Origin of the sequence: Sediminibacillus terrae (assembly GCF_009602435.1) — a bacterium.
GTDB classification, from domain to species: domain Bacteria; phylum Bacillota; class Bacilli; order Bacillales; family Amphibacillaceae; genus Sediminibacillus; species Sediminibacillus terrae.
The window spans coordinates 288,358-377,890 of the sequence record NZ_VZDQ01000025.1 but is presented as its reverse complement, the minus strand read 5'-3'; the positions used below and the strand labels follow the sequence as shown (position 1 = coordinate 377,890).

The window sequence follows — 89,533 nt, the reverse complement described above, 5'->3', positions numbered from 1 at the left end:
CAGTGTGGCCGATCACCCTCTCAGGTCGGCTACGCATCGTTGCCTTGGTAGGCCGTTACCCCACCAACTAGCTAATGCGCCGCGGGCCCATCTGTAAGTGACAGCCAAAAGGCCGCCTTTCAACCTTCCTCCATGCGGAGGAAGGTATTACCCGGTATTAGCCCCGGTTTCCCGGAGTTATCCCGATCTTATAGGCAGGTTGCCCACGTGTTACTCACCCGTCCGCCGCTCGTTCCACAGGCTTCACCCCGAAGGGATCTGCCTGCTTCCCGCGCTCGACTTGCATGTATTAGGCACGCCGCCAGCGTTCGTCCTGAGCCAAGATCAAACTCTCCATAAAATGTGAGCTTGCTTGCTCGTTCAAAAAACTAGCTTGTATATCTTGCTTGACATACTGGTTGTTTTGTTCAGTTTTCAAAGATCAAATTGTTTTGTTGCTGTCGAAAACAGCGACTTAATCACTATAACATGCCGTTTTGAAGAAGTCAATATCTTTTTTTGGCTTGTTATTTTGTTTTGCGCCGCTGTCGAAGCGACGATTAATAATATACCATGCAGGCGAGAGAGCGTCAATACATTTTCTCTAAAAAATATCGATCTTTTTCTAGAAACCCGGCACGCCGCTCTACACGCCCGATAACATCTTCTTTCGTCTCGAGCTAACCCTAGCCGGAAGCAAAAATATTTATACCGGCATCGCTTTATACTTCCTATGATAAATCATTTTCCCTTTAGTTTCTTCCCGCACTGGTTCAATTATACCTTTCTCCGTTAAGTATTCCAGCATCGAACTTAAATCGAGTGCATAAGGTTCGATGTCCGGATGGATTTTCAATTCGCCGAAAGTCCAGGCATCCTGTTTGCTGTGCATAATCTCCAATAGATGGGTCGCGCACTTCTTCGCCCTGGTGCTCATAGCAAACTCCAGCGCCAACAGCATCAGTTCCACCCGCTTTTTGATTTCTTCATGACTATTGATCAATTCTTCATATAACTTATATACTTCTATGTCGATCCGCTTCACTTGGTTCCAAACCACCACTTCCGGATGATACCCTTTTTCAATGATAGCCAGGCGCGCCAAATAATGCAGCGACCGGATCACCCTGCTATAAGCGTCCAGGTATTGCTCTGTCTGATACAGATCCTTCGATTCACTGTAGCTGCGCGTCAACTTGGCGAATTCCATCGCCATCTTCAGTTCCCTCTTTTCCTGCGGAAAGCTGCTTAATTCTTCCTTTAACTTGGCAACATATTCGTTACGGTCGAAAACGATCCTTCCGTTGATCACCCATTCGACGGCACGCCTGTAAGTGCTTGTGTCGATCCAATAGGTGAGCAGTTCCTCATCGACGATGTGCATCGCCGCTTTTTTATCATCAAATTCATAATGTTTCACGTACCACGGCTGGTCCGCTTCGTTGGCAATCACCAGCAAGATGACATCGAAATTATCGGTTACCGGGCTTACCGGTTTATTCTTTTCTATGATCAAAACACCCAATGTGTTCGCTTGGCTTGCTCGTTCCTGGTATATAGGACGTAAAATGTCTTTCATGATATTCCTCCATTAATGAGAATAGAAACTTATTCGATAAATACGTGAAAAATCCTTTTTCGACAGACAAGTTTTCCTTGGAATTTTATGCTATACTACCTTTTGTAGAGTTAAGGAGGGAAAGCGTTGGCTTTAAATTATAGCAGTAAGATCAATAAGATCCGAACGTTTGCCTTAAGTCTGGTTTTTATCGGATTCGGGGTCATGTACCTCGGCATTTTGACCAAGAAAATCGAATGGCTGATGGCGATCTTTTTCATACTCGGTTTATTATGTATCGTATTTAGCACGGTCGTTTATTTTTGGATCGGCATGCTGTCCACCCGGGCACGGCAAATCGTCTGCCCTACCTGCAACAAGCCGACCAAGATTCTCGGGCGCGTCGATGCTTGCATGCATTGCAAACAGCCGTTTACCATCGACAAGAATCTCGAAGGCAAAGAATTCGATGAAAAATACAATTCGAAAGAGTATCGCAAGCAGATGAAGAACCAGCATCAAACAAACGACTCCAAATAATTACACATAAAAAAAGAGGCTGTCCGGCGGGGCAGCCTCTTTTTTTAGCTTTCACAGGAAAACCCCTACCGGCATGGTAAGGGCATTGCAGTATTAGTGCTGGGTGGCTTTTTTGCAATGTTCGCATGTTCCGTAGATTTCCATTCGATGATGGCTCACATCAAATCCTGTCACTTTTTGCGCAAGCGACTCCACTTCATCAAGACGCGGATAATGGAAATCGACGATTTTGCCGCAGGAATCACAGATAACATGATAATGATCGGATGTATTGCAGTCGAACCTGCTGGAGGAATCACCGTAAGTCAGCTCCCGGACCAGTCCGATTTCGCGGAATACCCGAAGGTTGTTATAGACCGTCGCGACACTCATGTTCGGGAATTTCCCTTCCAATGCCTTATATATGTCATCAGCGGTCGGATGGATTTCTGCATTCAACAAATATTCTAATACCGCATGACGCTGTGGTGTGATTCTTACGCCTGAATTTTTCAGCCGGCCGACAGCTTCTTGAAGTTGTGCTTCAGACACCGTCATGCACCTCACTTTCACTAAGCTAAATTCTTTAATGATGGCTTCCGTAAAGTCAATCATTACTGGTAGATGCTTTGCTTGATTGTATGGTTGGTTCATTCTATCAATATTATTAGTTTATAATTCTTATAATTAGTGTAACCGGATAAGAAACGTTCTGTCAATAAAAGTATATTAGGCAGCAAGTAAAAATATACTACACGTCCGCCTGCAACGGCAGCTCTTCTCCCCCTGATTGCTGGTTTGCATAGCGGGCTGCCACGAATAAAAAGTCGGACAGCCGGTTCAGGTATGACAGGACAAGCGGTCTTTCCAGCTCATCTTCCAGGGCGACCGCCAGCCTTTCCGCCCGCCTTACAACTGTCCTTGCAGTGTGCAGGGCTGCAGCTCCTGGCTTTCCAGATGGAAGGATAAAGTTCTTCAACGGTTCCAGATGCTCATCCCATTCATCGATTTGTTTTTCCAGTTCATCGATATGGCTTTCCTTCAGTTTCCAAGTCACTTCTTTTCCTTCTGGCGTCGCAAGCTCCGCGCCGACATGGAATAAAATCGTCTGGACACGGTGGAGGACGCCGAGAAATGCATCTTTTCCAGACCAATTCTCTTCGGCAAGATGACTTGCGGCAAGACCAATCATCGAATTGGCTTCATCGCACGTGCCATAAGCCTCCACCCGTATATCGTTTTTCGGTACGCGTTTCCCGTAAATCAAAGACGTTTTCCCTTTATCCCCAGATCGTGTGTAAATCCGCATCTCAGTACCCCCTGTCCAATTGAATGGCGTTGACAAGCTTTCGATCACCGCTCACGTATTTTTCCAGATTCTCTTCAAATATATCCATCGCCCTCGGCAAATATTCGGGAGAAGCGCCGGAGACATGCGGCGTCATCGTCACTTTTTTATGATCCCAAAGTGGATGATCAGCCGGCAGCGGCTCTTGTTCGAATACATCCAGTATGGCGTGGGCGATTTCGCCTCGGTCAAGCGCATCAAGTATCGTCTCACCAGACACCGCATCGCCGCGTCCCATGTTCAGGAAAATGGCCGTTGGTTTCATTTTTTCGAAATGCTCCATGCGAAAAAAGCCCCTTGTTTCCTTGGTACTCGGCAGGATAGAGACGACGAAATCGGCGTTAGGCAAGACGGTTGCCAGATCCTTTTGTGTGTACATCTCGTCAAAGTAGCTTTTTTCGGTTCCGCTGTGCGATACTCCGATTGTTTTCATGCGGAATGCCTTGGCGAGCCGGGCCAACTCCTGTCCGATTGCACCAGCACCGACGATAACCATTGTTTTATTGGAAATTTCCTGAAGGCCGGCCCGTTCGCCACGCGCCCATTGGTGGCTTCGCTGGCTGTCGATGAACAATTCTGTATTGCGGCATACCTGCAGCAGCATGCCGATCGCATATTCAGCCATCGGTATTTTGTGAATTCCCCTGGAATTGGTGACGATAATCCCCTTTTTCTTGATCGCTTCGAACGGCAGCTCATCGATACCGGCTGACAGCACCATGATCCATTTCAACTCGGCCGCCTGTTCAATCAATTCATCGGTCAAATCCTCCCCATAGGTAAGCAGGATATCAGCCGATTGGATGTATGGCCCTGCTTCTTCCATCCCGCTGCAAAATTGGAACTGATGGGACGGATAGGTGGCAGTAAAGTGGTCTTGCATGTATGGTGGGATTTCTGCGGATGATACGATATTCATTGCTTCCCCTCCTGGCAGTAGTTTTACCTCCATGATAACCCTTTCCACACCCGGGAAGAAAGGGAAATGCAGCTTGCTGAAGGCAAAAAAATCAGCGCAAGGCGGTTCCCTGCGCTTTCAAGGTCATCTATATTATAGGGGAGGTTTCAGAATATACTACACGATATGCCGTGGTCCCTCCCCTTGTATAGAAGCTTTGCCTACTTTTTGAAAAAAATCGCGTGATCAGGACAGATTCTCGGGATTCAGTCCTTTCAATGCATCGACGACAAACTCGCCGTCCTTGCGGATCAGCACATCGTCAAAGTAAATCTCCCCTCCACCATATTCCGGCCGCTGGATCAATACCATGTCCCAGTGGACCGACGACTCATTGCCGTTCGGTGCCTCATCATACGCCTCGCCCGGAGTGAAGTGCAGGCTGCCGGCGATTTTTTCGTCAAATAAAATATCGCCCATCGGTTCGGTGATTTTCGGGTTCAATCCAAGGGCGAATTCGCCAATGAAGCGTGCCCCTTCGTCGGTATCGAGGATTTTGTTCAATTCCTCGGTTTTATCCGCAGTCGCTTCGACGATTTTGCCATCTTTAAATGTCAGTGACACATCATGAAAAGTGACGCCGCGATACGGACACGGCGTGTTATAAGTGATCGTTCCGTTGACGCTGTCCTTTACTGGAGCGGTGTACACTTCACCGTCGGGTATGTTCCGTTCCCCGAAGCACATGACCGAAGGAATGTCCTTGATGGAAAAGGTCAAATCGGTACCTTCAGCAGTGATCCGTACTTTATCCGTTTTGTCCATCAGCTGTTTCAACGGGCGCTGTGCCTCTTCCATCTGTTTGTAGTCGACCGTACAGACATCCAACAAATAATCAAAGTAATCATCAAATGTTTTGCCGGCTTTCTGTGCCGCCCCAGGTGTCGGATAGTTCAGCAGCACCCATTTTTTGTTGTCGATCAGGTAATCGTTGGCAGGCTTCATCACGCGCCCGGCCATTTCCCACTTTTCAGCCGAAACGGTACTGAATTCAGCATCGTTCTCTTCCCCGACGATTTGGATAAACGCATCGATATCTTTAAAACGATCCAAATCCCATTTATTTTGCAGGACCAATTGCTCCTCTTTTACTTCTTCTATTTGCAAACGCCGGATTTCATCATCGATCAACTCCGGATAAGGAAGTGCCTGCAGCTGGTATGCCTTTTTCACCAATTCCTTGATCAATGGCTTGGCGTTGGTGTTTCCAGTAATCAATACCTTCTCTCCTGGTTCAATCGTCAAGGAGTGTGTCAGCAATACTTCTGCCAATTCGGTCAGTCTGGTATCTTTCATGTTCTCGCTTCCCTTCTGTTTAGCTGTCTATGCAATATTCGCTTTATGGATGTATATTCCTGTTTTTCATTCGAAAAAACAACCAACGGACGGACGCGTCATCCGTCTCGAGTCGGAGCGAGAGCGTCCAATCTGCACAAGTTATGTAAGGAGCACCCGCCCGCAGACGAGTGCTCCTTCCATCAGCTTAAGTTTTCTTTGATATATTCCAATGCTTCTTCCACATGTCCCTTTACTTTGACTTTGCGGAATTCTTTCTGCAGCTTGCCCTGCTTGTCGATGATGAAGGTCGAGCGTTCGATGCCCATATACTCTTTGCCGAAATTCTTTTTCAGCTTCCAAACGCCGTATGATTCTGCCACTTTATGATCTTCGTCGACCAGCAGCTGGAACGGCAAGTCGTATTTTTCCTGGAACTTCTGATGGCTTGTTTCCGAATCCGGACTTACACCGAGAATGACAGCATCAAGGTCGGCGAAGCTTTGATGGTTGTCACGGAAGTCGCATGCTTCCGTCGTGCAGCCTGGTGTATTGTCCTTCGGATAAAAATAGAGCACGACATTTTTTCCTTCAAAGTCCGAAAGCTTGACGGTTTCTCCCGTGTTTGCTTTCAAAGCAAAATCAGGTGCCAGTTTGCCAATTTCCGTGGTCATGTATGTATCTCCCCTTTTTAATAGATAATGCGGGACCGGGAAGCTTACAGCTCTCCAGTCTCCTCTGCTTACCTACAGGATAGCTCACCCTTGGACAAGATACAACTAATCGTCGTTATCGCTTTCCTGCTTGTTGCTCCCGAATGCCCTCATAAAGTAAGCGGTCGGCAGGAGGACGCCGATAGCAGCTTCAATCAAGGAAACGATACGGGCGATTCCAAGCGGTACGATATCACCATATCCGACGGAAAGAATGGTCTCCCCGCTGAAATAAAGATATGTCTGGAACGAATGCTCGACCGGCTTGCTCCCAGACGGATCAGAATAAACAAGCACTGGACCGTTCATTGATAGAACATAAAACAATAGGGCAAAGCCGAAAGTCATCCCGGCAAGGACAAAAAACAGTTTATAAAACATCGCCCGGTTAAAATAACTCTTTTTAAATGATTTGTTTGTAAAAAAGTAGTACAGATTGACTGCCAAAAATAAGACAATGATGGCCAGCAATACTTTGGACAACATAGCAACAACCCCTTCATTGATCCGTAGGGGTTCTATACCCGGTTGGGCAGGCAGTTATGCCTTGTCCTTTATAAATAAGGGTTATGCTTTTGATAGGAATTGACTTTCTCCTGCTGCCCCTTCTCCTCCATTGATGTCTGCCAGACTTTGAGAAAAAAAGCGGCAGGCAGAATGTAGCCGATCAACGCCTCAGTCAAAGCGAGCACCCGTCCTATGCCTATGGGAATGATATCGCCGTAGCCCACGGTCATCAGAGTGACTCCGCTGAAATAAAGGGCATGCGCCAAAGCCTCCAAAGGCGCGACTCTGGACAGAGAATCCCCCTCGATCAGGACAATGCCATTGAACGATAAAACGAAATACAATAAAGCGAAACCGAGCATGACCGCCAAGTACAGCACGATCAGTGTGTAAAAGATTTCAAATGAAAAATAGCTGCGCTGATAGGATTTATGGAATATAAAAGAATACAGACTGCCGGCAAGCAGCCAAACGATCAATGCGGCAATGATCCAGGTCACTACTCCGCCCCCGATCTTTCGTAAATTGACCTCTTATAGCCTCTGTCTTACTTTTTTATTCCCGAGACGGTATGTTTATGACAAGCCCCCTGCCTTCTGCCTGCATGAGAGGCTTTCCGGTTTGGGGGTTGTTTTTATTTGTTGCTATAATGGAGAGGATTCTATCAATACATGGAGGTTTCGGGATGAATATCGAAAAGTCGAAACAATTACATACAGAGGCTCAGGAACATATCGTAGGCGGGGTCAATTCCCCTTCCCGCGCTTATAAAGGAGTAGGCGGTGGCACCCCGGTCTACATGGAGCGCGGAAAAGGAGCTTATTTCTGGGATGTCGATGGCAATAAGTACATCGATTATCTGGCTGCGTATGGCCCGATCATCACCGGGCATGCCCATCCGCATATCACCGAGGCCATCACCAATGCGGCTCAAAATGGTGTATTATACGGAACACCGACAGCATTGGAAAACAAATTTGCCAGAATGCTCAAAGAAGCGATCCCTTCCTTGGAAAAGGTCCGCTTTGTCAATTCCGGGACGGAAGCGGTAATGACAACCATCCGTGTCGCCCGCGCCTACACGAACCGCAACAAAATCGTCAAGTTTGCCGGCAGTTATCACGGACACTCCGATCCGGTGCTTGTCCAGGCCGGTTCCGGACCATCCACATTGGGAACACCGGACTCTGCCGGAGTGCCCAAGGCGATTGCCCAGGATGTGATCACAGTTCCTTTCAATGACATAGATGCCTATAAAGAAGCAATCCGCCATTGGGGCGATGAGGTCGCAGCCGTCCTGGTCGAGCCGATTGTCGGCAATTTCGGCATTGTCGAGCCGAAGCCAGGATTCCTGGAAGAAGTCAATGAAGTCACCCATAACGCTGGTGCGCTGGTGATTTACGATGAAGTCATCACTGCGTTCCGTTTTACTTACGGCAGTGCCCAACAGTTATTGAATGTGGAACCGGACATGACAGCGATGGGCAAAATCATCGGCGGCGGGCTGCCAATAGGAGCATATGGCGGACGCAAGGACATCATGGAACAGGTTGCACCGCTAGGACCCGCTTATCAGGCCGGAACGATGGCCGGGAACCCGGCATCCATGTCCGCGGGTATCGCCTGTCTGGAAGTGCTCAACCAGCCTGGAGTCTATGAGAAAATGGACAAGCTGGGCGAAAAACTGGAGCAAGGAATCCTGGAACATGCCCGTCAACACAATATTCAAATAACCATCAACCGGCTGATTGGCGCCTTGACCGTCTTCTTTACCGACAAACAGGTAGAAAACTATGAAGACGCAGAAAATACCGATGGAGACATGTTCGGCAAGTTCTTCAAGCTGATGCTGGAGCAAGGGATCAATCTGGCGCCTTCCAAATATGAAGCATGGTTCCTGACCACCGAACATACTGAGGAAGATATTAATCAAACCCTCGATGCAGTAAGAAATGCCTTTGCTGAAATGAGTGAATAATATTTTTTTGTAAAAAGCTTCCGGTCTCCGCCGGGAGCTTTTTCAGGTTTTTTAAAAGTAAGTTTAATGGTTTGCAACTCACAAGCACAAAGTGATCCAGAGAAGATTGAAGCTATCCTCGAGGAATGCGGGGCAGCACCTTTACGATGATTTTGATTACAAACTAAGACCAGCATAGGATTTTTTCATTCCCTCCTCCGTCAAGAATTGTTTTAATCACAGAAACAATTTATTTTTATGCAATATTTTGAATATTTAATTGAATCGACTGCCCGACTGTGATAAAATAAAAGGTGAAAATTTTAATAATTTTCAATCATTCGTGCTTTTTGTCAGTTTGTTTGACTTCCCTTCCAAAGCATGAAAGTCTTGAATCTCTGCCATTCCGGCAGGGATTTTTTTTGTGTTCTGCACACTTGGTGCAATCCTTAATATTTCCAGTTTGGCGGAATAGAATGATGTAAGCAGTTTATCTTTTTGCCGTTTTGATAACAAAAAAACAACAGCTGCGCTATACTTTAATTATACAGAGGAATTGGGAGGGACCTACATATGAAACTCGGGGCACGAATGCTGAAAACAGGTCTGGCGGTCGCTATTTCTCTATATATCGCCACGCTTGCCGGTCTGCCTACTCCGATTTTTGCTGGCATTGCCGCTGTATTCGCTGTACAGCCGTCAATTTACCGTTCTTTTCAATCGATTGTCGAACAAATCCAAGCCAATATCATCGGTGCAGTCACCGCGATTCTCATCGTCCTTACCCTGGGCAATGATCCGTTCGTGATCGGCTTTACCACCATCCTCGTCATCGGGATGTGCATCAAACTGAACATGAACCAGTCCACGATGATGCTGGCCGTTGTCGCGGTCATCGCCATCATGGAATCGACGGAAATGGAATTTATCACATTCGCCTTCATGCGTTTTTCCTCCTTGACTCTGGGGATTTTGGCGGCGTTTGTCGTCAATCTGTTTTTCCTGCCGCCGAAATACGAAACGAAGCTTTTTCAAAAAATCGACCGGACTACTTCCGACATTTTGCAGTGGCTCCGCGTCACGACGCGTCATTTATCGGACGAGCCGGCACTCAAAGGGGAAATCGAGCGCATTCAGGATGAAATTCGTTACATCGATCAAACCTACATTTTTTATGCCGAGGAACGGACCTATTTAAAAAAGAACCAATACAGCAAGGCACGGAAGCTGATTGTTTTCCGCCAGCTGATCGCTTGCACGAAAAAGTCATTCGACGTTCTCCAGGCCTTCAACCGACTCGGCGAAAAAATCGAGACCATTCCGAAGAACTTTCAGGAGGTGCTCATTCAGGAGCTCGATAAGGTCATCCATTCGCATGAAAAATTGATCTTAAGTTCGATGGGCCGTATCCGTAAAGACCATAAAGAAACATTGCGGCTGATCAGCGAGCCTGATTTGCTGCGGCTTGTCGAGACCTTGATCCATGTCTATCAAGGAGAAGAGGAAGAAAGGCTGGTCTTTCTTCCGTTGGCGGCTCAACTGATGGAATACCACCACGAATTGAAGCATTTACGACGGCTTTTGAAAAGCTACCAGCAATACCATCAGGATGAAAAATTCAACGTCACACCTGAATACAAAAAATAAGGCAGGGACAAAAGCCTTGTGATCAAAATGAAAACCGAACGATTCGTTCGGTTTTTTTATGAGCAATAAGCAAACGATCTACCCTATGAAAAGTGCAACACCACCCCGGCAAGGTACGGAGACTCCTACGGGAACTGCACGAGCTGAAAATACCGCAAGAAAGCGGTTGGTGCTTTCTGAGGAAGTTGAAGCCGTGCCCGTGGAACGCGTAGTATCTTGCCGTAGCGATTCGAAGCACGCATCAAACAACAGGATTAAAAGAGAATATACAACTAAAAACCGAACGAATTAAATTGCCAGTTAGAATTCGCTCGGTTTTTGCTTTGGTGGCCATGCTTTTGTCCAAAGCTCTACTTATGTCCCCAAATATTCAGTTGTTGTCGAGTCATCTAGCTGCTGGACCTGATAAAGATTGTAATAATTGCCTTTCAAGTTCATCAGCTCATGATGGGATCCTTCTTCTTTGATTTCTCCGTTTTCGATCAGCACGATTCTGTCGGCGTGGGTGATGGTCGACAGCCTGTGGGCGACGATGAAGGTCGTCCGATTGGAAGCAAGTTTTTCAAGCGCCTCCTGAATCAAATGCTCGCTCTCCAAATCGAGTGCTGAAGTTGCTTCATCCAGTATGAGGATCGGCGGGTTTTTCAAAAATACCCGGGCGATGGCTATCCGCTGTTTTTGTCCGCCGGAAAGCTTGACCCCACGCTCGCCGACCATGGTGTCATAACCGTCGGAAAGCCCTGTGATGAACTCATGGGCGTTTGCCGCTTTGGCTGCACGGATCACTTCTTCATCGCTGGCATATGGATTCCCCATCCTGATGTTCATGGAAATTGATTCGCTGAACAAAATATTGTCCTGCAGCACCATGCCGATTTTATCCCGCAAGGAACGGGCTTCGACATCACGTATATCTGTCCCGTCAATTTTGATGCTGCCTCCGGTGACATCGTAAAAACGCGGAATCAAGCTTATCAGTGTCGATTTACCGCCGCCGCTCATCCCGACAAATGCAATCGTTTCGCCTTTTTTCACATCAAGGGACACATCGTGAAGAACGAGCGCTTCCTCGTCGGTGTATTTGAACTGAACATGGTCGAACTTCACATCACCGTGCACTTCTTTCAATTCCTTGGCATCCGGCTTATCGATGATATCGTAATCTTCATCCAGGAATTCAAACACCCGGTCCATCGACGCAATCGACTGCACCAATACGGTAGAGGAGCTGATCAATCGTCTTAAGGGACTGTAAACCCTGTCCATGTACCCGACGAAAGCAGCCATCGTACCTACAGTAAGTCCGCCTGTGATGGCAAAATAACCGGCAAAGCCGATAACGAGCAACGGCGCCAAATCGGTGATCGTATTGGTCACCGCGAAGGTTTTAGCGTTCCAAGAGGTATGCTGGAGCGCTTTATCCAGGAAGTTCGAATTTTGCTGGTCGAACTGTTCTTGTTCATAATCTTCCAATGCAAAGCTTCTGGTAACCGGCATCCCCTGCACGCGTTCATGCAAATGGCCCTGAACCTGGGCGAGTGCTTGGGAGCGGTCCCTGGTCAGGCTGCGCAGCCTCCCGTAAAACAGTTTGACAGCAAATCCATAGAACGGGAATAAGGCCACTGCCACAAGGGTGAGCCAGACATTCATGGACAACATAATCGCAATCGCGATCAAAATCGTTATCATATCCAGCCAAATATTCATCAGACCGGTCATGACAAAGTTTTTCGTTTGCTCGACGTCATGGATGACACGGGAAATAATTTCCCCCGTCTTCGTCTGTGAATAGAAACGCAAACTCAATTTCTGTATGTGGTCAAACAGCTTATCTCTGATATCGTATAAAATCTTATTTCCTGTCCACTGGGCCAGATATTGCCGTATATATTCAATCGGCGGCCGGGCCACCAGAAAGACGACAAATGCCCCGCCCATGAGCCAGAATAATTCGGACAGTTTCTCCGCATTCGTCAAATCATCGGCTCCGATTATATTATCGATTACATACTTGACGATCAACGGCATCAGTAAAGGGATTCCAAATTTGACAATCCCGATCAGCACCGTCCAAAGGATTCTCCATTTATAAGGCCAGACAAATGCCATGTATCTTTTTATACTGTCCAAGGTGTCCACCTCTCTCTCTCTGTTGCTGTATGTTTTTCTTGTTTATCTTTAACCTGCCCCTGCATAATCAAACGCCTTTCATATAAATGAGCGCCGGCACGGTCATCTGGTGTGCCGCTTACACATATAAGAAGCAGCATTTGCTTCGGCAAGGGGATTTTCTATGAAAGCTGATTGATCCCCGGGAACTTGAGCGACTTTGACGGAAAGAAGAGCGATTTCCAGCTTAAGTAGAGCGACTTTCATGAAAAGATGAGCAACTCACACAAACTGGAGCGACTTTTCCACAAAGAAGAGCGATTTCCAGCTTAAGTAGAGCGACTTTCATGAAAAGATGAGCAACTCACACAAACCGGAGCGACTTTTCCGTAAAGATGAGCGATTTCCAGCCTAAGTGGAGCGACTTTCACAAAAAGATGATCAACTCACACAAACTGGAGCGACTTTTCCGCAAAGATGAGCGACTCTCGCCCTAAGTGGAGCGACTTTCACTAAAAGATGATCAACTAACGCGAACTGGAGCGACTTTTCCACAAAGAAGAGCGTTTTCCAGCTTAAGTGGAGCGACTTTCACTAAAAGATGATCAACTAACGTCCTAAGTAGAGCGACTTTCCAGTAATTTTGCTGGCTCTAAAAGAAGCAAAAACATATCATCGGCCATTTTGCCAAAAACGCAAGAAAAACCTTGCCGCCCGTATCGGTGACAAGGATCCTTAAACATGTGCCTGTTTTCCAGATAGAAAGAAAAGCTTACCGGTAGGTCAAATAACGTTCATACCACTGGTCGACGAATTCGGGTGCGAACGGTCCCTTTCTTTGTCTGATCCAATGGATGAGGTATTCTACATGGTTCCATAAAATCCGGTCGACTACCTTTGGATAATTCATTTCCCGTTTATGCTGCTCATACTCGTCTTCATCCAACAAGTTAAACGTCATGTCCGGGAATACTTTGATATCCAGGTCATAATCAATGTACTTCAGTGCTTCCTCGTCGAAGACAAATGGCGAGCTGATATTACAGTAATAATAAATGCCATCATTGCGCAGCATGCCTATCACATTGAACCAATACTTGGAATGAAAGTAACAAATTGCGGGTTCCCTTGTTATCCATGTCCGTCCGTCGCTTTCCGTGACCAAGGTTCGATCGTTAGCTCCTATCACAACGTTCCGCGTGCCCTTTAACACCGTACTGCTTTCCCAAACGCGATGGAGCTGGCCATTGTGCTTATAACTTTGGATTTGCATTTTCGAACCAGGTTGCGGGCCAGCCATCATATCTCCCTTTCTTTTTTTAAAAAGTATTTTTATTTACTAATCCAATTATAACGATAATAAATTCTAAATGGAAATGATAGACTGCGGGCCAGCGATGAAGTCTGGTCACAAATCCTGATGGAGCCAATAGAAAAGGAGCTCTCAACGGGTGAGAGAGCTCCTTTTGTCTGAATTATTCGGGGGTTGAAAAGTTATTTCTTTTTTGCTTGAGACTTTTGGTTTTGCTTTCTTACTTGCTGAGCGTCAGTCTCAGAAGCAAATTCTGTTCCAAACTGGCCAGCTTGGCCTGCTTGTGCGCCTGCTTGACCTGCTTTGCCGCGGGCAGCTTTTTGGTTTTGCTTTCTTACCTGCTGAGCGTCAGTCTCAGAAGCAAATTCTGTTCCAAACTGTTGACCTTGTGCAGCCTGTTGATTTTGCTGTCTTACTTTTTGAGCGTTAGTTTGGCTTGGGTTATTGTTTTTAGCCATCTCATATCACCTCCGCACCCATTAATTTCTCCAATAGGCGGGATGTTATCCGGAGGAATCCGGCAAGAAACTTATCCAATCGGACCAAATACTTCCAATCAGGAATAAAAATGGCTTGGACGCTCTAAAATAAGCAAAAGACGCTCATTCTGCGTGTTTGAGCATTTTTTGATGGGAAACAGGAAACGGATACTGCTCCAATGCTTCCTTTGCAACAAATCGACTTGAGCCATTTTTCAAGCTGCCCCCTGTGACTGTTGCTTCCATGACTTGAACATCCCAAACCAAATGGGAAAAAACATGCTTGATCCGGTCGATTTGCCCGCCGATTTTAATATCAACACCATACACCTGGCTGAACCAGTGGGCGGCATGGTCTTCATCCGTTTCAGCCAATGGAGCCATCGGAAACTGCCAGAGACTGGCAAGCAAGCCGGTATCCGGCCTTTGCTCGATCAGGTAATTACCCTGTTCATCCTTTACAAGGAAAGCAAAATAACCGACTTGTTTTTGTTTTTTGGCTTTTGTTTTCACCGGCAGGTCCTGCTGGACTCCTTCGGCGAACGCCCGGCAGTGGCTCTGGACGGGACAAAGCATGCAGGAAGGCGTAGTCGGCGTACAGACAAGCGCGCCAAGCTCCATCAGCCCTTGATTGAAAGCGGAAGGATCCTCATGGGAAATGACCGCTTTTACGGCGGATTCAAACGTTTTTCTCGTTTTCGGCTTGGCGATATCCTCGTCAATCAAGAGCACCCTCGATAAAACGCGCATGACATTTCCGTCGACTGCCGGCTCTGGCTGATCATAGGCGATGCTCAGGATTGCCCCTTTGGTATAAGGACCGACACCTTTAAGGGCACCTAGCTGTTTTGCATCTGCGGGCACTTTACTGTTATAGGTAGCAGCGACTTCTTTGACCGCGTTTTGCAGATTCCGCGCACGGGAATAGTAACCTAGACCTTCCCACGCTTTCAGTACTTCCTGCTCGTCTGCTTCGGCCAGGTCATCAAGCGTCGGGAATTTTTCCATGAAGCGTCGGAAATAAGGAATTACGGTGTCTACCTTTGTTTGCTGAAGCATGATTTCGGATACCCATACTTTATAAGGGTCTTTGTTTTCGCGCCAGGGGAGCTGACGTTGTTCCTGATAAAACCAGTCGATCAAATCGGCTTGAAATCCGGCCGTATCGAAATGGTTGATCGTTTCTGTTACTTGCTCATTTTTCATTGTTTTTCATCCTTCGTGGTACAATATCATAAGTACAATTCAACGTTTGAAACTAGATTGTTTGGAAAAAGAATTATCAGGGAGCGATAAACTGCTTTCGCAAAGCTGCAGTGCAGTTTTGCGTGTAAGCTTGCAGACCAAAGCGGTTCGATGATTTCGTCTCGCCTCAACAATCTAGCCAAATATTCAAACCTGTGCAGGTCCAAAGCCTGCTTGATACGTCATATACTCACAAGCAGTTCCATCTGCTATTACTATTAACTGATTAAAGGAGGGCCGTACTGAATGGACACTGGAACCCACATTGTCATGGGGGTTGCGCTCGGCGGCCTGGCCACACTCGATCCGGCCGTTCAACAAGATCCTGCTTTGTATAGTGCCGTCATGATCGGCACCCTAGTCGGATCGCAAGCACCCGATTCGGACACCATATTAAAATTGCGGAATAATGCTGTTTATATACGACATCATCGAGGAGCTACCCACTCAATGCCGGCAGTCCTGTTTTGGGGAGTTGCCATAGCAGGGCTGATCCATGCATTCATGCCGGACGTCAGTTTTCTGCATTTATGGATGTGGACATTTCTGGCGGTGATTCTTCATGTCCTGGTCGATGTCTTCAACGCATACGGCACCCAGGCTTACCGGCCGTTCACACGAAGGTGGGTCGCCTATGGGTTTATCAATACGTTCGACCCGTACATTTTCACCATGCACATCATCGGCATTGTCGCCTGGATGCTGGGGGCTGACCCAGGTTATACATGGCTGCTAATTTATTTTGTGATTTTCCTGTATTATATCAAACGGTATCTCGACAAGCGGGAAATCGTCAAGAAAGTGAAACGGCATATTCCGGACGTAGAACAAATCGTCACCTCGCCTACCATGAAACAAAACATTTGGCGGATCGCCGTGACCGCAAAAGATCGTTTTTATGTAGGCAGAGCTGAAAACGGCCATATCCACTTCATCGACGAGTTTGAAAAAGAGCCGCTGCCGGAAGACGAATTGACGGATATGGCCCTGCAGGACAAAAACATTTCGGCATTTCTGTCCTTTTCACCGGTGCACCGTTGGGAAATCAATTACTTTGATGATTTTACCGAAGTGCGGTTCATTGACCTGCGTTACCGATCGAAGGGACACTATCCTTTTGTGGCTGTTGTCCAAATCGATGACAATCATCGAATCATGACTTCCTATACAGGATGGATATTTTCCGAGAAAAAGCTGCAGCGCAAACTGGTGATCGAGGATTCTCCTTCCCCCTTCACTTGACACGTTCACTTTCTTGAATTTTCATGTAAAACACAAGGCTGGGAGCCCCTATTGCAGGGCACCAGCCTTTATTTATTTTCGCTATTGTTTTTGCGTTCGAACATCCTAGCGTATTTAGGATTATTGGCCAGAAACTCGTGCAGTCGCGGACCGTATTGATCGATCCAGCGTAATACAATTTGTTCGGTGACGTCTTTTCCCTGATACTTTTCTCCGGCTTTTGCCCGAGTGGTGTCGAAACCCTCCCAAAGCAGTTCGACCCATGTTCTGGCTTCGTCACGGCTCAACTGCTTATTTTTGTCGGCAAGTCGTTCTGCCAGCCGCTCAAACCGTTCCTGCATGTCAATCACCCTTTATCCAAGAGAATTCCGTGCGGCCCGGCATTTGGAAATGTCGGTCCGCACCGGTAATTATTGTACCACATAACCCTGCTGGTTACGTGAAAACTATGATTGCGCGGCTCCCAGGCAGCGCAGAATGGATTGGCGGGAACGGAGGGAATGCGAATGCGGAATAAAAAGTACGGGTTTCCTGATATGCGTATGGATAGCAAACCGCGTGCCAAAGGGCGATACAGTCCGAAGCGGGCGGATGGCTCGATCAACACCGAACCACAGGAACGCATGAAAAATTCTGCACACCGCTGAGGAGGAAAACAGCTATGGCCAGAAAGCCATTTGCCGAAAATCTCTACCAGGACCCTTTTCAATCTCCACGGGCAAACCCAAAACGTGCCAGCCAGCAAGTGAACGGTGAAACCCGAAAAAGCCAAAAGGACATCATCATGGATGTTCTCAAGAAAAAAGGCTGACACACAACAGTCCCTGCCTTTATGGCAGGGACTGTCCCTTTGCTGCTTAATCTAATTTTTTTCCGAGCAGCGAAATCGGGATCGCCTCCTGTTTCTCCACCGTTTCGCCCAATAGATTGATTCGGTTGCCCCAGGCAAACCTGCCGTTGATGTAACTGATTTTGAATGTGTGGCCCGGGTCCTGCTGCAATTCGTAGGTTTCCCCCGCAACGAATTCCTCCGGATTCATCATATATGCCAGCGCCATCTGAATTTTTCTTTCATGGATGGCGAATTCACTTACATTGCCCAGTTGTTCTGCTTTTTGCGCTTTTTCTTTCAAGGCTGCCACTTCCTGCCGAAGTTCTTCCACCGTAAATTCGCTGTATCTCTTCTCCACTCTCGATAACCTCCCCACACTTGATGCATTTCCTGCTTCTTTTTCCATTTTACCGCATTGTCCGTTGACCACAAAATATCTTTTACTTTATTATTGGCGGATACTTAATTTACACTTTCTACAGAAATTGGTAGTATATAGTAAATTTTGCCTGCGGAACGGTTGATTCCGTTGCAACCATTGTGAAGGATTACAAAAGGCAGGAGGTAAAATCATGTTTTTAACCCTCGTATTCCTGATTTCCTTTTTCATCATTCTATTCACCCGGCAGCCTAACGGGCGTTTGCAGACAGGTGCATTGGTGTTTGCGTTTTTCGGAGGTGTTTGGCTGGCACAATGGAAAGATGGGGATACTTCCATCCTTTATTTTTTGGTCTCCCTTGCCGGACTCGCTTACTACCTTTTTTATTATTGGAAATGGAAACGGAGCAGTCCACAAACAAACCAGAAAGCTTCCTGACTGACAGAGCTGCAAACCAACATTTGGTGTTCATTTCCCCTTTGTCTGAATGCGCTTGCAAACTGTATAATCGAAGTTGGTCATATACATAAGCGCCAGATTAGCGTAAAAGGAGCCAAGAAAATGCTCAAACTTTTTGTCACCGATCTTGATGGTACATTATTGGGAAATGAAAACCACATCCTGCCGGAAGACATCGACGCCATTGCCGGCCTGGTGGATGACGGCGTGGAATTTGCTGTTGCTTCCGGAAGAATGGACCGCGATATTCTCGAAGTATTCAAACAGGTTAACCAAACGGGGCATCGCGTCAGCCAAAACGGCAGCTTCGTTTATCATGGGAAAGATGGATTGGTACATACCGAAACATTCCCCGATGAATTGAGCAAGCGTCTGCATCAGGCTATAGCCAAGTATCCCACCGTTTATTCCGTTTCCACTGCTGACGAGGTATATGTCGCAGAAAAAACGCCGGAAATCGAAGCGTTCGAGCACTTGCTTTATTTCCCTGTCAAAGAGGAGAAACGACTGGAAGCATATTATGGGGAGACTGTCTTTCCTGCAAAATTCACCATCCATGGCGAGACCGCAGACATCCTTCAAGTCAAACAGGAAATCACGGAAGAATTCGGGCCGGTCATGGAGAGTTATTTGTCCGATGCCCATTGTGTCGATTTCGTTCCTAAAGGAATCAGCAAAGCTCTCGGCCTGCAGCGTCTCATTGATAAGCTGGGCGTTTCCGCTGATGAAATCGCCGTGATCGGCGATTCTTTCAACGATGTGCCAATGCTGGAAATGACACCATACAGCTATGCAATGTCTACAGCCCATCCTGATGTCCAGAAAACTGCGTCCCGTGTCGTCGACCACGTCCATCAGGCAATCCGCGATTTGAAAGAACGTAAGGTTTATTAAAGTTTTTCTTTGTAATTGCTAATTCAACGCTGCGAGTGAATCCTGCGCTTTTCGCGGTCGGCTGGTGAGCTTCCTGTAGCTAACGCTCTCGGGATCTCACCGAGGCCCGCCCTCCCACAGGGAAGATGTTTTCGATAGTTGATCCTCTTCGGACGAGTTGATCCTCTTTTTCCGGGTTTCGCTCTTCTTCTGCACGAAGTTGATCTTCTTTCTCGGCTAGTTGATCTTCTCCGGCCGAATTGATCTTCTTGTTCCGGGTTTCGCTCTTCTTTCTCTACTAGTTGATCCTCTTCGGCCAAGTTGATCCTCTTGTTCCGGTTTTCGCTCTTCTTCCGGGCGAAGTTGATCTTCTTTTACTGCTAGTTGATCTTCTCCGACCGAATTGATCCTCTTTTTCCGGTTTTCGCTCTTCTTCCGGACGAAGTTGATCTTCTTTTACTGCTAGTTGCTCTTCTCCGACCGAATTGATCTTCTTTTTCCGGTTTTCGCTCTTCTTCCGACCGAGTTGATCCTCTTTTTCCGGTTTTCGCTCTTCTTCCGGGAGAAGTTGATCTTCTTTTACTATGGTCAACATAGAAAACCAGGCTGTGTTGGACAGCCTGGTTTTATTCTGCTTCTTCTACGTATTCTTCGATAAAGCGGTCTATCTCTTCGAATCCAAAACCCTTCCGGTAAAGCGCAGCTTTCAGCTTCTGCTTGAGCTGCATCCCTTCCTCTTTTTTCGCATACTTGCGGAGCAGCTTTTCTCCCTGGTAAACAACCGCCTGCCATTCGGCATCATTATCGTCGCCGGTATCCACTTCCGCCAGCACATCCTTGATGACATCGCCGGTAAAGCCTTTTTGCATCAAGGTTTTCTGTGCATTTTGCAGCTGCTCCCGGAACGATTTCCTGCCATCGTTTTTCATCTTTTTCTCCATCCATTTGAGCGCCTTGTCAAATTGATCCTGATAGGTATAAAGCTGAATCGCTTCATCCGCAATCACAGCGGAGACTCCTTTATCCAGCAGCTCTTTTTTGACAAGCAATGGTCCTTTGCTGGTCGTGTTTTTGCGGGTCCGGACGAGTGAAGCGGCAAATTCCCGGTCATCAAGAAACCCTTCCCTTACAAGACGGTCAAGGACCACCGGAATTTGATCTGGTTCCACTTCTTTTTTGACTAGATAATCGTGAATTTCCTGTTTGGAACGCATTCGATAGCTTAAATAGTTCAATGCAAGGGTAAAAGACTTATGGATATTATCTTTTTCTATCAGCGCGTTGATAGTCGGCTCGTCCAGTTCCATCCCCTTGCGCAGCTGGAAGGAAATCAGGATATCCTCGTCGACGCTGAAGCCATATGCTTCTTTGTTATTTTGATCAAGGAAAATATTATAACGGTGTTTATTTTTCTTTTGTGTAGTTATCCGGGATATGGTCGCCAACAGGACTCACCTCCACCCTCCATTTTAGCACGGAAGGAAACTGCACACACGCATCGAAACATCGTATAATAAAAGAAAAATTTCTCTTACATACTAAAGGAGGGCATGATATGAACGTTGCAATTACGGGAGGAACAGGCTTTGTCGGTCGTTATCTGACCAAGCAACTCGTGGAAAGAGGGAACCATGTCTACGTATTGACACGTCATCCGGAACACCACAACAACACGGATTCGGTTACCTACATCGGCTGGCTGCAGGAGCACAGCAAACCAGAAGCCGAACTGCCTGCACTCGATGCGTTTGTCAATTTGGCCGGCGACACGATATTCGGATATTGGACGGAAGAGAAAAAGCAAAAAATCATAAGAAGCCGCCTGCAGGCTACCGAAGAGGTCATCCGGATTCTCCGGACAATGCCCGATAAGCCCCATGTGTTGGTCAATGGTTCGGCAATGGGGTACTACGGTACATCCACCACACAAGCTTTCACGGAGAAAACGTTGGAACCTGGCGATGATTTCTTGGCAAAAGTAGCAGCCCAATGGGAAGCTAAAGCGGCGGAAGCCGAAACAATCGGTGTCCGAACGGTTTATGCGCGGTTCGGTTTGATTCTCGGCCGCCAGGGCGCCCTCCCGTTGATGTCCTTGCCTTTCAAGCTTCTGGCAGGTGGAAAAGTCGGAAGCGGAGAACAGTGGGTTTCCTGGGTTCATATCAAGGATGCAGCCGAAATGATTTTGTTTGCCATCGACACTGCAGCGTTAAGCGGGCCCCTGAACGTCACGGCTCCAAAGCCGCAGCGGAATAAAGACTTCAGCAAAACCCTGGCAAAGGTCCTTAACAGACCTTATTGGCTGCCTGTACCGGAAAAACTGATGAAGACAGCACTGGGGGATATGAGCGAGCTGGTACTAAAAGGGCAGACTGTCCTCCCTGCAGCAGCTCAAGCGCATGGATATCCCTTTCAACACCCACAGCTTGAAGCGGCTTTGCGCGATATATTTTCTAAATAACCGCCCTCTTGAAGTCTGCTCCGCATGGAAAAAAGTGTCGGATATTGCTTGAAAATTTTTATTCCTTTTTCTCAAGTTTTTGTGTACTATATTCTTGTAAAACCGATTGTTTTTAAAATAGAAAATGGGAAGGCAAATGGTGCGCCACCAGTTTGACTGGTTCTAGTGGGTTCGATTCCCACCCCGAATTTTTGTTGGTAGTTGATAAAAATTCGAGGGTGAGGCGGACCACTAGCGATTCCTAGTGTTACTTTCATCCTCTCCACTAATAGGAGGGATTTTTTTATGCTGAAAAAACGAGACTTACACGAGGTGCCCCAATTATTCGAACTGATGAGTCATCCGAAGGTGTTTCCATACGTCCGCCACAAAGCATTTTCGACGGATGAATTTTACTTTTTGACTAAACAGACAATCGAACAGGAAGAAGCCGGCAAGCTGGTATCACGCACAATCTTGGATGAATACCAGCAGCCGATCGGCACCATTAATCTGTTTGATATCAACAGGAACAAAGGATTTCTGGCAACATGGATCGGCCAGCCCTTTTTCGGCAAAGGCTACAACCGGATCGCCAAGGAACAATTCTTGGAAGAATTATTTACCGTGTACGGCATGGAAGCGGTGTTTATCAAAATCCGCCGGAGCAACCCCCGTTCAATGAAGGCTGCCTTGAAGTTGCCATACCTTCAAACTGGACAATCAGCTTACCCGGATGTCTATCAGGCCATCAATGCACACAGCAACGAGCCTGTGTACGATTTATTTGTCATCACTTCGGCAGACTATTTCTTCCATCGCCAGCCTGTCGAAGCAGGCGAAGGGGAAGCAGTAGTATAAAGGGTGCGCATTTGGAAATGCTAGAGGAAAAGCCTGTACCTGCCTGTTTCGTTGGCAGCGGGCAATTCGAAAGCGAGGGATTCGATGAGCAATAAACGGGGTGTCAACGATCCAAAGAACACGCTATCCAAAACCCAGCAAGTGCTATATCAAAAAGAATTCAAAACAGCAGATCGCATGTATGCTGAAACAAAAAAGCGGGTTTAATTTTGACCAGGCAGGGAATATCTTTATTGTAGCCCGATACATTGTGGGCAAAAGTTATCCACAAGGTTGTGCACAGTGTTGATAAGTATCTGAAATAGTTGAAGTAATTAGACTTTGATTGTTGATGAAAATCTTATTAACTTTTCAACTATAATTGTGGATAATGTGGAAAATATCCACAAACCGTGTGTATAACCGATTTGATTTGTGGATAAGATTGTTAATAAGAGATTGTCCTACTCCAAACGTTTTCCCGATTCCTCCCCTTTTTCGGTTAAGAGTTCGACAATCTAAAAAAAGAAGGCTTTCGTCAATAACTTGGCGAAAGCCTTCTTTTTAGCTAAAACCATTTCATACAACGGGGCGAGTTTTTTATGTAAAGGATAAATCTGCGTCTATTCGCCTGCACAGCAGTTCACGCGCACGAAGCAACGCTTCTGAAGCTGTCTCGCCAAAACCGTAACCCGCTGCGATACCAGCGCATTCAAGCTCCAGCGCGGCCTGCCAGACCGCTGTCTTTGTCGTACCGGGCAGCATGACGGTAAGCGTCCCCTCCTGCTCCTGTTTCACTGTCACCTCTGCGCTGTCCATTCTTAATCCATTCACCAGCCATTCCGCCATATTCTTACCTTCTTCAGGATATAAAGCAAGACAGCCTATCATCCTTTACTTCCTCCTTTTATTCTATTTGGTAACATTTTACTACATGTTCACCAATAGAACAACAGTTTCCGCACTTTTTCTAGTAATAATGTTACGATAACGATTAACAAATACGAGTTGCGAGTGATTGCCGGATGAACTATGAACAACTAGCATACAATTTGAAATATTACCGCGAACAATCAGGCTGGACACAGAAACAGCTATCAGAAAAAATGAACGTTTCCCGCTCTGTCGTAACCAAGTGGGAGAATGGCACCGTCCTGCCCGATCTCAAATCCATTATAAAACTAAGCAGAATTTTTGATATATCCGTCGATTTGATTGTCGGAATCGACACACCACGCGAAGACGTATTAAAGGAGTTCAATCGGCTGTATAACTCTACTGGCGAAGCCATTGATGAGGAAACCTTGGAAATCTTCGACTATTTAATCAAACACCCACAATTCAAGCAGCAGGTGAAACAGATGATGGGCCTTCCTGTTAAAAGACAGAAGGCGATTCACCGTATGATCGCCAGTATGGTTGAAGAGTTCAGCCGGGTTTAACGGTGTCGGAAGTAAAGCCGGAAGGTTGTGTTTCCAGGCCAAGGGACGACGTGGGCGAAAGCTGAAACTTAATATCCGGTTTGATTGGATGAGGGCTTTCTATTGCAGTTACATAAACCGGATGAACCACTTTTCCAAACAAAAAAAGCCCGGTTTCCCGGGATTATTTATGGTTATCCTGTTTCTTATCGAATTTTTCGAATACCTTATTGGCAACGTTATCTTTTTCTCTCTTCTCTGCCTCTTCCAATTCAAACAGAACTCGATCATTATCCGGCAGTTTAAAATACTCTTCTTTACGGGATTGTTCATCTTTCAATGCCATGCTCCCTGCCCCTCTCCTTTTATTTGCCACCGTGAAACATCTGCAGCGGTTAAAACTGCTGGTTTATTTCCGGATCAAAATAATTTTTCCGTTTGATCCAGACGAAACCGTCTCCCTTGGTGATTACAGCGACGTCAATCGGCGGTCCGACAGATTCTGTCGCTCTCGTCAGTCTCTTCTTGAAGGAAGTAAGATTGACCAGCGCTTCCGCCATTTCGGCCAGCTCCTCTTTCGGAAGCGACCTGACAATCCCAAGCAATGGCCTGACATATTGATCTTGCTGATATTCTTCCACTGAATCTTTGATTGATTCATATAGTTCATTACCCATTTTCTTCATGGTTCTAACCTGTTCTGTCGAAAACTTGATATTCAACTGCTTCTGAATATGTTCCGGATAATCTCCCAACACCCGATCGATGATCCCGAACATCGCATCTTCCATGTTTGGCTCGATCCCGCCCATAAAGGAATCGACCATTTCTCTCTGAGCGAACGCCGTGATGGAAGCAGTTCCAGCCTGCTTGTCATTGGTATAGCTGATTTTCCTTTCCCGGAGCTTTTTATATTTCAAATTGCCGAACACAAATCCTTCCAATCGATATTCGATTAAATGAGGAAATATCTCCTTATCTCCGTATCCTGCGATGACTAGCCCGGTGCTTCCCAGGCTGAAAAAATCCTTTTTGACCGCTTCGAAGGCAAGCCTGATCAGCCTTTCATCCAACGAATCAGGGACTGTGTACATGATCAGTTCCTGCTTGATTTCCGAAATGACGTGATGAAATTTTTCCTTGAACGGCCCATAATCGATGTTCAGGAACTCTTCTTCCATTTCCCTATATGTTTTTGTTTGCTCGTTTACTTCGTTGGTGAGTAATTCGGTGACTTTTTCATCGGTGACATCTTCACCCTCATTTTTCCGGCTGTTTACCTCTTCTTCCACATCGCGTACTATCCGCTTCAGGAGATCTGAAAAGGTCCTATGTATGATGATCTCTTCAATCTCCTCCGCTTTGAACCGATCATCCCGGTTCAAGAAAGAAATAAAGTCCGCAAAATAATCACCGACTTCCTCAAAAGTCCGATCCTGTAATTCCGACCGGTAAGATTTGATGATGACCTCCCACGGTACTTCCATGAAAGAAGCTGCACCATACACCATAAATCCGATGGAATGATGTCTGGATAACGAAAAAAGTTTATTGGCCGAGTTGTACACTTTCTGGACACCGTCCCTACCGCTTGTAACGGCACTGTCGGCAGCCATCGACATGCCCAGCTTGTTCATGATGGTCACTTCTGCAGTCATCTGTTTCACGCCTTTCCCGATAAACTATTCTATTCGTTGTATATCCAAAACATATAGACCCGAAACCCTTCGGAAGGGAAATGCATAAGCATCGAATTTGAAACGAAACCTACAGGCAATGAAGGGGATGGATTACAACAATAATATTCTCCGACGTTGTACCTAATCGATTGTGCTTTTCTGCATCTAAAGATACAATTATCCCGAGAAAAGGCGGTTTGCCTTACATTCAAACGGGGAAGTGTTATAATTGAAAACGGGACTGGAAAAATAACGTTCGGTCCTTAGCTAAAAGGAATGACAACAATGGATAAGAAATCAACCGAAGCAGAAATTGCCAGCTATACCGGAAAGCTATTCAGAGATAATTTCGGCAAAGGCCCATCATCCATTTTTGTTTCATTTGTCCGGCCATTCATCACCATCCATCTTCGTGATTTTCTGGCACCGATGGAAAAAGTGCTTGTCAAACAAAACAACAACTTGAAAGTGCAGGAAACTCGGGATTTATTGATGCAGGAACTGCTTCCTGATATCAAAGCGACCGTCCGGACAACGGCAAAAGTGGAAATCCGAAATATTTATTACGACTGGTCTTTGGAAAACAAGACCGGGATCATCATTGCCGAGATGGCAGATAGTGAAATGAAAAACGATAGTGACTATTTAAGTTATCCAAGCCGCGAACAAGTCCATGAGGAAATCGTCCGCTTCAGTGAAAAGGCGCAAAAGGCGCCGCGCAATTTACATTCACTGATGCTGAACCCAAGGACACTGGTCATCGTACGCGAAGGAATCCTGGTGCGCATTGAGCGCGAGCTGATAGCCGCAGGATTCGAGGAACAGTTGAAGCTGTCCAAACGCCGGCTGGAAAAAAGTTTACTGAATACTGATTTGCTGGAATCATTGCTTGAAGTCCAAATCGAGGACGTGTTTGCCGATTGGGACTTCTCCTTGGATAAAGGCTATATCATTATTATAATGAAACCAGAAAAATAACAGGTGGAAATGAGCTGGATGATGAAAGCCAGACATAAGCCGAAAAGGAATGTATACGTACATTCCTTTTCGGCTTTTTATTTTGTGAATTTTCCTGTCTGTATAGCAAAAACATTCCATTCGATGATCCATATGTTAAACAGGGGGAGTAGATAATATGTATAAAGTGACGGGGTTAGTGAAAGGCGGCATACGTGTAGAGTTTTATCAAGACAATAAGGAGCTGTTATTCGACACATACGATGAGGCGGCTGCCTTTATCGAAAAGACAAAACAAGAAAATGCACTGCCTGATAACTATCAGTTGTTAATCGAAGAAGTCGCCAGATAATTTCACCTGGTGGATGAAACTTTTCGCAGTCAGCCTTCGTATACTAAGTAAACAGCACAAACAAGGACGTGTTTACATGTATACGGAAGAATTACAGCAGAAGACGTCAGCGAACTTAGAAATTTTCGATCAACTGAAAGCAAAATTGAAATGGAAGGTTTCTGACCAGCGGGTCTTGATGATGGCCGCCTCCATGTATGTCATAAACGGGAAAACGTTTGATTACGGAAAGTTCGTCCGGCTTGCCGATTATATCAAACAGGAAGTGGGGATATTTTCATCCTTGAAATCCCAATCCAGATTTACCATTGCGGCGATGCTGGATGTCCGGTTTGCAAATCCCCGGGAAAAATTCCAGGAATTGCGCAGGATATATAAAAGGCTGATAGAGACAGGGTTCCGTCGCGGAATCTTCACCTACATTTCCGCCATGGTCCTGCTTTCCCATGCAAAGGAAAACGGTGATTTCAGCGATGACATTCTCAAGACGGATGCGATGTTTCAGAAGATGAAGGACGAGCACAGCTTCCTCACTTCCAGCAGTGATTACCCACTGGCAGCACTGCTGGCCCAAAACGACGGCACCGTTACGGAATTGACCGACCGGACGGAAGCGTATTATGAGCGGCTGAACAAACAAGGATTCCGCAAGGGAAACGACTTACAGTTTCTCAGCCACATATTGACACTGGATGAGCATGTCGATGTGGACTTGCTTGTCGAGCGTACGTCCTATATTCACCAGGCTTTTGGCCAGGCAGGAATTAAACAAAAAACCAAGTTTTATCCGGAGATGGGCATGCTGGCGCTGCTGCCGGAAGAACTCGTCGAGTTGGATGTCATCAGTCAAATTATCGAGGAGTTAAACAAACACAAGTCGTTCCGTTGGCAAAAGGATATCACGACCATTCTGGCCATCAATTTGTTCATGAGCGACAAGCTTGCAGATTCATCTCTGCTGGAAACAAGTCTTTACACCACGATGGAAACCGTGATCCAGGCACAACAGGCAGCCATGCTTGCAGCCGTTGCAGGAGCCTCGGCCGCTGCTGCCTCCAGCAGCAGTTGATGACTGGCTAGTGATGACAAAAGAAGCCTCCTATTTGGAGGCTTCTTTTGCCAGTTGCTGAAAGTATTCCTTTAAATAAACTTTCAAGTCTTTATCTTTTAAATCAGCAATCTCGGAAACGGAAAAGGATATAGTCTGTTCCTCTTTTTTATCATAGACATAAAAAGTCGGGTCTATGTTCCGGATACTGGCCGTTTCCATGCTGTTCATTTTGACCATCATATAGCGGCTTTCGGATGCCGTTTGATCTTCCATAACCTCATCCCCCCTTTGCCTCATTATAATATAGTCGTCCCAATACTGGAATAATCCATTCCTTTTTTATTTCGATAGTTTTCCTGATATTTGATCTTCTTTTATTGTTATTTTATCTTGTTTTGCAACTTTTGATTCTTTTTCGGTAAGAGTTGATTTTCTTTCAGAGGAAGCGGCGCCTCCGTCTTTTCCAAGCTTCCATGATAGAATGATAGCAAGGATAAAATTATGAGACGAAGATAAAAGAGGTGAAAGAATGAGTAAACGCAAACTGGTAATCGCACAAAACATTGAAAAAGAACTGCAAGGCCAAGTGAAAAATATTGTCCCGGATTGGGAAGTGATCGTCGGGAAGGATCAGGAAACGTGGCAGAAACATGTTCAATCGGCTGAAATCATTGCCGGCTGGAAAAAGGATATGAGCGCAGCTCTCAACGCTGCATCCAGCCTCCGCTGGGTGCAAAGCTGGAGTGCGGGAGTGGACAGCCACCCGCTCGAAGCTTTTGCTGAACGGAGCATTGCTTTGACAAGTGCAAACGGTGTGCATGCTTATCCGATTTCCGAGACGATTTTTGCAATGATGCTCAGTCTGACCCGCAAAATTCATGCTTATGTACGGAATCAGCAATCGAAAACATGGGCCCATGAACACTTGAAACTGGAACTTCACGGAAAAACAGCCGGCATTATCGGGATGGGTGCAATCGGGAAAGAAACTGCCAAGATTGCCAAGGCATTCGGTATGAAGGTGATCGGCGTGCGGCATTCACAAAAGCCGGAGGAGTTTGTCGATGAAATGGTTACTACTGAGCGGCTGAACGAGGTACTCCCGTCGTGTGACTATGTCATCGTCACTGTGCCGCTCACCAGCGAGACACATCATCTATTTGGAGAAAAACAGTTCCATACGATGAAATCTTCCAGTTTCTTTATCAATATCGGACGCGGGGAAGTCGTCGACGAATCTGCCTTGGTTGAAGCATTGCAAACGGAAAAAATCGCCGGCGCAGGACTGGACGTATTTGAAAAAGAACCGCTGCCGGAAGATAGTCCGCTCTGGGAGCTGGACAATGTCATCCTGACACCGCATTCGGCAGGTTCTACCGAACATTATGACAAACGCCTGATCGAAGACATTTTCATCCCCAATCTAAAAGAGTATCTCAAAGGGGAAGCACCTTCCATCAACCTTGTCGATTTTGACAAAGGATATTGACGGGAGAGGAATGGATGACATACTTTCTGAAACTAAACGGGGTCAGCATGCTTTATGCATTAATGGCCCTGATTCCACTCGAACTGACTGTAAATATTTATCGAATATACCGATTGACCGGTTGGAAAGCGACAGTCGTCAACGGAACACTTCTCGCCGTCATGCTGATAGTGTTCGTTGTTGGGTCGGTCGGAATATACGTATTAAGTAAAAAGTGGATAAAAGGCCGAAACGCTGGTTTTTGGACAGCCGTACTTTGGATTCCGTACTTTCTCCTTTTCACTTACGGGTTTTCCAGGTTGTTTCCTATCACGAACCCTGGAGATGAACCGACCCCTGTATTGGGGTTGATTATTTTGCCTGGATTATTCGCTTATCCGTTTTACATTTTGATTTTAACCTATATAGCCAACACACAGGTTAAAGAAAATGCTCACGCAAAACCGAAAAACCCCACCATATAAAAATGGCGTGCCAAACCACATCGGTTTGCACGCCATTTCATTTACGCTTTCCGGAACGCCCTTCTTTCAGCATAAGGGACACATTTATGACAAACAAGCACTTTTGCGCCGCCATCATTTCTATATTCAGTCGGCTTTACTGCTTTCTGGCCGCACATTGCACATTTTTTCTTTTTGAAAAGGTTGAACATAAAAACAATCCTCTCTATCGTTTTTACGTTGTCTATTTTACTAGCTAAAACGGCAAAGCTGCAATCGAACTGCCTTTCAACCCAGTCCTTCGAGCCACTCCTGAAGCACAACCGCCTGGTTATGCTCCGTATCCTTTGCCCCGTAAACGAGGGTCACCGATTCACTTTCCTCGATGATTTCCTTCAGTTTCCCGATATGCTCTCTTTTTGTCTCATCCATTGTGATTTCCTGGATATATTTTTGTTTGAAATCCGGGAATTTCTCCGGGTCATGCTGAAACCATTTTCGCAGTTCGGCAGACGGCGCAAGCTCTTTCAACCAGTGATCCACCGCCGCTTTTTGTTTCGAAAGACCACGCGGCCAAATCCGATCCACCAATACACGCACACCGTCATCGTTTTCCGGTTGCTCATACACCCGCTTTCTATTAACCTGCACCATTACCACTCCTTCATCTGTAAAGCTATGTTTACTTTCCATCTGCCACATTAGTACGATACTTTTTGACTACATGTCGAAGCAATCCAATCGTTACCGCCAGCCATGCTATCAAGGCGACATATACCATGATTTCCGGGATGAAGAACAAAAATTCCAGATGGAGTACAGTCGCTAAATAAAATGTACTGATTGTGTACATCGCAAGCGGAAACACCATCCCCCACTGCTGCGGTTCATAGCTTAGCGGATAACGATGGTACAAGTGCCGCCAGATAAACAAAATCACCAGCAGCGGAGTCCACCATGTTCCGAAAACCCAGAAGAATAAAGTGAATCCCGTCAGAAACGGCCGGATGGTTTCAATCAATTGCCAGCCACCGCCATGCAGCAAAAGAGTACAACCAGCCATCGTGCTGATTGCCACTGCCCCCATATTAATCCAATATGGCGGGGTAAGTTCCGCATGCTCCATCTTCAGAAAAATAAATCGGTAAAAAATCAGCGTAATCAAGATGAGATATAGCATGCAACCGGCCAAATGAAGGCTCAAAGTAAGAAACAGCATCACTTGTTTGCCGGTACCCATCGTTTCAGCCAACAAGCTGCCTAAAATGGATAAAGACTGGGCTGCCACGACTGCTAACAGCCAGGCGCCATTTATCCCTGCTGCCAGCGTGGGGGTGGCTTGTCGCACCGTGACGATGGTAAAAAAGCTATACATGATGACTAACCATAATATAAAACCGAATCCCCACAAACAGGCTGCCAAAAAAGGAGTTTCCGTAATGATTATCCATTGACTGCCAAGCATGCATGTACCGGCAATCAATGTAAAAAAGCCCGGACCTTTCGCATGGTTGGCGAAATCAGCGGCAAAGAGCGAAAAGAATCCAATCAGCCGAATAAACGTCAACAGCCAGAGCAACGCATAAACGATTACATTCGAAACCAATAAAGCAACGGCGAACCACTCCATGCCAAGGACTTCTGCAGCGATCGACAAGGCCCCGGTCGCCATGACCATGGCGAAATAACCCGGAAACAATCCAGCTGCTGTTTGTTTGATAAACTTCTTCACACTGTTCACCTACTATTCTGTTCCTGCTGTGCCGTCCTGTAGTTCACAATAAGACACTTCCCTTATTGTAAATCGTACGGTGCCGCTCCGCAAAGGGAAGCGATTGTCTTCCACCACTCCGGTTTACCGTTTAAGTCCCCGGGGAATCAATGAAATAACGAAAATCTCTCAGGATGGAGGAAACCCAGTGTCCGCAGGCAGTATCATCATCGGAATTACTTACTTGATTGTCCAATTGTTTTCCAACAAAATCATCGCTTCCTCCCGACTGGGCCCTGCGAGATGGCTGTCTTTTTCCGGCGGGATCGCTGTCTCTTATGTATTCGTCTATGTCTTGCCCTCCCTTCATAAACAGCAGGAGGATTACGGTGACAAAGCCGGCGGATTGACGATGGAAACAGAACTATACTTCATCGGGCTTATCGGCGTGATTGTCTTTTATGCCATTCACAAGGCGGCGGACAAAGCGGAGAGGGAGCATCCAAATGGAGAAGGCCGCTTCTTTTGGATTCAAATCGCTTTTTTCTGCGTCTATAACATGTTGATCGCTTTTATTGTATTCGGGACGGATATGGAAGGAGTGGAAGCAGCTTTCTACGGGGTGGCAGTAGGATTTCACTACATGGCCGTCTCGCATGACCTGTGGCGTGAAGATGCCGGCCGCTATGAGAAATTCGGACGTTACATTTTGGCTTTTGGTATTTTCGCTGGTTGGGTGGCTGGGATCGCCATTCCCTTTCCGCCTTTCGTTCTGGCTCTCGTTTATGCCTTCATTTCCGGGGCGATGATTTTGAATGTGTTGAAAAAAGAACTCCCTTCCGAAGAAAACGCCCATTTGCCGGCCTTTTTAATCGGGGCATTGAGCCATACAGCGATCACCTTGACGTTAAAGTATATCTTTGACTGGTAAATGGCAAGAGGGTGCCGAGTATGATGACGACCTGGCAGGCGCAGCGAAACCGGAACACTCCCAAAAGTGAATGAAAAGGAGCTAGAGAGGACTTCATACCGGGAAGTCCCTTTTCTCATTTAAAAACCGGCTCACAGCATGACTGCAAATCACACCCGCCTGTCTTGTCTTCTATCCTGCATGGTCACTGGCAGCAACACCATATTATTGCCTGTGAAGTTACCTTCCTTTCAATTTAAAGTCACCTGAATTCGTCCTGACCTTCAATACGTGGATAGGATTCTCTCCGATGAAACCGTGGATATTGTGTTCGGATTTTTCTTCAAACAAAACATCTTCCATTGAAACACGCCCATCGCCCGATCCGCTTTGAAAATCAACTTCAAATCGGTCTTGAGGTAAACCATATTCGGCCGACACATCACCGCTGGTAGTCTTGATATCCACTTCTTCCACATCACTTGAATGAGAAAGTACAACATCACCGGAGGTTGCTTCGTACTTGAACCGCGATCCTTCAACCTGATTATTAGTGATGGTACCACTGGTTGTTTTGATGGAAGCAGATTCGATTGTATTTTTCTCTGCTTGTATATCTCCGCTTGTCGCCTCCATCATCAGGCTATCTGTTATCTTGTTCCCGGTCAGATCCACATCGCCTGAAGTAGAGGTGATTTGCGCACTGGATGTTTCTACATGATCAAGGACAATATCGCCTGAAGTTGTTTCGAGCGAAACTTTGTCATACAATCCTTCCGGAACGCTTACCGTCACATGCAAATTCTTTGCCGTGTTCCACGGAAAAAAACCTAATCGGTTCTCTTTCTCCTTTTGGGTGATCATGAGTGTATCATCCGTTTGCTCCATTTGGTATAGTTGCTCATCCTGGTCTTTTTCCAAGACGTCGCCTTTCACCGTTGCCTCTATTTGATTGGATGACTGGCTCTTCACCGTCACATTCATCGAAGTTGCCGCAACTTGAATGCGCGTTATTTCACCTGCCTGAAAGCTCTCCTCCGCTATGACGGATGCACGGGAAATACCCGTTGTAAGGTAAATAGTTATCATCCCTGCGATTCCGACAATCAGTATTGTCAACAAGGACACAATCCATTTTTTCACTTGTAACCTTCTCCCTTCATTAATAAAAAGTTGAACTTCATATACCTGATCAGCAAACGATACAGCCATTTTCCTACTTTCCACAAACCGATACTACAAAGCACTCCGAAACTGCCCAGCGTAATGGATACAAAGAAATCGAATAACAGATTGGAGGAGTGCAGAAACACCACCTTGAAAAGGAAAACCAACGGGGAAAGCGACAAAGCTGCAGCCGCTCCATACAAACCGATATACAAGGCCAAAATACCGAGGGCAGGACCAAGCACAATGAGGAGGTTGATCAGGCTGACACTGATGATAGACATGACCGCCCTTCCAATATTCGGGATGGAACGTTCCTGTTCTGCTATTTTCAGACTCGCTTCTGCGGACAACTCTCTTGCAATTGCAGTCGGGTTTCCCAGCCCCTCCACGATTTCCCGTTCATCTCTTCCTTCCAATAATGCAGCATCTATGTGCTCTTCGAAGTCGAACAATATCTCTTCTTTTTCCTTATTGGAGAGACCTTTAAGCCGTTTGTCGATTTCTTTCAAAAACATGTCTTTTGTCACGCTTCTCCCCTCCCGATATCCTGGACCAATCCATTGACAGAGACCGTAAATTGATTCCATTCTTCTATGAGTGTTTCCATCCTTTCTTCTCCCTTCTCGGAAAGTTTATAGTACTTTCTGGCCGGACCCTCCCTTGAAGGCGACATATAGGTGTCCAAATATTGTTCCTTCGTCAGCCTTCTCAATAATGGATAAAGGGTCCCTTCAGCAATGGAAATGTACTTTGCCACATTTTGTGCCAGTTCATAACCATACTGTTCTTTCTTGCAGATTAAAACGAGAACGCATAGTTCCAATGCTCCTTTTTTGAACTGAACATTCACTGGGCTCTCCTCCTGTGCTTGGTGTCTTATATTCTTGGTTGGTCATCTATGATCTACTATAGAATATCATTCAGTAGTGAACATTGCAAGGTAGTAAAATAAAAATATTTACGTACATACTAAAATTCGAATTCTTTCTTAAAACGTGACCTTTATGACCTTTCGATTACTTTTATTATCTATCCACGCATTCGGCAATTTTCTAAAATGACAATAAGAACACCCAACCGGGAGGAATGAGCATGTTGAGCGATAATAAACAGTCCTATATCGATACGGAATGGCTGGAACTGATCCAGGAAGCAGCGGAACTGGGAATGACTTCGCAGGAAATTCGCGATTTCCTGCAGCAATACTTGAAGCAGTATAACGGCAGGAATTCAGCAAACCGTCTGGGCAAATCGATTGTGGAAAATGCCAGAAGCTAGTTTTCAAGATTTTTTAGTAAGGCCAAAACCTCTCTGCGACTGCGGACATTCAACTTTTTATACAGCCCGCTAAGGTAATTTTTGACCGTTCCAACAGATAAATAGAGTTGTTCGGCAATTTCTTTATTCTTTTTACCTTCCAAAAGCAATCCCAGTATATCATCCTCTGTCCTGGTCAGTGCATCCAGCACGCCAGCCGGTAAAGATAGACGTGAATCTGCTGGTCGCCTTGCTTCCAGCTGACCTGCCAGCATGGAATGAAACGAAGAAGGTAAAAGCAATTGGCCGGCATGACAATCCCTTATACCGCGGATTATCTGTTCTGTGTCCGCGTCTTTCAAGAGGTATCCGGATGCACCGATTTTTACCGATTCTGCAATATATTCATCCTCGGAAAACGTCGTCAGCATCAGGACTTGAATTCCGGGAAAATCCGATTTTATGATTCTTGTCGCTGTCAGGCCGCCCATGTTCGGCATCCGGAGGTCCATCAGCACGACATCAGGCCGATGCTTTTCAGCCAACTTGACCGCTTCCGTTCCATTTGCCGCACAAGCTGCCACCTTGATATCCGGTTCCAATTCCAGCAAGACTGCCAGCCCTTCGCAAAAGACAGGCTGATCATCAGCAATCAATACTTTTATAGGATTCATAAACTCGCTCCTGCTTGCAATTTTTCTGTTTCATTTGCATCAACCGGAAAGGAAAAGGTGATGACTGTCCCTTTTGCCGGTTCAGATTCGATTTGAAACTCGCCCTCCAGCTGCCGGACGCGCTCTTCCATTCCCATCAGCCCAAAGCCAGGCGTTGTCCGTTTCACCGAAAAGCCGCTTCCATTATCTGCGAGATGAAAAGCGACCCTTTCAGCGTGCAGTTTCAAGTTGAACCGGAATTGTGTACTTCTTCCGTGACGCAATCCATTGGCCAACCCTTCTTGCAGGGCACGGTGAACCACTAACGTCTGGTCTGGATTAAGCTTGCCATCGAGCTTTTCTATATCGTAAACAATGATCACTCCCGTCCTGTCTTTCGTATTTTCAATCAGATCGATGAGCTTCTCTGTGACATTTTCCGGAGTGTATGGATCGCTCAGCATTCGGACCGATTTCCGGACATCGTCCAATCCTGCTTGCAGCTGCTGTTTTATATCGCCCAGAAGCTTCCCCGCTTTCTGTTGGTCTTGTTTCCACACTCTTCTGCTGGCTTCTATGCCCATGATTGCGGTCGTAAACGAATGACCGATTGTATCATGTATTTCCCTGGATATTTTTGTGCGCTCTTTCAGAAGCGTTGTCTCTTCCAGTTGAATGGACGCCTGTTTCATGCGGTTGTGTGCTTTGGAGAGCTGTCGCTTTTGTATAGCTATGTATTTAGCCAAATAACTGATACCGTAAAAGCAAATAAAATCCAAGCTTTTCGGGATGACAATCCCCCATATATCCTCAGCAGGCAAATCAAATACGACAAACCTGCCAACGACAAAAGATAGATAGGCTATTGCAGCATAAGCGAAACTATCATACTTCCTCCGATAAAAAGCAGCTTCCCCCACAAGGAACAACAAAAAAATTTGCGATATAAAGGACTGGTCGATCACTGTCATGGCGGATGCCAATGAGAGCTGGCTCCATAGAATGGCCCCTCCTGCCTTGGTCCGTAAATCTATATAAACAAAAAAATTCCGGAAGATGAAAGAAAAGATTAACAGGGCGGCGAGTGAATACAGCAATACAGGGTGTGCCTGGGGATCCATGGCAAACAGCGGGGTAATGAAACAAAGAAGTAGTACTATACCCAAGTCGATCTTCCATTCCAGCTTACGGCCCATCTCTTTCCCTCCCTTTATAAATAAATGCCTCTATTTATTTTAACAAAAAATTCAGATAAAAACCGGATGAAACGTAAAAATTTTACAATTGCTTTATTTTATAAAAATGGTCACCCCTACAGCTATATGGTAAGCTTGAGTTATCAAAGACGGAACAATCGATTGGACTGCATTGTCCGGATAGGAGGATGGGATGAGAGAAAACTTGCGGTTTGCCTGGATTGCTTCCTGGTTTGCGCTTGTCGGTCAGTTCGTGTTTTTCATTTGTGTGGCTCTCCTCACGGGAGAATGGCACTATGTGATGTGGAGTTTTTTGGTTAGTATGATGGCTGGCGTGCCCAGTATGATTTCGACCTGGCAGGCACAGAAAAAACGAAATACACTCACGAAAGAATGAGCATTTTTTTGGAGGAACTTCTTGTGGAGGTAGTCTTTTTTCTCTAATAGTTTGGAAGACAACCGCCGCATTGCATTTGACTTGGAATCCAGCGTAGGGGATCCCTCTCAATCTCCCGGTTCAACCCTTTCTTCATTGTACCAAATTCCATACTTGGCTGTACCATCAAAAAAGAGCCGCCTCTCTAACTTACTAAAAGAGAAGCGGCTCTGCATCATGCATCAGCGCATCTGATTGATCTGTTGGGTAAGCTCGAGGAACTTTGCGTCAAGCTTTGCATACTCCTTGTCACTTGGCGTCATAAAACTGAGTTTCCCCAGTATTTCCTGTCGTTCTGTTTCCAGTTTCAGCCGCAATTCTTCCTGCTCATCCGCTTTGGAGGATACTATATTGCCTTGCTTTTTAATTCGATGATCGGCTATGACGAGTTTGTCATTTGTCGTCTTTTCCAGGAAGTAACGGTCATGTGATACGACTACCAGCGTCCCGTTATAGTGGGCTAACGTTTCTTCCAGCTGCTCGCGCGAAGGTAAATCCAAATGATTGGTCGGTTCATCCAGAAGGAGCACATCTTTTTCCTCCAAAATGTAATCCATCAGCTTGCACTTCACCCGCTCGCCCATGCTCATCTCGGAAATCTGCTCTGTCCAATGGGAAGCAGAGAAGCCTAAATGCTTCATCAAATTCCGGACCTTGCCTCTCTCCTTAAACGTGTTTCGGTAAAATAACTGCTCCGGTGTTTCGTCAAGCGGCAAATCGAATACTTCCTGGGTCAAGTAGCCGATATCTGCTGCGGGTGAAATCCATACCTCGCCTTCCGCCGTTTCTCTGCCCATGATGATGTTCAACAAAGTCGTTTTTCCGCTGCCGTTCGGTCCGGTGATGGCAAGCTTTTCTCCATGCTGGATGATAAAGCGGGCATTTTGGAACAGCGTTTTGCCGGGGAATGATTTCGACAAACCCTTCACTTCCAGGAAGCGCTTGCCGACCTTGGTGTTGGCCTTCATGGAAAAATCGACCGTGTATTCGGGTTCGACAGCGTCCACCTTGTTTTTCTCCAGCTCTTTTTCCAGCCGTTTTTGCTTGGACTTTACCTGGGTATCCATTCGCTTCGCCTTCAACCGGTAATATTCCTTGTATCCTTCCTTTTTCGTCGATTCCGCATGCGCCTTCTTCGACCAGGAAGTGAGTTCGCTCATCTGCCCCTCGATCCGTTCCACCATTTTTTGTTGCTTTTCATACTCGCGCTGCTGGGTGAGCCTGCGTTGCTTGCGTACCTCCATATAACTGGAATAATTCCCTGAATGCTCGATAAGCACATTTCCTTCCAATGACCAGATTTTCGTGGCGGCCTCGTCTAAAAAATAACGATCGTGCGATACGAGAATGATGGTGCCGCGGTAGCTTTTCATCTGCTCTAATAAAAGTTCTGTACTTTTTTGATCCAGATGGTTGGTCGGTTCATCCAGCAACAACAGCTGCACGTTTTTCGAAAAACCTGCCGCAAGCCGCGCCTTCAGTTTTTCCCCGCCACTGTAATGATCATACTCGTGATCCGGCACCTGCCACTTTTTTCGCAGTTTCCCTTCATCCGCGGTCATATTTTGCCCCATATGTTTTTCTGTTTCCTGCTCGACCATTTCGATGGTGATATGCTGCTGAAGTCGCTGTAAATGGCCGCTTGTCGGCGCAATATCTCCATTGATCAGCTTCAGCAGCGTCGATTTCCCGGCACCGTTTTTGCCGATGATTCCGATGACTTCTCCCTGCAGCACACTGGCATTCACCTTTTCAAACAACTTTATGTTTTTCACTTCATAGCTCAGGCTGTTCAACTTCAGTATTTCGGTCATTCTATCAATCCCTTTCCGTAAAGGGAGGACTTCCACACGGCCAGCATCCTTGTAAGACGGCCAATAAAAAATCCTCCCAAGCAAGTTGGAAGGATTAGCCATACCGGTGCCATATCAAATAAACTGTATGTTATACCAGCTATTTACTGTTATTAAATAATGGGCAGACTAATCCTATTTCGTGTGATTTGAAATATGCTATTTCAAACAGTTGAGAATAAGATTAGTTCTTCATTGTCCACCCATCATTCCTTTCGTCTGTAGTACGTTCAGTATAGCATAGCAGAAGGAGCGTGGCAAAACGGTTTTTGATTTTTGAAAATGCTGGCTGATTTTTTTGAAATAGTGGTTGTTATTTTTTTCGGTCGTTATTCTTTATATAGAGTGTGCTGGAGAATCAGGTTTCACCTACACGATATATTACCGGAAAAATATTTGTCAATGATCATCATCTATAGCAATATAGTTAGTGCAAGCATAAACCATACCAATTGGTTGGAAAGGATAATGAAAAGTGGATACTATTTTAATCTTTGGTCATAAAAATCCTGATACAGATGCAATATGTTCTGCCATTGCCTATTCAGATTTAAAAAACAGTCTCGGATACAAAACAGAGGCGGTACGTCTCGGCAGCATTTCAAAGGAAACACAATTTGCCCTTGATACATTTTCGGTTCCGGCCCCTGATTTAGCAGCAGAACCATTGAGAAAAAATCACGCCGTAATTCTAGTGGATCACAACGAACCTTCACAAAGTATAGACAATCTGGAAGAAGTGAATATCGTTGAAGTGGTCGACCACCATCGCATTTCCAACTTCTCTTCCGATCAACCTGTCTATTTTCGCACCGAGCCTGTAGGATGCACCGCGACCATCCTCTATAAAATCTATAAAGAACATGAGTTAGAGCCGGATGCAGCCATTGCCGGGCTGATGCTCTCAGCAATCATTTCGGATACATTGTTGTTTAAATCCCCGACCACGACCGAGGCAGACCGTAAAGCTGCGTTGGCACTCAGCAAATTGGCGGATGTGGAAATGGAAACATTCGGCATGGAGCTATTAAAAGCCGGAGCCGGGACAGAAAATCTCGATCCGACAGACATCATTTCAATTGACGCTAAGCTATTCAAAATGGGAAGTGCAAACGTAGAAATCGCTCAAATAAATGTGGTGGATACAAGCAATGTCCAATCCCGCAGTGAAGAGATAAAAAATGCTATTTCGGAGAAAATTGAAAACTATGATCTGGATTTGTTCGTATTATTGATTACTGATATTTTGACCAGCGAATCGCTTGTACTGGCTTTAGGAGCAGAACAACACAAATTTGAACAAGCTTTCTCGACTACCTTAAAAGACAATACAACTTTTCTTAGCGGGATTGTTTCTCGTAAAAAACAGGTTGTTCCTCCACTTACTAACGCATTTGCGGATTGAATAAACCATGAAAGCGGAACTTTGTGGCAAATGGAAACAGATAAAATGTCAATTTTCCGCTAGAACTACTAAATATAAAAATAAAAGGCGTCCATTAAGATCGTATGGATGCCTTTTTATATTAGAATGATATACTCATTCAGACTTCATAACAGATAAGGAACAACAAAAATGATATCGAATTTCAGGCTGCAGTTTTAACGACTTTCAGAGTGTCATGTAGGAAGAAAGGATTCCACATTTACGCACCTTTAGAAAAAACCGTCCCCAATTCGTCCCCAAGAGGATAAAAACCACCTTTAACCAAAAACATACACATAGCAAAACCCCTTGATAGACAAGGGGTTGAATGATGGAGCATAGCGGGCTCGAACCGCTGACCTCTACACTGCCAGTGTAGCGCTCTCCCAGCTGAGCTAATGCCCCGTATTCGATTAGTAGTGCTGTTTGACTCAGACAAGAAGTATTATATATCATTACCGAGCTATTTTGCAAGAGGTTAAGCAAAAATTGTTTGGCTGTCTATGTCCGTTGTTTCCCAGCTTGTGATATTTCTCACATTAACCTTCCATTTAATCTTGCATAATAGAAGAAAACCGATTCCTTCAAAGGAGTTTATAAAATGAAAAAATTACTCCCCAAACAGCACGGCGCCTGGGCAATGCTGATCATCCCATTCTTTCTCGAAGCCATTGCCGGCCGCTTTACATTCTGGCATATACCCTTGTTTCTGGGGTGGCTCTGTTTATACTTGGCAACTTATCCGTTTATCATGGTATTCAAGAAGAAACGGAACAACTCCCTTTATAAAAAAGGAGCGATTCTGTTCGGCCTTGCCGCCCTGCTGTTCCTGCTCCCGCTACTCTTGGTGGATTGGCGTTTGATACTCTTCGGCATTGCCATGCTTCCACTGTTTTTGGTCAACATTTACTTTGCCAAAAAGAAAAAGGAAAGAGCGTTCCTCAATGATGTGGTGGCCGTGATTACCTTTTGTATCGGCGGACTGGGCAGCTACTTCCTCGGTATGGGTACCATTGAACCAGCAGCACTTGTTTTGGCTGCCTATAACTTTTTATTCTTTTTCGGCAGTATTTTTTATGTGAAAACGATGATCAGGGAAAAGAAAAACCGGCAGTTCCTGTACTTCTCCTGGGGTTATCATCTTTTACTGACGATTGGCTGCTTTTTCATCGGAGGAATATGGCTGAGTGTCGCTTACTTTCCGAGTTTATTAAGAGCCTGGCTGCTGCCTGGAAAAACACCACTTTCTATTAAAAAAATCGGCATCTTAGAAATCCTCAATTCCGTTTTCTTTTTTGTGCTTATGTTGATTATCGTTCTATCTGAAGAAGGTTTTTTCCAGTGAAAGGCTGATAGATCGGCCTGAAAGAAGATCAAATACTCACACGAATGTTATTTCATAAAAAAGAAGCTGCCAATCATGGCGGCTTCTTTTTTATCATCAGCTATTGGACCGGTAAACCGGGAGACTGCAGCATCGGAAAGACCCACCCGATTTTATTATTTCGGAAAACTCCACTTCAATTACTTGGAAACCGGTTCGTCGCATTTTTTCATTGACATCCTTGTTTTGCGGCATGCTGATGACTTTACCTCCACCGATGGAAAGGACGTTGGTGCCCATGGAAAATTGCTCTGCAGCGGTAACTTCAATCAGATGATAGTTTTCTTTCAATTTTTGATAATCTGCGGGAGCAAATGCATCCGGGTATATCAAAGCCCAATCGGGACTAAGGATGTTAAAAGCGCAATCAAGATGAAGAATGCTATCGTCAATGGGTAGCGGGATGACTTGATAATCATTTCCCAGCTGTAATTGCAGGGTCTCTGCCGCTTCCCTGGTCGTCCTTTTACTGATGCCGACCCAGATTTTATCACCATCGACCATGACGTCTCCGCCTTCAATGGATTGTAAAAAAGGACGATGATAAGAAATGCCTTTATCCTGCAAGCTTTGTTTCAATACGTCTACTTCTGCGCCCCGGATATGTGTGTTCATTTCCGATAAAAACAATCGGCTGCCAATGCAGAAACCGATGTCCCGGGTGAAAACTTGTTCATTGAGCTGATGTTCCGGCTCCAGACGGATAACTTCCGCTCCGTGTTTTTCCAATGTACGGGCAAATGTCTCATGCTGTTCCATTGCCAAATCGACGTCGATATTACCATTAATATAATGCCGTTGTGTTTCATTGATAACTTCGGTGATTTCCATATATTTCGGCCTGCAAATGAATAATGTTTCTAACTTTCGGTATTCTGTCGTGCAACCAATGATCTTTTCTTCTGATTTTATCATCAACTCGGGTTACCTCCATTATCATTTGGAATAATATACTGACTACTATAAGGAGATATTCCCTCTTCCTTATCATCAAAAACCGCAAGGCAGCCCGTTTACTTGATTGAATTTTCTAACATTTAAGTATAAACCAATAGTGGAAACATTGGCAAGTATTCCAACCTTCCCTCGGCTGCCGCAGAAGACAAGTAGATAAACAGGCTTATATGTTTTCCAAATTAAGTAAGATTATTGAATCAAACGTAGCCTCTTAGAAGAAGAAAAGTTTAAAAGCGTCCATACGTGGAACTCGTAGTAGTGAAAACAATTTAAAGGAGGAAAGATAAAGATGGCAAACAATAACAAACGCAGAAACAATAAGATGTCTGTAGAAGAAGCAGGTCAAAAAGGCGGTAACACTGTAAGCAACAAATATGACAAAGACCATTTCCAAGAAATCGGCCAAAAAGGCGGCAACACTGTAAGCGACAAATATGACAAAGATCACTTCCAGGAAATCGGCCAAAAAGGCGGTAACACTGTAAGCGACAAATATGATAAAGAACACTTCCAGGAGATCGGTCAAAAAGGCGGCAACACTGTAAGCGACAAATATGACAAAGATCACTTCCAGGAAATTGGCCAAAAAGGCGGTAACACCGTAAGTGACAAATATGATCAAGACCATTTTCAAGAAATCGGTCAAAAAGGCGGTAAGACCGTAAGCGATAAATATGGTCAAGACCATTTCCAAGAGATTGGCCAAAAAGGCGGTAACACTGTAAGCGACAAATATGACAAAGATCACTTCCAGGAAATTGGCCAAAAAGGCGGTAAAACTACTAGCGACAAATATGACCGTGAATTCTATGAAGAAATCGGTCAAAAAGGCGGTAACAGTCGCTCTAGAAACAATAATAACAACAAATAATGTTTTCAGCAACAGAAATGATCAAGGCTGGTTCCGTAAAGGAGCCAGCCTTTTTTATATCGGGACCGTTTAATAGGTCAAAACTCGGTCCGTACCTGAAACATCCACGTCGTAGGTTTTCCCGTCTGTCCGGATTACAATATCCCCAGCCTTGGCAGTCGAGTAAATGGTGGCGCCGGCAAGCTGCAGATAATCGACGACCCTGTCGACAGGATGCCCGAAATCATTGGCCTTACTATAGGATAGAATCGCAGTTTCCGGCCGTACTTCCCGGATAAAATCGAACGAGGTGCTGGTGCCGCTTCCATGATGCGCAACCTTCAATATTTCCGCCTCCAAATGTTTCGCATCCAAAATGTGCTGTTCCTGAATTGTTTCCACGTCAGCCATCAACAAAAAATCGACACGGCCGTACCTTATAGATAGTGCAATCGACGACTGATTATTTGTTTTAAAGGCATTTTGTGTATTTAAAACACGGATGGTCAGCTGTGGATCGATGACGATATTTTCTTCCCCGGCCGCAATCGTCACCGGAATTTTTTGTTTTTTGATTTGCTGTAAGTAATGAAAATAAGTTTCAGTCGTATATAGCTTTCCGCTGTCGACCAAATGCTTGACCTCGAATTCACTCAACACTTCGACCATTCCTCCGATATGATCGATATCCGGATGTGTCGCGACTACCAGGTCCAGCTTTTTTACGTTTCTTTCGCGTAAATATCCAATCACTTTTTCCGCTGCAGAAGGCGGTCCTCCATCCACCAGCATGTTCCGCCCATTAGGTGCTTCTATCAAGATGCTGTCCCCCTGCCCTACATCGATGAAATGCACCTGCAGCTCGTTATCCGAGTCGTGACGGGCGGCTGCACATACCATAAAAGGGAGGAATATCACAACCAAATATAACAAAATAAAAGCAGCAATCAGCCTCGCCACATAAAAAACCTCCGTCAGCATGATGGTTAACCTTATGATTGGAAATAAACCATGGTTTTATGCGGCCGCAAGCAGCAGTAGATGTAAATCCAGAAAGCACGTCGGGCTGATCAGAAACAACTTACACTTCGCTCGAGGGACTCCTGAAAGGGGCTTCATGAACCATCGTTTTTAAATTTTTACATATGTAAAAAGGCCGGCCCCCATACCAGGGACCAGCCATTTTTCTTGCTTATGCTTTTACTACATTGATTTCATTGTCCACCAGTTCGACATTGATCGCCTTGATATCTTCTTCATCCAAGACAAGGTCGGTAATACCATCCTCGACTTTTTCCTGGATGACGCGGCGAAGCGGTCTTGCACCGAATCGAGGATCATAGCCTTTGTCGGCCAAGTATCTTTTCGCATCGTCGCTGACTGTAATGGTCAAGCCTTCCTCGTTCAGTGTTTCTGCCAGTTCAGCAATCATCAAGTCGACGATTTGAACCAGGTCGGATTCTTGCAGTTCATTGAATGGAATGATTGCATCGAATCGGTTCAGGAATTCCGGCTTGAAGTACGCGCTGAGATTTTCCAGCGTCGAAACAGCTTCATTTGCTGTGTTGGTGAACCCGACAGAGATTTGCTTGTCGCCGGTTCCCGCATTACTTGTCATGATGATGACTGTTTCTTTGAAGCTCACCCTGCGGCCATGGCTGTCGGTCAGATGACCATCTTCCATAATTTGCAGGAACATATTTTGTACGTCCGGGTGGGCTTTTTCAATTTCATCCAGCAAAATCAGGCTATACGGATTGCGGCGTACACGTTCTGTCAGTTGTCCGGCTTCCTCATGGCCGACATAGCCAGGAGGGGAACCGATGATCTTAGACACGGAGTGTTTCTCCATGTACTCACTCATATCAAGACGGATCAACGATTCTTTTGTTCCGAACAACTCCTCTGCAAGCGCCTTGGTCAATTCTGTTTTACCGACACCGGTCGGGCCGACAAACAGGAAGGATCCAATCGGACGATGTTTGGATTTCAAGCCGGCGCGGCTGCGGCGAACGGCTTTGGCCACCTTTTGCACCGCGACTTCTTGTCCAATAACTTTTTCGGACAGATTTTTAGCCAGGTACTTCATTTTCTGCTGCTCGTCGGATTGGATTTTCCGAACCGGAATACCGGTTTTTTCTTCTACGAGCAATTGAATATCCTCTATCGTCACCTCGGCGGCAGGTGCGTCGGTTGCTTCTTCCAGTTGTTTTTCCAGTTTAATTTCCTGATGTCTCAGGTTGGCAGCACGTTCATAATCTTCTTTTTCCGCTGCCTGCATTTTTTCTTCGTGCAGCTCATCCAGGCGTTTTTGGATGGAATCCTTATCGGATTGCGAATTGGCAAGGTTCAGTCGTGCACCTGACTCATCCATCAAGTCGATCGCTTTGTCCGGCAGGAATCTGTCCTGCAGATAACGCTGAGACAACGTTACCGCGCCGCGGATGGCTTCGTCTGAATAGCTTACTTGATGATAGCTTTCATAACGCTCTTGCAGCCCTTGCAGAATCTGCACCGCTTCTTCGACGCTTGGCTCTTTGACAATGATTGGTTGGAAACGGCGTTCCAGTGCTGCGTCTTTTTCAATTTTGCGGTACTCTTTCAACGTCGTAGCACCGACCAGCTGCAGTTCGCCTCTAGCCAACGCAGGTTTCAGGATGTTGCCTGCATCCATTTGGGAGCTTTCCGCTGTACCTGCACCGACCAATTGATGCACCTCATCGACAAACAGAATGACATTTTTCCGGTTTTGCAATTCAGAAACAAGCTGTTTCATACGCTCTTCGAACTGACCTCGGACACCTGTGTTGGCTACCAGAGATGCCACGTCCAGCAGATAAATTTCTTTGTTCATCAATTTAGCCGGAACGTCGCCTTCCGCGATTTTCAGGGCAAGCCCTTCTGCAATTGCTGTTTTACCTACGCCAGGTTCCCCGATAAGAACCGGATTGTTTTTGTTCCTTCTATTCAATGTCTCAATCACACGTTTCACTTCGTTTTGCCGACCGATAACCGGATCGATCAAACCTGCTTTCGCAGCATGCGAGAGGTTTCTACCAAGCTCATCCAGCAATCCGCCGCCTTTTCCGCCGTTGGCTTGCTGTTGTTGGGCCTGTCCGCCTCCTTGCTGGAACCCTTCAAACGGAGACGCTCCTCCGCCAAAGAATTGATTGAAATCCATACCGCCTTGATTGAAAAAGCCGGATGGATTTTTAGCACTATTTTTTATTTCTTGAAAGCAAGTTTCGCATAAATTCATTTGTTGTGTTTGATTATTAAAACGAAGGTTTACATTAATGGTTGCTTCACGAACACCGCAATTTTGGCATTGCATATTCGCTTTCCCTCCTTCAAATATATAAGGTAAGTAGTTTGGTCTTTGACTTTGACTATCTTTGACCTTATCTATAGTATAGTTTGACTTTCTTTGACTTTCAACCCCTAAATTAGAATTTCTTTAAATAATTTTTGTATTGGCTTTATTGATCTGTACGAGGTTGAAAAGGATGGAACCCTGTATTCATCCTATTACCCGTTATTTTATTCCTTTAATCAAAAATGGTCAAATTTGTTGTTTATTCTCAATTAACCCGTTACAGAACGACAAATATCAGATTTTATATAACATGGTGAAGATAAGGATGATTGAACAAACCTTTCAAGAAGGAGGACGTTACGGAGAAGGAGGTCAACTTGAAAAAGATAGCCGCTTCTTCATGAAAAAAGCCATTCCGTTTCCGGAATGGCTTCGTAAATGTAAGAAAAAATATTCTTTAGATAAATGCGTCTGCTTTCAGGATGTTACCTGAACAGCTATTCATGGACCGGTTCATTTACGGCAGAACTTTCTTCCGCTTCCGTTTTCGGCAGTTCCTCCTGAAGGGGGCCGATCACCTTGAACGGAATCATGATCAAAACAAAAGCCAACAGCACGACCCACCCAAGCTCGCGTAAGATTTTCAATCTGTTCTCCTCCTATAAGAATAGATCCACATTTGCCCCAAGCATAACACATCCTGCCAGATTCGCAAACAGCGCTTTGCCATCCTAAAACATTGGAGGGTCAGTCCCCGCATCCAAGAGGCGGGGACTGACCCTGATGGTTTTGGCGGTACTGACTTTAATTAGTGGTGGCTTTTTCTTTTTGGCGCAGTTCGATTCTTCTTATTTTACCTGATGAGGTTTTCGGCAGTTCTTCGATAAATTCTATTTTTCTAGGATACTTGTAAGGGGCAGTCCACTTTTTCGCGTAGTCTTGCAATTCTTTGACTAGGCCATCCTTATTTTTATCAACATTCGGCTGAAGGACGATGAACGCCTTGACGACATTCCCTCTGTCCGGGTCAGGACTGGCGACGACAGCACATTCTTTGACCGCTTTATGTTTGATCAACGCGTCCTCCACCTCAAACGGTCCGATCGTATAGCCAGAGCTGATGATGATGTCATCACTGCGTCCTTCGAACCAGTAATAACCGTCTTCATCCTTTGATGCCTGGTCACCCGTTACATAGTAATCGCCGCGCAACGATTTTTTCGTGCGTTCTGTATCTTTATAGTACTCCTTGAATAAAGCTGGTGTATCGAGCGGAATGGCAATATCTCCGACCTTGCCCGGTGCCACTGGATTTCCGTCCTCATCAATAAGGACGACTTCATTGCCTGGCGTAGGCTTGCCCATGGATCCAGGTTTTACTTCCATCCCTTTCAAGAATCCGAGCAGCAGTGTATTTTCCGTCTGTCCATAACCATCCCGGACGGTTATATTAAAGTGGTTGCGGAACGTATCAATTACTTCGCGGTTCAAAGGCTCCCCTGCCGATACGGCACTATGCAGTTTGGTCAGTGCGTATTGATCAAGGTTATCAAGCTTTGCCATCAAACGGTATTCCGTCGGTGTGCAGCAAAGCACATTGACTTCATGCTTTTCCAACAAAGATAGATATTTCTTCGCATCGAACTTGCCGTTGTAAACAAGCCCGGTTGCACCGGAACCGAGAACGGACAGTAACGGGCTCCAAACCCATTTTTGCCAGCCCGGAGCAGCTGTTGCCCATACCACGTCTCCGTCTTCGATTGCCAGCCAGTTGTTTGCCGCTGTTTTCAAATGGGCAAATCCCCAGCCATGTGTATGGACGACTCCTTTAGGATTCCCAGTCGTTCCTGAAGTGTATGGAAGAAAGGCGATGTCATCCCGGGTGGTCGCAGCCATTTCCAGTTGTTCTGACGCCTTTTCCTTCAGTCGGTCGAGGTGGTGCCATCCTTCTATCTCGCCGCCGACCGAAAACTTGATTAACTCATCATATTCCGTGATACCTGTAAATTGTTCTGCAAATGGATGATAGCTGATGATTCCTGCAACTTCCCCATGCGTTACCCGGTACTGCAAGTCCTTTGTCCGCAGCATCTCTGAACTAGGGATAATGATAATACCGGTTTTAAGAGCCGCCATATAGATTTGGTAGGACTCGATCAACCGGGGCATCATGACTAATACCTTGTCCCCTTTTTTGAGACCATTGGATAAAAACACATTTCCGATCTTGTTAACGTTGACTAACAGCTCTTGATAAGTGGTTTCCTGTTGATTTCCTTCATTGTCTTCATAAATCAACGCCTTCCGTTCCGGCCCGCTCGCATACTTCTCTATTTCCATCGCAATATTATAATTTTCCGGAGCGATCAAGTCTTTTTTATCCATCCGTTCATCCCTCATTCCTATTATTTAGTATCAGGTATTAATTTCTAGTCATTATATCAATTACTAAAGTCTATGAAAAGTAAGAAAACTTATGCAATCTATATGGAAGCGCTGTCAATATTATGATAAAATTTGATTCCAGCTTTCATTAGGGGGGATGCTTCACAAAAAAGTGCAGCAGAAAGGTCGTTATATAGGTCTTTGGTAAGAATTTGGATTTTTGCTGATTAGCAAGTTTTAACAAAAGTAAATCGGTGAATTACTTTAGCAAAATCAAGTTTTCGGTGAAACGGAATTTCCCCTTTAGGACCGGATCGGCTGCTAAGCTTGATTGAAAAAATGATGATTGGTGCGTGATGATCATGAAGTTTCGCCTGCTTCTTCTCTTGTTGCTGTCCGTCGTTCTAACTGCCTGTGCGTCCACAAAGTCAGAAGAAAAGTCACCGGGGAATGAAGGGATTCACAATCAGGCATACCCTGATGTGGAACAAATTTTGAAAAAGGACAAGGATGCCGATGTGTTCCAATGGAAAAAAAGGATTTACAAAACCGATTTGAAGTCGCTCGAGTCCATGGATGTCTCGAAAGAGGAACAACTGGGAACCATTGAGGCCACTTATTCAGACGGAGATGAATTCACCGAAAACATGGCGACCAAACTCCCTGTAGGCACCGCCATTTATGCGACCGATAAAGAAAACATACTCATCGCCGAACACGACGGAAAAACCAAACGCTACCTCGCCATGATTGAAGACTAATAGCAAAAGGGACAGTCCCCGCTTTCAAACGGGGACTGTCCCTTTTTTTCCATTAGTGCAGGGGGCCGAGGTACAGGGGGTCAGACCCTCACACAAGCTGGTGCCAGTCCTTCAGCCATTACGGGGTCAGTCCCCGATAGGGTTGGAAGCTTGATTTAATGGGGTTTTTGTTAATTCTGTTGAGCTTAAACTGCATTTTGGGGTCAGACCCCACCCCGGTCTCCCCGGTCTTCTGTCCCCGGTCTCAAGTATTTATATTTCTTTAATTTGCCAGGGGGGAAATGCTTGGTTTTTTGTGATATGCTAGATACAAATATGAAGGAGGGATTGTCATGAAAAGGGAAACTGTTACCTTAATGGCTAATAAGAAGACAATCGACTTGAAACCGCAGCAAATGGTGGTGTACCGTTCGTGTAAGATCATCGAAGCGGTCGACCGGAACGACGACTGTTATTATTTATATATATACAAAGATAAACCGCTCAACGGCATCCGGGCAAAACACATAAAACTTGGATCCTTTCTCCACCGGGCGCTCGCCAGAGGAATCAGCTTTTCCGGAACACATCCGCTCACACTCCAAGTGCTGTCCGACCATCCTTCATTCCGATCGATCAGTTTCAACCAACTGTATAAAAAAACATCCGCCAGCCACTCTCCCTTGGAAACCGCCTATATACTCACTTTATTTGACAGCTTTGCTGCCAATGAACCCATCCATAAACTGCTCAAAAATACTTATTACAAATACCGGCGTAACGGTCAAATGCTGTTAGCTTACAAGACATTGAACATTTTTGCCGATTATGCACCAGAAGATACTTTTGCCCGTGACATGCAAGGTCACTTGGATTTTCAACGCTATCGACAGCGTTATGCGGAACTGAAAAAGATTTCTTCTTCAGATCCACAACATTTCGAGAGGCTCAGTTTTGACCGGTTGAATGAACCGGAAACCAGCGGCTTATTGCTCGCCACCCTGCACCAACAGAACCGTTTGGTTGATGAAATTGCCGTCCGCCTGCATCTGCTGACAAACCGGACAACAGCCGAAGATCTTGTCGTCTTCGATTTGATTGAACAGCAATTCGACCAGGAACAGCAGCTTCAGTTTTACCGCCAGCTGGCTTACTCCGCTGAATTACCAGCGGCATTGGGCGCCCAGTTGCTGGAAAAGCTTCTCGAAAGCCAACAGCCCGACGCAGTGGTCCAGCTTTTGACTGCAAACGACATCCAACCATCACCCGCTCACAAACAAGCCATTGCCGACTGTTTCGCAAAAGCAAGCTCAGCGACATTCCGTTCCCTGTTCGGCAGTCTGAACCACCGTCTGATCGATTTGTTTTCTGATCAGCCCCAATTACTGGAACCGATTGTGATACGCTGCATATCAGCCTTTTTCCGCGACTACGATTTAGATACCCTCAAACAATGGCTGCAACCATTTCATAAACAAGGCATCCATCTGCCAATTGAACAAAAACTGAACAAGATGCAACAGCTGGAAGAAGACCCTGAACAGCAGGGAACCCTCGGTGAACTATATTTGTACTTCCATCAGCCGGAAAAATCGATCGACTGCTTTAAATGGGAAATGGAACTCAAGCCCGAAGATCCGAAACCGGTACAGCTATTGTCCAAAGTATATTTGACTTTAGGCAACAAAGATGAAGCGGCCGTCTACCAGCAGTTATATTTGCAGATGCAGCGTTGATCCCTTTCACCCTTCAATGCTGCGCCAAAGCGTCAAAGCAGCATGGCTTTTATAAGGCGCCCATCCATCGCTCATATCGGTGATTTCTGATATAGTCGGTTTCCTATCCATATCAAAATAAAACTTGAGTGCATTTTGAATTCCTATATCGGCCTTGGGCAGCAGGTCATCACGTCCAAGGCCGAACAATAACCAATTTTCCGCAGTCCAAGCACCGATCCCTCTAACTTTCACCAATTGATCGATGATCTGCTTGTCCGATTGGGCAGCAAGCTCTGCCAAGTCGATTTCTCCTCCGGAAATTTTCCCCGAGGTATCAATCACATATTCCGCTTTCCGCTGGCTGAACTGCATCGTCCGTAAATCCCCATAATCAAGCCGGGCGATATCTTCCGGTTCCGGATAAAACCAGACGCCATCAAGATAAGTGCCATACGCTTCAACAAACCGGGTGCTCAGTGTATAGGCGAATTTCATATTCAATTGTTGGTGGATAATCCCTTTCATCAGAGAAAAGTACAAATCAAAGTCCCGTACAATCGGTGTTCCAGGATGCGCATAGAATAGCCGCTCTAAATTTGTGCCGATAAAATGCTCGTTGATCACAGTCAAATCTTTGTCCCACTGGAATAAATCAAACGTTTGTTTTAATAACTCCGTCTGATAATCCTTCTGTTCACCCAATACTTCAAAAGCCGGGTGCGGTGTAGTTCCTTTGGCTCTGACCGTTACCTTGTGTCTCTCGCCGTCCTCCGTTCTCAAAGGAATATCCACGCTGCGCCGCTGACGATCAACAACCAACAGCGGATCCATCTGCAATCGTTGTAATGAATAATCAAAATCATATATTGTATCCAGTGTAATGGTCTCTTTCCACATATACATGGCTCCTTATTGAATTATTCAGGTGCTGCAAGCTCTACCTTTATCCGGTCCGGATCTTCGAAAAACACGGCATAATAATCATCCCCACCAGCAAACGGATGTCTGTCCTGGTAAAGAATCGGCACTTGCCGCCGTTCCAGTTTTTCCGTCATCCTGTCGACATGTTCCCTCGATTCAGCGTGAAATGCTAGGTGATTTAGCCCTACCCTGCTTCGATGGTAGCCCGCATCGCGAAATTGTTCCTGTACTTGCACAAATACCAGATAAGTCCTATTTTCCTTATAGCTAAAACCATTTTCCCACTCCTGATAGAGGCTATAACCCAATTCCTCCAATAACCAGCCCCAAAACTTGCGGCTTCTCTTTACATCTGTCACGTTTATTTCCACATGATGCAGCACACTTTCCGACCTCCCATCTTTTCTTGTCTCCTTTATTATAGTTGAAATCCAAATCTCTGACAGTTTTCCATTTATAAAAAAGAAGTCATCCCGCTAAAGAAAAAAACATCCGGTTGACAGGCTTCCTCTGGCATACAAAAAAGGCTTCGAGGGAGGGGGCCTGAATCCGGATAAAACTTTCACTTCTTGCTGCTGCCACAAAAAATCCGCCCCTCTTAAAGAAAGGCGGATTCAGCTTTATAATTGATAGAACGGGCGTGGCAATAGATCCTTCATGACCAAGTCATCCAAGCTTTTAAACGTGTAGCCTTGCTTACGCATGTCATCGATCATGTACTCCAATGCTTCTGCATTGTCTTCCGATACCGTATGAAGCAGGATGACCGCACCGGGATGGACCTGGTCGATCACCTGTTGATAGGCAGATTGCCATCCCTTCTGACTGTTTGTGTTCCAATCGACAAACGCCAGAGACCAAAACATATGGATGTATCCGAGTTCGTTCGCCCATTTAATCGACTGTTCCGTAAAAGCGCCTTTTGGCGGCCGGACATATTGCATCGTTTTTTGATCGCTGATTTTCGCCACAGCTGTTTGAAGCTTGTCCAGCTCTTCTTTCATCTTTTGTTTCGATAACTTGGTGAAATCAGGATGATGGTACGAATGATTGCCGACGATATGTCCTTCCTCGACCATTCGCTTCACCAACTCCGGACTGCTTTCGACATAGTGACCCGTCACGAAAAAGGCGGCCGGAACATCTCTCTTTTTCAAAACGTCGAGAATTTTGCCCGTGTACCCTTGTTCATATCCATTATCAAAGGTTAAGTAAATCACTTTTTCTCCAGACTTATCAAGATAGTAACCGCCATTGTCTTCTAATATATCGCCGTATTTCCCTACTTCCGGCGGCTGGTGATTGTTGTTTTTCTTATATCCCCAGCCGTACCCTTCAACCAGATTTCCTGCAGGTGCAGCGACAGCCCCAAACAGCAGGACAGCAAGCATGATCCAATATAATTTATACATATGGTTCACCCAGATTCTTTTTAATCCTATTTTTTCATTGGGCGGACAGATTATGCGGAAAATCCAAGCGCAAAAATTTCCATTGCATGAAGAAAAGCGCAAGCGCCTGTTAAAAGAGGAAGGATAAATTCGCCGAATTTGTGTAGTGCACCGACAAACATATGCAAAGTCTTTTTCCCTGCAAAGTATATCTCACAAATTTATTCTTTCCATAAAAAGCGGCTGTCCCACTGAAGAGACAGCCGCTTTCTGGTTGTGCTTACAGGATTACCGCTGCAATCCAGCCAAAAATGAATAACGGAATATTATAATGGATGAAGGTAGGAACACATGTATCCCAAATGTGATTGTGCTTGCCGTCCGCATTTAGACCAGCCGTTGGCCCGAGCGTACTGTCGGAGGCCGGCGAACCTGCATCGCCCAATGCCCCTGCCGTACCGATCAAAGCCGCCGTGGCCATCGGCGAAAAGCCTGCAGCCAGACAAATCGGGACATATAATGCTGCCAAAATCGGAACGGTACCAAACGAGGAACCAATTCCCATGGTGACTAACAAACCGACCAACAATAATACAAAAGCGATGATCACTTTGTTATCCCCAAGCACATTGGAGGAAGCTTCCACCAATCCTTGGACAGCATCTGTCTCTTGCAAAATGTGCCCATAACCGGAAGCGACGAGCATAACGAAGGCAATCGTTCCCATCATCGCTATTCCCTCGCTGATGATACTGTCACCTTGCTTAAAAGGCACTACCAGAAAAGCGAACATTAGCACGAGTCCTGTCAATGCACCGATAATCAAGTTGTCTGTCATAATCTGTGCAACCAACGCTGCTACAATCGCTATGATTGTAAAAGCATGATTCCTGTTAAAGGTAACCTCTTGACTCATTTCTTCGCCTGCATCTGTTTCTTCACTGATTTCAATCGGCTCTTTCGGCTTTCGGTATGTGATGAACACAGCGATCAACAGCCCGACAATCATTCCAGACCCTGGAATAAGCATTGCCAATGCAGCCTGATTCATCGTCAGTTCGCTGCCGTTGTTTACCATTCCATTCACTATTGTCTGATGAAACAAGATACCGAACCCTGCCGGGATCATGATGTAAGGTGCCTTCAAACCGAATGTCAGGGCAGTTGCCACTCCGCGACGATCGATTTTCATTTTATCGAACAATTTTAATAATGGCGGAATCAAAATCGGTATAAATGCAATATGAACAGGTACCAAGTTTTGTGATAATGAAGCAATCCCCGCAATCGCCAGCAGCATCATCGTTTTTTTGCCAGTCAGCATTTTGATCAGGTAATTCACCAGCAAGTTGGTGATGCCTGTATAGCTGATGGCTACCGCAAACGCCCCAAGCAATATATAGCTGAGCGCGGTAGTCGATTGACCTCCCATTCCCTCGACAAGCAGCTCCACAGCTTCCACCGGTGTCAATCCGGCCATCAATCCGGCTGTGAGCCCTGCAGCTATAATCGCTATGATTACATTCACGCGCAAAAGGCTAAGCACGGTCATGACTAATACAGAAATAATAACAATCCACATACGTAATCTATACTCCTCTCAATAAAACGCTTTTTCTTTATCACTCTACCATTTTACCATAGTAAAGGATTGATAAAAAAAAATCAACCGACAATCGAAAATTGCCGGCATTTGACAAAAATCATTTCAAACTTGTCTCCATCTTGTCCAAAATGCTGATCAATTGATCGATGTCTTCGATAGACGTTTCTTCCGGATCCATGTTTTCCAATCGAGTCATAAAGCCTGCTAAATGAACCTTCAGCTGTTCGATTTTGTCCTGATTTGCCATCTAAGCTGTTCCTCCTTTTTTGCGAAGCACCCTGTCTTTTTAACATATTATCTTTAAAAAGCCCTTCCTATCCTAACGGAAAAAGGCCGGCATGTCCACTTCTCCACCGGATAAGCCTGCTGGACTTAAACTCCCTTAAGGAACATGCTATAATACCCATTAAGCAAATCGTGGAGGTAGAAGCTATGTCGTTTCAAGAGATGTGGGGTTACATAGAGGGATTCTGGGATAGCCGTTTCACCCAAATTGTCATCGGTGCCCTCCTTACGTTCCTATTAGTCGTCATTTTACGGAGGATTATTCATTCCTTTTTCAAAAGAACCAGTTTCATTGAAGAAAAAAAAGAAAAAACCATCGAGTCGATGTTGAATTCGTTGATCAAGTATATTGCAACCTTCGGCTTTATCGTATATGTCCTGGGGCAATTCGGCATCAATGCCGGCAATATCCTGGCCGGGGCAGGTGTGATCGGGATAATCGTCGGCTTCGGTGCCCAAAGCCTTGTCAAAGATCTGCTCGCCGGGATGTTCCTTCTTTATGAAAGACAGCTTGAAAAAGGGGACTGGGTCAAGGTCAATAATGCCTACGAAGGATTGGTCGAAGAAATCGGGCTGCGTTTTTTAAAGGTGCGCCAGTGGTCCGGAAAACTGACAACCATCGGCAATGGTCAAATCCATACGATTGAAAATTACAATATGGAAGAAATGCGGGTAATCGAAAATGTCAGCGTCAGTTTTTATGAAGACCCGAAGAAGATGTTTGCACTCTTGGAGGAAACGGTCGGGCGGCTTAATTCCGAGCTCGGGGATTATTTAAAAAAAGACCTGACAGGAAATCCGATCGAACCTTTTCAGCTGTATGGCATGTCGTCGCTGAATGATCAATTCCATGGTTACCAATACACAGTTACCGGATTGTGCAACGACCTGCTGTATTTCACCGCCGCCAAAGAAACGCGACGCATCCTCGCAGAAACGATGTACGAGCACGGCATCATGATGGCCGAACAGCAAATCAATTACCGCAATCGCCCGGGAAATCAACCTTCCAGTTGATTTCCCTTTTTTTATATGTGGACTCTTTTACGATTAATCGCTCTTCTTCCCTTCCATCACAAGTTGATCCTCTTTTTCGGGAAGTCGGTTTTCTTTCGGTCACGGGATTTTCTTTTTCCGAAAGTCGCTGCTTTCAGCAAAGTCGTCCCTTGCAAGGACAAAAGCGCAAGACCCTGTTTCGGAATACAGTTAAAGCCGCAACGTCCCTGTGGCAACGCCTGCATGCCACACACCGTTTGGGCCTCCGGCAAGCTCAAGAACAGCCTCGGCGTGGCTGTTTCAGCCAATCATTATCACAGACAGTCAAATCCTATAAAACGAAAAAAGCATTCGATTCCGAATCGAATGCTTTCGCTGTTTACTTCAGTTGGAAGGAAAAAGAGACATGATCCTGCACCGGTATCCAGGCTCCGATGCCTTGCTTGGTGACATTTTTCACGACGATGCGTTTTTTGGATCCCTTCAGTTCCAAATACACTTCCCCGAAGGTTACCTGTCCTTTTTCGTTTACAGCTGGCGCATATGCCGTCAGAAAGCCGATTTTTTCCTTCGGTACGGCATATGAATTGCTTGTTTTCGTCCCTCTTCCCAGTACAGTATGAAACGACAGCGGCAAGTCGGTGTTTGTCTTGGCATCGAGCAGCATCATCCGTTTCACCTGGTCGGCGTTGGTGATTTTTGCCGTCAATGCCCCTTTTATATGTTTTTCCTCTTCCTGGTTGTAGCTCATTGTCTTCTGATTATCGCCGCCGATATTGTTCAATTGATTGGTATTGATTTTCTGATACTCCCAATTCGGCGTCGTTTCAGCCGACTTATAATTCAGCGGCCAATGCCCCATATACACCATTCCACGGTATCCGATCGCCAATGGAGAGGGCTTCAACGAGGTTTCATTCAACAATTTGATCAATTCCGGATTTTCTATTTTCACATCGGAAGCTTCTATGAGCTCCTTCACCAGTTTGCTCGGTTCTAAAACCGCTTCATCTTTCGCAGAGTTTGGATAGGTATTTTCCTTGGAAACATTCAACACATGGCTGGGAACCTCATTCTTTTTTGATTCGTCCTCCCGCTTCTTTTCTTCTGCGTGAAGATAGGAAGGAAAAGCGATCATGAGACATAAGGCAATCGCCAATATCCATTTTAGCTTATTCATATGCCCAATCCTTTCGGGTTTTTCCCTAGTATTTCACCCGCAGGACTTGTTATGCACCCGGACCCAGCTAAAAAAACCGGCAAGACCGTTTTACCGTTATAGCCCCCCGGTTTCTCCCTTATTTTATCATTGGTGCTGTGTCAGCGCTGTCAGCAGCCTCTTTGCCTGTGGCTCAAAAAATTGTATCGCGGGGCCGATCAGCAACAGGATCACGATGGTGCCGATACCGACTGGTCCGCCGATAAGCAAAGCGGCAACGAGCGCCAATCCTTCCGTAATGGTTTTGGCCGCCAAAAGCGGAAGTTTCCAACGTTTTTGGATGGCAACCATTAACCCATCGACCGGATTCAAGGACAATTGGGGCTGCAAATACAAAGAAACCCCGAAAGCAAGCACCAAAATACCGACGACAAGCATCCCGGACTGGATGGCCAATCCGGTTAGATTCCAGGCTTCCATGACGACCAGCAGCCAAAAATCGATCATCATTCCAATCACCAGGATGGTAACGATTGCAAAATAGTCCGGCCTTTCCTGCGCAAGCCAGGCATTCACCCCTATCAAAACAATTCCGATGATCATCACCCAGTTCCCGACAGTCAAATCGGTCACATCGGATAATCCGACATTGACCGCATCCCATGCACCTACCCCCAAATCGGCAGTAATGGTCAAACTGATGCCAAATGACAATACAATCAAGCCTGCAATGAAAAACATCCACCGTACGACTAACTGTTTCCCCATGTTCAGAACTCCTTCTGCCCGCTTCTTTGTCCATAGCAGCTTTCAACGCGCGAGCCTCTGTCTTTTTCGAATTGAAAAAAGGTCTTATAAAAGATAAGACCTTTTCAGTTTATACAGACAGCTCGATGTATTCAAGACTTTCTTCAATTGTAATACTGTCTTCGACAGAGCGGATCATTGAACAATTTTTCCTGGCCGTCTGCAGACTCTTTTTCAGTTTCTCCTCACTCAACCCTTTCCCTTTTACAATATAATGGAGTTGAATCCGTTCGATTCGATTTGCCTCTTCAGGATTTCGTTCCACATCAGCGGTAATTTTCCAATCCTCCAACTCCATTCGCTGCTTCTCGACTATTTTTCTGAATACAGAAGCACTGCACCCCGCAATGGAGGAGACCATCAGTTGATACGGACGGAAACCGTAATCTTCATTGCCTGATATATTCAGTTGACCAAAATCGAACGATGTCCGTACCCCTTGCTCCTTCATATAAAAGTCCATATCACCACTCCCTTATAACCTTTTAGTATGGATGTTCCCGGAACGCCGCATTTTTAATACAAAATAACCAAGATAAAAGTGTTGACCTTTTCTATGGGACATATTAGATTGGAAAGGATTGCTATTCTCTATATCAAAGAGCCTGATGGATAGTCTGGAACCTTCAGGCATGGTTCATAAGTTCAAAACAGATGGGAGGAATGAGCGATGGTTTCCGATCGGACACGATTTAAACTGTTGATCGGTCTTGTAACGATTTCCGGGTTTTCACAAGGGATGCTGCTCCCGCTCCTCGCCCTCCTTTTGGAACAGGATGGAGTGCCTTCTTCGGTAAACGGACTCCATGCGACAGGATTATACATAGGAGTACTGTTAGCTTCCCCATTCATGGAGAAACCGATGCAAAAATTGGGATTCAAACCGATGATATTGATCGGCGGACTGCTCGTCTTTATTTCCTTGGCATTTTTCCCGGTGTGGCATGCGTTATGGTTTTGGTTCATTCTGCGGGTTACTGTCGGGATTGGTGACCATATGCTCAATTTCGGAACGCAAACATGGATCACCTATACATCAGCACCAGAAAAAAGGGGAAGAAATATCGCCTATTACGGACTGTTTTTCAGTCTCGGGTTTTCCATCGGGCCGACGATGACACGTTTGTTGTCCGTCAACGAAAACCTGCCGTTCATCATTTCTGCAGTGTTGTGTTTTTTGGTTTGGACCTCGCTGTTTTTCATTCGAAACGAATGGCCGCAGCAAGAGGGAGAGGACCGCATTCATGCTGCGCCTCGTTCTTCCCTTGGAAGGTTCATCAAAACCTGGAAGCTTGCCTGGGTGGCGTTGCTTCCGCCATTCGGCTACGGATTCCTTGAAGCTACACTGAACGGGATTTTCCCCGTGTACGGTTTGCGGATCGGCCACGATGTCGATGTACTGTCGCTGATTATTCCCTGTTTTGCAGCCAGTAGCTTGATCACGCAAATCCCGCTCGGAATACTAAGCGACAAAATCGGCCGTAAAAAACTGTTGAGTCTCGTCCTCTGCTTCGGAAGTGCTTCTTTTTTGCTGGCCGCTTTGTTTGAAGGTTCTGCAGCCTGGCTGTTCATCACCTTCGCCTTGGCGGGCATGTTCCTGGGTTCGATCTTTTCATTAGGTGTTTCCTACATGACCGATATTTTGCCGAAATCCCTGCTTCCTGCCGGCAATATCATGTGCGGAATCGCCTTCAGCATCGGCAGCATTTCCGGCCCTTATCTTGGCGGAGTGTTTATCGACTTGTTTCCTGCCGTTTCGTTTTTCTACGTCATTGTTGCCATGCTGGTCGTCATTCTTGGGGCATTGCTCCTGCAACAGTCAAAGCAGCCTATTCGGGCAACCGAGTAAAAAAGGATTTATAAGCAGCAAAAACCGAACGATGATTCGAATAGAAGCATTCGAACTCGTTCGGTTTTTACATTTTCATTCGATCGTTTTTCGTATCAGGTTATATTTTTCCTCACGACCCTCACTCAGCCCCACCATTCTAAGACGTCTTGAAACGATGGCATGCCTGCCTGGGCTCCGAATTTCGCAACCGACAAAGAAGCTGCCGCCACCGCGAAAGAGATAGAGCAGGAAAGCTCCCAGCCTTCTGCTATTCCATAAGCAAGTGCTCCGTTGAAACAGTCTCCTGCTCCCGTTGTATCACGGATATGATCAATTTGTGGTGCCGGGATGACCTTTAAATTCCCTTTTTCCATGTAAGCCGCACCCCTGTTACCCAGGGTGACGATCAAGCGACCGCCGAAATCTGCTTCCCACTTTTGAATCATCGTTTCCAGTTCTTCATCCGTGGTAATTCGCCTGCCTGTCAGTGTTTCCAACTCCGTCTGATTAGGAGTGATAAAATCCGCCAATCGCAGCATTTCCACTGGTAGCTGTTTGGCCGGGGCAGGATTCAAAATCGTCTGTACCCCTTGTTGTTTTGCCAGCTTCAAGGCTTGGTGGACAGCTGCGACCGGAATCTCCAGCTGCATCATCAATACATCTGCCGTACCGATGGCCTCCGAAAGTCCGGCTATGTTCTCTGGATCCCAATTCTGATTGGCTCCCGGTATCACTACAATGCTGTTATCGTCAGGTAAAAGTGTGATATTGGCGATACCAGTCGCTGTTTCCATCGGGAAAATGGTTTCCGTAGGCAACCCTTGCTGCGAGAGACTTTCGCATATCTCGTCTCCGAATGGGTCTTTCCCGATTTTTCCGAACAGCTGGACGTCTCCTCCCAATCTTCGGACAGCCACTGCCTGGTTGGCACCTTTTCCGCCTGGCAAGTATTGCACCTTATTACCGTGGATTGTTTCTCCTTTTTGCGGCATCCGGTCGACAGAAACGATAATGTCCATATTGAGACTGCCAATCACCGTGATTTTTCCCATACGAATTTGTCTCCCTTCTCTGCTTCTCTATTTATTTTACAAAACGGCTGTACCGTTTTTCCAATTTCTCCTGCAGAAAAGAGATGATAGAGCATAACGGCCAGTAAATGAGTGCAGCCAGCACATACATGGTCATCGTGTCGAAGGTCCTGCCGCCCGCGATCTGCGCTTTCTGAAACAGTTCCGGCACCGTGATGACCGCGGCGAGCGAGGTTGCTTTGACAAGATCCAGAAAAATATTTGTCAGTGGCGGGATCGCTATCCGGAATGTCTGCGGAAGAATGATCCGCCGGAGCGTCTGCCAGTAGCTGAATCCCAATGCATGGGCAGACTCCCATTGCCCCCGGGGTACACTATTCAATGCAGAGCGGTTCACTTCCGCAATATAGGCGGCGCTATTCAATCCAAATCCAAGAACAGCAGCGGCGTAGGCGGTGAGTTCAACCCCCGCTACCGGTAAACCAAAATATAAAATAAATAAAAACACTAAAATCGGCGTCCCTCTCATAAACGAGATATACACCCTCGCCGGCCAGCGCAACAGCTTTTTTTCAGAACTACGGGCCAGGGCAAGCAACAAACCCAGCACAAGACCGAAAGCCATTCCGGCAAACGACACCGCTATAGTCATCGGTACACCGCCCAAAACGAAAGGCAGATTCTCTAACGCTAATTCCACATCGAACAAGCCGCCAAAAGAAAATCCATTCAAATCAACCATGATTGGTTACAGGTCCAGTCCTTCGAGTTCCTGGATTTCACCCTCCGGTTTTTGTGAAGCATCTTCTTTATAAAATTTTTCCGCCAGCTCGGTCAATGTACCATCTTCCCGCATTTCAGCAAGTGCTTCATTGATTTTCCCGGTCAGTACATCCGCATTCTTCGGCATTACCACCGCCTGTTCAGTCGGATGGAACTTCAGTTCTGGATGCAGGTGGATGTCAAACTCCGGAAAAGCGGCGACTCCGAATTTGGATAGAAAGTAGTCATTGACGATCACATCGGTACGCCCATTGTCCACATCCCGTAAATAGGCTTCATTGGGAGCATTTCCATAGGTGACCACTTCTGCACCGTAATGTTCGGCGATTTGACTGTAGATGGTCGTAGCACCTCCGCCAGCTTTCTTGCCTTCCAGATCCTCCAGCGACTCGATCCCCGAATTGTCCTCTTTTCTTACGACCATTGTTGAATAGGAATACTTATAGGGTTCGCTGAAATTGAATTTCTCCTTGCGGTTATCTGTCGCTTCGATATCGTTGACAGCTACATCTATACGGCCGCTGTTCACTGCCGGCAGCATGCTGTCGATACCCATGATTTCAAAAGACACATCAAGACCAAGCCGGTCGGCAACCTCCCGCATCACTTCCACGTCATAGCCAGTAAGCTGGTCGGCATTTTCTTCCTCGCCTTCGTAATAAGAAGCAGCAACAAGGGTGCCGGAAGTGCCTGCGACAATCTCCCCTGCTTCCTGGATTTCCTTCCATTTGCTCGATCCTGATTCTTCAGCTGCATCTTGCGAGTTCTCTGCTTCCTCCCCGCAGGCTGCCAATAAAACCGTAAGGGTGACAACGGCAAACCATACTAATAACTTTTTCATTTCATCCCGCCTTTCTTTTTGTTATATATATCTATATACAAAAAGATAACAGCATAATCCTGTTAAATCAATATTTTTATAGACTGTATTCATTTAAAATTATCGCTGTTATATTTTAACTGTTTGAAGCTTCCCGTGCCGGGGTGGAACGATTATCATTTTTCTAATCATAAAAACCGGGCGAATTCAGTTAACATTTAGAATTCGCCCGGTTTTCGCTTGTTGGACATGTTTTTATCCCGGCCACCATCGTTCTCGTATTAAGGACGTTTTTCCGACCGGAATTTTTCATATAATGCATTTATTTCTCCACCTGCAATGATGATCATACCGGAAAGATAAAACCAAATCATCATCACGATGACCGTTCCCAGACTTCCATAGACAGCGGAATAACTGCCCATGTTGTCTACGTAATAAGAAAAGGCAAGGGAAACCAACTGCCAGCCCAGAGTCGCAAATGCCGCTCCCACTGCTGCATCCTTGAAAAACACTTTCCGATTCGGCGCCATCTTGTATAAGGCGAGCAGCACAATGAAAAACACAACAAAGGAAATCACCCAGCGCAATGCATTCCACAGCTGCAAAAAATCAGCTGACAGGCCGAAGAAAGAAAACAAATACACACCGATTGCTTTCCCGAAAATCGGGAGCAGAAACGCCACCGCAATCACCGATACCATCGCCACTGTCAGCACTACTGCAATCAACCTGGAAACGATAAACGAACGATTTTCTTCCACATTATAAGCAGCGTTCAAAGAACGGATGATAGCGTTGATACCATTGGATGCCGTCCACAATGTGGCCAGAATCGTAATCGATAGCAAACGGCCATTTCGACTTTCCGCGATGCCGCTAAGGTTTTCGTTTATCAGGTTGAACGTTTCTTCCGGTGCATACAGCGAAACAAAACGCATGATATCAAGCTGCGTCAATGGGAGGTAGCCAATCAACGTAATCAAAAACAGCAAAAACGGAAACAAGGACAATAGAAAAAAGAAGGCAAGCTGTGCTGCCATGCCCGCTACATCGTCGTCCAATATCCTTTTGATAAGCTGAATGACAAACTGAATCAACTCACGCACTGCCTTTTCTCCTTTTTCAAAGCCGGTTATTTGTACTGATTGTCATCATCAAGCTGGCTGACATTTTCCAAAGTGCTTTGCACCTGGTTCATTATCTCCAGCGCACTTTCCGCCCCGCTTGACAGTGTACCAGTTACATTCTCATAACATTCACGGACATTGTGAACAGCGACAGACGGGTTCCGCAAATAATAACTTGCACTACTGCCGGTTTTTTTCAAGTTTCCGACAAATTGCGTTCTCGTCGAACGGTCACACAAAGAAATCAACCCTCCGACAGCTGCACCGATAATCATCCCTTTTACTAATTTTGAATCACTCATCCAATCCACTCCTTGTCTTTAAATGATGGTCCAGTTTGATTTGATCCAAGAGCTTGTTACAGCCCTGGTAAATCAATTCATACACATAATCGAAATTCCCCGTGAAATACGGATCCGGTATATTGACTTCTTCGGCATCCTCGACGTAATCCATCAGTCTGGCTACCTTGGTTCCTTCTGTTTTCTCTCTGATAAAGCCAAGGTCGTTCATGTTGTTTTCATCCATCGCCACAATATACTGATAGTCGTCCCAATCTGCGGGCCTTACCTGCCTGGCAGTGATGCCCTGATAAGAAATGGCACGTTCGTCCAGAATCGCCCTGGTCCCTTCGTGTGGAGGTTTGCCGGTGTGCCAGTTGCCTATTCCAGCAGAATCTGCGGCAATTTCTTTTTCCAGTCCTTCTTTCTGGACCAAGTCACGAAAAATCGCCTCGGCCATAGGCGATCGGCATATATTGCCCAGGCATACAAACAAAACGTTGATCACTTGTTGTCCTCACCCGCTTTCAAAAAATCTGGTTGTCCTATTATAAATGTAACGTTTCTTATTCCGTTTTTCACGGAAAACACTCTAAACACAGTCCGTTTTCACTTCTGATGGAAGAGCTTTTGTTATTTCTTCTACTTATCCGATTAGTTTTCCTTCTCTTGGAAGATTTATTATGACTGCGCGCCCATCCAGCAAGCTGGTAATTTTTGTCCTTGACATTTTACCTAAATTTTCGGAAAATTTTAATAGTACGTACTACAAAGGGGGAAAAATATGGGGGAAGAAAGTAAGTTATTGGACATGATCAACACGATCAGCGGTTACGTCTGGGGACCGCCACTTTTGATTTTACTGGTCGGAACAGGAATTTACTTAACGCTCCGGCTTGGCTTTTTGCAAATACGTTCTTTGCCGTATGCCTTGAAATTGGCGTTCAGCCCGGCTAAGCAGGACAAAAAGTCAAAAGGGGACATCAGCCATTATCAGGCACTGACGACTGCTATGGCAGCCACCATCGGAACAGGTAACATAGCCGGTGTGGCGACTGCCGTGGTGATGGGCGGTCCGGGAGCCGTGTTCTGGATGTGGATTACAGCGGTATTCGGTATGGCCACGAAGTATGCAGAAGCAATCCTGGCTGTGAAGTACCGCGTCACCGACAGTAATGGTCAAATGTCCGGCGGTCCTATGTACTATTTAGAAAAAGGATTGAAAGCAAAGTGGCTCGGTGTCTTATTCGCGCTTTTCGGAGCGATTGCAGCTTTCGGAATCGGCAACATGGTCCAGGCAAACTCGGTAGCTGACGTTCTGGAAACCTCGTTCAGCGTTCCGACCTGGATTACCGGCGTGATTTTGACTGTACTCGTCTTCCTCGTAATCATCGGCGGAATTAAAAGTATCGGAAAAGTCACCTCTTTCTTTGTCCCGATCATGGCCGCTTTTTATGTCCTTGGTGGATTGATCATCATCATCTTGAACATCGACCTCGTTCCTTCTGCTTTAGGCACCATTTTTTCAGATGCCTTTACAGGAAGTGCCTTGGGCGGCGGTATTCTTGGAACCGTCATCCGCTACGGGGTGGCACGCGGTGTGTTTTCCAATGAAGCAGGCCTGGGTTCGGCTCCGATAGCTGCTGCCGCAGCGCGGACAGACTATCCCGGCAGACAGGCCCTCGTTTCCATGACCCAAGTATTCATCGACACCATCCTCGTCTGTTCCATCACCGGATTGACGATTGTCATGGCCGGACAGTACACAGGCGGATTGGACGGAGCCGATTTAACCTCTGAATCATTTGGCGTCTTTCTCGGAAATACTGGTACTTATATTGTGGCAATCGGTATTATCTTTTTTGCGTTTTCAACGCTTGTCGGCTGGTCTTACTATGGGGAAAAGTGTATTGGCTACTTGATCAACGACAAAGCGATCCCTGTTTACAGGATGATATTTGTTCTCGCTGTATTCGTCGGCTCTATCGCCGCTCTCGATGTGGTATGGGGAATTGCCGACATCATGAACGGGCTTATGGCATTCCCGAACCTGATAGGACTGCTCGGTCTTTCCGGAGTGGTAGCAGCCGAAACCAAGCGTTTTCTCAAAGTCGCCAGGGAAGAAAAAAATCAGCAGGATCAGCAAAATACGTATGGAGCATAAGAAAATCCCGCCTTTTTGGCGGGATTTTTAATATGGATAAAGAGGACAATCCAAGCTTATTCTGTGACCAGCATGCTTTCAAATTCCTCAGCTGGAACCGGCCTGCTAAAGTAATAGCCCTGATAATAATCACATTTCTGGTGTTTCAGGAATTCGAGGGCTGCACGTTCCTCCACTCCTTCAGCGACAACTTTGACTCCGAAGGTATGGGCAAGCTGGATCATCGCTTTGACGATCTCCGCGTTGCTCGGTTCATGGAAAGCATCACGGATAAACGATTGATCGATTTTCAAGTGATTGATCGGGAATTTCCGCAAATAACCAAAGGATGAATAGCCGGTGCCGAAGTCATCGATTGATAGTGTAATTCCCATTTCACGCAATTCATTCATGGTTTCTATACATTCTTCGGTATTTTGCATGACACTGTTTTCGGTTATTTCCAGTTCAAGACACTGTGGCGGCACGCCGGTTTCCTCGAGAATATTGCGGACTTTCGCCGTGAAATCTTTACGCTGGATTTCAAGCGCTGACACATTGATTGCCACTCGCTGCATCTTAAAGCCCGCTTCCTTCCACTGCTTTTGTTGACGACAGGCTTCTTTGATGACCCATTCTCCCAGCTGGATGATCAACCCTGTTTCTTCCGCGAGGGCGATGAAGTGCTGCGGCGATATAAAACCGCGTTCCGGATGGAACCATCTTGTCAACGCCTCCATACCGATGATTTCACCGCTTTCGACGTCGATTTTCGGTTGATAATACAGCGTCAGTTCTTCTTTGGTAAGCGCACGACGCAATTCCCCTTCCAGCAAAATAAGATCGTTGTATGTTTTATTCATTTCTTTGGAATAGACCAATTTTCCATTGCGGCCATTCACCTTGCAGTAATGCATGGCTATACCTGCATGATTGATCAGCTGTTCGGAAGTTTTTCCATGGGTGCCGAACCTGCTGATACCGATGGAACACGTGATGAAAAATTCTTTACCTGCTATGATCAGCGGTTTGTTAATCTGTTTAAGGATGACATTGCCTATCTGTTCCATCGCTTCATCGGTGCAATCATCCTGCAGAACAAAAATAAACTCATCGCCGCCATAGCGATATAGGTTGCCCTGTCCCCAGGTCACATCCTCGATCCTTTTGGCAATCGTGGAAATCACCTGATCTCCGGCAAACTGTCCCATCGCATCATTTATGTATTTGAGCCTGTCCAAATCACAGTAAAAAACAACAAATGGTCCATTGTCCTGGGCAATCCACGCATCTAGATCCTCTGCCAATTTACTGCGGTTCGGCAGACCAGTCAGCTGGTCGTGATAGGCTAAATGGCGTACTTGCTGCTCTGCTTCTTCCAGGGAAGTAATGTCGACAGCAGAACCTACCACTTCGACTACCTGTCCGTTTTCCCGAATGGGTGCCAGCGTGAAGTACAAATACAATTCGTTGAATTCCATTTTAAAATTTATTTCTTCGCCAAGAAAGGCGGCTTGGTATTTTTCTTTGAATCGTTCAGCCTGCTCAATCTGGAGAAAATCCTCCAGAAATATGCCTTCTCCCAGTTCAGTCGGTAAACCAAGCGTTTTGGCAAGTCTGCCCTTGATCATGGTATGAAAGAACCTGCCGTCTTCCTCCCGCCTCTGTACTTTATAAATCATATTGATCAATGCGTCGAATGTTCGTTCAAACTCATCCTCCATCGTTTTGATCAACCGATGCTCCATCTCTTTTTCTCTTGATATGTCTTTACGGAAAGTGATGAATGAACCTGGACTTCCCTCGCGATCCAACAAGGGGATGATGGTTGTCTGCATCCAAATAATACCGCCGTTTTTGTGACGGTTTTTCACCTCGCCACGCCATACTTTCCCTTCCAGGATTGTCAGCCATAGCTCGCGGAAAAAAGAATCAGGGTGGTACCCGGAATTAATGACCCGGTGCGTTTTGCCGAGAACCTCTTCGGCAGCAAATCCGGTCATCTTGCGAAAGTTGTCATCGACATAAGTGATTTCACCCAGGTTATTCGTGATGGTAACCGTAGTATCCGACTGCTCCATCGCATGTTTAAATTGATGAAGCTGCTCGAAATGGCCCCGGGCAAAGTTTTTCAATTCGACCATCAACCGCATGGATTCTTCGCGGTCTTCCGCAGCATCCAACCTATTGAATAAATCCTCGAGTTTGCGCTGATTAAAGCTGGGATCTAATTTTAGTAGTGTCATTTTAGTCACCTTTAGATTTAATGTCGATGTATGGCATATTACCCCTTAAGTATAAAGGAAAAGAAAGCGATTGTATATCACGAAAAAAGAGAAAACACGAACAAACCCGAAATCAATAGAAACCCGTCGAAAACCAGCTGCAGCATGATCAGCAGCACGCTTGCGGACGGAGGCGGGGACTGCTGCGGGAACGACGGACGGACGGGGACTGGGACGGACGGGTACGACGGACGGCCGGGGACTGACCCCCAACAAAGTAATGCGGTAGCGAAGTAAAGAGAGAGGGAGCGGATGGGCTTTGAACGCCCCGTTTGTTGAGCAGAACCTGATAGACTCTCCCTTTTTCATGATGAAAGCCATCAGCCTTCAGGCCAATGGCTTAATGCAAGTTTCACCTTCATTTTTGGGCGAATTCACGAATGTACTGACGTCATATGCCTGCAATGGCTCTGACGGTAGTTCCTCAATGAAACTGGTCACCTCTTCAGGATTACGCTTTACCGGAGCTATCCAGTCTTTTTCTGCTTCTTTAGGGAGGATGACCGGCATACGATCATGGATGTCTTTCATAAAACTGTCTGCTTTTCTTGTCAAAATGGTACACGTGAATAACGGTTCTCCGCCTTCTCGCTCCCATTTGTCCCACAGACCGGCGAAGGCAAACAAAGGACGCTTCGAGGATGAAATACGTTTCGGCTGCTTTTGACCGTCGGCATGTTTCCATTCATAAAAGCTGTCTGCAACAATTAAACACCGCTTGCGTGCCAATAAATTTTTAAAACTCGGTTTCTCATGTGCAGATTCGCTCCGTGCGTTGATCATTTTATAACCGATTTTCGGGTCTCTGGCCCATGAGGGGACCAACCCCCAACGCAAAAAACCTGCACTGCGGTTTTCCCCATTATGGATGATGGCCAAAACCCCTTGGCCGGGTGCAATGTTAAAGCGACTTTGATGACCTTCCAGCGGCTGATCCAAATCATATTCCTTTAAAATTTCCACTTCGCTGGCCTGCAATGTAAAACGACCACACATCCCGATTCTCCTTTCTGTTTAAAGACAGTTTCCACTTAGGGACAGCCTGCTTAGGGACAGTCCCCAAACCGCCAATATCCCACTCTTCAGCCAACGGCGGGGACTGACCCCAAAATACTGCGAAGAAAGGCTCCTTTTCGGTGTTAAATCCTGGTATGACAGTGTTTTATCGGCTGTTCGTCACCCCGGGGGACTGACCCCTTCCTTCTTGAAATGCCCGGCAAAACCCGGCCAGAGCGTGTTTGGGGACTGACCCCGCTTGTTGTCCCCGCTTGTTATATTCCGAAGCGTTTGTTGATTTTTCCGGAGTATTTTCTGAATCCGCTGTTTTTGTTCATGTTTTTCTTTTCCATCAGCATGCGAAGCTGTATTTCTTTTTCGGAAAGCTGTTTGCGATAGCCTTCTTTTTGCTCTGGATCCTTGGCCAGATCCATCATTTCCTGCAGCGATACCAATTCTTTCTGCAGGCGGACTTCGTCAGGAAGGTAACCGGAATTTTTCATCATAAGGTAGCTCGTGCGCATATCTTCCGGGATTGCCGACAAATCTTCCAGTTCTTGCTTTTTGCCCTTCCCGGGAAGGTCATCCAATTCTCCATCATGGATTGCTTGTTGGATTTTTTCCTCCGCCATACGACTCGCAAAATCCATTGCCATCCCTCCTCCTTTTTTGACGTTCCACTATATACCAATTATAACAGTGGCACTGCCTGAAGGCATGTAGCAAAATTTACAAGTAACAAACACGTTCTTTATTTTATATAATAGCACCTAGTTGAACATTAATTTAACCTTTTTACTTTTTCGTTGTTTTTTTAGATGTTACAATGTCCCGTGAAAAAATTAAGCTGGTGCTCACACAGCTTATAGGAAGCGTCAAAAACAATGGTTGCAGACGTTTCACGCTTAGAAAAAACGGGAAAGGATGATAGGGATGCACGTAGGAAGCAAAGGTTGGTACGTAAAAGAATTGAAGAACTTGGGTGTCCGCCGCTTGGAAGGACGCAAACTCGAGCGATATAAAAAGCCAGTACTTGCAAACCTATTAGAAGAAAAGCAACAGTAGGCTTTTTGAAAATGCGCAAAAGGCGGGAATTCAACTTCCTGCCTTTTTTTATAAAATGCCCGCTTTGCTAAAAAGCATCCTTTATGACCTGTCATTTTAGACAACCCTCAAAAACCAACGAAGCAGAATGATAATCGACTGAGAAGAAATTATGAGAAACCAATAAATCCCATGACTTTTCACCCCCATAAACAAATCGGCCGGGGAGAAAAGCTATAATTGAAAATTGTCATCAATGGAGGAAATTATATATGTTTTCTAATGCTGAGATCGGAATTGATTTAGGAACTGCAAATATATTAGTGTACACGAAATCTAAAGGAATTGTTTTAAACGAGCCCTCTGTGGTCGCTATTGATATGGACTCAAAAAATGTAGTAGCCGTAGGCAGCGAGGCTAAAGAAATGGTCGGAAAAACACCGCAAAACATTGTACCGATCCGCCCGTTGAAAGACGGCGTTATCGCCGACTATGACGTCACAGCCCAGATGCTGAAGGAAATCCTGAAAAAAGTCAGCAAAGTCGCCGGGCTGTCGATGCGCAAGCCGACAGTGGTCGTTTGTACACCGTCTGGAAGTACTTCTGTAGAAAGAAGGGCGATTCACAATGCGGTAAAAAGCTATGGCGCCAAGGAAGTGCATCTTATCGAGGAACCGGTGGCGGCTGCCATAGGCTCTGACCTTCCTGTGGACGAGCCTGTCGCCAATGTCATCGTCGATATCGGCGGAGGTACTAGTGAAGTCGGCATCATCTCGTTCGGAGGTGTCGTTTCATGCCGTTCTGTACGCACCGGCGGAGACAAAATGGACGATGAAATCATCCAGTATATCCGCAAGCATTACAACATCTTGATTGGAGAAAGAACAGCCGAAAACGTCAAAATGGAAATCGGTTTTGCCTTGATCGATCATGACGAATTATCCATGGATATCCGCGGCCGCGACATGGTTACCGGTCTGCCGCGTACCATTACCATCACTTCTACGGAAGTGCAAGACGCCATCAGGGAATCCTTGGAGGCAATTCTGGAAACCATCCGGACAACGTTGGAAAACTGCCCTCCTGAGTTGAGCGGGGACATCGTCGACCATGGTGTCACGCTGACAGGCGGCGGTGCACTGCTGAAAGGCATGCAAAAATGGCTGGCTAATGAAATCTCGGTACCTGTCCATATTGCTCCGAACCCGCTTGAATCAGTGGCGATCGGCACTGGCCGAGCACTGAAAATGATCAATAAATTACAAAAGGCAGCAAAATGACGCTGCCTTCACACCCACTTTGAGTGACACTCAATCTGCTCTTTTTCACACTTGATATCACCCATTCATATAGTGAAGGAAAAGGAGTGGATTGCTTTGTTCACTGTTGTCTCTTTTTACCGTGTAAAGAAGCATCGTACAAACCAATTTATTGCCCTTAATAAGCAGGTTGGAATGATAAATATGTCCCACGGCGCTATAGAACATGAAATATATATCCTTGCAAGCACCGATGCGGCAGCAGGCTTATCCACCTACTTACAAGTTGGAGAAGATGAAGACCTTTTGTTCGGACAAATCGTTTTTCGCAATCAGTCTCACTATGAAGAGGTTTCCTGTAAACTAAAGGAAGACGGACAAATCCATTCGCTCACCCGTGAATTAGCCGAGCTGATCGATATGTCGCAAATCGTGACAGCTTCCTTTTCATCTGACTAATAAAGCCGTCGCCTTCCGATAATCATAAGATTAACCGCCTGTAATCGTGGGTATAGGTGTACTATTGGAGAGAGCCTCCTGACAACCGTCCGGTTAAACAACTACATACGTTGGACAAGCCAGAACAGACACTTTGGATTGAGAGGTTGCGATATGAAAACAGCAGAACTACTTTCATCACTTAAAATCAAACAAATATACGGAACACTGCCCGCAGAAGTGACTGCTATCCATAACGATTCCAGGCGTGCAGAACTGGACAGCATATTCATCTGCACACGAGGTTTCACCGTCGACAGTCATGATTTTTTCCAGCAAGCAATCGATAACGGGGCTTCGGTCATCATCGCCGAAAAAAAACTGGATGTCGACTTGGACAAGGCTGCGCTTGTCGTTGTCAATGACACTTATAAAGCTACTGCTATTCTTGCCAATCATTTTTACGATTTTCCTTCTACAAAAATGAAGCTATTCGGCGTGACCGGAACAAATGGTAAAACGACGGTAACGAACTTGATCCATTCCCTATTGCAAAAAAACGGGAAAAAATCGGCTGTTTCCGGAACAATCGGTGTGGAATTGTCCGACGAGAAAATCACAAGTGCCAACACGACCTGCGATGCGCTGACCAATCAAAAAATCATTCAGCATGCGCTGGACCAGGGTATCGACCATATGGCCATGGAAGTCTCCTCTCATGGTTTAAGCCAGGGCAGACTTTGGGGTGTCGATTTCGACATTGTCGTATTCACCAATTTAACCCACGATCATTTGGATTATCATGACACGATGGAACAGTATGGCTATGCCAAGGGACTTTTATTTTCCCAATTGGGGCAAGACATGACCAAAACCAAATATGCGGTGCTTAATCGAGATGATGCATGGTTCGATACGTACAGGGCAGCCACTGCCGCAGAAATCATTTCCTACAGCCTGCGATCACCCGCAGATTTTCAGGCAGAGAATATCCGGTATTATCCGGATAAAACGGTCTTCACCTTACAATCCCCTGAAGGTTCTTTTACAGTTTCGATGAATCTGCTCGGTGAGTTCAATGTCTACAATGTTCTCGCTGCAACGGCCTCTTTGTATGCACATGGTGTATCGGTGGAACAGCTTGTCCAATTTATCGGGGAACTGCCGCCGGTTGACGGGCGGATGGATAAGGTTGATATCGATGCTCCCATATCCATGTATATCGACTATGCCCATACACCAGATGCAATTGATAAGGCAATTGACTCAGTGGAACCTTTTAAAAAGAATCGACTGATTTTCATGGTCGGCACGGGCGGTGACCGGGATGAATATAAACGGCCCGCCATGGCTGAAAAAGCCTCCCGTGCGGATTATGTCATTTTGACGATTAATGACCCGCGCTTCGAAGAGGAAGATACGATTTTGCGGGACATGGAAAAAGGGATGAAACATGCTAATTACGCGTTGATCGCCGATCGCAAGGAAGCGATCAGCCATGCAATCGAAAAAAGCGAACCAGGAGACATCCTTATTTTTGCCGGGAAGGGGCAAGAAGATTACCAAATCATCGAGGACACCAAGCATCCGCACAGCGACCGGGAAATCGTAGAGGAACAATCCCTGCTTAAATATGGCAGCCTGGAATAGCGCGTATTAATAGCTTTCATTCACTTATCATGTATAAAAGGACAGCCTATCTGATCAGGTGATTTAATCAGAGGCTGTCCTTTAACTGTTTTAAGCGATCGATATCTTGATAAGCTTTTGTTTCCAAGCGACGTGCATATAAAATCGCTGCCGGATGGTAAATGGGAAAAACACGATAGGTTTCTTTAGTCAGCCGGTAATTTGTTTGATCGAGGCCCGCCAGCTGCATAATCGGGATTTCAAACAAACGACCGGTAACTTCCTGCATGCTTACATCCCGGCCGGTCAACCTCCATACAGCAGTCTTACCCATCGGTATCAATAGTTTTGGGTTCACCTGCCGGATTTCTTCATCGAGGATCGGCGCATGAGCGAGTATTTCTTTTTTGTTCGGGGTGCGGTTGTAATTTTTAGTGACAGGCTTTCCTTTCACTATTTTTTCAACAATTTTGTAGGGTCTGCTTCGTACAGCGCTCGTAATGAACACTTCTTCTCTGGTGACTCCCAGCCTTTCCAAATAGCCGGAAAAAATCTTCCCTGCCTGTCCGGTGAACGGCCTGCCGATTTCCAGTTCTGTTTTTCCCGGCGCTTCCCCGACAAACATCAAATCGGCCTCTACTGGCCCGCGCCCCCGCACAAAGCCTTCACAAGCAAAAGGACGCATCCGTTCCTTCGCCAACTCAATCAATTCCTCCGAAAGCATCCAGTTCCCTCCTAACTGCGGGGTCAGTCCCCCACTCTATTAGCATTGCGTCTTGGTAAGTGGCGGGGGACTGACCCCGCGATTTTTAATCGAGGTTTTCGAGTACCTTTTTCAGGTTTTCTGCTTCTTCTTTGGTCAAGGTGATACCTTTCCCCATTTTTTCATGATCCGGATCCCAGTCGCGTATGTCATATTTCGGCTCCCTGCCATTCCAACTGACCAGGTTCAATTCCTTTTTCCATCCTTTCGGTGATTCGGATATGACTCCGATTGTTTCGATAATTTCATAGTCCAATGCTGCCATTATGGACGCCTCCTTTTCTTCTATCTTCCATGCAGCGACTCTGCTATACTCGAACTAACTACTATAATATCATTCCCTGGAGGGTTTCTTGATGAACCAAAGCTTTGAACTCACACCTCAACAGAAAGAGGATATGACTGCTGCCATTAAAACCTACTTTTCCAAAGAAAGAAACGAGGATTTAGGGGATCTTGCAGCATCGCTCATCCTGGATTTTTTTATGGAAGAACTTGCGCCGAAGTTTTATAATATCGGAGTGGAAGATTCCCACGCCTTCCTGTCTGCTAAGCTGGAGGATATCTTCGAAATACAAAAATAATCGGCCACTGTTACATCCATCAACGATTCTCCACACAGTAAATCGCAATGGTCTTATTCCACTTGGTGATATTTTTTATGTATTCCATGCCGATTCTCCTGGCAACCTTGATTGATGGATGGTTGTCAGGATCAATCAAAGATATCAATTTCTCACATTTCAAATGATCGAATCCGAATTCTTTACAAGCCATGGCAGCTTCCGTCGCATAGCCCTTTCCCCAATGCTTCCTGACGAACAAATAACCGATTTCCATCTGTACTGCTCCGTCGACCTTTTGCGGAACCAATCCGCACATCCCTAAAAATTCTTTAGTAGCCAAGTCCTCGACGACCCATAGACCGACGTCGAATTTCCGGTAATTATCAAGCGTCCAATTGATCCAAAAGTTTGCTTCTTCGTCATTCTTCATACTTGGATAATAGCGCATGGCTACGGGATCAGAAAAAATTTTCATGATGTCGGCATGATCTTCCCACTTCATCAAACGCAATCGCAAACGCCCGGTTTCCATTACTACAGCCATTCGGTCTCCCCCTATTCTTCCATCGTTGTCCCACTTTCATCCTTTCCCTCCAGCATACACAATAGCAACCGAACATGCACCCAAACAAAAAGCACCCCTCTTTCAACGCGCAAAAAGAAGTGCTTGCATATCTACTATTCAGTGAACCCCGGATTGCTTGTTATCTGTTCCATCTAAGTAAAAGTCGATATCCTCCACTTGAAAAAGATCAGCCTCATCCGCTACCAAGTCTGTCTCGTCCTCCAGACCCGCTTCCTTTGCCTCACCACTTGTCAAAATACCTTTATCCTGCAACAGGGAAAGCAGCTTTTCATTTGCTCGCTTCAGCTTGATGACTGTATCGGCCAAATCCTCTTTTTCCTGCTTTCCATAAAACTTCTTCAGCTCTTTGGTTTTGTCTTTTTCAACCAAAGTGGCTCTCCATTTAACAAAGTCGCCGTGATCGGAGTAAATGATTTTCCCAAAACGCATCGGTCTCACATAATCGGCGATCATTACATGGAAACCATCTCCGTTCTTAGCCGAACATTCTCTTATTTTATCGAGTTTCCGGTATTCTTTCCTGGTCAATTTAACATTTATCGTTAACATATACTGATCCGACTGCTCTTCTTCCCATTTATATGCCTGTAAGGGAATCCCATTGATTAACAGATGCAACGACATCCTCAGCGCTCCTTTCACTGTTCATCCAACTCTATACAACAAGTATAATACATTTGTCGCTGTTTGTCGGTATGAGCAGTCTATTCCTCAGGATAAATCGCTAAACATAAACAGAAAAAGCTGGTGGGTGATCTGGCTGTTGTTTATAACGTACTCTCAGCTTATCTGTCTGATAATCATTCCGCGGCATATCCCTCGGATCATTCGGATTCCGTGCCTTCAATTGGGTCAGATCCTGGTTGCACACCGGGCAAATCCAGCCGCCGATTTTGGTACTGCTGTATGAAGGCTGAGAGCAACGATTACATGTTTTTCGATACATGAAAAGAACCTCCTTCTGTGTCTATGAATATGCCATCAGGTAAGCTGCCATAACCAGAAACCATGCATCAGGCAGATAACCGAGTACACCACTGCCGCCGTACAGCCCAGTAGTCTTGCAGTAAGGGACTGCGGAAGCTTTTCGATAACACAAAAGCTGATAAGCATGGCGGACAGCAGCATTTTCACTAGCAAGAAAAAAAGCGGACCACTCTGGTAAAGTTCGTTCATCAACGGATTTGCTTCCGATATATAACCATGCTTGATTCCCAGGAAGGTGATCACGCCATCCAAAACATTTAGCAATGACAAGTAAAGGAAACACGCTTTCATTCCATCCCCCGTTTCTCCCTTGAAAAGCTCATCGCCCGGACCTTGGACAGACCCACAACAGAGCCTTATGTTCCTCTCTTTAAAAAAGGACGTTCTTTATGAAGAACGTCCTTTGTATAGAAAAAGGTCCTGATTATTGGGGGTAATGCAAGACCTTTTTCAACTAACTTATCTTTATGCCTTTCCTGCTGCGTCTGCTGTACAGATAAATAGCTGCCCCGATAAGAACCAACGCTGTACCAGCAAGCAATAGATTGAACATATGTGTGGCGGTATCCGGCAGATTATGTCCTTCACCAACTCCATCACTGTCCGTTTCACTTGAACCTGCTCCGGTATCTGGTGATCCACCTGCTGATGGATTTCCTTCTGCACTAACAAGGATGGAAAAATCACTGATCAGTCCCTGAAATTCATTGCCGAGCTCTTTTGGAAAATCCACGGTGAATGTCAATTCTTCTTCATCATTCACAGACAGCGGTCTTTTTTCTAAATCGGTAAACCCGGCAAGGCTTCCGCTGTATAAAGACTCTTCTCCATCTTTAACTTCGAGCATCAAAACTTTGTACAGTTTTTCCGATCCCGATTCGAACTGGGCTGAAAGGTAGTAGTCCATATCCCGGGATCCCATGTTTTGGATGGTGTAGGTCCTCGTTGCCCAGTCACCTGGTTTCATGTCGTCCACATCGAACAAGATGTCTTTTGGCAACGTTTCAATATCGATTTCATTACTACTTGCGAATGATTTGTGATATCCGACTGTGGAAAAAATCATGATAAAAACCACTAGACCGCAAGCAGTCGTAAAAAGAAGCTGGGCTTTGTTTTTCATCCATCTCACCCTCTATCTTCATCAATTATGATTCGGTAGTCTCTTCCTGTTTTGCAACAGCTGCTTTTTTGCTTTTGGCATCAAGCTGGGAAATGGTCTGCCAAATAGTGAATCCGGCATAGCCGAGCAGGAGAATTCCCGGCAATATCAGAAGCAATGCACTTCCCTCTTTAGACTGGGCAAAGCTTATAAAATAGCCGACATAAGGAACCGTGAATCCGCTGTATTCTCCGACTACATTTTGCGACAAAACCGGTTCTCTATCTGCAGCGTCGTTGTTATCCCCTTTTGTTTCATAAAGAACATTGTCGCCGCTGGTCGTTACGTCGACGATTCTATGAGTGATCAGCAGCTCTTCCTCTGTCTGAAATGTAATGACATCACCTTTTTCAAAACGTGTCATATCGCCGCCCGGTTTTACCGCAATGACTGATCCCGTCTTGATGCCTGGCTCCATCGATCCTGAAAGTACCGTTTTCAACTGATAGCCCATTACTTGCGGTTCACCGCCAGACGCTTTCGAGGAAATCACGACAAATACCATAAACAAGAGTGTCGCAAATAATGTGAACGTTACGAGACGGCTCAGCCACCTCATGATCAGCTTCATACTTTTCTTCATTCCTTGTCACCCTCGCTCTTTTCTTTGGTTTGCGATGCTTCCTTTTCTTTCCCTTTTTCCTGTTGATTTTCCGATGTTTCTGTTTGGGTGTCGGCAGCATTCACCTGTTTTCCCTCCGACTGTTCTTCTTGCTTTTGTTCCGATTCTACCTGTTTCTCTTCGGCCGCTTTGTCAGATTCCTGCTTTTTATCCGCTGCTTCTTCTTCCTCTTTTTCGGTTTCCTGGTCACTGTCTATTTCTTCCGTTACCTTATCTTCTGATCCAGCTTTTTCTTCTGCCGGCTGTTCCTCTACCTCTTCTTCCTTGTCGGCTTCTGCCTTTTTCGCTTTCTTGCATTCTATCGTAATCGTTTCGCTCCAAAGTTCCCCTTTGCCTGGATGTCCTTCGACCTGATAAGCTTTGAATTTATAGTTTCCTGGTTCTTCAGCTAAAAATGTCAGTTCGACCTTTTCACCATTTTTCAATTTCTTTACCGTGCCTTCATCTGATGCCAGTTCCAGTTTTTCTCCTTTTTTCGGATTGCCCTTGGCTGCATAATACACTTCATAAGTAGAGGTGACCTTCATATCTTCTCCGCCGTTTTTCAGTTTGACTTTGATTTTTTCCGGACCACACGCTTTCACTTTTTGATCTTTTTCGCCAAGGAAAGCCAGTGAACTCTTATCCCACTCATCCGTCTCCCACTCGCCAATCGGGATAGTCGTCATCGCTTCGGCGGTGTCGTGAAAGTACGCTCCGGTCGGAGAAGTGAGCAGCGCAGCACTGTACACGGCGGCATACCACATTGCCAGGATTTGCAGGGCTATCACAGCTTTTTTGTATTTTCTTTTATATTTTGCTAAACGCGTGCTTCGCATGGGGAACCTCCCTGATTTTTATTCTTTCTTATCAATATACAAAGTTGATTGCCTATTCATGAGAAAGAATAAGGATGGAAAGGTGAGGGCTGCTCACCTTTCCTGTAAACCGACTTATCTTCTTTCGCCAGCTTCTTGATGGGCTTCGAACGTCCACTCAAGCTCTAGAGAGTCTCCTTGGAACTCGTTTTGATCTTCGCCGTTATCCACAAACTCAAATTGCACGTAAAGTGTATCGGAGTCGCCAGCCTGCAATCCATCATTTTCTTCCAACCATGGAATGAAGATATGATTTTCCACGGCATCTGGAGACATCGATTTCAATTCGCTCAATGTAGTTTCATAGATAATATCATCGGAAATTAAATCGTTTGGCGGAATAGTAGCCTTGTCGTCGTTCCATAGGAAGTTAACTCTGATATGTTCGCCGAAGTCTTCGGTGTTGTTACCTTCTGCATCACCTACAGAATAGTCAGTACTTAACAGAACTTCCGCAATATCCAAAGATCCTGTGTTTTGCAGCTCAAAGGATCTAGTCATCCAGTCACCTGGTTTCAAGTTATCGACATCGATGATAGTAGTCGGCTCTGCATTCAAATCCAATGTACCTGCAGCAAAGGTGCTGTTTGTTTCGGCAGTATCACTGAAATATGCATATGTACCTCCCCCGATCAAAGATAATCCAAGCGCGGCCGACATAACTCCCATACCCAATTTCTTTTTAACGCTCATTCTTTCTCCTCCTCTTTCTTTCCTTTTTTTATATTTTTGAACTCCTACCTACTGGAGGAGTTACAAACAAGGAACGCCGTCGTTCGTTATTCGTTCTATATCGTTCTTTTTAAAGAACTAACAATTGGAGTATATGCCATTATTGCTCGATTGAAAAACCGCAAATTCGTCCGTTTTTCTTGATTAAGAACGAATATCGTTCGTTTTTACGAAATTACGCTTATTTTCTTATTATTTTGTATTTTTTATAGAACGCATTGTTTTATATAATGAACAAGACAGCACTGTATGCATTTGCTCTGTTCTTTATTACAACCAAAGATGGGAAGAAAGCCATGATTGGTAACCGGGTTAGAAACCAAAGAAGGAAAAAAGGGTACTCGATTACAGAGCTTGCCAGGGCGGCGTGTGTATCAAAGTCTTACTTAAGCTACATAGAGCGTGACATACAACAGAATCCGTCACTGCAAATACTATCCAAGATTGCTTCAGCGCTTGATACGAGTATTGATTACCTGCTGGACCAGCAGCCAGAGGATAACAAGAAGAATGAAACACCCAAACTGGATAAAGAATGGGAGGGGCTTTTTCAAAAAGCGATCGATGAAGGCATGAGTAAAGATGACTTTCGGGATCTTCTGGAATACGTGAAATTCAAGAACTGGCTGGATGGAAAAGAAAATGTCCATAATGGAGGAAAACAATGAGAAAAACGAATGAGCAAGATTTTCTGGACCAGGAATGGATGCAACTGATCATCAGCGCCAAAGGACTTGGAATGACACCGGAGGAAGTGCGCAGCTTTCTCCATACCAACGGCAGGATCGAAGAGAGAACAACAAAATAATGAAAAGAGCCTGAATCACGCAAAGGATTCAGGCTCTTTTCATTATAAATGGCTTTTTGATGATTTTTTTTGGAACTAGCACTGATTCCACCCAGGTTATGATACATTTAAAGGGAAACCGACATATTCTAAACAAAGACAACCAACCGAATGGAGGTGAGGTGACACATGTACATTTCGGAACTGAACGAAAGCAAACTGACTGATGCCCACTTGGAATCTTTATTGTTTACCGGCGTTGAAGATGACAACCAAAACGGTGATTGTATCGTAGTGGCCGGCAGTAGCATGGCAGTTCAGTACCGGCTCCCCAAGGCCGTCGAGCTCTATAGGCAAGGGCGCGCCGGGAAAATCCTGTTCTCCGGCGGTGTGACATGGGGGGCGAAAAATCATCCGGAAGCAATCGAATTAAAAAACGAAGCAATGGCGTTGGGGATCCCGGAAGAAGACATTTTGACCGAAACCCTTTCCCGACATACACTGGAGAACGTACTCGCCTCGCTGCTCGTGCTGGATCGCACCTTCCATCTGTATAAAATCGAAAGACTGATTGTGGTTACAGCTTCCTATCATATGAGAAGGCTTCATTTGACAATGAAAACCTATATGCCGGACTGGATAGCTTTTTCCTTATGTCCTGCAGATGATCTTCTAACCGGGAAAAACAATTGGTTTCAGACTGAACAAGGAAGAAAACGCGCCTTTGCCGAAGCTGTTAAAATCATTCGTTATGTGAAACAAGGAGCTCTAGTAGATGAAAAGATCACCGAATGATAAGAGAGGTGCTACATGATGTCTCAAGTAGCTTTTGATGAACTGATAGACAAATTCGTTCGTTATGCAGAAAAAAACGAAAACATCCGGGCCGCCTTCATTGTCGGATCCAGAGCCAGAGAAAAAATGCCGGCAGATGAGTGGGCAGATCTCGACCTTGTCCTTTTCACTGAAAACCCGGAACCCTTTTTAAATGATAAAAAGTGGCTTTCACACATCGGAAGACCTGTTATTACCTTTCTGGAAAAGACTGCTGTAGGAGAGAGCACGGAACGAAGGGTCTTGTTTGAGGGAGGACTGGATGTCGATTTTGCCTTATTTCCAGTAACAACGTTATCCAGGATGGAAAAAAATACGGAAGTACTCCATGTTCTCGCCAAAGGCGTAAAAGTAGTGGTTGATAAAGATGACATCACCCGGTCGATCATCCAAAAAGCGAAAGCCCTACCGCCCGATAACCAAAGGGTGGCACACAGGGATATTGAAAATCACATCCATGATTTTTGGTATCATGCCTATCTGGCGACGAAAAAGTTACGGCGTGGAGAACTGCTGGATGGGAAATCCATTTGTGATGGCTATATGAAAGACTGTCTTATTCGAATGATGAAACTGGAAGTAAATACACAAGAAAGCGCCGACATCCAAGTTTGGCACGGATATCGTTTTTTTGAAAACTGGGCAGGGTCAAATGCCTGTGAACAGTTCAAAAGGCTTTACGCCCGCTACGAGCAGGAGGAAACGTGGGAAGCCTTGAACAATACTATGATTTTTTTCCATAAGATATCGACTAACGTATGCAGAAGATTAAATATCGATTATCCTGATGAAGCTGCAGAATATGCAATGAACCTGGTAAACAGGCTGAATGACAGTCGTGCTGACACCTAAGAAATGCAGAAACGGTCTCCCCGCCTCCTGCAAGCAAAAAGGACGCGAAACAGGCGGGAACAGACGATAAAACGGATTTCTCTTTATAACTTAATAAAAACGCTTGGATGCTGATCCAAGCGTTTTTTACTTGCAGAGTTTTACAGAATCCAATGTTCGATCGCTTTGGCAACTCCGTCATGATTATTATCGGCGGTAACCCAATCGGCAGTCTGCTTTACTTCTTCCTGGGCATTGCCCATCGCTACTCCCAGTCCTGCTTCCTGAATCATTTTGATGTCATTGAGGCTGTCGCCTACAGTCATTACCTGATCCAGTGTGATGCCCATCAGTCCGCAAATTTTTTCTAAAGCTCTCGCTTTGTTGATACCAACCGCATTGATTTCGATATTCATCGGATGGGAATTACTTAGCTCGAGCAAATCGTTATCTTCCAATTCTTCGAGGATTCGATCTTTGACCTCTTCGCTGTCGATATCGATGCCTACCTTGAGCCATTCGTATCCTTCCAGGTCAGCCGGAAACTCTCCGCGGAAGACTTTTTCCGTGGATGCCATCCACGCGCGCGTTCCGTATCGCTCATTAAGATCGACCAACTTTTTGATGGTCTCGATATCTAAAGACTGACGGGATACCAGTTCGCCTTCTGACGTCCAAATCTCACTTCCATTTACCGTGATCAAATAAGAAGAAAGATTCAAAGAGATTGCATGTGCTTCGCATGATGACCGATGCCGTCCAGTGGAAAGAACAACCTCCACCCCTTTGTTACGGGCTTCTGTAATCGCCTTGCGATTTGCCTCCGAAATTTCCTCATTCGAATTCAGCAACGTCCCGTCCATATCCAGTGCAATTAATTTTATGTCAGGTTTACTTACCACCAAAACAACTCCTTTTAGTATGAAATCATCTGTATTAAATCCTCGACCCTCCCTATTATAATACAAAACGCCAAATCTGCCAGTCCAGCCAACCAGCAGCAGTAGATGAGAGGACGACGGGGGTCCGACGCGAGGTGGCGACGAGGGGTCAGTCCCTCCTACTTTTGGATTTGGCTGTTTTTATAAGAACAGAAGAGGGGGAGGGACTGACCCCAATCCACCGAAATCCATCTGCAAATGAAGCGACAATGCTGCCAGATCACTATTTTTCCTGGTTAAAGGTCTGTCCCCAGAATGATTATTTTCTCTGATTATATGCCTTCGGGGTCTGACCCTCCGCCTTTTCTTTTACCCGGTTTTCCGACAGTTATTCCTTTTTGGGGACTGACCCCGTTGACGGACCCCGCTACCTCCCCGCTAACTGACACACAAGCCTTCTCTGTTACATTGACGATGTGATGGTTTCTTGATTTGGCTTTTCCTGGGTAATTTTAATCATTCTGCTTTTATGCAGGTTAAGATGGAAGAAGGATGGGTATATTTTATATGTGCACATAATGGAAGTGAACATATATAGAGTATTTGACATTCCACCGGCAGAATGTTATATTTAAAAATAGACTTCGCCAATGAAGTAACTTTTAAAAATGACAAGTCTCATTAAACTGGCATTCTGCTTAGTTTTTAGCAACACTTATTCACACTGGATCGGCTTCGGAGCCGTAAGGATGTAAGAGAGGTAGGGCTTACGTCGTTTAAGTTTTAAAAACATCCAGGTGGAACATAGACCGCGGCAATATATATTTGGTTTTGATACTTGTTAGAAAAACAAGTTGCTTATAGTGTTCATAAAATTAGGCGCTCCCATTTTAATTGGGAGCGCCTTTCTAATTCACGCTTATCATCCTGGAATCTAATTACCTGTCCTTGTATTCTTGCACATAAATCGTGCAGGCCCTTCCTGAACATTTGCTGATTTATATCTTCGTGATGTCAATTTGTTTGAACAACCTGTCGCTTCCCTTAACGTTCAGCATCAAATAAGGTTTTTCACTTCGGTACATACAGCCCCCGATATAACAAGGCCTTTTCCAGCAGGGAAATAAAATCCTTTTCCAAATCCAGTTCAAGCGCCTTTAAATAAGCGTCCATCAAAATATCATCTGACAAGCTATCAAACATTCACATCACCTTTAACCAATAGTTATTTCATACCGTTTAAAGTTGAGTCTTGTTGCAACAGCAACTGTAGCAGCACCGTTTCTTTTTCAACTATCTACTTATCCATAGGGATAATTGCCTATAAACATCTTACTAAAATACCTTTAGTATTTCAACGCTTACAAAACACTATTTATAGTATCTTCGATTGTTCACAAATACCATGTATATTTCTAATATAGAGGTGATCGTATGCACCAGAAGCCAATTTCAAAAGTAGTAGGCGAACGGCTCAGAGCAATCAGGAAACAGCAAGTACTAAGCCAAGAAGAGCTGGCTCATTTGTCAGGATTGCATCCCACCTATATCGGCCAGCTTGAAAGAGGTGAAAAAAATCCAACCATCAATACCATTCATAAAGTCACCCTATCTTTGGGTATTCCCATTTCGGAATTATTCCGTCTCACTGAGAATGTTAAAGATGAACAGATCAATATCCTCTTACATTTAAACCAATTAGGCGAAGAAGATCGCCAAGCACTCATAAAAATCATCGATGTCATGATGGAGTGGAAAAAACAAAACAAGTAAGGGGCCGGCCAAAAGCATGGCCATCAAAGCAAAAACGAACAAATTTGTTTTGGGTACTATGCTTTGTTCCAGCCTCCTCTTTTTTTTACGTGCTCCTCCCCCAAAGCCTCACACCACATCTCCCATCTAGCTTTACCAAGCACAAGATAAACAACCCAAGCGCTATATATTCCTTCCCAATCGCCTTACAGACAGCTGTATTGACCGAGAGTCGCTCTCAGCGATTTTGCCAATACAGCTTTTGTCTATTAGGGTTGAAAGTGAAACAGTTTTCTGAATGTTCATTAAAAAGGAGGTGGCCTTCTCTGCTTGGATAACCGGACGCCAAAACATAGGAGAGTATATCCGCGGAGTCCGGATTTATTGGACAGACTTAGAAGCTAGTTTTCTTACTTAGCAGAAAAGCAGATTGAATCATTCCAAAAACGAAAAATCAAAAGGGAGTGGCGATTTATGCAAGATCTATATCCGTCCAGAAAAAGTCAGGAAGTCAGTATTATTCCAAGAAAGGACCCGGTCATTCATGCAGGAGAAGGTCAAGAAAATCATTCTCCACTTACACAAGAACAGATAACCTCGTATGAACAAAATGGATTTTTGATGTTGGAGAGTTTCTTTTCGGAAAACGAAGTAAAAGAAATGAGCAAAGAAATCTACGGCCTTGCTGATGAATACAAACAATCGGACAAGCCGGAAGTCGTCCGTGAACCGACCAGTGAAGAAATCCGTTCCATTTTTGCCGTACATCAGAATAGTGATTATTTCGATAAGGTTTCTGCAGACCAGCGGCTGCTGGATATCGTCAATCACTTGCTCGGCGGCGATGTCTACGTCAACCAGTCACGGATCAATTACAAGCCAGGGTTTACCGGAAAAGAATTCTACTGGCATTCCGATTTCGAAACGTGGCATGTAGAAGACGGAATGCCGCGGATGCGTGCGGTCAGTGTATCCATTGCATTGTCTGACAACTATTCCTTTAATGGCCCGCTGATGCTGATCCCCGGTTCCCATGAGCATTTTATTTCCTGTATCGGGGAAGCACCGGAAGACCATTATAAGAAATCGCTGAAAATGCAGGAGTTCGGCGTACCAGATCATGACAGCATGACTTGGCTGGCCAACGAATACGGCATTTCTGTACCGACCGGTCCTGCAGGCAGCGTGCTGCTGTTCGAGTGCAACACGATGCATGGCAGCAACAGCAATATCACCCCTTTCGGCCGCAACAATTTGTTCATGGTCTACAACAGTGTGGAGAACAGATTGGTCGAACCGTTCTCGGGAGCAGCACCTAGACCTGAATTCATCGCTTCCAGGAAAAAGATGCCTGTGCTGGGCTGAGAATTACTGATAAACCCTCGATGGCAGCTATAACCATCAGCGTAAAAAAACGCTGGTGGTTTTTCTTTTGCAAAAATGACCGCTTAATTTTAATAATAAAAGAATTTGAATAGCCTTCTATAAGTCTGCAATGTCAGGAGGAAAACTCTTCCTCGGTCTAAAGTCTTAGTCGAGATACATCCGCGGATCATTATGCGACTTATAAAGCAACGGTAAGATATACATGCATGCGATGGAAAAGCACGTGTTAAACGAGACACCTCAGTTTCCCTTAAGCATTCATGAACTTTTTACTGTCTCTCCTCAAGAAGTCAACACCTAAGGTTTACCATGGGTCTTAAGCACTCCTCTTCTGCTCAATGCTTCGCAGAGTGGATTTCGTTTCCAATGTGCCTGTTTCGCAAATCGTTAAAGGAGGATGTAAATGAAGTTATTGGAATTTTTTTTAAAGCGCAAAATTTTAATCGGACTCTTGGTAGTGCTCATCCTGATGACTGGAAGCTATGCTGTCGTTAAACTGGACAAAGAGCTGATGCCAGCCATCGAAATGGACGGAGCCTATGTAGAGATGCTCGCAGGAGAAACGGCTGCCGCTGATGTGGAACGTTCGATTACGACCCCAATCGAAAAACAGTTACTTGCTATTGATGGGGTTACAGATGTTGAAACCACCACAGGCATCGGGAGAAGCTCATTCCAATTAACCTTTGAAAGCGGCAAAGGCGATGCCGTTTATCCAAAGGTAGAATCAGCGGTTAATGCAGCTGCAGCCGACATGTCTGCAGTCGATCATATCGAAACCGGCCGGTTCGGAACCAGCCAGAGCTACGAATTTTATATGGATGTTTCCGGCGGACAGATGGAAGAGATGACAGCCTTCTCCAAAAATGTACTGGAGCCCAGGCTGGAGGATTTAGCAGAAGTTCGCGACGTATCGCTCTCCGGTATGGAAGAACATGAAGCTGTCATTGCTTTTGATCAACAAAAATTATCAAATCATGCATTGGATACCCAACAGGCAGTTCAAGCTATACAAGCCGCCAATAGCGAAGCGACATTGGGTAGTTTCAGCGATGACAAAGACGCCCCTTCCCTTCGCTGGGATACCACTTATACCGACCTGAAGGATATAAAGAATACCGAAATAGCGACGACTGACAGGGTTGTCCGCGTAAAAGATGTTGCCGAGGTTTCACTGGAGCCTGTTCAAGATGGAGCATTCGTCTGGAAAAACGGCAGCAAGGATTTTATTTTTGTTCAAGTAGGACGTACAGATAATGTCAGCCAAATCGAAATGGCCGAAGCAGTCCGCGCCGAAATAAAAGAAATCGAGGATGCAGGTCTGGTCGATGGTTTCGAGCTTCATGAAATGGTAGCCCAGGCTGACTATGTCCAAGAATCCATTGACGGCGTCAGCAACAACATTTTGATCGGCGGTATCATTGCCATTGCTGTTTTGCTGTTATTCCTGCGAAATATCCGGGCAACCGCAATCATCGCCTTGTCGATTCCGACTTCCATCCTGTTGACATTCACGGCCATGTGGCTGTTTGATTATAGCTTCAACATGTTGACTCTGATCGGACTCGGATTGGGAATCGGTATGATGGTCGATTCATCTATCGTCATCCTCGAATCGATTTATCGAAAAAAAGAAGCCGGATTGGAAAGTCGACAGGCGGTATTGCAAGGGATAAAGGAAGTGGCTACCGCCGTTTTCGCTTCCATGCTCACTACGATTGTCGTATTCCTTCCTATCGGGTTGCTTGGAGGAGAAGTGGCACAATTCATGATCATGTTGTCGCTGGTGGTCGTTTTCACCTTGACCAGCTCGGTCATCGTTTCCTTTACGTTGATACCCGCTCTATCGGAAAAATTCTTGACGTTCAGGAAAAAGCAAACCATCCAGAAGGAAGGCAACGTATTCCGGCTTTACCAGCGCATGCTTGC

The 89,533-nt window shown here is 45.5% G+C and carries 103 protein-coding genes, 1 tRNA gene and 1 rRNA gene (1 of these 105 cut by a window edge); 41 read left to right on the top strand and 64 right to left on the bottom strand.

Features of this window, described 5'->3' with window-relative positions:
* Together F6X55_RS15265 and F6X55_RS15260 are read right to left on the bottom strand one after the other, a co-directional pair.
* Positions 1-340, bottom strand: a 16S ribosomal RNA gene (locus F6X55_RS15265); the annotation flags it as partial.
* A 345-nt stretch (positions 341-685) separates the two neighbouring features.
* Positions 686-1,558 carry a nucleotidyltransferase-like protein gene (locus tag F6X55_RS15260; RefSeq protein ID WP_153464576.1) on the bottom strand — a complete coding sequence of 291 codons (873 nt, stop codon included), beginning with the start codon at positions 1,556-1,558 and terminating at the stop codon, positions 686-688.
* A 126-nt stretch (positions 1,559-1,684) separates the two neighbouring features.
* Here F6X55_RS15260 and F6X55_RS15255 point away from each other — a divergent pair, with 126 nt between their 5' ends.
* Positions 1,685-2,077, top strand: a complete 393-nt coding sequence (locus F6X55_RS15255) for a YgzB family protein (RefSeq protein ID WP_153464574.1) — start codon at positions 1,685-1,687, stop codon at positions 2,075-2,077.
* A gap of 93 nt (positions 2,078-2,170) precedes the next feature.
* Here the strand turns inward: F6X55_RS15255 and perR are convergent, their stop codons facing one another.
* The 7 genes from perR to F6X55_RS15220 form a co-directional block, all read right to left on the bottom strand.
* Positions 2,171-2,614 carry a peroxide-responsive transcriptional repressor PerR gene (gene perR, locus F6X55_RS15250; RefSeq protein ID WP_035426538.1) on the bottom strand — a complete coding sequence of 148 codons (444 nt, stop codon included), beginning with the start codon at positions 2,612-2,614 and terminating at the stop codon, positions 2,171-2,173.
* Between the two features lie 193 nt (positions 2,615-2,807).
* Positions 2,808-3,365: a cob(I)yrinic acid a,c-diamide adenosyltransferase gene (locus F6X55_RS15245; RefSeq protein ID WP_026569381.1), complete on the bottom strand. Its 558-nt coding sequence runs from the start codon at positions 3,363-3,365 to the stop codon at positions 2,808-2,810.
* Between the two features lies 1 nt (position 3,366).
* A complete protein-coding gene (locus F6X55_RS15240; RefSeq protein WP_153464572.1) occupies positions 3,367-4,323 on the bottom strand; it encodes a D-2-hydroxyacid dehydrogenase in 957 nt (318 codons plus the stop codon).
* Positions 4,324-4,548: 225 nt separating this feature from the next.
* Positions 4,549-5,658, bottom strand: coding sequence for an aminopeptidase (locus tag F6X55_RS15235; protein ID WP_153464570.1), 1,110 nt, complete (start codon positions 5,656-5,658; stop codon positions 4,549-4,551).
* A 182-nt stretch (positions 5,659-5,840) separates the two neighbouring features.
* The gene (bcp, locus tag F6X55_RS15230) at positions 5,841-6,311 is read right to left on the bottom strand and encodes a thioredoxin-dependent thiol peroxidase (protein WP_026770727.1); all 471 of its coding nucleotides are present in this window, start codon (positions 6,309-6,311) and stop codon (positions 5,841-5,843) included.
* Between the two features lie 105 nt (positions 6,312-6,416).
* Positions 6,417-6,836, bottom strand: coding sequence for a potassium channel family protein (locus F6X55_RS15225; RefSeq protein WP_035426537.1), 420 nt, complete (start codon positions 6,834-6,836; stop codon positions 6,417-6,419).
* A gap of 68 nt (positions 6,837-6,904) precedes the next feature.
* Positions 6,905-7,357, bottom strand: a complete 453-nt coding sequence (locus F6X55_RS15220; RefSeq protein WP_026770729.1) for a potassium channel family protein — start codon at positions 7,355-7,357, stop codon at positions 6,905-6,907.
* Between the two features lie 185 nt (positions 7,358-7,542).
* Here F6X55_RS15220 and F6X55_RS15215 point away from each other — a divergent pair, with 185 nt between their 5' ends.
* Both F6X55_RS15215 and F6X55_RS15210 read left to right on the top strand, forming a co-directional pair.
* Positions 7,543-8,835, top strand: a complete 1,293-nt coding sequence (locus tag F6X55_RS15215) for a glutamate-1-semialdehyde 2,1-aminomutase (protein WP_153464568.1) — start codon at positions 7,543-7,545, stop codon at positions 8,833-8,835.
* Between the two features lie 552 nt (positions 8,836-9,387).
* The gene (locus F6X55_RS15210) at positions 9,388-10,461 is read left to right on the top strand and encodes an FUSC family protein (protein WP_026569374.1); all 1,074 of its coding nucleotides are present in this window, start codon (positions 9,388-9,390) and stop codon (positions 10,459-10,461) included.
* A gap of 354 nt (positions 10,462-10,815) precedes the next feature.
* Here F6X55_RS15210 and F6X55_RS15205 read toward each other — a convergent pair whose 3' ends face one another.
* From F6X55_RS15205 to mutY, 4 genes are all read right to left on the bottom strand, one after another.
* Entirely contained in the window at positions 10,816-12,591 is a 1,776-nt protein-coding gene (locus F6X55_RS15205) for an ABC transporter ATP-binding protein (RefSeq protein ID WP_026569373.1), read from the bottom strand.
* Positions 12,592-13,342: 751 nt separating this feature from the next.
* The gene (gene ntdP, locus F6X55_RS15200) at positions 13,343-13,870 is read right to left on the bottom strand and encodes a nucleoside tri-diphosphate phosphatase (protein WP_026569371.1); all 528 of its coding nucleotides are present in this window, start codon (positions 13,868-13,870) and stop codon (positions 13,343-13,345) included.
* Positions 13,871-14,064: 194 nt separating this feature from the next.
* Positions 14,065-14,340 carry a gamma-type small acid-soluble spore protein gene (locus F6X55_RS15195; protein WP_026770734.1) on the bottom strand — a complete coding sequence of 92 codons (276 nt, stop codon included), beginning with the start codon at positions 14,338-14,340 and terminating at the stop codon, positions 14,065-14,067.
* A gap of 144 nt (positions 14,341-14,484) precedes the next feature.
* Complete coding sequence (gene mutY / locus F6X55_RS15190; RefSeq protein ID WP_153464566.1) at positions 14,485-15,567, bottom strand: A/G-specific adenine glycosylase; 1,083 nt, start codon at positions 15,565-15,567, stop codon at positions 14,485-14,487.
* A gap of 285 nt (positions 15,568-15,852) precedes the next feature.
* On the opposite strand from mutY, the gene F6X55_RS15185 reads away from it, so the two are divergent.
* Complete coding sequence (locus F6X55_RS15185; protein ID WP_026569369.1) at positions 15,853-16,848, top strand: metal-dependent hydrolase; 996 nt, start codon at positions 15,853-15,855, stop codon at positions 16,846-16,848.
* A gap of 68 nt (positions 16,849-16,916) precedes the next feature.
* Here F6X55_RS15185 and F6X55_RS15180 read toward each other — a convergent pair whose 3' ends face one another.
* Complete coding sequence (locus tag F6X55_RS15180) at positions 16,917-17,189, bottom strand: YfhJ family protein (protein WP_153464563.1); 273 nt, start codon at positions 17,187-17,189, stop codon at positions 16,917-16,919.
* 165 nt (positions 17,190-17,354) lie between these two features.
* Here F6X55_RS15180 and sspK point away from each other — a divergent pair, with 165 nt between their 5' ends.
* Positions 17,355-17,495 carry a small acid-soluble spore protein K gene (sspK, locus tag F6X55_RS15175; protein WP_074600354.1) on the top strand — a complete coding sequence of 47 codons (141 nt, stop codon included), beginning with the start codon at positions 17,355-17,357 and terminating at the stop codon, positions 17,493-17,495.
* A gap of 14 nt (positions 17,496-17,509) precedes the next feature.
* A complete protein-coding gene (locus F6X55_RS15170) occupies positions 17,510-17,659 on the top strand; it encodes a YpzG family protein (protein WP_074600353.1) in 150 nt (49 codons plus the stop codon).
* A gap of 46 nt (positions 17,660-17,705) precedes the next feature.
* Here F6X55_RS15170 and F6X55_RS15165 read toward each other — a convergent pair whose 3' ends face one another.
* A complete protein-coding gene (locus F6X55_RS15165; protein WP_153464561.1) occupies positions 17,706-18,038 on the bottom strand; it encodes a YfhH family protein in 333 nt (110 codons plus the stop codon).
* A gap of 214 nt (positions 18,039-18,252) precedes the next feature.
* Here F6X55_RS15165 and F6X55_RS15160 point away from each other — a divergent pair, with 214 nt between their 5' ends.
* Together F6X55_RS15160 and F6X55_RS15155 are read left to right on the top strand one after the other, a co-directional pair.
* A complete protein-coding gene (locus F6X55_RS15160; protein ID WP_153464559.1) occupies positions 18,253-18,498 on the top strand; it encodes a hypothetical protein in 246 nt (81 codons plus the stop codon).
* 123 nt (positions 18,499-18,621) lie between these two features.
* A complete protein-coding gene (locus F6X55_RS15155; protein ID WP_026569366.1) occupies positions 18,622-19,413 on the top strand; it encodes a Cof-type HAD-IIB family hydrolase in 792 nt (263 codons plus the stop codon).
* Positions 19,414-19,690: 277 nt separating this feature from the next.
* Here F6X55_RS15155 and F6X55_RS15150 read toward each other — a convergent pair whose 3' ends face one another.
* Together F6X55_RS15150 and recX are read right to left on the bottom strand one after the other, a co-directional pair.
* Positions 19,691-19,987, bottom strand: a complete 297-nt coding sequence (locus tag F6X55_RS15150) for a hypothetical protein (protein WP_153464557.1) — start codon at positions 19,985-19,987, stop codon at positions 19,691-19,693.
* 31 nt (positions 19,988-20,018) lie between these two features.
* Positions 20,019-20,837 carry a recombination regulator RecX gene (gene recX / locus F6X55_RS15145; protein ID WP_153464555.1) on the bottom strand — a complete coding sequence of 273 codons (819 nt, stop codon included), beginning with the start codon at positions 20,835-20,837 and terminating at the stop codon, positions 20,019-20,021.
* Positions 20,838-20,947: 110 nt separating this feature from the next.
* Here recX and F6X55_RS15140 point away from each other — a divergent pair, with 110 nt between their 5' ends.
* The 3 genes from F6X55_RS15140 (at position 20,948) to F6X55_RS15130 (ending at position 22,897) form a co-directional block, all read left to right on the top strand.
* A complete protein-coding gene (locus F6X55_RS15140; protein WP_153464553.1) occupies positions 20,948-21,850 on the top strand; it encodes a TIGR01777 family oxidoreductase in 903 nt (300 codons plus the stop codon).
* 285 nt (positions 21,851-22,135) lie between these two features.
* Complete coding sequence (locus F6X55_RS15135) at positions 22,136-22,690, top strand: GNAT family N-acetyltransferase (RefSeq protein WP_026770742.1); 555 nt, start codon at positions 22,136-22,138, stop codon at positions 22,688-22,690.
* A gap of 84 nt (positions 22,691-22,774) precedes the next feature.
* Complete coding sequence (locus F6X55_RS15130; RefSeq protein ID WP_083334884.1) at positions 22,775-22,897, top strand: YfhE family protein; 123 nt, start codon at positions 22,775-22,777, stop codon at positions 22,895-22,897.
* A 372-nt stretch (positions 22,898-23,269) separates the two neighbouring features.
* On the opposite strand, the gene F6X55_RS15125 is transcribed toward F6X55_RS15130, so the two are convergent.
* A complete protein-coding gene (locus F6X55_RS15125) occupies positions 23,270-23,560 on the bottom strand; it encodes a hypothetical protein (RefSeq protein WP_026569362.1) in 291 nt (96 codons plus the stop codon).
* A 134-nt stretch (positions 23,561-23,694) separates the two neighbouring features.
* Here F6X55_RS15125 and F6X55_RS15120 point away from each other — a divergent pair, with 134 nt between their 5' ends.
* On the top strand, positions 23,695-24,111 hold the full coding sequence (locus tag F6X55_RS15120; protein ID WP_026569361.1) for a helix-turn-helix domain-containing protein: 417 nt from the start codon (positions 23,695-23,697) through the stop codon (positions 24,109-24,111).
* Between the two features lie 163 nt (positions 24,112-24,274).
* Here the strand turns inward: F6X55_RS15120 and F6X55_RS15115 are convergent, their stop codons facing one another.
* Entirely contained in the window at positions 24,275-24,436 is a 162-nt protein-coding gene (locus tag F6X55_RS15115) for a hypothetical protein (protein WP_153464551.1), read from the bottom strand.
* 49 nt (positions 24,437-24,485) lie between these two features.
* The gene (locus F6X55_RS15110) at positions 24,486-25,748 is read right to left on the bottom strand and encodes a hypothetical protein (protein ID WP_153464549.1); all 1,263 of its coding nucleotides are present in this window, start codon (positions 25,746-25,748) and stop codon (positions 24,486-24,488) included.
* 306 nt (positions 25,749-26,054) lie between these two features.
* Between F6X55_RS15110 and F6X55_RS15105 the strand changes: the two genes are divergently transcribed.
* The 3 genes from F6X55_RS15105 to F6X55_RS15095 all read left to right on the top strand — a co-directional run bounded on the left by F6X55_RS15105 (position 26,055) and on the right by F6X55_RS15095 (position 28,147).
* Complete coding sequence (locus tag F6X55_RS15105) at positions 26,055-26,747, top strand: Na-translocating system protein MpsC family protein (protein ID WP_153464547.1); 693 nt, start codon at positions 26,055-26,057, stop codon at positions 26,745-26,747.
* A 157-nt stretch (positions 26,748-26,904) separates the two neighbouring features.
* Complete coding sequence (locus tag F6X55_RS15100) at positions 26,905-27,078, top strand: hypothetical protein (protein ID WP_153464545.1); 174 nt, start codon at positions 26,905-26,907, stop codon at positions 27,076-27,078.
* Positions 27,079-27,154: 76 nt separating this feature from the next.
* On the top strand, positions 27,155-28,147 hold the full coding sequence (locus tag F6X55_RS15095) for a DUF4003 family protein (protein ID WP_153464543.1): 993 nt from the start codon (positions 27,155-27,157) through the stop codon (positions 28,145-28,147).
* Positions 28,148-28,177: 30 nt separating this feature from the next.
* Here the strand turns inward: F6X55_RS15095 and F6X55_RS15090 are convergent, their stop codons facing one another.
* On the bottom strand, positions 28,178-28,402 hold the full coding sequence (locus F6X55_RS15090) for a hypothetical protein (RefSeq protein WP_026569358.1): 225 nt from the start codon (positions 28,400-28,402) through the stop codon (positions 28,178-28,180).
* A 256-nt stretch (positions 28,403-28,658) separates the two neighbouring features.
* Between F6X55_RS15090 and F6X55_RS15085 the strand changes: the two genes are divergently transcribed.
* Entirely contained in the window at positions 28,659-29,618 is a 960-nt protein-coding gene (locus F6X55_RS15085) for a D-2-hydroxyacid dehydrogenase (protein WP_153464541.1), read from the top strand.
* A gap of 14 nt (positions 29,619-29,632) precedes the next feature.
* Positions 29,633-30,082, top strand: a complete 450-nt coding sequence (locus F6X55_RS15080; protein WP_153464539.1) for a hypothetical protein — start codon at positions 29,633-29,635, stop codon at positions 30,080-30,082.
* A 267-nt stretch (positions 30,083-30,349) separates the two neighbouring features.
* Here the strand turns inward: F6X55_RS15080 and F6X55_RS15075 are convergent, their stop codons facing one another.
* Both F6X55_RS15075 and F6X55_RS15070 read right to left on the bottom strand, forming a co-directional pair.
* Positions 30,350-30,712: a DUF488 domain-containing protein gene (locus tag F6X55_RS15075; protein WP_026569355.1), complete on the bottom strand. Its 363-nt coding sequence runs from the start codon at positions 30,710-30,712 to the stop codon at positions 30,350-30,352.
* Between the two features lie 31 nt (positions 30,713-30,743).
* A complete protein-coding gene (locus tag F6X55_RS15070; protein WP_237648687.1) occupies positions 30,744-31,793 on the bottom strand; it encodes a tellurite resistance/C4-dicarboxylate transporter family protein in 1,050 nt (349 codons plus the stop codon).
* Positions 31,794-31,980: 187 nt separating this feature from the next.
* Between F6X55_RS15070 and F6X55_RS15065 the strand changes: the two genes are divergently transcribed.
* Complete coding sequence (locus F6X55_RS15065; RefSeq protein WP_153464535.1) at positions 31,981-32,703, top strand: hypothetical protein; 723 nt, start codon at positions 31,981-31,983, stop codon at positions 32,701-32,703.
* A gap of 219 nt (positions 32,704-32,922) precedes the next feature.
* On the opposite strand, the gene F6X55_RS15060 is transcribed toward F6X55_RS15065, so the two are convergent.
* The 3 genes from F6X55_RS15060 to F6X55_RS15050 are packed head-to-tail and all read right to left on the bottom strand — an operon-like array spanning position 32,923 to position 34,702.
* A complete protein-coding gene (locus tag F6X55_RS15060) occupies positions 32,923-33,825 on the bottom strand; it encodes a DUF4097 family beta strand repeat-containing protein (protein ID WP_161993098.1) in 903 nt (300 codons plus the stop codon).
* A complete protein-coding gene (locus F6X55_RS15055) occupies positions 33,822-34,379 on the bottom strand; it encodes an HAAS signaling domain-containing protein (RefSeq protein WP_026569351.1) in 558 nt (185 codons plus the stop codon). The genes F6X55_RS15060 and F6X55_RS15055 overlap by 4 nt, the downstream gene beginning before the upstream one ends.
* Complete coding sequence (locus tag F6X55_RS15050; protein ID WP_026569350.1) at positions 34,376-34,702, bottom strand: PadR family transcriptional regulator; 327 nt, start codon at positions 34,700-34,702, stop codon at positions 34,376-34,378. Before F6X55_RS15050 ends, F6X55_RS15055 begins: the two co-directional genes overlap by 4 nt.
* 242 nt (positions 34,703-34,944) lie before the next feature.
* On the opposite strand from F6X55_RS15050, the gene F6X55_RS15045 reads away from it, so the two are divergent.
* Entirely contained in the window at positions 34,945-35,130 is a 186-nt protein-coding gene (locus F6X55_RS15045; protein ID WP_153464531.1) for an anti-repressor SinI family protein, read from the top strand.
* Here the strand turns inward: F6X55_RS15045 and F6X55_RS15040 are convergent.
* Together F6X55_RS15040 and F6X55_RS15035 are read right to left on the bottom strand one after the other, a co-directional pair.
* Entirely contained in the window at positions 35,127-35,783 is a 657-nt protein-coding gene (locus F6X55_RS15040) for a response regulator transcription factor (RefSeq protein WP_037328903.1), read from the bottom strand. The genes F6X55_RS15045 and F6X55_RS15040 overlap by 4 nt on opposite strands.
* Positions 35,780-36,958: a sensor histidine kinase gene (locus F6X55_RS15035; protein ID WP_153464529.1), complete on the bottom strand. Its 1,179-nt coding sequence runs from the start codon at positions 36,956-36,958 to the stop codon at positions 35,780-35,782. Before F6X55_RS15035 ends, F6X55_RS15040 begins: the two co-directional genes overlap by 4 nt.
* A 193-nt stretch (positions 36,959-37,151) precedes the next feature.
* On the opposite strand from F6X55_RS15035, the gene F6X55_RS15030 reads away from it, so the two are divergent.
* On the top strand, positions 37,152-37,355 hold the full coding sequence (locus tag F6X55_RS15030; RefSeq protein WP_153464527.1) for a hypothetical protein: 204 nt from the start codon (positions 37,152-37,154) through the stop codon (positions 37,353-37,355).
* A gap of 221 nt (positions 37,356-37,576) precedes the next feature.
* Here F6X55_RS15030 and abc-f read toward each other — a convergent pair whose 3' ends face one another.
* Complete coding sequence (gene abc-f, locus F6X55_RS15025) at positions 37,577-39,208, bottom strand: ribosomal protection-like ABC-F family protein (RefSeq protein WP_153464525.1); 1,632 nt, start codon at positions 39,206-39,208, stop codon at positions 37,577-37,579.
* Positions 39,209-39,722: 514 nt separating this feature from the next.
* Between abc-f and F6X55_RS15020 the strand changes: the two genes are divergently transcribed.
* Positions 39,723-40,652 (top strand): manganese-dependent inorganic pyrophosphatase, encoded by a 930-nt coding sequence (locus tag F6X55_RS15020; protein ID WP_153464523.1) that lies wholly within the window; start codon positions 39,723-39,725, stop codon positions 40,650-40,652.
* A gap of 353 nt (positions 40,653-41,005) precedes the next feature.
* On the opposite strand, the gene F6X55_RS15015 is transcribed toward F6X55_RS15020, so the two are convergent.
* A tRNA-Ala gene (locus F6X55_RS15015) sits at positions 41,006-41,078 on the bottom strand.
* Between the two features lie 196 nt (positions 41,079-41,274).
* Here F6X55_RS15015 and F6X55_RS15010 point away from each other — a divergent pair.
* Positions 41,275-42,018, top strand: coding sequence for a YwiC-like family protein (locus F6X55_RS15010; RefSeq protein ID WP_153464521.1), 744 nt, complete (start codon positions 41,275-41,277; stop codon positions 42,016-42,018).
* A 96-nt stretch (positions 42,019-42,114) separates the two neighbouring features.
* Here F6X55_RS15010 and F6X55_RS15005 read toward each other — a convergent pair whose 3' ends face one another.
* Positions 42,115-42,972: a dimethylarginine dimethylaminohydrolase family protein gene (locus F6X55_RS15005; protein ID WP_026770751.1), complete on the bottom strand. Its 858-nt coding sequence runs from the start codon at positions 42,970-42,972 to the stop codon at positions 42,115-42,117.
* Positions 42,973-43,303: 331 nt separating this feature from the next.
* Between F6X55_RS15005 and F6X55_RS20255 the strand changes: the two genes are divergently transcribed.
* Positions 43,304-43,885, top strand: a complete 582-nt coding sequence (locus F6X55_RS20255) for a general stress protein (RefSeq protein WP_153464519.1) — start codon at positions 43,304-43,306, stop codon at positions 43,883-43,885.
* Between the two features lie 69 nt (positions 43,886-43,954).
* Here the strand turns inward: F6X55_RS20255 and F6X55_RS14995 are convergent, their stop codons facing one another.
* Entirely contained in the window at positions 43,955-44,845 is an 891-nt protein-coding gene (locus F6X55_RS14995) for a ComEC/Rec2 family competence protein (RefSeq protein WP_051390377.1), read from the bottom strand.
* 211 nt (positions 44,846-45,056) lie between these two features.
* On the bottom strand, positions 45,057-47,198 hold the full coding sequence (locus tag F6X55_RS14990) for an ATP-dependent Clp protease ATP-binding subunit (RefSeq protein WP_026770752.1): 2,142 nt from the start codon (positions 47,196-47,198) through the stop codon (positions 45,057-45,059).
* 307 nt (positions 47,199-47,505) lie between these two features.
* Here F6X55_RS14990 and F6X55_RS14985 point away from each other — a divergent pair, with 307 nt between their 5' ends.
* Complete coding sequence (locus F6X55_RS14985) at positions 47,506-47,673, top strand: hypothetical protein (protein ID WP_153464517.1); 168 nt, start codon at positions 47,506-47,508, stop codon at positions 47,671-47,673.
* Positions 47,674-47,677: 4 nt separating this feature from the next.
* Here F6X55_RS14985 and F6X55_RS14980 read toward each other — a convergent pair whose 3' ends face one another.
* Together F6X55_RS14980 and mbcS are read right to left on the bottom strand one after the other, a co-directional pair.
* The gene (locus F6X55_RS14980) at positions 47,678-47,827 is read right to left on the bottom strand and encodes a hypothetical protein (protein ID WP_153464515.1); all 150 of its coding nucleotides are present in this window, start codon (positions 47,825-47,827) and stop codon (positions 47,678-47,680) included.
* A gap of 157 nt (positions 47,828-47,984) precedes the next feature.
* A complete protein-coding gene (mbcS, locus tag F6X55_RS14975; RefSeq protein ID WP_153464513.1) occupies positions 47,985-49,565 on the bottom strand; it encodes an acyl-CoA synthetase MbcS in 1,581 nt (526 codons plus the stop codon).
* 353 nt (positions 49,566-49,918) lie between these two features.
* On the opposite strand from mbcS, the gene F6X55_RS14970 reads away from it, so the two are divergent.
* Both F6X55_RS14970 and F6X55_RS14965 read left to right on the top strand, forming a co-directional pair.
* Complete coding sequence (locus tag F6X55_RS14970; protein WP_153464511.1) at positions 49,919-50,326, top strand: hypothetical protein; 408 nt, start codon at positions 49,919-49,921, stop codon at positions 50,324-50,326.
* Between the two features lie 332 nt (positions 50,327-50,658).
* The gene (locus tag F6X55_RS14965) at positions 50,659-52,041 is read left to right on the top strand and encodes a tetratricopeptide repeat protein (protein WP_153464509.1); all 1,383 of its coding nucleotides are present in this window, start codon (positions 50,659-50,661) and stop codon (positions 52,039-52,041) included.
* A 6-nt stretch (positions 52,042-52,047) separates the two neighbouring features.
* Here F6X55_RS14965 and F6X55_RS14960 read toward each other — a convergent pair whose 3' ends face one another.
* From F6X55_RS14960 to F6X55_RS20110, 5 genes are all read right to left on the bottom strand, one after another.
* Entirely contained in the window at positions 52,048-52,920 is an 873-nt protein-coding gene (locus F6X55_RS14960; protein ID WP_153464507.1) for a DNA-3-methyladenine glycosylase family protein, read from the bottom strand.
* A gap of 20 nt (positions 52,921-52,940) precedes the next feature.
* A complete protein-coding gene (locus F6X55_RS14955) occupies positions 52,941-53,327 on the bottom strand; it encodes a VOC family protein (protein WP_026569338.1) in 387 nt (128 codons plus the stop codon).
* 237 nt (positions 53,328-53,564) lie between these two features.
* Positions 53,565-54,356, bottom strand: coding sequence for a delta-lactam-biosynthetic de-N-acetylase (pdaA, locus tag F6X55_RS14950; protein WP_153464505.1), 792 nt, complete (start codon positions 54,354-54,356; stop codon positions 53,565-53,567).
* A 259-nt stretch (positions 54,357-54,615) separates the two neighbouring features.
* Entirely contained in the window at positions 54,616-55,917 is a 1,302-nt protein-coding gene (locus F6X55_RS14945; RefSeq protein WP_026770757.1) for a Na+/H+ antiporter family protein, read from the bottom strand.
* Positions 55,918-56,038: 121 nt separating this feature from the next.
* A complete protein-coding gene (locus F6X55_RS20110; protein WP_162832878.1) occupies positions 56,039-56,188 on the bottom strand; it encodes an SE1561 family protein in 150 nt (49 codons plus the stop codon).
* Positions 56,189-56,373: 185 nt separating this feature from the next.
* Here F6X55_RS20110 and F6X55_RS14940 point away from each other — a divergent pair, with 185 nt between their 5' ends.
* Positions 56,374-57,243, top strand: a complete 870-nt coding sequence (locus tag F6X55_RS14940) for a mechanosensitive ion channel family protein (protein ID WP_081718055.1) — start codon at positions 56,374-56,376, stop codon at positions 57,241-57,243.
* A gap of 358 nt (positions 57,244-57,601) precedes the next feature.
* Here the strand turns inward: F6X55_RS14940 and F6X55_RS14935 are convergent, their stop codons facing one another.
* The 3 genes from F6X55_RS14935 to F6X55_RS14925 all read right to left on the bottom strand — a co-directional run bounded on the left by F6X55_RS14935 (position 57,602) and on the right by F6X55_RS14925 (position 59,651).
* Positions 57,602-58,402, bottom strand: coding sequence for a YfkD famly protein (locus F6X55_RS14935; protein ID WP_153464503.1), 801 nt, complete (start codon positions 58,400-58,402; stop codon positions 57,602-57,604).
* Between the two features lie 126 nt (positions 58,403-58,528).
* Positions 58,529-59,149, bottom strand: coding sequence for a YczE/YyaS/YitT family protein (locus F6X55_RS14930; protein ID WP_153464501.1), 621 nt, complete (start codon positions 59,147-59,149; stop codon positions 58,529-58,531).
* Positions 59,150-59,258: 109 nt separating this feature from the next.
* Positions 59,259-59,651 carry an OsmC family protein gene (locus F6X55_RS14925; RefSeq protein WP_026770759.1) on the bottom strand — a complete coding sequence of 131 codons (393 nt, stop codon included), beginning with the start codon at positions 59,649-59,651 and terminating at the stop codon, positions 59,259-59,261.
* A 207-nt stretch (positions 59,652-59,858) separates the two neighbouring features.
* Here F6X55_RS14925 and F6X55_RS14920 point away from each other — a divergent pair, with 207 nt between their 5' ends.
* The gene (locus F6X55_RS14920) at positions 59,859-61,037 is read left to right on the top strand and encodes an MFS transporter (RefSeq protein WP_153464499.1); all 1,179 of its coding nucleotides are present in this window, start codon (positions 59,859-59,861) and stop codon (positions 61,035-61,037) included.
* Between the two features lie 125 nt (positions 61,038-61,162).
* Here the strand turns inward: F6X55_RS14920 and rbsK are convergent, their stop codons facing one another.
* The 6 genes from rbsK to F6X55_RS14890 form a co-directional block, all read right to left on the bottom strand.
* A complete protein-coding gene (gene rbsK / locus F6X55_RS14915; RefSeq protein ID WP_153464498.1) occupies positions 61,163-62,071 on the bottom strand; it encodes a ribokinase in 909 nt (302 codons plus the stop codon).
* 31 nt (positions 62,072-62,102) lie between these two features.
* Positions 62,103-62,792, bottom strand: coding sequence for an amino acid ABC transporter permease (locus F6X55_RS14910; RefSeq protein ID WP_035426523.1), 690 nt, complete (start codon positions 62,790-62,792; stop codon positions 62,103-62,105).
* Positions 62,793-62,798: 6 nt separating this feature from the next.
* On the bottom strand, positions 62,799-63,674 hold the full coding sequence (locus F6X55_RS14905) for a transporter substrate-binding domain-containing protein (protein ID WP_026569328.1): 876 nt from the start codon (positions 63,672-63,674) through the stop codon (positions 62,799-62,801).
* A 260-nt stretch (positions 63,675-63,934) separates the two neighbouring features.
* On the bottom strand, positions 63,935-64,762 hold the full coding sequence (locus F6X55_RS14900; RefSeq protein WP_026569327.1) for a YihY/virulence factor BrkB family protein: 828 nt from the start codon (positions 64,760-64,762) through the stop codon (positions 63,935-63,937).
* Positions 64,763-64,788: 26 nt separating this feature from the next.
* Positions 64,789-65,085, bottom strand: coding sequence for a hypothetical protein (locus tag F6X55_RS14895; RefSeq protein ID WP_026569326.1), 297 nt, complete (start codon positions 65,083-65,085; stop codon positions 64,789-64,791).
* Complete coding sequence (locus F6X55_RS14890) at positions 65,078-65,572, bottom strand: low molecular weight protein-tyrosine-phosphatase (protein ID WP_026569325.1); 495 nt, start codon at positions 65,570-65,572, stop codon at positions 65,078-65,080. The genes F6X55_RS14895 and F6X55_RS14890 overlap by 8 nt, the downstream gene beginning before the upstream one ends.
* Positions 65,573-65,848: 276 nt before the next feature.
* Between F6X55_RS14890 and F6X55_RS14885 the strand changes: the two genes are divergently transcribed.
* Positions 65,849-67,228, top strand: a complete 1,380-nt coding sequence (locus tag F6X55_RS14885; protein WP_026569324.1) for an alanine/glycine:cation symporter family protein — start codon at positions 65,849-65,851, stop codon at positions 67,226-67,228.
* A gap of 56 nt (positions 67,229-67,284) precedes the next feature.
* Here the strand turns inward: F6X55_RS14885 and F6X55_RS14880 are convergent, their stop codons facing one another.
* The 3 genes from F6X55_RS14880 to F6X55_RS14870 form a co-directional block, all read right to left on the bottom strand.
* Positions 67,285-69,453: an EAL domain-containing protein gene (locus tag F6X55_RS14880; protein WP_153464496.1), complete on the bottom strand. Its 2,169-nt coding sequence runs from the start codon at positions 69,451-69,453 to the stop codon at positions 67,285-67,287.
* Between the two features lie 366 nt (positions 69,454-69,819).
* Positions 69,820-70,488 carry an SOS response-associated peptidase gene (locus tag F6X55_RS14875; protein WP_026770761.1) on the bottom strand — a complete coding sequence of 223 codons (669 nt, stop codon included), beginning with the start codon at positions 70,486-70,488 and terminating at the stop codon, positions 69,820-69,822.
* A 275-nt stretch (positions 70,489-70,763) separates the two neighbouring features.
* Positions 70,764-71,138 (bottom strand): DnaJ family domain-containing protein, encoded by a 375-nt coding sequence (locus tag F6X55_RS14870; RefSeq protein WP_161993097.1) that lies wholly within the window; start codon positions 71,136-71,138, stop codon positions 70,764-70,766.
* A gap of 283 nt (positions 71,139-71,421) precedes the next feature.
* Here F6X55_RS14870 and F6X55_RS14865 point away from each other — a divergent pair, with 283 nt between their 5' ends.
* The 4 genes from F6X55_RS14865 to F6X55_RS14850 all read left to right on the top strand — a co-directional run bounded on the left by F6X55_RS14865 (position 71,422) and on the right by F6X55_RS14850 (position 74,879).
* Positions 71,422-71,553 carry a YflJ family protein gene (locus F6X55_RS14865; protein ID WP_081704439.1) on the top strand — a complete coding sequence of 44 codons (132 nt, stop codon included), beginning with the start codon at positions 71,422-71,424 and terminating at the stop codon, positions 71,551-71,553.
* 251 nt (positions 71,554-71,804) lie between these two features.
* Positions 71,805-72,812 carry a rod-share determining protein MreBH gene (mreBH, locus tag F6X55_RS14860; RefSeq protein ID WP_026770762.1) on the top strand — a complete coding sequence of 336 codons (1,008 nt, stop codon included), beginning with the start codon at positions 71,805-71,807 and terminating at the stop codon, positions 72,810-72,812.
* Between the two features lie 96 nt (positions 72,813-72,908).
* Positions 72,909-73,250: a DUF1428 family protein gene (locus F6X55_RS14855; RefSeq protein WP_161993096.1), complete on the top strand. Its 342-nt coding sequence runs from the start codon at positions 72,909-72,911 to the stop codon at positions 73,248-73,250.
* A gap of 153 nt (positions 73,251-73,403) precedes the next feature.
* Positions 73,404-74,879, top strand: coding sequence for a UDP-N-acetylmuramoyl-L-alanyl-D-glutamate--2,6-diaminopimelate ligase (locus F6X55_RS14850; protein ID WP_153464490.1), 1,476 nt, complete (start codon positions 73,404-73,406; stop codon positions 74,877-74,879).
* Positions 74,880-74,946: 67 nt separating this feature from the next.
* Here F6X55_RS14850 and F6X55_RS14845 read toward each other — a convergent pair whose 3' ends face one another.
* Positions 74,947-75,582, bottom strand: a complete 636-nt coding sequence (locus tag F6X55_RS14845; protein WP_026569318.1) for a uracil-DNA glycosylase — start codon at positions 75,580-75,582, stop codon at positions 74,947-74,949.
* 85 nt (positions 75,583-75,667) lie between these two features.
* Positions 75,668-75,886 (bottom strand): YdbC family protein, encoded by a 219-nt coding sequence (locus F6X55_RS14840; protein ID WP_153464488.1) that lies wholly within the window; start codon positions 75,884-75,886, stop codon positions 75,668-75,670.
* Positions 75,887-75,977: 91 nt separating this feature from the next.
* Here F6X55_RS14840 and F6X55_RS14835 point away from each other — a divergent pair, with 91 nt between their 5' ends.
* Entirely contained in the window at positions 75,978-76,205 is a 228-nt protein-coding gene (locus F6X55_RS14835) for a DUF2164 domain-containing protein (protein ID WP_026569316.1), read from the top strand.
* Between the two features lie 19 nt (positions 76,206-76,224).
* Here F6X55_RS14835 and F6X55_RS14830 read toward each other — a convergent pair whose 3' ends face one another.
* The 8 genes from F6X55_RS14830 to F6X55_RS14795 form a co-directional block, all read right to left on the bottom strand.
* Positions 76,225-76,731 carry a GNAT family N-acetyltransferase gene (locus tag F6X55_RS14830; RefSeq protein ID WP_035426522.1) on the bottom strand — a complete coding sequence of 169 codons (507 nt, stop codon included), beginning with the start codon at positions 76,729-76,731 and terminating at the stop codon, positions 76,225-76,227.
* A 138-nt stretch (positions 76,732-76,869) separates the two neighbouring features.
* Positions 76,870-77,397, bottom strand: a complete 528-nt coding sequence (locus F6X55_RS14825; protein ID WP_153464486.1) for a hypothetical protein — start codon at positions 77,395-77,397, stop codon at positions 76,870-76,872.
* A gap of 100 nt (positions 77,398-77,497) precedes the next feature.
* On the bottom strand, positions 77,498-77,719 hold the full coding sequence (locus F6X55_RS14820) for a hypothetical protein (RefSeq protein ID WP_153464484.1): 222 nt from the start codon (positions 77,717-77,719) through the stop codon (positions 77,498-77,500).
* Positions 77,720-77,754: 35 nt separating this feature from the next.
* Positions 77,755-78,051: a DUF5658 family protein gene (locus tag F6X55_RS14815; RefSeq protein WP_153464482.1), complete on the bottom strand. Its 297-nt coding sequence runs from the start codon at positions 78,049-78,051 to the stop codon at positions 77,755-77,757.
* Between the two features lie 163 nt (positions 78,052-78,214).
* Positions 78,215-78,883: a TasA family protein gene (locus F6X55_RS14810; RefSeq protein WP_153464480.1), complete on the bottom strand. Its 669-nt coding sequence runs from the start codon at positions 78,881-78,883 to the stop codon at positions 78,215-78,217.
* A gap of 25 nt (positions 78,884-78,908) precedes the next feature.
* A complete protein-coding gene (gene sipW / locus F6X55_RS14805; RefSeq protein ID WP_026569312.1) occupies positions 78,909-79,505 on the bottom strand; it encodes a signal peptidase I SipW in 597 nt (198 codons plus the stop codon).
* On the bottom strand, positions 79,502-80,362 hold the full coding sequence (gene tapA / locus F6X55_RS14800) for an amyloid fiber anchoring/assembly protein TapA (RefSeq protein ID WP_153464478.1): 861 nt from the start codon (positions 80,360-80,362) through the stop codon (positions 79,502-79,504). The genes sipW and tapA overlap by 4 nt, the downstream gene beginning before the upstream one ends.
* Positions 80,363-80,476: 114 nt before the next feature.
* Positions 80,477-81,094 (bottom strand): CalY family protein, encoded by a 618-nt coding sequence (locus F6X55_RS14795; RefSeq protein WP_153464476.1) that lies wholly within the window; start codon positions 81,092-81,094, stop codon positions 80,477-80,479.
* Between the two features lie 335 nt (positions 81,095-81,429).
* Between F6X55_RS14795 and F6X55_RS14790 the strand changes: the two genes are divergently transcribed.
* The 4 genes from F6X55_RS14790 to F6X55_RS14775 all read left to right on the top strand — a co-directional run bounded on the left by F6X55_RS14790 (position 81,430) and on the right by F6X55_RS14775 (position 83,606).
* A complete protein-coding gene (locus F6X55_RS14790) occupies positions 81,430-81,801 on the top strand; it encodes a helix-turn-helix domain-containing protein (protein WP_026569310.1) in 372 nt (123 codons plus the stop codon).
* Entirely contained in the window at positions 81,798-81,941 is a 144-nt protein-coding gene (locus F6X55_RS14785; protein WP_081704440.1) for an anti-repressor SinI family protein, read from the top strand. Before F6X55_RS14790 ends, F6X55_RS14785 begins: the two co-directional genes overlap by 4 nt.
* A gap of 168 nt (positions 81,942-82,109) precedes the next feature.
* Complete coding sequence (locus F6X55_RS14780; protein ID WP_153464474.1) at positions 82,110-82,715, top strand: YdcF family protein; 606 nt, start codon at positions 82,110-82,112, stop codon at positions 82,713-82,715.
* A 15-nt stretch (positions 82,716-82,730) separates the two neighbouring features.
* Positions 82,731-83,606: an aminoglycoside 6-adenylyltransferase gene (locus F6X55_RS14775; RefSeq protein ID WP_153464472.1), complete on the top strand. Its 876-nt coding sequence runs from the start codon at positions 82,731-82,733 to the stop codon at positions 83,604-83,606.
* A 140-nt stretch (positions 83,607-83,746) separates the two neighbouring features.
* On the opposite strand, the gene F6X55_RS14770 is transcribed toward F6X55_RS14775, so the two are convergent.
* Both F6X55_RS14770 and sda read right to left on the bottom strand, forming a co-directional pair.
* On the bottom strand, positions 83,747-84,490 hold the full coding sequence (locus F6X55_RS14770) for a Cof-type HAD-IIB family hydrolase (protein ID WP_026569307.1): 744 nt from the start codon (positions 84,488-84,490) through the stop codon (positions 83,747-83,749).
* A gap of 1,047 nt (positions 84,491-85,537) precedes the next feature.
* Entirely contained in the window at positions 85,538-85,669 is a 132-nt protein-coding gene (gene sda, locus F6X55_RS14765) for a sporulation histidine kinase inhibitor Sda (protein WP_081704441.1), read from the bottom strand.
* Positions 85,670-85,900: 231 nt separating this feature from the next.
* Here sda and F6X55_RS14760 point away from each other — a divergent pair, with 231 nt between their 5' ends.
* The 3 genes from F6X55_RS14760 to F6X55_RS14750 all read left to right on the top strand — a co-directional run.
* Positions 85,901-86,239 carry a helix-turn-helix domain-containing protein gene (locus tag F6X55_RS14760; RefSeq protein ID WP_026569306.1) on the top strand — a complete coding sequence of 113 codons (339 nt, stop codon included), beginning with the start codon at positions 85,901-85,903 and terminating at the stop codon, positions 86,237-86,239.
* 453 nt (positions 86,240-86,692) lie between these two features.
* Positions 86,693-87,583 carry an ectoine hydroxylase gene (gene thpD, locus F6X55_RS14755; RefSeq protein WP_026569305.1) on the top strand — a complete coding sequence of 297 codons (891 nt, stop codon included), beginning with the start codon at positions 86,693-86,695 and terminating at the stop codon, positions 87,581-87,583.
* Positions 87,584-88,007: 424 nt separating this feature from the next.
* Positions 88,008-89,533, top strand: partial view of an efflux RND transporter permease subunit gene (locus tag F6X55_RS14750; RefSeq protein ID WP_153464470.1) — the 5' portion only. 1,513 nt of this gene lie beyond the right edge of the window; only the first 1,526 of its 3,039 coding nucleotides appear in the window; its start codon is at positions 88,008-88,010; its stop codon lies beyond the right edge, outside the window.

Bases quoted from the DNA above. Each gene is read 5' to 3' on its own strand.
- F6X55_RS20110 (WP_162832878.1), bottom strand. From the start codon at position 56,188: ATGGCAAATCAGGACAAAATCGAACAGCTGAAGGTTCATTTAGCAGGC.
- F6X55_RS14840 (WP_153464488.1), bottom strand. From the start codon at position 75,886: ATGGCAGCATTGGACTATGAAATTATCGAAACAATCGGAGTCATATCC.
- F6X55_RS14935 (WP_153464503.1), bottom strand. From the start codon at position 58,402: ATGAATAAGCTAAAATGGATATTGGCGATTGCCTTATGTCTCATGATC.
- F6X55_RS15115 (WP_153464551.1), bottom strand. From the start codon at position 24,436: ATGGCATTGAAAGATGAACAATCCCGTAAAGAAGAGTATTTTAAACTG.
- F6X55_RS15010 (WP_153464521.1), top strand. From the start codon at position 41,275: ATGAAAAAATTACTCCCCAAACAGCACGGCGCCTGGGCAATGCTGATC.
- F6X55_RS14930 (WP_153464501.1), bottom strand. From the start codon at position 59,149: ATGGGGAAACAGTTAGTCGTACGGTGGATGTTTTTCATTGCAGGCTTG.
- perR (WP_035426538.1), bottom strand. From the start codon at position 2,614: ATGACGGTGTCTGAAGCACAACTTCAAGAAGCTGTCGGCCGGCTGAAA.
- F6X55_RS15155 (WP_026569366.1), top strand. From the start codon at position 18,622: ATGCTCAAACTTTTTGTCACCGATCTTGATGGTACATTATTGGGAAAT.
- F6X55_RS14815 (WP_153464482.1), bottom strand. From the start codon at position 78,051: ATGAAAGCGTGTTTCCTTTACTTGTCATTGCTAAATGTTTTGGATGGC.
- F6X55_RS14995 (WP_051390377.1), bottom strand. From the start codon at position 44,845: ATGCTGACGGAGGTTTTTTATGTGGCGAGGCTGATTGCTGCTTTTATT.
- F6X55_RS15095 (WP_153464543.1), top strand. From the start codon at position 27,155: ATGTATACGGAAGAATTACAGCAGAAGACGTCAGCGAACTTAGAAATT.
- F6X55_RS15150 (WP_153464557.1), bottom strand. From the start codon at position 19,987: ATGTTGACCATAGTAAAAGAAGATCAACTTCTCCCGGAAGAAGAGCGA.
- F6X55_RS15195 (WP_026770734.1), bottom strand. From the start codon at position 14,340: ATGGCTAAAAACAATAACCCAAGCCAAACTAACGCTCAAAAAGTAAGA.
- F6X55_RS14875 (WP_026770761.1), bottom strand. From the start codon at position 70,488: ATGTGTGGTCGTTTTACATTGCAGGCCAGCGAAGTGGAAATTTTAAAG.
- F6X55_RS15125 (WP_026569362.1), bottom strand. From the start codon at position 23,560: ATGATAGGCTGTCTTGCTTTATATCCTGAAGAAGGTAAGAATATGGCG.
- F6X55_RS15005 (WP_026770751.1), bottom strand. From the start codon at position 42,972: ATGATAAAATCAGAAGAAAAGATCATTGGTTGCACGACAGAATACCGA.
- F6X55_RS14870 (WP_161993097.1), bottom strand. From the start codon at position 71,138: ATGGATTTTGCGAGTCGTATGGCGGAGGAAAAAATCCAACAAGCAATC.
- F6X55_RS15105 (WP_153464547.1), top strand. From the start codon at position 26,055: ATGGATAAGAAATCAACCGAAGCAGAAATTGCCAGCTATACCGGAAAG.
- F6X55_RS15135 (WP_026770742.1), top strand. From the start codon at position 22,136: ATGCTGAAAAAACGAGACTTACACGAGGTGCCCCAATTATTCGAACTG.
- F6X55_RS14960 (WP_153464507.1), bottom strand. From the start codon at position 52,920: ATGTGGAAAGAGACCATTACACTGGATACAATATATGATTTTGATTAT.
- F6X55_RS15210 (WP_026569374.1), top strand. From the start codon at position 9,388: ATGAAACTCGGGGCACGAATGCTGAAAACAGGTCTGGCGGTCGCTATT.
- F6X55_RS15035 (WP_153464529.1), bottom strand. From the start codon at position 36,958: ATGGGCCGTAAGCTGGAATGGAAGATCGACTTGGGTATAGTACTACTT.
- F6X55_RS14865 (WP_081704439.1), top strand. From the start codon at position 71,422: ATGCACGTAGGAAGCAAAGGTTGGTACGTAAAAGAATTGAAGAACTTG.
- sipW (WP_026569312.1), bottom strand. From the start codon at position 79,505: ATGAAGAAAAGTATGAAGCTGATCATGAGGTGGCTGAGCCGTCTCGTA.
- F6X55_RS14985 (WP_153464517.1), top strand. From the start codon at position 47,506: ATGATTGAACAAACCTTTCAAGAAGGAGGACGTTACGGAGAAGGAGGT.
- F6X55_RS14845 (WP_026569318.1), bottom strand. From the start codon at position 75,582: ATGCTTTCGGAGGAATTGATTGAGTTGGCGAAGGAACGGATGCGTCCT.
- F6X55_RS14810 (WP_153464480.1), bottom strand. From the start codon at position 78,883: ATGAAAAACAAAGCCCAGCTTCTTTTTACGACTGCTTGCGGTCTAGTG.
- F6X55_RS20255 (WP_153464519.1), top strand. From the start codon at position 43,304: ATGGCAAACAATAACAAACGCAGAAACAATAAGATGTCTGTAGAAGAA.
- sda (WP_081704441.1), bottom strand. From the start codon at position 85,669: ATGTTTGATAGCTTGTCAGATGATATTTTGATGGACGCTTATTTAAAG.
- F6X55_RS14945 (WP_026770757.1), bottom strand. From the start codon at position 55,917: ATGTGGATTGTTATTATTTCTGTATTAGTCATGACCGTGCTTAGCCTT.
- F6X55_RS14795 (WP_153464476.1), bottom strand. From the start codon at position 81,094: ATGAGCGTTAAAAAGAAATTGGGTATGGGAGTTATGTCGGCCGCGCTT.
- F6X55_RS15045 (WP_153464531.1), top strand. From the start codon at position 34,945: ATGTTGAGCGATAATAAACAGTCCTATATCGATACGGAATGGCTGGAA.
- rbsK (WP_153464498.1), bottom strand. From the start codon at position 62,071: ATGGGAAAAATCACGGTGATTGGCAGTCTCAATATGGACATTATCGTT.
- F6X55_RS15080 (WP_153464539.1), top strand. From the start codon at position 29,633: ATGACATACTTTCTGAAACTAAACGGGGTCAGCATGCTTTATGCATTA.
- F6X55_RS15215 (WP_153464568.1), top strand. From the start codon at position 7,543: ATGAATATCGAAAAGTCGAAACAATTACATACAGAGGCTCAGGAACAT.
- mutY (WP_153464566.1), bottom strand. From the start codon at position 15,567: ATGAAAAATGAGCAAGTAACAGAAACGATCAACCATTTCGATACGGCC.
- F6X55_RS15140 (WP_153464553.1), top strand. From the start codon at position 20,948: ATGAACGTTGCAATTACGGGAGGAACAGGCTTTGTCGGTCGTTATCTG.
- F6X55_RS15100 (WP_153464545.1), top strand. From the start codon at position 26,905: ATGTATAAAGTGACGGGGTTAGTGAAAGGCGGCATACGTGTAGAGTTT.
- F6X55_RS14850 (WP_153464490.1), top strand. From the start codon at position 73,404: ATGAAAACAGCAGAACTACTTTCATCACTTAAAATCAAACAAATATAC.
- bcp (WP_026770727.1), bottom strand. From the start codon at position 6,311: ATGACCACGGAAATTGGCAAACTGGCACCTGATTTTGCTTTGAAAGCA.
- F6X55_RS14790 (WP_026569310.1), top strand. From the start codon at position 81,430: ATGATTGGTAACCGGGTTAGAAACCAAAGAAGGAAAAAAGGGTACTCG.
- F6X55_RS15090 (WP_026569358.1), bottom strand. From the start codon at position 28,402: ATGGAAGATCAAACGGCATCCGAAAGCCGCTATATGATGGTCAAAATG.
- F6X55_RS15030 (WP_153464527.1), top strand. From the start codon at position 37,152: ATGAGAGAAAACTTGCGGTTTGCCTGGATTGCTTCCTGGTTTGCGCTT.
- F6X55_RS15110 (WP_153464549.1), bottom strand. From the start codon at position 25,748: ATGACTGCAGAAGTGACCATCATGAACAAGCTGGGCATGTCGATGGCT.
- abc-f (WP_153464525.1), bottom strand. From the start codon at position 39,208: ATGACCGAAATACTGAAGTTGAACAGCCTGAGCTATGAAGTGAAAAAC.
- F6X55_RS14925 (WP_026770759.1), bottom strand. From the start codon at position 59,651: ATGGACTTTTATATGAAGGAGCAAGGGGTACGGACATCGTTCGATTTT.
- thpD (WP_026569305.1), top strand. From the start codon at position 86,693: ATGCAAGATCTATATCCGTCCAGAAAAAGTCAGGAAGTCAGTATTATT.
- F6X55_RS14880 (WP_153464496.1), bottom strand. From the start codon at position 69,453: ATGACACTACTAAAATTAGATCCCAGCTTTAATCAGCGCAAACTCGAG.
- F6X55_RS14760 (WP_026569306.1), top strand. From the start codon at position 85,901: ATGCACCAGAAGCCAATTTCAAAAGTAGTAGGCGAACGGCTCAGAGCA.
- tapA (WP_153464478.1), bottom strand. From the start codon at position 80,362: ATGCGAAGCACGCGTTTAGCAAAATATAAAAGAAAATACAAAAAAGCT.
- F6X55_RS14830 (WP_035426522.1), bottom strand. From the start codon at position 76,731: ATGGCTGTAGTAATGGAAACCGGGCGTTTGCGATTGCGTTTGATGAAG.
- F6X55_RS14780 (WP_153464474.1), top strand. From the start codon at position 82,110: ATGTACATTTCGGAACTGAACGAAAGCAAACTGACTGATGCCCACTTG.
- F6X55_RS15120 (WP_026569361.1), top strand. From the start codon at position 23,695: ATGAACTATGAACAACTAGCATACAATTTGAAATATTACCGCGAACAA.
- F6X55_RS14775 (WP_153464472.1), top strand. From the start codon at position 82,731: ATGATGTCTCAAGTAGCTTTTGATGAACTGATAGACAAATTCGTTCGT.
- F6X55_RS15170 (WP_074600353.1), top strand. From the start codon at position 17,510: ATGGCCAGAAAGCCATTTGCCGAAAATCTCTACCAGGACCCTTTTCAA.
- F6X55_RS14990 (WP_026770752.1), bottom strand. From the start codon at position 47,198: ATGCAATGCCAAAATTGCGGTGTTCGTGAAGCAACCATTAATGTAAAC.
- ntdP (WP_026569371.1), bottom strand. From the start codon at position 13,870: ATGGCTGGCCCGCAACCTGGTTCGAAAATGCAAATCCAAAGTTATAAG.
- pdaA (WP_153464505.1), bottom strand. From the start codon at position 54,356: ATGTATAAATTATATTGGATCATGCTTGCTGTCCTGCTGTTTGGGGCT.
- F6X55_RS14820 (WP_153464484.1), bottom strand. From the start codon at position 77,719: ATGTATCGAAAAACATGTAATCGTTGCTCTCAGCCTTCATACAGCAGT.
- F6X55_RS15235 (WP_153464570.1), bottom strand. From the start codon at position 5,658: ATGAAAGATACCAGACTGACCGAATTGGCAGAAGTATTGCTGACACAC.
- F6X55_RS14785 (WP_081704440.1), top strand. From the start codon at position 81,798: ATGAGAAAAACGAATGAGCAAGATTTTCTGGACCAGGAATGGATGCAA.
- F6X55_RS15040 (WP_037328903.1), bottom strand. From the start codon at position 35,783: ATGAATCCTATAAAAGTATTGATTGCTGATGATCAGCCTGTCTTTTGC.
- F6X55_RS15130 (WP_083334884.1), top strand. From the start codon at position 22,775: ATGAGCAATAAACGGGGTGTCAACGATCCAAAGAACACGCTATCCAAA.
- F6X55_RS14885 (WP_026569324.1), top strand. From the start codon at position 65,849: ATGGGGGAAGAAAGTAAGTTATTGGACATGATCAACACGATCAGCGGT.
- F6X55_RS14905 (WP_026569328.1), bottom strand. From the start codon at position 63,674: ATGAAAAAGTTATTAGTATGGTTTGCCGTTGTCACCCTTACGGTTTTA.
- F6X55_RS15225 (WP_035426537.1), bottom strand. From the start codon at position 6,836: ATGTTGTCCAAAGTATTGCTGGCCATCATTGTCTTATTTTTGGCAGTC.
- F6X55_RS14940 (WP_081718055.1), top strand. From the start codon at position 56,374: ATGTCGTTTCAAGAGATGTGGGGTTACATAGAGGGATTCTGGGATAGC.
- F6X55_RS14835 (WP_026569316.1), top strand. From the start codon at position 75,978: ATGAACCAAAGCTTTGAACTCACACCTCAACAGAAAGAGGATATGACT.
- F6X55_RS15240 (WP_153464572.1), bottom strand. From the start codon at position 4,323: ATGAATATCGTATCATCCGCAGAAATCCCACCATACATGCAAGACCAC.
- F6X55_RS14910 (WP_035426523.1), bottom strand. From the start codon at position 62,792: ATGGTTGATTTGAATGGATTTTCTTTTGGCGGCTTGTTCGATGTGGAA.
- F6X55_RS15160 (WP_153464559.1), top strand. From the start codon at position 18,253: ATGTTTTTAACCCTCGTATTCCTGATTTCCTTTTTCATCATTCTATTC.
- F6X55_RS14895 (WP_026569326.1), bottom strand. From the start codon at position 65,085: ATGAGTGATTCAAAATTAGTAAAAGGGATGATTATCGGTGCAGCTGTC.
- F6X55_RS14965 (WP_153464509.1), top strand. From the start codon at position 50,659: ATGAAAAGGGAAACTGTTACCTTAATGGCTAATAAGAAGACAATCGAC.
- F6X55_RS15185 (WP_026569369.1), top strand. From the start codon at position 15,853: ATGGACACTGGAACCCACATTGTCATGGGGGTTGCGCTCGGCGGCCTG.
- F6X55_RS15180 (WP_153464563.1), bottom strand. From the start codon at position 17,189: ATGCAGGAACGGTTTGAGCGGCTGGCAGAACGACTTGCCGACAAAAAT.
- mreBH (WP_026770762.1), top strand. From the start codon at position 71,805: ATGTTTTCTAATGCTGAGATCGGAATTGATTTAGGAACTGCAAATATA.
- F6X55_RS14920 (WP_153464499.1), top strand. From the start codon at position 59,859: ATGGTTTCCGATCGGACACGATTTAAACTGTTGATCGGTCTTGTAACG.
- sspK (WP_074600354.1), top strand. From the start codon at position 17,355: ATGCGGAATAAAAAGTACGGGTTTCCTGATATGCGTATGGATAGCAAA.
- F6X55_RS14825 (WP_153464486.1), bottom strand. From the start codon at position 77,397: ATGTCGTTGCATCTGTTAATCAATGGGATTCCCTTACAGGCATATAAA.
- F6X55_RS15260 (WP_153464576.1), bottom strand. From the start codon at position 1,558: ATGAAAGACATTTTACGTCCTATATACCAGGAACGAGCAAGCCAAGCG.
- F6X55_RS15085 (WP_153464541.1), top strand. From the start codon at position 28,659: ATGAGTAAACGCAAACTGGTAATCGCACAAAACATTGAAAAAGAACTG.
- mbcS (WP_153464513.1), bottom strand. From the start codon at position 49,565: ATGGATAAAAAAGACTTGATCGCTCCGGAAAATTATAATATTGCGATG.
- F6X55_RS15245 (WP_026569381.1), bottom strand. From the start codon at position 3,365: ATGCGGATTTACACACGATCTGGGGATAAAGGGAAAACGTCTTTGATT.